At 66.7% G+C, this 96,074-nt stretch carries 95 protein-coding genes, 1 tRNA gene and 1 pseudogene (1 of these 97 only partly in view); 50 read left to right on the top strand and 47 right to left on the bottom strand.

Going from position 1 to position 96,074, the window contains the following annotated elements; genetic code table 11:
• Positions 1–304, top strand: partial view of a DUF3016 domain-containing protein gene (locus BLQ58_RS09790; RefSeq protein WP_092597144.1) — the 3' portion only. 197 nt of this gene lie to the left of the window's left edge; the window shows 304 of its 501 coding nt (coding positions 198–501); its start codon lies off the left edge, out of view; it ends in the stop codon at positions 302–304.
• Between the two features lie 26 nt (positions 305–330).
• Here BLQ58_RS09790 and BLQ58_RS09795 read toward each other — a convergent pair whose 3' ends face one another.
• Entirely contained in the window at positions 331–762 is a 432-nt protein-coding gene (locus BLQ58_RS09795; protein ID WP_092597147.1) for a helix-turn-helix domain-containing protein, read from the bottom strand.
• Positions 763–832: 70 nt separating this feature from the next.
• On the opposite strand from BLQ58_RS09795, the gene BLQ58_RS09800 reads away from it, so the two are divergent.
• The 3 genes from BLQ58_RS09800 (at position 833) to BLQ58_RS09810 (ending at position 2,629) form a co-directional block, all read left to right on the top strand.
• Complete coding sequence (locus BLQ58_RS09800; RefSeq protein ID WP_092597150.1) at positions 833–1,681, top strand: class I SAM-dependent methyltransferase; 849 nt, start codon at positions 833–835, stop codon at positions 1,679–1,681.
• Positions 1,682–1,747: 66 nt separating this feature from the next.
• A complete protein-coding gene (locus BLQ58_RS09805; RefSeq protein WP_092597153.1) occupies positions 1,748–2,164 on the top strand; it encodes a cupin domain-containing protein in 417 nt (138 codons plus the stop codon).
• Between the two features lie 153 nt (positions 2,165–2,317).
• On the top strand, positions 2,318–2,629 hold the full coding sequence (locus BLQ58_RS09810) for a hypothetical protein (protein ID WP_254775874.1): 312 nt from the start codon (positions 2,318–2,320) through the stop codon (positions 2,627–2,629).
• 47 nt (positions 2,630–2,676) lie between these two features.
• Here the strand turns inward: BLQ58_RS09810 and BLQ58_RS09815 are convergent, their stop codons facing one another.
• On the bottom strand, positions 2,677–3,444 hold the full coding sequence (locus tag BLQ58_RS09815) for a sulfite exporter TauE/SafE family protein (RefSeq protein WP_092597156.1): 768 nt from the start codon (positions 3,442–3,444) through the stop codon (positions 2,677–2,679).
• 90 nt (positions 3,445–3,534) lie between these two features.
• On the opposite strand from BLQ58_RS09815, the gene BLQ58_RS09820 reads away from it, so the two are divergent.
• From BLQ58_RS09820 to BLQ58_RS09840, 5 genes are all read left to right on the top strand, one after another.
• Positions 3,535–4,449, top strand: a complete 915-nt coding sequence (locus BLQ58_RS09820; RefSeq protein ID WP_175459876.1) for a LysR substrate-binding domain-containing protein — start codon at positions 3,535–3,537, stop codon at positions 4,447–4,449.
• A 30-nt stretch (positions 4,450–4,479) separates the two neighbouring features.
• A complete protein-coding gene (locus tag BLQ58_RS09825) occupies positions 4,480–5,049 on the top strand; it encodes a hypothetical protein (RefSeq protein WP_092597159.1) in 570 nt (189 codons plus the stop codon).
• 171 nt (positions 5,050–5,220) lie between these two features.
• The gene (locus BLQ58_RS09830; protein ID WP_092597162.1) at positions 5,221–5,862 is read left to right on the top strand and encodes a flavodoxin family protein; all 642 of its coding nucleotides are present in this window, start codon (positions 5,221–5,223) and stop codon (positions 5,860–5,862) included.
• A gap of 23 nt (positions 5,863–5,885) precedes the next feature.
• Positions 5,886–6,203: a putative quinol monooxygenase gene (locus tag BLQ58_RS09835; RefSeq protein ID WP_092597165.1), complete on the top strand. Its 318-nt coding sequence runs from the start codon at positions 5,886–5,888 to the stop codon at positions 6,201–6,203.
• Positions 6,204–6,299: 96 nt separating this feature from the next.
• Entirely contained in the window at positions 6,300–7,184 is an 885-nt protein-coding gene (locus tag BLQ58_RS09840; RefSeq protein ID WP_092597169.1) for an isocitrate lyase/PEP mutase family protein, read from the top strand.
• A 105-nt stretch (positions 7,185–7,289) separates the two neighbouring features.
• On the opposite strand, the gene BLQ58_RS09845 is transcribed toward BLQ58_RS09840, so the two are convergent.
• On the bottom strand, positions 7,290–8,075 hold the full coding sequence (locus BLQ58_RS09845) for an IclR family transcriptional regulator (RefSeq protein ID WP_092597172.1): 786 nt from the start codon (positions 8,073–8,075) through the stop codon (positions 7,290–7,292).
• Positions 8,076–8,256: 181 nt separating this feature from the next.
• Between BLQ58_RS09845 and BLQ58_RS09850 the strand changes: the two genes are divergently transcribed.
• Together BLQ58_RS09850 and BLQ58_RS09855 are read left to right on the top strand one after the other, a co-directional pair.
• The gene (locus BLQ58_RS09850) at positions 8,257–9,540 is read left to right on the top strand and encodes an MFS transporter (protein ID WP_092597398.1); all 1,284 of its coding nucleotides are present in this window, start codon (positions 8,257–8,259) and stop codon (positions 9,538–9,540) included.
• Positions 9,541–9,549: 9 nt separating this feature from the next.
• Positions 9,550–10,014 carry a type II 3-dehydroquinate dehydratase gene (locus BLQ58_RS09855; protein ID WP_092597175.1) on the top strand — a complete coding sequence of 155 codons (465 nt, stop codon included), beginning with the start codon at positions 9,550–9,552 and terminating at the stop codon, positions 10,012–10,014.
• A gap of 4 nt (positions 10,015–10,018) precedes the next feature.
• On the opposite strand, the gene BLQ58_RS09860 is transcribed toward BLQ58_RS09855, so the two are convergent.
• On the bottom strand, positions 10,019–10,681 hold the full coding sequence (locus BLQ58_RS09860) for a hypothetical protein (RefSeq protein WP_092597178.1): 663 nt from the start codon (positions 10,679–10,681) through the stop codon (positions 10,019–10,021).
• A complete protein-coding gene (locus BLQ58_RS09865; protein WP_092597181.1) occupies positions 10,678–12,084 on the bottom strand; it encodes a selenium-binding protein SBP56-related protein in 1,407 nt (468 codons plus the stop codon). Before BLQ58_RS09865 ends, BLQ58_RS09860 begins: the two co-directional genes overlap by 4 nt.
• A 197-nt stretch (positions 12,085–12,281) precedes the next feature.
• On the opposite strand from BLQ58_RS09865, the gene BLQ58_RS09870 reads away from it, so the two are divergent.
• Genes BLQ58_RS09870 through BLQ58_RS09895 form a run of 6 tightly spaced genes read left to right on the top strand, consistent with a single transcriptional unit; the run spans position 12,282 to position 18,204 of the window.
• Entirely contained in the window at positions 12,282–13,382 is a 1,101-nt protein-coding gene (locus tag BLQ58_RS09870) for an ABC transporter substrate-binding protein (protein ID WP_092597185.1), read from the top strand.
• 2 nt (positions 13,383–13,384) lie between these two features.
• Positions 13,385–14,260, top strand: a complete 876-nt coding sequence (locus BLQ58_RS09875; protein WP_092597188.1) for an ABC transporter permease — start codon at positions 13,385–13,387, stop codon at positions 14,258–14,260.
• 10 nt (positions 14,261–14,270) lie between these two features.
• Entirely contained in the window at positions 14,271–15,068 is a 798-nt protein-coding gene (locus tag BLQ58_RS09880; protein WP_092597191.1) for an ABC transporter permease, read from the top strand.
• Positions 15,069–15,089: 21 nt separating this feature from the next.
• Positions 15,090–15,881: an ABC transporter ATP-binding protein gene (locus tag BLQ58_RS09885; protein WP_092597194.1), complete on the top strand. Its 792-nt coding sequence runs from the start codon at positions 15,090–15,092 to the stop codon at positions 15,879–15,881.
• 41 nt (positions 15,882–15,922) lie between these two features.
• A complete protein-coding gene (locus tag BLQ58_RS09890) occupies positions 15,923–16,837 on the top strand; it encodes a TauD/TfdA dioxygenase family protein (protein ID WP_092597197.1) in 915 nt (304 codons plus the stop codon).
• Between the two features lie 2 nt (positions 16,838–16,839).
• The gene (locus BLQ58_RS09895; protein WP_092597200.1) at positions 16,840–18,204 is read left to right on the top strand and encodes an LLM class flavin-dependent oxidoreductase; all 1,365 of its coding nucleotides are present in this window, start codon (positions 16,840–16,842) and stop codon (positions 18,202–18,204) included.
• Between the two features lie 45 nt (positions 18,205–18,249).
• Here BLQ58_RS09895 and BLQ58_RS29450 read toward each other — a convergent pair whose 3' ends face one another.
• A complete protein-coding gene (locus tag BLQ58_RS29450) occupies positions 18,250–19,644 on the bottom strand; it encodes a phage tail protein (RefSeq protein WP_175459877.1) in 1,395 nt (464 codons plus the stop codon).
• A 223-nt stretch (positions 19,645–19,867) separates the two neighbouring features.
• Here BLQ58_RS29450 and BLQ58_RS09905 point away from each other — a divergent pair, with 223 nt between their 5' ends.
• Complete coding sequence (locus tag BLQ58_RS09905; protein WP_254775875.1) at positions 19,868–20,968, top strand: tetratricopeptide repeat-containing glycosyltransferase; 1,101 nt, start codon at positions 19,868–19,870, stop codon at positions 20,966–20,968.
• A gap of 20 nt (positions 20,969–20,988) precedes the next feature.
• Here BLQ58_RS09905 and BLQ58_RS29315 read toward each other — a convergent pair whose 3' ends face one another.
• A complete protein-coding gene (locus tag BLQ58_RS29315; RefSeq protein ID WP_092597206.1) occupies positions 20,989–21,699 on the bottom strand; it encodes a BON domain-containing protein in 711 nt (236 codons plus the stop codon).
• Between the two features lie 42 nt (positions 21,700–21,741).
• A complete protein-coding gene (locus BLQ58_RS09915) occupies positions 21,742–21,954 on the bottom strand; it encodes a hypothetical protein (RefSeq protein ID WP_092597209.1) in 213 nt (70 codons plus the stop codon).
• A 115-nt stretch (positions 21,955–22,069) separates the two neighbouring features.
• Between BLQ58_RS09915 and BLQ58_RS09920 the strand changes: the two genes are divergently transcribed.
• Positions 22,070–22,630, top strand: coding sequence for a DUF4142 domain-containing protein (locus BLQ58_RS09920; protein ID WP_092597212.1), 561 nt, complete (start codon positions 22,070–22,072; stop codon positions 22,628–22,630).
• A gap of 79 nt (positions 22,631–22,709) precedes the next feature.
• On the opposite strand, the gene BLQ58_RS09925 is transcribed toward BLQ58_RS09920, so the two are convergent.
• From BLQ58_RS09925 to glmS, 5 genes are all read right to left on the bottom strand, one after another.
• The gene (locus tag BLQ58_RS09925) at positions 22,710–23,126 is read right to left on the bottom strand and encodes an NUDIX hydrolase (RefSeq protein ID WP_343654829.1); all 417 of its coding nucleotides are present in this window, start codon (positions 23,124–23,126) and stop codon (positions 22,710–22,712) included.
• Positions 23,127–23,300: 174 nt separating this feature from the next.
• Complete coding sequence (locus BLQ58_RS09930; RefSeq protein WP_029051727.1) at positions 23,301–23,825, bottom strand: CinA family protein; 525 nt, start codon at positions 23,823–23,825, stop codon at positions 23,301–23,303.
• Positions 23,812–24,393 carry a DUF421 domain-containing protein gene (locus BLQ58_RS09935; protein WP_049816014.1) on the bottom strand — a complete coding sequence of 194 codons (582 nt, stop codon included), beginning with the start codon at positions 24,391–24,393 and terminating at the stop codon, positions 23,812–23,814. The genes BLQ58_RS09930 and BLQ58_RS09935 overlap by 14 nt, the downstream gene beginning before the upstream one ends.
• 21 nt (positions 24,394–24,414) lie before the next feature.
• Positions 24,415–24,639 (bottom strand): DUF2188 domain-containing protein, encoded by a 225-nt coding sequence (locus BLQ58_RS09940; protein WP_029051728.1) that lies wholly within the window; start codon positions 24,637–24,639, stop codon positions 24,415–24,417.
• Between the two features lie 283 nt (positions 24,640–24,922).
• Complete coding sequence (gene glmS, locus BLQ58_RS09945) at positions 24,923–26,752, bottom strand: glutamine--fructose-6-phosphate transaminase (isomerizing) (RefSeq protein ID WP_092597215.1); 1,830 nt, start codon at positions 26,750–26,752, stop codon at positions 24,923–24,925.
• Positions 26,753–26,904: 152 nt separating this feature from the next.
• On the opposite strand from glmS, the gene BLQ58_RS09950 reads away from it, so the two are divergent.
• Positions 26,905–27,399 (top strand): Lrp/AsnC family transcriptional regulator, encoded by a 495-nt coding sequence (locus BLQ58_RS09950; RefSeq protein WP_029051696.1) that lies wholly within the window; start codon positions 26,905–26,907, stop codon positions 27,397–27,399.
• Positions 27,400–27,449: 50 nt separating this feature from the next.
• Here BLQ58_RS09950 and BLQ58_RS09955 read toward each other — a convergent pair whose 3' ends face one another.
• Complete coding sequence (locus BLQ58_RS09955; RefSeq protein ID WP_049816002.1) at positions 27,450–29,012, bottom strand: diguanylate cyclase domain-containing protein; 1,563 nt, start codon at positions 29,010–29,012, stop codon at positions 27,450–27,452.
• Between the two features lie 307 nt (positions 29,013–29,319).
• On the opposite strand from BLQ58_RS09955, the gene BLQ58_RS09960 reads away from it, so the two are divergent.
• A complete protein-coding gene (locus BLQ58_RS09960) occupies positions 29,320–29,790 on the top strand; it encodes a hypothetical protein (protein WP_092597217.1) in 471 nt (156 codons plus the stop codon).
• A 267-nt stretch (positions 29,791–30,057) separates the two neighbouring features.
• Positions 30,058–30,411, top strand: a complete 354-nt coding sequence (locus BLQ58_RS09965; RefSeq protein ID WP_029050987.1) for a cupin domain-containing protein — start codon at positions 30,058–30,060, stop codon at positions 30,409–30,411.
• Between the two features lie 76 nt (positions 30,412–30,487).
• On the opposite strand, the gene BLQ58_RS28765 is transcribed toward BLQ58_RS09965, so the two are convergent.
• The 8 genes from BLQ58_RS28765 to BLQ58_RS10000 form a co-directional block, all read right to left on the bottom strand.
• The gene (locus BLQ58_RS28765; protein ID WP_049815856.1) at positions 30,488–30,910 is read right to left on the bottom strand and encodes a hypothetical protein; all 423 of its coding nucleotides are present in this window, start codon (positions 30,908–30,910) and stop codon (positions 30,488–30,490) included.
• Positions 30,897–31,541 (bottom strand): hypothetical protein, encoded by a 645-nt coding sequence (locus tag BLQ58_RS09970; RefSeq protein WP_029050986.1) that lies wholly within the window; start codon positions 31,539–31,541, stop codon positions 30,897–30,899. The genes BLQ58_RS28765 and BLQ58_RS09970 overlap by 14 nt, the downstream gene beginning before the upstream one ends.
• A gap of 394 nt (positions 31,542–31,935) precedes the next feature.
• Entirely contained in the window at positions 31,936–32,361 is a 426-nt protein-coding gene (locus tag BLQ58_RS09975; protein WP_029050985.1) for a LysM peptidoglycan-binding domain-containing protein, read from the bottom strand.
• A 274-nt stretch (positions 32,362–32,635) separates the two neighbouring features.
• The gene (locus BLQ58_RS09980) at positions 32,636–33,190 is read right to left on the bottom strand and encodes a thioredoxin family protein (protein WP_029050984.1); all 555 of its coding nucleotides are present in this window, start codon (positions 33,188–33,190) and stop codon (positions 32,636–32,638) included.
• A gap of 73 nt (positions 33,191–33,263) precedes the next feature.
• The gene (locus tag BLQ58_RS09985) at positions 33,264–33,683 is read right to left on the bottom strand and encodes an organic hydroperoxide resistance protein (RefSeq protein ID WP_029050983.1); all 420 of its coding nucleotides are present in this window, start codon (positions 33,681–33,683) and stop codon (positions 33,264–33,266) included.
• Positions 33,684–33,754: 71 nt separating this feature from the next.
• The gene (locus BLQ58_RS09990; protein WP_049815855.1) at positions 33,755–34,366 is read right to left on the bottom strand and encodes a hypothetical protein; all 612 of its coding nucleotides are present in this window, start codon (positions 34,364–34,366) and stop codon (positions 33,755–33,757) included.
• A gap of 420 nt (positions 34,367–34,786) precedes the next feature.
• A complete protein-coding gene (locus BLQ58_RS09995; RefSeq protein ID WP_092597220.1) occupies positions 34,787–36,058 on the bottom strand; it encodes a sensor histidine kinase in 1,272 nt (423 codons plus the stop codon).
• A 29-nt stretch (positions 36,059–36,087) separates the two neighbouring features.
• On the bottom strand, positions 36,088–36,831 hold the full coding sequence (locus BLQ58_RS10000) for a response regulator (RefSeq protein ID WP_029050981.1): 744 nt from the start codon (positions 36,829–36,831) through the stop codon (positions 36,088–36,090).
• A gap of 230 nt (positions 36,832–37,061) precedes the next feature.
• On the opposite strand from BLQ58_RS10000, the gene BLQ58_RS10005 reads away from it, so the two are divergent.
• Positions 37,062–38,876: a cytochrome c biogenesis protein DipZ gene (locus tag BLQ58_RS10005; RefSeq protein ID WP_029050980.1), complete on the top strand. Its 1,815-nt coding sequence runs from the start codon at positions 37,062–37,064 to the stop codon at positions 38,874–38,876.
• Here the strand turns inward: BLQ58_RS10005 and BLQ58_RS10010 are convergent.
• Positions 38,855–39,457: a DUF2239 family protein gene (locus BLQ58_RS10010; RefSeq protein WP_029050979.1), complete on the bottom strand. Its 603-nt coding sequence runs from the start codon at positions 39,455–39,457 to the stop codon at positions 38,855–38,857. The genes BLQ58_RS10005 and BLQ58_RS10010 overlap by 22 nt on opposite strands.
• A 190-nt stretch (positions 39,458–39,647) precedes the next feature.
• On the opposite strand from BLQ58_RS10010, the gene BLQ58_RS10015 reads away from it, so the two are divergent.
• Positions 39,648–40,037 carry a hypothetical protein gene (locus BLQ58_RS10015; protein ID WP_029050978.1) on the top strand — a complete coding sequence of 130 codons (390 nt, stop codon included), beginning with the start codon at positions 39,648–39,650 and terminating at the stop codon, positions 40,035–40,037.
• A 7-nt stretch (positions 40,038–40,044) separates the two neighbouring features.
• On the opposite strand, the gene BLQ58_RS10020 is transcribed toward BLQ58_RS10015, so the two are convergent.
• From BLQ58_RS10020 to BLQ58_RS10040, 5 genes are read right to left on the bottom strand one after another with little or no spacing between them, the layout of a single operon-like run.
• Entirely contained in the window at positions 40,045–40,911 is an 867-nt protein-coding gene (locus tag BLQ58_RS10020) for an HpcH/HpaI aldolase/citrate lyase family protein (RefSeq protein ID WP_029050977.1), read from the bottom strand.
• 14 nt (positions 40,912–40,925) lie between these two features.
• Positions 40,926–41,885, bottom strand: coding sequence for a tripartite tricarboxylate transporter substrate binding protein (locus tag BLQ58_RS10025; protein WP_029050976.1), 960 nt, complete (start codon positions 41,883–41,885; stop codon positions 40,926–40,928).
• Positions 41,886–41,921: 36 nt separating this feature from the next.
• Positions 41,922–42,938 carry a cyclase family protein gene (locus BLQ58_RS10030; RefSeq protein WP_029050975.1) on the bottom strand — a complete coding sequence of 339 codons (1,017 nt, stop codon included), beginning with the start codon at positions 42,936–42,938 and terminating at the stop codon, positions 41,922–41,924.
• Positions 42,938–44,179, bottom strand: a complete 1,242-nt coding sequence (locus BLQ58_RS10035; RefSeq protein WP_049815854.1) for a CaiB/BaiF CoA transferase family protein — start codon at positions 44,177–44,179, stop codon at positions 42,938–42,940. The genes BLQ58_RS10030 and BLQ58_RS10035 overlap by 1 nt, the downstream gene beginning before the upstream one ends.
• A 16-nt stretch (positions 44,180–44,195) precedes the next feature.
• Positions 44,196–45,203 carry a tripartite tricarboxylate transporter substrate binding protein gene (locus BLQ58_RS10040; protein ID WP_049815853.1) on the bottom strand — a complete coding sequence of 336 codons (1,008 nt, stop codon included), beginning with the start codon at positions 45,201–45,203 and terminating at the stop codon, positions 44,196–44,198.
• Positions 45,204–45,328: 125 nt separating this feature from the next.
• On the opposite strand from BLQ58_RS10040, the gene BLQ58_RS10045 reads away from it, so the two are divergent.
• A complete protein-coding gene (locus BLQ58_RS10045; protein WP_029050973.1) occupies positions 45,329–46,204 on the top strand; it encodes a LysR family transcriptional regulator in 876 nt (291 codons plus the stop codon).
• A gap of 151 nt (positions 46,205–46,355) precedes the next feature.
• Entirely contained in the window at positions 46,356–47,408 is a 1,053-nt protein-coding gene (locus BLQ58_RS10050; protein WP_029050972.1) for a DUF1254 domain-containing protein, read from the top strand.
• A 117-nt stretch (positions 47,409–47,525) separates the two neighbouring features.
• On the opposite strand, the gene BLQ58_RS10055 is transcribed toward BLQ58_RS10050, so the two are convergent.
• On the bottom strand, positions 47,526–48,083 hold the full coding sequence (locus BLQ58_RS10055; protein WP_029050971.1) for a ferritin-like domain-containing protein: 558 nt from the start codon (positions 48,081–48,083) through the stop codon (positions 47,526–47,528).
• Between the two features lie 444 nt (positions 48,084–48,527).
• On the opposite strand from BLQ58_RS10055, the gene BLQ58_RS10060 reads away from it, so the two are divergent.
• Together BLQ58_RS10060 and BLQ58_RS10065 are read left to right on the top strand one after the other, a co-directional pair.
• Positions 48,528–49,475 (top strand): MBL fold metallo-hydrolase, encoded by a 948-nt coding sequence (locus BLQ58_RS10060; protein WP_049815857.1) that lies wholly within the window; start codon positions 48,528–48,530, stop codon positions 49,473–49,475.
• Between the two features lie 72 nt (positions 49,476–49,547).
• Positions 49,548–50,459, top strand: a complete 912-nt coding sequence (locus BLQ58_RS10065) for a bestrophin family protein (RefSeq protein WP_029050969.1) — start codon at positions 49,548–49,550, stop codon at positions 50,457–50,459.
• A 68-nt stretch (positions 50,460–50,527) separates the two neighbouring features.
• On the opposite strand, the gene BLQ58_RS10070 is transcribed toward BLQ58_RS10065, so the two are convergent.
• Entirely contained in the window at positions 50,528–51,160 is a 633-nt protein-coding gene (locus BLQ58_RS10070; protein WP_049815852.1) for a Vgb family protein, read from the bottom strand.
• Between the two features lie 69 nt (positions 51,161–51,229).
• Entirely contained in the window at positions 51,230–52,450 is a 1,221-nt protein-coding gene (locus BLQ58_RS10075; RefSeq protein WP_092597222.1) for a helix-turn-helix domain-containing protein, read from the bottom strand.
• A 259-nt stretch (positions 52,451–52,709) separates the two neighbouring features.
• Here BLQ58_RS10075 and BLQ58_RS10080 point away from each other — a divergent pair, with 259 nt between their 5' ends.
• Positions 52,710–53,603 (top strand): DMT family transporter, encoded by an 894-nt coding sequence (locus tag BLQ58_RS10080; protein WP_029050968.1) that lies wholly within the window; start codon positions 52,710–52,712, stop codon positions 53,601–53,603.
• Positions 53,604–53,684: 81 nt separating this feature from the next.
• Here BLQ58_RS10080 and BLQ58_RS28770 read toward each other — a convergent pair whose 3' ends face one another.
• The gene (locus BLQ58_RS28770) at positions 53,685–53,921 is read right to left on the bottom strand and encodes a hypothetical protein (protein ID WP_139186086.1); all 237 of its coding nucleotides are present in this window, start codon (positions 53,919–53,921) and stop codon (positions 53,685–53,687) included.
• A 360-nt stretch (positions 53,922–54,281) separates the two neighbouring features.
• Here BLQ58_RS28770 and BLQ58_RS10085 point away from each other — a divergent pair, with 360 nt between their 5' ends.
• Positions 54,282–54,518 carry a DUF3079 domain-containing protein gene (locus BLQ58_RS10085; RefSeq protein WP_029050967.1) on the top strand — a complete coding sequence of 79 codons (237 nt, stop codon included), beginning with the start codon at positions 54,282–54,284 and terminating at the stop codon, positions 54,516–54,518.
• A 26-nt stretch (positions 54,519–54,544) separates the two neighbouring features.
• Here BLQ58_RS10085 and BLQ58_RS10090 read toward each other — a convergent pair whose 3' ends face one another.
• The 4 genes from BLQ58_RS10090 to BLQ58_RS10105 all read right to left on the bottom strand — a co-directional run bounded on the left by BLQ58_RS10090 (position 54,545) and on the right by BLQ58_RS10105 (position 58,661).
• Positions 54,545–55,741, bottom strand: a complete 1,197-nt coding sequence (locus BLQ58_RS10090) for a M20 aminoacylase family protein (protein ID WP_029050966.1) — start codon at positions 55,739–55,741, stop codon at positions 54,545–54,547.
• Positions 55,742–55,748: 7 nt separating this feature from the next.
• On the bottom strand, positions 55,749–57,071 hold the full coding sequence (locus BLQ58_RS10095) for an MFS transporter (RefSeq protein WP_029050965.1): 1,323 nt from the start codon (positions 57,069–57,071) through the stop codon (positions 55,749–55,751).
• A 155-nt stretch (positions 57,072–57,226) separates the two neighbouring features.
• The gene (locus BLQ58_RS10100) at positions 57,227–58,132 is read right to left on the bottom strand and encodes a LysR substrate-binding domain-containing protein (RefSeq protein WP_029050964.1); all 906 of its coding nucleotides are present in this window, start codon (positions 58,130–58,132) and stop codon (positions 57,227–57,229) included.
• Positions 58,133–58,310: 178 nt separating this feature from the next.
• Positions 58,311–58,661 (bottom strand): hypothetical protein, encoded by a 351-nt coding sequence (locus BLQ58_RS10105; RefSeq protein ID WP_029050963.1) that lies wholly within the window; start codon positions 58,659–58,661, stop codon positions 58,311–58,313.
• Positions 58,662–58,996: 335 nt separating this feature from the next.
• On the opposite strand from BLQ58_RS10105, the gene BLQ58_RS10110 reads away from it, so the two are divergent.
• Positions 58,997–59,923: a metal-dependent hydrolase gene (locus tag BLQ58_RS10110; RefSeq protein WP_049815850.1), complete on the top strand. Its 927-nt coding sequence runs from the start codon at positions 58,997–58,999 to the stop codon at positions 59,921–59,923.
• A gap of 113 nt (positions 59,924–60,036) precedes the next feature.
• Here BLQ58_RS10110 and BLQ58_RS10115 read toward each other — a convergent pair whose 3' ends face one another.
• Positions 60,037–61,647, bottom strand: a complete 1,611-nt coding sequence (locus BLQ58_RS10115) for an Ig-like domain-containing protein (RefSeq protein WP_029050961.1) — start codon at positions 61,645–61,647, stop codon at positions 60,037–60,039.
• Between the two features lie 437 nt (positions 61,648–62,084).
• On the opposite strand from BLQ58_RS10115, the gene fdnG reads away from it, so the two are divergent.
• The 9 genes from fdnG to selD all read left to right on the top strand — a co-directional run bounded on the left by fdnG (position 62,085) and on the right by selD (position 73,601).
• Positions 62,085–65,153 carry a formate dehydrogenase-N subunit alpha gene (fdnG, locus tag BLQ58_RS10125; RefSeq protein WP_139186087.1) on the top strand — a complete coding sequence of 1,023 codons (3,069 nt, stop codon included), beginning with the start codon at positions 62,085–62,087 and terminating at the stop codon, positions 65,151–65,153.
• A 9-nt stretch (positions 65,154–65,162) separates the two neighbouring features.
• A complete protein-coding gene (fdxH, locus tag BLQ58_RS10130) occupies positions 65,163–66,137 on the top strand; it encodes a formate dehydrogenase subunit beta (RefSeq protein ID WP_092597227.1) in 975 nt (324 codons plus the stop codon).
• Positions 66,124–66,768 carry a formate dehydrogenase subunit gamma gene (locus tag BLQ58_RS10135; protein WP_029050958.1) on the top strand — a complete coding sequence of 215 codons (645 nt, stop codon included), beginning with the start codon at positions 66,124–66,126 and terminating at the stop codon, positions 66,766–66,768. Before fdxH ends, BLQ58_RS10135 begins: the two co-directional genes overlap by 14 nt.
• Before the next feature lie 59 nt (positions 66,769–66,827).
• Positions 66,828–67,793 (top strand): formate dehydrogenase accessory protein FdhE, encoded by a 966-nt coding sequence (fdhE, locus tag BLQ58_RS10140; protein ID WP_092597230.1) that lies wholly within the window; start codon positions 66,828–66,830, stop codon positions 67,791–67,793.
• Complete coding sequence (selA, locus tag BLQ58_RS10145; protein WP_254775877.1) at positions 67,790–69,229, top strand: L-seryl-tRNA(Sec) selenium transferase; 1,440 nt, start codon at positions 67,790–67,792, stop codon at positions 69,227–69,229. The genes fdhE and selA overlap by 4 nt, the downstream gene beginning before the upstream one ends.
• Positions 69,226–71,151, top strand: a complete 1,926-nt coding sequence (selB, locus tag BLQ58_RS10150; protein WP_092597232.1) for a selenocysteine-specific translation elongation factor — start codon at positions 69,226–69,228, stop codon at positions 71,149–71,151. The genes selA and selB overlap by 4 nt, the downstream gene beginning before the upstream one ends.
• Positions 71,152–71,160: 9 nt before the next feature.
• Positions 71,161–71,256 (top strand) — tRNA-Sec (locus tag BLQ58_RS29085).
• Between the two features lie 111 nt (positions 71,257–71,367).
• On the top strand, positions 71,368–72,534 hold the full coding sequence (locus BLQ58_RS10155) for a transglutaminase-like domain-containing protein (RefSeq protein ID WP_092597235.1): 1,167 nt from the start codon (positions 71,368–71,370) through the stop codon (positions 72,532–72,534).
• Entirely contained in the window at positions 72,534–73,601 is a 1,068-nt protein-coding gene (selD, locus tag BLQ58_RS10160; protein ID WP_092597238.1) for a selenide, water dikinase SelD, read from the top strand. Before BLQ58_RS10155 ends, selD begins: the two co-directional genes overlap by 1 nt.
• A gap of 34 nt (positions 73,602–73,635) precedes the next feature.
• Here the strand turns inward: selD and BLQ58_RS10165 are convergent, their stop codons facing one another.
• A complete protein-coding gene (locus tag BLQ58_RS10165; protein ID WP_092597241.1) occupies positions 73,636–74,364 on the bottom strand; it encodes a 2OG-Fe(II) oxygenase in 729 nt (242 codons plus the stop codon).
• 470 nt (positions 74,365–74,834) lie between these two features.
• Here BLQ58_RS10165 and fur point away from each other — a divergent pair, with 470 nt between their 5' ends.
• Together fur and BLQ58_RS10175 are read left to right on the top strand one after the other, a co-directional pair.
• Positions 74,835–75,302 carry a ferric iron uptake transcriptional regulator gene (fur, locus tag BLQ58_RS10170; protein ID WP_092597414.1) on the top strand — a complete coding sequence of 156 codons (468 nt, stop codon included), beginning with the start codon at positions 74,835–74,837 and terminating at the stop codon, positions 75,300–75,302.
• A 108-nt stretch (positions 75,303–75,410) separates the two neighbouring features.
• The gene (locus tag BLQ58_RS10175; protein ID WP_092597244.1) at positions 75,411–75,794 is read left to right on the top strand and encodes a hypothetical protein; all 384 of its coding nucleotides are present in this window, start codon (positions 75,411–75,413) and stop codon (positions 75,792–75,794) included.
• Between the two features lie 25 nt (positions 75,795–75,819).
• Here the strand turns inward: BLQ58_RS10175 and BLQ58_RS10180 are convergent, their stop codons facing one another.
• A complete protein-coding gene (locus tag BLQ58_RS10180; RefSeq protein WP_092597246.1) occupies positions 75,820–76,731 on the bottom strand; it encodes a DMT family transporter in 912 nt (303 codons plus the stop codon).
• Between the two features lie 4 nt (positions 76,732–76,735).
• Positions 76,736–76,888: a hypothetical protein gene (locus BLQ58_RS29090; RefSeq protein WP_175459878.1), complete on the bottom strand. Its 153-nt coding sequence runs from the start codon at positions 76,886–76,888 to the stop codon at positions 76,736–76,738.
• Between the two features lie 381 nt (positions 76,889–77,269).
• Here BLQ58_RS29090 and BLQ58_RS10185 point away from each other — a divergent pair, with 381 nt between their 5' ends.
• Positions 77,270–77,599 (top strand): PadR family transcriptional regulator, encoded by a 330-nt coding sequence (locus BLQ58_RS10185; protein ID WP_049816016.1) that lies wholly within the window; start codon positions 77,270–77,272, stop codon positions 77,597–77,599.
• A 124-nt stretch (positions 77,600–77,723) separates the two neighbouring features.
• Here BLQ58_RS10185 and BLQ58_RS10190 read toward each other — a convergent pair whose 3' ends face one another.
• Positions 77,724–80,564: a bifunctional diguanylate cyclase/phosphodiesterase gene (locus BLQ58_RS10190; protein ID WP_092597249.1), complete on the bottom strand. Its 2,841-nt coding sequence runs from the start codon at positions 80,562–80,564 to the stop codon at positions 77,724–77,726.
• Between the two features lie 365 nt (positions 80,565–80,929).
• Between BLQ58_RS10190 and BLQ58_RS10195 the strand changes: the two genes are divergently transcribed.
• Positions 80,930–82,918 (top strand): sensor domain-containing diguanylate cyclase, encoded by a 1,989-nt coding sequence (locus BLQ58_RS10195; protein WP_092597252.1) that lies wholly within the window; start codon positions 80,930–80,932, stop codon positions 82,916–82,918.
• A gap of 73 nt (positions 82,919–82,991) precedes the next feature.
• Here BLQ58_RS10195 and BLQ58_RS10200 read toward each other — a convergent pair whose 3' ends face one another.
• The gene (locus tag BLQ58_RS10200; protein ID WP_092597255.1) at positions 82,992–83,363 is read right to left on the bottom strand and encodes a hypothetical protein; all 372 of its coding nucleotides are present in this window, start codon (positions 83,361–83,363) and stop codon (positions 82,992–82,994) included.
• Positions 83,364–83,605: 242 nt separating this feature from the next.
• Between BLQ58_RS10200 and BLQ58_RS10205 the strand changes: the two genes are divergently transcribed.
• The 5 genes from BLQ58_RS10205 to BLQ58_RS10225 all read left to right on the top strand — a co-directional run bounded on the left by BLQ58_RS10205 (position 83,606) and on the right by BLQ58_RS10225 (position 88,635).
• On the top strand, positions 83,606–83,956 hold the full coding sequence (locus BLQ58_RS10205; protein WP_092597258.1) for a four-helix bundle copper-binding protein: 351 nt from the start codon (positions 83,606–83,608) through the stop codon (positions 83,954–83,956).
• Between the two features lie 192 nt (positions 83,957–84,148).
• Positions 84,149–85,552 carry a class II fumarate hydratase gene (fumC, locus tag BLQ58_RS10210; RefSeq protein ID WP_092597261.1) on the top strand — a complete coding sequence of 468 codons (1,404 nt, stop codon included), beginning with the start codon at positions 84,149–84,151 and terminating at the stop codon, positions 85,550–85,552.
• 102 nt (positions 85,553–85,654) lie between these two features.
• On the top strand, positions 85,655–87,307 hold the full coding sequence (locus BLQ58_RS10215) for a sensor histidine kinase (RefSeq protein ID WP_092597264.1): 1,653 nt from the start codon (positions 85,655–85,657) through the stop codon (positions 87,305–87,307).
• Positions 87,288–87,968: a response regulator transcription factor gene (locus BLQ58_RS10220; protein ID WP_092597266.1), complete on the top strand. Its 681-nt coding sequence runs from the start codon at positions 87,288–87,290 to the stop codon at positions 87,966–87,968. The genes BLQ58_RS10215 and BLQ58_RS10220 overlap by 20 nt, the downstream gene beginning before the upstream one ends.
• A 184-nt stretch (positions 87,969–88,152) precedes the next feature.
• Complete coding sequence (locus BLQ58_RS10225; RefSeq protein WP_029051763.1) at positions 88,153–88,635, top strand: SgcJ/EcaC family oxidoreductase; 483 nt, start codon at positions 88,153–88,155, stop codon at positions 88,633–88,635.
• 129 nt (positions 88,636–88,764) lie between these two features.
• Here BLQ58_RS10225 and BLQ58_RS10230 read toward each other — a convergent pair whose 3' ends face one another.
• Genes BLQ58_RS10230 through BLQ58_RS10245 form a run of 4 tightly spaced genes read right to left on the bottom strand, consistent with a single transcriptional unit; the run spans position 88,765 to position 94,423 of the window.
• Positions 88,765–89,073, bottom strand: a complete 309-nt coding sequence (locus BLQ58_RS10230) for a hypothetical protein (RefSeq protein WP_049816026.1) — start codon at positions 89,071–89,073, stop codon at positions 88,765–88,767.
• 3 nt (positions 89,074–89,076) lie between these two features.
• Positions 89,077–90,882 carry a methyltransferase domain-containing protein gene (locus tag BLQ58_RS10235; protein ID WP_092597269.1) on the bottom strand — a complete coding sequence of 602 codons (1,806 nt, stop codon included), beginning with the start codon at positions 90,880–90,882 and terminating at the stop codon, positions 89,077–89,079.
• Entirely contained in the window at positions 90,879–92,750 is a 1,872-nt protein-coding gene (locus BLQ58_RS10240; RefSeq protein WP_092597273.1) for a peptide transporter, read from the bottom strand. Before BLQ58_RS10240 ends, BLQ58_RS10235 begins: the two co-directional genes overlap by 4 nt.
• Before the next feature lie 59 nt (positions 92,751–92,809).
• A complete protein-coding gene (locus BLQ58_RS10245) occupies positions 92,810–94,423 on the bottom strand; it encodes a ShlB/FhaC/HecB family hemolysin secretion/activation protein (RefSeq protein ID WP_254775878.1) in 1,614 nt (537 codons plus the stop codon).
• On the opposite strand from BLQ58_RS10245, the gene BLQ58_RS29095 reads away from it, so the two are divergent.
• Positions 94,422–94,667 (top strand): hypothetical protein, encoded by a 246-nt coding sequence (locus tag BLQ58_RS29095; protein ID WP_175459868.1) that lies wholly within the window; start codon positions 94,422–94,424, stop codon positions 94,665–94,667. The two genes, BLQ58_RS10245 and BLQ58_RS29095, sit on opposite strands and share 2 nt — an antisense overlap.
• Before the next feature lie 247 nt (positions 94,668–94,914).
• Here BLQ58_RS29095 and BLQ58_RS29100 read toward each other — a convergent pair.
• A pseudogene (locus BLQ58_RS29100) lies at positions 94,915–96,074 on the bottom strand (hypothetical protein); the annotation flags it as partial.

Below are 96,074 nucleotides of genomic sequence, written 5' to 3' on the forward strand. Positions count from 1 at the left end.
CCGCGAACTGCCCGCCGGCTACTCGCTGTCCATCGAGATCCTCGACATCGACCTGGCCGGCTATGTGGACTGGCGCTACCAGGGCAATGTGCGCGTGATCCGCGATGCCACGTGGCCGCGCATGACGCTGCGCTACGCCCTCAGGCACGGCGACGAAACCATCGCCAGCAAGCAGGAGCGCATCAACAACATGAACTTCAACTGGGGCGTCAACCTGTACGGCTACAGCGATCCGCTGCGCTACGAAAAAGCCATGCTGGACGACTGGTTCGAGCGTGCCATCACGCGCCACCTGCACAGCTGAGGACAAGGCGGGCGTGCCGTGCGCGGCTACTTGCGCGGCACGGCGGGCCGGCTGCGCTCGCCGATGTGCCCCTTGGCGGCCGCGCGCAGGATGCGCCGGAACGTTGGGCAGTCCATATGGGTCGACGCCGGACAGGCCGCCGCGTGGCGCAGGCCGTCGCGCATCGCCGCAAGCTGGCGGATCGTGCGATCCAGGTCGTCGGCCTTGGCGGCCAGCTTGCGCCGGTCGATGTGTACCTGGCCGTCGCGGGCCAGCATGGCGGCAATCTCGTCCAGCGAAAAGCCCGCCGCCCGCCCCAGCGCCACCAGCGCCAGCCGGTCCAGCACGTCGGGGGCATACTGGCGGCGCAAGCCACGCCGCCCGGCGGACGCGATCAGGCCTTTTTCCTCGTAGTAGCGCAGCGCGGACGCCGGTACGCCCGATTGCCGCGCCACGTCTCCAATGTCGAGCGGATTCACCCTTGACCTCAAGTGGACTTGAACTGGCACAGTGTAGCTTCCCTTCCTGGAAAACCCCGAGAACCGCACCATGACTGCCAATCCGCAGACCAACAGCGACCAGAGCACCCTCTGGAACGGCACCGGCGGCCGCGCCTGGGTCGTCAACCAGACGCTTCTGGACCACATGTTCCAGCCATTCGAGCCGATCCTGCTGGATGCCGTGCCAGCCGGTCACGGCCTCCGCGTGCTCGATATCGGCTGCGGCACCGGCGCCACCTCGCTGGCCATCGCGCGGCGCCTGGGCGACCAGGGCGAATGTGTCGGTGTCGACATTTCAGCCCCGATGCTGGACATGGCGCGGGAACGCGCCGCGCGCCTTGGCGTGGCGGCACGCTTTGTCCAGGCCGATGTGCAAACCCACCGGTTCGCACCGGCCAGCATCGACCACTTCGCGTCGCGCTTCGGGGTGATGTTTTTCGACGACCCGGTAGCGGCCTTCGCCAATCTGCGCCATGCCGCGCGGCCAGGCGCCACGATGCGCGTCATCGCCTGGCGCAGTCCGGCAGAGAATGCGTTCATGACCACGGCCGAGCGGGCGGCCGCCCCGCTGCTGCCCGACCTGCCCGCGCGCCAGCCCGGCGCCCCGGGGCAGTTCGCCTTTGCCGACCGGCAACATGTGGCCGCGATCCTGGCGCAAGCCGGATGGTCCGGCGTCGACATTCGCCCCATCGACGTGCCGTGCGAGCTGCCCGAGCCAGACCTGACCGACTACATCGGCTGGCTCGGTTCGGTGGGCCAGCGGCTGCTGACGGCCGACGAAACCACCCGCGCCAAGGTCATCCAGACCGTGCGCGCCGCCTTCGCACCGTTCGTGCAGGGCGACACGGTGCGCTACACGGCCGCGTGCTGGCAGATCGAGGCGCAGGCCGGACACTGATGTTGCGGCCCCCGGCTGCGCGACTAGACTGGGATACATCATCGCGTGCACGACAGGGGGCAAACCATGGCCGCATCCACGGAACACCCGGTCAGCCATTCGACGCTGGCGTTCGGACGCATCTATGCCGATGACGACGGCGAATCCCACTTTGGCGCGCTGTCGTTCGACATGGTCGAGCGCAACTTTGCCCCGCCCGCGCCGCCGTTCTGGGTGTCGCGCATGGACGAGGCGGTGCGGCAGGGCTTCCTGGTGGTTCCCACCGGCTGGGTGGGCGACCCGCACCCGGCGCCGATGCGCATGTGGATCTTCCTGCTCGACGGCGAAATGGAGTTCGAGACGTCCGACGGCGAACGCCGCGCGCTGGTACCCGGCAGTACGCTGCTGCTGGACGACACCAGCGGCAAGGGCCATCGCAGCCGGGTGATCGGCGGCAATATCGCCACGCTGGCCATGGTGGAAATGCCGGTGCTCGGCCGCTAGGCGCAGCGGATGCCATCCGACATCGGCCGAGATCCTCGGCAGGACGGTGCTGCGCCGCTGGCATCACCCCCGCAGCCGCACTCACCGCCGCACTCACCGCCGCTATCTCAACCGCACTCACAGCCGCACACCCCCACGCCGCTGCCCCCCACCGTGCCGTCGGGCTTCCGGCAGGGCATCATCACGGCGATCACGGTGCTGCTGGGGTTTTCGCTGGCGTTCTGGCGCTTCTGGGGTTTCGAAAGCCCGGGCTACTGGAGCCGGGGCTCACTCGCGGCGGCGGCATGCCTGATTCTGGCGGTGGCGCTGCAGATCCTTGCGTTGTTCCGCGCGCTGCGCGTGGAAGACGACAGCATTCCCGAGTACCGCAGGACCGTCCGCTGGTTCATCGCTTCGGCCATCGCGCTGCTGGCCGGCCTGACCATCGCGATGATGGACGCGGCGCTGATCGAGCAGGTGGACTGACGGGCGCTGCAGCCCACCGGGCGCTGCAGCCTCCCGGCCGCTGCCGTCTATCGATGCATGAGCGCCGGCGCGTAGGTCTTCACGAAGAACGCCAGCGTGATGCACGACGTGGCCAGCAGCGTGCCGGCCCGCACCACGCGCGGCGGCGTCATGCGGCCGAGCAGTGCGCCGCCGTAACCGCCCAGGATCGCGCCGATCAGCATGGCCAGGGTTTCAGGCCAGCGCACCGCGTTCGCCACGATGAACGCGATCACGGCCACGGCGTTGGCCGCGCTGACCATCAGCGTGCGCGGCGCATTCAGGTTCTTGAGGTCGCGGCTGTCCAGCAGGCCCCACATGGCGATCATCATGATGCCGACCGCCCCGCCGAAGTAGCCGCCGTACACGCCCAGCGCGAACTGCACCGCCAGCACCGCGTGCGCATGGATGCGCCAGCGGGCGCGCAGCGCCTCGCCCAGTTGCCGCCCGAACGCCAGCGCGACGCAGGCGATCAGCAACAGCCACGGCAGCACGAACGTAAACGCGGCCGACGACGTGCGCAGCAGCAGCATCGCCCCGACAAACCCGCCGCACAGCGTGGCCACCAGCAGCGTGCGCAGTGAAACCGCGCCCACCGGGCCCAGCCCGTCGCGATAGGCCCAGGCGCTGGCCAGGCCGCCCGGAAACAGCGCGACCGTGCTCGATGTGTTCGCCTGAACCGGTGGCACACCGGCGGCAATCATGGCGGGCAGGCTGACGAACGATCCGCCGCCCGCCAGCGCGTTCATCGCGCCGGCAACAAATCCCGCGCCAAAAACCAGAAGAATTGGGTCCATGGAGCGAATCCTAGCCATCGGGCCGGATAGCCGCAATCTGGCTTTTCCGGTGCTAGACTTCGGCAAAACCGAAAGCTGGAGGAGGATGGCGTGCGCTTCGACCTGACCGATATGCGGCTGTTCCTGAGCGTGGTGGAATGCGGCAGCCTGACCCAGGGTGCCCGGTCGATGCATCTGGCCCTGGCATCTGTCAGCGAACGGATTGCCGGCATGGAAGCCACGTTGGGCGCGCCATTGCTGGAGCGCAACCGGCGCGGTGTCAGCCCGACGGCTGCCGGCGAAGCACTGGTGCGGCACGCACGCTCCATCCTGGGCCAGGTCGAGCAGATGCGCGGCGAACTGCGCAGCTATGCCACGGGCCTCAAGGGCCGCATCCGCCTGCTGTCGAACACTGCCGCGCTCGCGTCGTTCCTGCCGCCGCACCTGCGCCGGTTCCTGGCCGCGCATCCCGACCTGTCGATCGACCTGGGCGAACGCCCGAGCCCGGAGATCGTCCAGGCGCTGGTCGAGGGCCGCGCCGAACTGGGCATCGTGGCCGATTTCGCCGATTTCGCGAACCTGCAGACGCACCGCCTCGCCGAGGACCAGCTCGTGGTCGTGGCCGGGCGGCAGCACCGGATCGCCGCCCAGCCGGCGGTGGCCTTCGCCGACATCGTCGGCGAGCCCATCGTCGGCATGGCGGACACGGCGCTGGAGACGCACCTGGCCGAGCGCGCGTCGCGGCTGGGGCACCAGCTGCACTATCGCGTGCAACTGCGCAACGTGGAGCATGTGGCGCTGCTGGTCGATGCCGGGATCGGTATCTCGATCGTGTCCAGCGCGCTGGCCAGGTCGATGCCGCACGGCCTGACCATCCTGCCGCTGTCGGAACCGTGGGCCACGCGCAGGCTGTTCCTGTGCGCGCGCGATTTTGGCGCGCTGACGCCGCATGCGGGCCTGCTGGCGCGGCAGCTCGTCGACACCGGCGAGCCCGACGCCTCAAGTCCGCCCGTCGGAAAGCCGTAAAATCCTGCGACATCGTTCGGAAGCATTCCCATGAAGAAGCTAATCCTGCTGGCCGCCGTCGGGCTGGCATCCGTCGCCCAGGCCCAGCCCACCGCCGGCGGCGTGGCGGCCCCGCTGGGCCTGGAGCTTGGCAAGACCTCGTGCGCACGGCTGACGCCGGGCCCGAACCGCGAAAGGACCGGCACGGCGCCGTGGGCCGGCGGCGACGCATTCGAGCTGAAGCGCCTGGAACGCTTCAACCTGCCGGGCCTGACGCGGGCGGTGGTGAACTGCGACGGGCAGGACCTGGTGACGCTGGTGACGCTGACCTTCGACCGCACCGCGCTCGACGACGTGACCCACAAGCTCGACGCCCGCTACGAATCGAAGCGCAAGACCGAACCCAATGCCCAGAATGGCTACGCGGAATGGGCGGCGTCCAACGGCAGCCTGGAACTGCTGTACGCCCGCGACGGCAAGCAGTTCACGGTGGCGTACTGGGGCAAGGGCGCCAAGGCGCGCTATTTCGCCTACAACAGCAATTCGGACAAGGCCCCGACAGCGGCGGCACCCGCCCAGCCTCCTGCTCCGGCAAAGGCGCCGGTGCCGGCGCCGCTCTGAGACTGAGGACAGCCACAGCGCCGTCAGCCGACCACGGATGACGGCCCGGCGCTTCCGTGTCCCCTGCGCCACTTCAACTTTTGGTTGAAAATCCTTTTCCGTATCTGTGCCTACCGGGAACAAGTCGTGCCGACCATACTGGCTTCACCTTCCTCTCACCCGGAGCCAGACATGACCACCCCCATCGAAGTTGCGATCGTCTACCACAGCGGCTACGGCCATACCGCCAAGCAGGCAGAGGCCGTGGCACGCGGCGCAGCGCGCACGGCCGACACCACCGCCCTGCTGATCAGCGTCGACGAGATCGACCAGTACTGGGACAGGCTTGAGCAGGCGGACGCCATCATCTTCGGCGCGCCGACCTACATGGGCAGCGCGTCCGGACAGTTCAAGATGTTCATGGATGCCACGTCGCGCAACGTGTTCGCCAAGGGTTTCCGCTGGGCCAACAAGGTGGCCGCGGGCTTCACCAACGCCGCATCGCGCTCGGGCGACAAGCTCGTCACGCTGCAGCAGATGGCGATCTTTGCCGCGCAGCACCAGATGCACTGGGTCAACCTGGGCCTGGCCAGCGGGCACAACAGCTCGACCACCACCGAGGACACGCTGAACCGCCACGGCTTCTTCATCGGTGCCGCCGCGCAGTCCGATGCCGACGTGAGCGCCGAAATGGGCCCGCCGCCTGCCGACCTGCGTACCGCCGAGCACCTGGGCGCACGCGTGGCGCAAGTCGCGCGCGAACTGAAGGCCGGGCGCGCCGCGCTGGCGGCACTGGAAACCGGGCGAGCCGTCGAACTGAAGGCCGCCGCCTGATTCGCCCGCCCCGGAGAACGCACATGCCCCCCATCACCTCGTTCATCGTCCGCCTGCCCGGCAAGCCGGAGCACCGTGAAACCCTGCAGGCCCAGCTGCATCACGTGCTGGAGACCATGGCCGGCGAGCCCGATTTCATCAACACGTTCCTGCACCGGTCCAGCGACGACCCAGACACGCTGGTGGTCTATGAAACCTGGGCCTGCTCGGCCGAGGACTTCCGCACCCGGCATCTGGCCAAGCCGTACCGGCAGGCGTACGAAGCCGCGCTGCCCACGCTGCTCAAGGCACCGCGCACCATCGAATGGCTCGACCCGCTCAAGGAATACCTGAAGCGTTGACCGCCAGGGTGTAATCTTCAGCCTGCATTGCGCGCCCCCTTTCCGGCGCATCCGGGATGCCCGTCGGCATCCCGGTCAGACTGGAGCCCCCCACTCATGACCTCCAAAGCCTCTTCCCGCAGACAGGCCTTCCGCCAGCAGGTGGCCACCCGCAAGGCGCTACTGATGCCCGGCGCGTTCAATGCCATGAGTGCGCGCGTGATCGAAGACCTGGGTTTCCAGGCTGTGTACCTGACCGGAGCCGGCGTCACCAACATGTCGTTCGGCCTGCCCGACCTGGGATTCATTGGCCTGAGCGACATGGCCGAGCATACCGCCCGCGTGCGCGATGCCGTCGACCTGCCGCTGCTGGTGGATGCCGATACCGGCTTCGGCAACGCACTGAACGTTCACCACGCCGTGCGGACGCTGGAGCGCGCCGGCGCCGATGCGATCCAGCTCGAAGATCAGGTGATGCCGAAGAAATGCGGCCACTTCGCCGGCAAGCATGTCGTGAGCACCGGCGAGATGGTCGGCAAGATCCGCGCCGCTACCGATGCGCGCGACGACCCCAACTTCCTGATCGTGGCGCGCACCGACGCCGCCGCCGTGCACGGCATCGACAACGCCATCGATCGTGGCCACCGTTTTGCCGAAGCCGGTGCCGACATCCTGTTCCTGGAAGCCATCGAGGATCCGAAGGACATCGAACGGCTGCCCGGGCTGTTCGATACGCCGCTGCTGATCAACATCGTGATCGGCGGCAAGACGCCGGTGCAGGGCCGCGACGCGCTGGAGCAGCTGGGCTACGGCCTGGTGCTGTACGCAAATGCCGCGCTGCAAGGTGCCGTACGTGGGATGCAGCAGGCGCTGGACATGCTGCAGACCAACGGCCAGATGAACGAAGACCCGGCCATCGTCGCGCCATTCGGCGAGCGGCAGCGGCTGGTCAGAAAGCCGCTGTACGACGAACTCGACGGCCGCTACAAGAGCGACGACTGATAGAAGGAAGCAGCCATCGGCCGCGGGCCCTGCCCGGATGTCGGCGCAGCCCTTGCCCGCTCAGCCCTTGCCCGCTCAGCCCTTGCCCGCTCAGCCCTTGCCCGCTCAGCCCTTGCCAAGCGGCGGCCGGGACAGGAAGCCGGCCATGTTGCTGAGCTGGGCCAGTTCGTTGGCGGCTTCGCGCAGCAGCGCCGCGTGTTCGTGGATCCTTGCCGCCGTCAGGCGCGTGCGCGGCCCGGCCAGACTGATGACGCCGATGCAGCGCGTTCCGCGCACCACCGGCACCGCCACCGCCGCCATCCGCGCGGCAAATACCTCGTCGATCATCGCGTAGCCACGCACCCGCGCGGCATGCAGGAAGCCAAGCAGCGTCTTCAGCGTGGTAGGCGCGTTCGGCCCGTACTCGTTGGGTTGGCCGAACCCCTGTTTCATGACCAGCGCCACGGCGGCTTCGTCGGACATCGTCATCAGCCACGCATGGCCGGTGGATGTGCACGACAGCCGTGCCGCCAGGCCCATGTCGGGGTCATAACGAAAACCCGTGCGCTGCCCGTCGGCCTTGGCTACCCAGATGATGGCCTCGCCGTCCACCAGCGACAGCCGCGCCAGTTCGCCCGTGCGCGCCGCAATGCGTTCGATGATGGGCTGGGCAATGTCGGCAATGCCGGTCAGGCTCAGGAATTCGAGCCCGTTCGACGTCATGCGCATCGTCAGGATGTAGCGGCTATGGTCCACCAGCTGCCGCACATAGCCCGCCTCGACCAGTTCATGCAGCACGCGATGGCAGGTGCTGCGCGGCAAGCCAAGCGCCTCGGCAATGGCAACCAGCCCCGCGCCTTCGCCCTGCGACGCCAGGAAATCGAGAATCCGGAGACCTGCCTTCAGTGACATATTTCGTATTGCGAAATGAAGTTCCGGTGCGGAACAGCCCGGCCCTGCGGCGCAAACAATAGCAGTGCGCACAAGCTGCGGCAATCGACACCGATACTCATATAAAAGAGGGGAGACAACCATGTCAGCGATCACTGACTCGAACATCGCGCCTGCCCAGGCGCAGGCCGGGCAGCCCGAGATGGCCCGGCGCGCCGTGGCCGGGGCCACCGTCGGCACGGCCCTGGAATGGTTCGACTTCGCGCTGTATGGCGTGGTCGCAGCCACCATCTTTCCGAAGCTGTTCTTTCCGTCGCTGGACCCGACGGCGTCGCTGCTGGCTTCGCTGGCCAGCTTCTGGGCGGGGCTGGCCGCACGGCCGCTGGGCGCCATCATCTGCGGCATCCTGGGCGATCGCTGGGGCCACCGCAACCTGATGCTGATCACCGTGTCGGTCATGGGGCTGTCTTCATTCCTGATGGGGCTGCTGCCGACCTACCAGCAGGTGGGCATCGTCGCACCGGCCCTGCTGGTGACGCTGCGGATCGTCCAGGGTTTCGCGCTCGGCGGCGAATCGACTGGCGCCCAGCTGATGGCGGTGGAGCACGCATCGGCCGAGCGTCGTGGCCTGTACTCGGGCTTTCTTGGCATCTGCTCGCCGCTGAGCCAGATCCTGGCCAACCTGACGCTGTTCGCGCTGGCCGCCGCGCTGTCGCCCGAAGACTTCGAGTCGTACGGCTGGCGCATTCCGTTCCTGGCCAGCTTCCTGCTGGTCATCCTCGGCATCTACATCCGCATGAAGGTCAGCGAGACGCCTGCCTTCGAGGCCCTGCGCAAGAGCGGCACGCGCGTGCGCGCCGCCAATCCGTTGGGCGTGGTGATCCGTCATCACTGGAAGACCGCGCTGCGGCTGACGCTGTTCTTCTGCGGCCCGGCGGCACTGTTCTACCTGATCGTCGTCTTCTCGCTCAGCTACCTGACGCGCAACCTCGGCGTCCCAAAGCAGACCGGCTTCATGTTCCTGATGGTGGCCAACGCCTGCGCCATCGTCGGCGCACTGGCCGGCGGCTGGCTCAGCGACCGCATCGGCCGCAAGCGCGCGCTGCTGATGGGGTCGTTCTGCACCCTGGTCTGCTGCCTGATCTACTTCCCGGTCCTCAATCAGGGCTCGCACGCGATGGCCATGGCCATCATGGGCGCGTTCCTAGGATTCACGCAGTTCCAGAGCGGCATCCAGCCGGTCTGGTTCGCCGAATCGTTCCCGACGGAGGCACGCTACACCGGCTCCGCGCTCTCGTACTCGGGCGCCAACCTGCTGACCGGCGGCCCGATGCCGATCGTCGCGGTTGCGTTGCTCGAAGCATTCCACGGATCGCCATGGGCCATCGTCGCCGTCTGCGGCTCGCTGAACCTGCTCTCTTTCATCATGATCGCCATCTCCCGCGAAACCCGCGGCACGGCCCTGGACCAAAGCCACGCGCACTGAAGTCAACCCATGCAACGCAAACTCCACATCCTCAACGGCTCGAACCTGAACATGCTGGGCGTTCGCGAGCCGCACATCTACGGCAGCACGACGCTGAAGGACATCGAACAGCAATGCCACGCGATGGCCGAAACCCTGCGCTTCGACTGCGTGTTCCGGCAGACCAACAGCGAAAGCCAGCTGATCGACTGGATCCAGGAAGCGTACTTTCAGGACGCCGCGCTGATCATCAACCCGGCGGGCTTCTCGTTCGGGCGCATTCCGGTGCTCGATGCCGTCAAGCTGATCCGCCGGCCCGTGGTGGAAGTCCACATCAGCAATATTCACCGCCGCTCGCAGGAATACCGCCACTCGACGATCTCGGTGGCGGCGACGGCCGTCATCTGCGGGGCGGGGGCCAACGGGTATCAGCTGGCGATGCGGGCGGTGGATGATTTGTGGGGGCGGGACTCCGGACCCGACGAGCAGGCGTAACAAATCAGTGCATCGCCAGCAGCGCCAGCGATGCCCCGCCCACCAGCACCAGGCTGAGCGCCCACACCACGTCGAGATTGAACCAGCTGCGCGCGACGAACTGCGGGCCGAGGTAGCGGAACGTGAGCCATGCCAGGCTGCCGCCGGCAGCCAGCATCGCCATGGTGTGCACGGCCGTCACCAGCGCGGCGGTGCCGGCATTGCCGAAGGCCAGCGCGCCGGCCGCTTCGTGCCCGCCATCGCCGCGCGCGAAGCACAGGCCGAGGTAGATCGGCACCAGCATCAGCCCTGCCCCGTGGGCGATGGCCACGGCGAACGACCAGAAAGCCAGCCGCGACGGCGGAATGCGCGCCAGCGCGCGCGGGTGACGGCGCCAGACCAGCAGCGCAATGCCATAGGCCACCACCAGCACGCTCGCTGCCAGGCGGATATGCGTCTCCCATGCCGCCAGCGACACCAGCAGCCCGAACGGCAATGTCAGCGCCAGGATGGCCAGCGCGTGCCCGGCACACAGGTAGCCCAGCGACATCGGCAGCGTGCGTGCGCTACGCGTGATCAGCGCGCCGGAGACCGCAAGCGGCCATCCCATCGCCGGATTGAGCCCGTGGTACAGGCCGCTGACCAGCACGGCGGCCCACAGGCCCCCCTGCTCCCAGGTAGCAGTCAAGCGCCCACCGACGGATAGCAGAACGAATCGGTCGAGCAGTCGCCGCCTTCCAGCCGGATCTGGTGGGCCCGATAACCATCGGGAAACGTGACCCGAAAGCGTTCGTCAAGGGTCAGCCCGCCATCGGCCCCGGCATGCGCCATCACCTGCGTACCGGGCACGCCGTCCGGATAGAACTGGTCGTCCCAGGTGGAATACAGCGAATTGGTCCAGTACACGCGGCGGCCGTCGCGGCTGATCTCCACCATCTGCGGGCCGCCCGCGAACGGCGAGCCGTCGGGGTGGGGCGTGCGCCGGACGATGCCGCCCAGGTGGACGGATCCGGCCAGCCGGGGCTTGCGGGGGTCGCTGACGTCGTACTGCCGCATTTCGCCCGTGCCCCAGCACGACACATAGAGAAAGCGGTCGTCGAGCGACAGGTCGATATCCGTCACCAGCGGCGGCACCGCGCCAAAGCCCTTCAGCAACGGTGGCAGGTCGTCCGGCGACGCGGCCTCGGGCGGGATCGTGGCCGTCTTCTCGATGTGGAACTCGCCGCCTTCGCGCCACCAGGTCCAGATCGATCCCTCCAGGTTCGTGGTGTCGACCACCACGCCGACAAACCCGTATTCGCGCACCGGGTCGTGCGCGGGCCGCACCTCAAGCGCCATCTGGTGCTGCGCGCCCAGGTCAAGCGTCTGCACGTTGCGCCGCCCGCGCAGGTCCCAGAAATGAAGCCGGTGCCCATAGCGGTTCGCCAGCAGGTCCTCGGGCACCAGGCCGCGCTCGAACTGCGGCGGCAGCGCCCATTCGCTCGACACCATGTAGTCGCGCGGCAGGTTCCACCAGAAGTCGTAGTGCTTGTCCTGCGTGCCGCGGTCGATCTCCCAGCGGCCCAGCACCTCGAACGTCTGGCAATCCATGATGAAGATGCCGGGCGCGCCGTCGGTGCCGTCGGGGCCGGCGCCGCCCAGCGTGCTCACATAGATGCCTTCCGGCCCGCAATGCACGGTATGGGGCCGCGAATAGCCGGTCTTGCTGAAGACTTCCGCTGGCTCGATGACCTTGTGGAGCTTCGCCTGCGTGGGGTCCGGCTTCGTATCCACCACATAGATGCGCGAACTTCGCATGCCGGGAATGATCAGGAAGCGCCGCTCCAGGAACGCATGGCCGGTCAGCGGCGAGAGGGCGGACGAACACGCGTTCCAGCCGAAGTGGTGCAGTTCGTCGCCGCGCCCCGTCATCGGCACGGTATGGACGACGGTGCCGTAGCGTGACGAATCGGGATTGACGTCCACGATGGCCAGCGCATCGGGCTGCGATCCATCGGGGCTCAGCAGCAGCGTGTAAGCGTAGGCCTCCGCCGGAGCCTGCATCGCAAGCCGTGGCGATGCGTGGAAGGTCGGATCGGGCCGCAGGTTCATGATGAAACCTCCTTGACGTCGGGGTCAAAGTGCGTCGGTGCGATCTACCAGCATAGGCGCCTGCCCCGCGCAGCGGTAACGAAGATATCCGCATGCCCATATGCCGTCACATCGGATATGGCGCAACGAATTCATTCCTTCGGCCCCGGCGGCAAGGGCGCTTATCTTGGGCCGTTCGATCACAACAATGCGCCCCGATGACCCTGCCCCACAATCCTGCGCGCCGCGCCGCCTTGCGCGGCATCGCCCGCCACGGCCTTGGCGCCGCCGCGCTGTTCTCGACGTTCGGTGCGGCCGCCAGCGCCCGCCCCGAGGTGATCCGCATCGGCGTGGCGCAGCCGGCCACCGGCACGCCGCCCACGTTTGCCGGCAGTTCGCTGGCGATCGCGCACGCCAAGGGCTGGTTCGAGGAAGCATTCAAGCCAGCCGGCACCCGCGTGGAGTGGTTTTTCTTCAAGGGCGCCGGTCCGGCGGTCAACGAGGCGTTGACCAACCGTCAGCTCGACTTCGCGCTGCAGGGCGACCTGCCCTCCATCGTGGCCCGCGCGGCGGGGCTCAAGACCCGTCTGGTACTGGCCACGGGCGTGCGCGCCAACATCTACATCGGGGTGCCGCCCGATTCGCCGCTGAAATCCGTGGCCGACTTGCGCGGCAAGCGCGTGTCGCTGTTCAAGGGCACCAACATGCATCTGCCCGCGCTGCGGCTACTGGAAGCCAACGGGCTGACCGACAAGGATGTGCGGCTGCTGAACCTGGACACGGCCGGCTATCTGGCCGCGCTATCCACGCGCGACATCGATGCGGCGATTGGCGCCATGGACATCCTGCGCCTGCGCGACAAGGGCGCCGTGCGCATTCTGTACAGCAGCAAGAACCAGTCGCCGATCTACACGCGCCAGAGCCATGTGCTGGTGACCGAGGAATTCAGCAACCGCTATCCCGACGCCACGCAGCAGTTCGTGAAGACCGCCGTCGAGGCAGCCCGCTGGGCGTCCGACGAGGGCCACCGCGAGGAGGTGCTGCGCACCTGGGCCCGCGCCGGCACGCCCTATGACCACTGGAAGGAAGATTTCGACGGTGAACCGCTGCGCGTGCGCCTGAACCCGAACTTCGACCCGTTCCTGATCTCTCGCTACAAGGACGCCAGCGAGCAGGCCTACCGCTTCCGCCTGAGTCGTGCGCGGTTCGACGTCGACCAGTGGATCGACCAGCGATACCTGAAGACCGCGCTGAACGACCTGCGGCTGCAGAGCTACTGGCCCATCTATCAACCTGACGGCAAGATCCTGGGAGCGTGACCATGGCCGCCCAACCGATTGCAATCAACGCGCCTTCAGCGGTTCAATCCGCGGGCCAGACCGCACACGGCGCGGCGCCATCCGCGTCGGCAACATCTGCCGCACCTGCATGGCGGCGCGACTGGCTGACCGCCACGCTGCTGGCCTGGCCCGTGCCACTGGCGCTGCTTGGACTCTGGTATCTGGCCGCACGCTTCGAATGGATTCCACCGCAGGTGCTGCCGGCGCCCGATGCCGTCCTTGCCACGCTGGAAGACCTGTATCGCAGCGGCGACCTCTGGTCGAACCTGCAGATCAGCGCGCTGCGCGTAGCCGGCGGCTTCGCGGTCGGGCTGGCCGGTGGCCTGGCGCTGGGCGCGGCGATGGGCCTGTCGCCGCGCTTTCGCGACTACGTCTATCCCACGTTCAAGGCCTTCAGCCAGGTGCCGGTGCTGGGCTGGCTGCCGCTGCTGATGCTCCTGGTGGGCATCGACGAGGCGCTGAAGATCATCCTGATCGCCAAGGCCGCGCTGGTGCCGATCGCGATCAATACGTACAAGGGCATTCACAACGTCCCCACCCGCTATCTGGAGGTGGCGCGCGTGTTGAAGCTGACGCGCTGGCAGACGCTCTCGCGCGTGGTCTTCCCGGCCGCGGCGGCGCCGATCTGGAACGGCGTGCGATACGGCCTGACCCATGCGTGGCTGGCACTCGTGGTGGTGGAGCTACTGGCCTCGTCGGAAGGGCTCGGCTACATGATCGTGTACGGCCGCCAGCTGTTCCAGCTCGACATGGTCATCGCGGCCGTGATCGTGGTCGGCGCGGTCGGCTTCACGCTCGACAAGGCCTTGGCGCTGGCCGAGCAGGCCGTGCTGCGCTGGCGCAAGCCAGGCTTCTGAGGAGCCACCGATGACCGGATTCGCCATTCCCAGGGTATTTCGCATGCCCCGTGCGCTGCGCGGCTGGGTGCTGCCTTTGACGATGATCCTGCTCTGGTGGGCCGCGGTGCGCTTCGGCTGGTCGACGTCGCCGCTGCTTGTGCCCGTGTCGAAGGTCTGGGCGACCGCCGTCGATCAGGTGACCACCGGCAAGCTGTTCGTCGCGCTGCAGGCGAGCCTGTGGCGCGACCTTGCCGGCTTCGCCATTGGCACCACGGCCGGACTCGCGTTCGGCGCGGCGCTGGGGCTTTCCCGGCTGTTCGAGAAGCTTGTCGGACCCACATTCCACACCGTCAAGCAGATCTCGCTGTTCGCGTGGATTCCGCTGATTTCGGTCTGGTTCGGCCTGGGCGATGCCGCCAAGGTGGTTTTCCTGTCGCTGGCGGCGTTCTTCCCGGTCGTGCTCAACACGTTCGAAGGCATCCGCGCGGTACCGGCCGATCTGCTCGAAGTGGCCCGCGTGCTGCGCTTCTCGCGCTGGCAGACGTTCCGGCGCGTGGTGCTGCCCGCCGCATCCCCGTCGATCTTCGCCGGCATCCATCTGGGCCTGATCTACGCGTGGCTGGCCACGCTCGGCGCCGAGTACCTGCTGGTGGCGGGCAAAGGCATCGGCAACACCATGATCGACGGCCGCGAGAACTTCTGGATGGACCTTGTCCTCTTTGGCGTGATCGTCGTGGGGCTGGTCGGCTTCACGCTGAACTGGATCGCCGCCCGCATCGAAGCGCGCCTGCTGCGCTGGCGCGGCCGTTCGGTCGCTGCCGCCTGAACTGACACTCCGGAGAACCTCATGCCACACGCCGGCACACTCGACATCACCCATCTGCACAAGCACTACGACGTCAAGGGCAAGACCCTGCCCGTCCTCGACGATGTGTCGCTATCGATCGCGCCAGGCGAGTTCGTCAGCATCGTCGGCGCCAGCGGCTGCGGCAAGTCCACGCTGCTGCGGCTGGTGGTAGGACTCGAAGACGACTATCGCGGCGAAATCCGCCTGGACGGCCAGCGCGTGGCCGGCACCAGCCTGCAGCGCGGCATCGTGTTCCAGGAGCATCGGCTGTTCCCGTGGCTGACCGTTTCGCAGAATATCGGGCTGTCGCTGATCAACAGCAAGCTCAGCGAAGGCGACAGGTTCCGCACGGTGCAGTCGCATATCGAACTGGTCGGGCTGCAAGGCTTCGAGAACGCGTATCCGTACCAGTTGTCGGGCGGCATGTCGCAGCGCGTGGCCATTGCCCGCGCGCTGGTGACGCGGCCCGAGGTGCTGTTGCTCGACGAGCCATTCGGCGCGCTGGACGCCATCACGCGGGCGCACCTGCAGCACGAGCTGCAGCGCATCTGGCAGGCCGAAGGCATCACGATGATCCTGGTCACGCACGATGTGGAAGAAGCCGTGTTCCTGGGCGACCGCGTCGTCATCATGGAACCCCGGCCCGGCCGCATCCGCAGCGTGCTGCCGATCCACCTGCCGCATCCACGCGACCGGGCGTCGCCCGCGTTCGCGCAGGCACGCGACCACGTGATGCGGGAGTTCGGCGCGCTGCATGCCACGCCCGGCGCCCCGGCGGCGCTGTCCCATTGAACGTCACCGATCCCACGTCCCACTTGTACCCGGAGCCTCCCATGACGCAAACCCAGCCGCAGGTCGAACTCGATATTTACCCCGTAGCAGGACGCATCGGCGCCGAAGTGCGCGACATCCGGCTCGATGGCGACCTGCCGCCCGCCACGTTCGCCGCCATTCGCGCCGCGCTGCTGCGCCACAAGGTGCTGTTCTTCCGCCATCAGGCCCATCTCGACGACGCCTCGCAGCAGGCCTTCGGCAAGCTGTTCGGCACACCGGTGCCGCACCCCACGGTACCGTCGCGCGACGGCACGGTCCTGCTCGAACTGGATTCGCAACATGGCGGCCGCGCCAATTCCTGGCATACGGACGTCACCTTCGACCTCGCCTATCCGCAGGTGTCCGTGCTGCGCGCCGTGAAAGTGCCGGCCGCCGGCGGCGATACGGTATGGGCCAACACTGCCGCCGCCTACAACGACCTGCCTGCGCCGCTGCGCGCGCTGGCCGACCAGCTCTGGGCACTGCATACCAACGACTACGACTATGCGGCGTCGCGCCCGCTGCCCGACGATGCCGGCGCGCGCCGCCATCGCGAACTGTTCACGTCAACGCTCTACGAAACCGAGCACCCCGTGGTGCGCGTCCACCCCGAGACCGGCGAGCGCACGCTGGTGCTCGGCCACTTCGTCAAGAAGCTGCTGGGCTATTCGTCGGCCGATTCCGCGCATCTGGTTTCGCTGCTGCAGAGCCACGTGCATCGGCTGGAAAACACGGTGCGCTGGCGCTGGCAGGCTGGCGACGTGGCGATCTGGGACAACCGTGCAACCCAGCACTACGCCATCAACGACTATGGCGACGCGCACCGCGTCGTGCGCCGCGTGACGATCGCCGGCGACGTGCCGGTCAGTGTCGATGGCCAGCCCAGCCGCGCGGTCAAGCCCGCGCCCGTGGCCGAACAACGCAAGGCAGCCTGACCATGAGCCAGACGCAATCGCCACGGCAACTCCATCTGGGCGCCTTCGTCATGGCCACCGGCCACCATGTGGCAGGCTGGCGCCATCCCGAGGCCCATGCCGACGCCGGCCGCAGCCTGGCGCACTATGCCGCGCTGGCCCGACGTGCGGAATCGGCCGGCTTCGACGCACTGTTCCTGGCCGACGGCGTGGCGATCCGCGGCATGGACGATGCCACGCTGCCGCATACGGCGCGCGCGGCCACGTTCGAGCCGCTGACGCTGCTGTCGGCGCTGGCGGCGGTCACGCAGCGGATCGGGCTGGTGGCCACGGTCTCCACCACGTACAACGAGCCCTATCACGTGGCGCGCAAGTTCGCGTCGCTCGACCACCTGAGCGGCGGCCGCGCGGGCTGGAACGTGGTGACGTCGTGGTCCGATGCCGAGGCACGCAACTTCAACCTGGACAAGCATCCCGAGCATGCGGACCGCTATGCGCGCGCAGAGGAGTTCGTCGATGTGGTGACCGGCCTGTGGGATACCTGGGAAGACGACGCCCTGGTCCATGACAAGACCCGCGGCGTGCATTTCACGGCGGAGAAACTGCACCGGCTCGATCACAAGGGCAAGCATTTCCAGGTGCGTGGCCCGCTCAACGTATCGCGGCCACCGCAGGGGCATCCCGTGATCGTGCAGGCGGGATCTTCGGAGGCCGGGCAGGCACTGGCCGCGCGTACCGCCGAGGTGATATTCACGGCGCAGCAGTCGCTGGAAGGCGCGCAGGCGTTCTACCGTGGCCTCAAGGGCCGGCTGGCGCGGTTTGGCCGATCGCCGGACCAGCTCAAGATTCTGCCGGGCGTCTTCCCGGTGGTGGGGCGCACGGCCGCCGAAGCCGAGGAAAAATTCGAGGCGCTGCAGGACCTGATCCTGCCGTCGGTGGGACTGGCACTGCTGTCGCAGCACCTGGGCGGCATCGACCTGAGCGGCTACCCGCTCGATGGCCCGCTGCCCGACAACCTGCAGGAGCCCAATGGCGCCAAGAGCCGCTTCCAGCTGGTGACAGGTGTCGCCCGTGCGGAACGCCTGACGATCCGGCAACTGTGCCGGCGCGTAGCCACCGCGCGCGGGCACTGGTCGATCCACGGTACGCCGTCGCAGATCGTCGACCAGCTGCAGGCGTGGTTCGAGGGTGAAGCCGCCGATGGCTTCAACGTGATGCCTCCGTGGCTGCCCGGCGGGCTCGACGATTTCATCGAACTGGTGCTGCCCGAACTGCGCCGGCGCGGGCTGTTCCGCGAGCAATACACGGGCACCACGCTGCGTGAGCATCTGGGGCTGGCGCGGCCGGCTGGGCGTAGCCGTCAAAAGCCGGACGCGCGCGTGGCATAGCGGTGTCGGGCGGCCTGGCCGGGCCGCCCGTGCCGGCCATCCGGCTTACTGGCGCGACGGGAAAATACCCTGCGTGCAGATCACGTAGTAGAGCCCGGTCGGCTCCAGCGGGCGCAGGTCCGGCAGCTTGAAGTTGTTGACACCATCGCCACCGAACTTGGTGCCGATCAGCGCGAACAACGCCTGGTTGTTCATGATGGACAACACACGGCCATCCGCGTGCACGCCGCCTGCCGCGAAGCTTGCGGCGGACAGCCAGACCGTGGCCATCGTGCAATCGCCCTCGTTGCCATCACCGATGGAGCCGGTGTTGCCGAGGCCGGGAATCGTGCCGGCGGGGCCGGTGGCACCGGTTGCCCCCGTGGCGCCGGTTGCCCCCGTGGCGCCGGTTGCCCCCGTGGCGCCGGTTGCTCCCGTGGCACCCGTGGCACCGGTAGCGCCCGCCACACCGGTGGCGCCTGTGGCGCCGGTGGCACCGGTTGCTCCCGCGGCACCCGTGGCACCGGTAGCGCCCGCCACACCCGTGGCGCCGGTGGCGCCTGTAGCACCCGTGCTGCCTTGCGGACCCGTTGCGCCGGTCGCGCCGGTCGCGCCGGCGGGACCCGTGGCGCCCGTGGCACCGGCCGGACCGGTAGCGCCCGTGGCACCGGGATTGCCTTGCGATCCCGTGGCGCCCACAGGGCCCTGCACACCCGTCGCGCCCGTGGAGCCATCGGCACCATTGGCACCCGTGGCGCCCGTGGCCCCGGTCGCTCCCGTGGCACCCGTTGCTCCCGTCGCGCCGGTCGGCCCCACCGGACCGACCTTGCCCTGTGCCACATCGCTCGACAGTGCGGCCAGCGTCGAGTTGGTGAGCTTCAGCTTGGCCGCGATGTCTTCCAGACGATCATCGTAGTTGTCGCCGTTGCGCGGATTGAATTTCTGGTTGAGCAGGTTCAGCGAATCCGCATTGACGCCCAGCGTGGACAGGCGTTGCTTGACCTGGGTAATGGCCAGGGCCAGCTTTTCGCTGGCCGCGGCAGCCGATACCGTCGAGAAATTGGTGAAAAACGCTTCGGTGTCGGCATTGCCATAGGCGGCCGCCACAACCAGTTCGGTAATCGGCGTGACGTTGGTTGTGCCGGCCGATTCGATGTACGAGTGCAACACTTCGCCGGTGGCCGTGGTCACGCGCAACACGCACGGCAGGGCCAGATTGGCCGTCGATGCGCTCCAGCTACCGTCCGATCCCGTTGTCACGGTGGTCTGGCCGCTCACGCACTTGACCGTCAGCGCGGCATTGGTGATTGGCGCGCCAGTCGCCGCAGTACCCGAAATCGTCGCTGCCGGCAGGGCTGCCGGGGCGCTGGCCGCGCTTCCGGAGCCTTCTCCGCCACCGCAGCTTGCAAGAAGTACCGATGTGGCCACCGACAGGGCGGCAGCCCATTGTTGTTGTTTCATTTCCCCGTTCCGTTCTGAATTGATGGTTTTATCGACGCCCTCGGGCCTGCATGCCGGAACATGTCCCGCGTGGCGCGGCAGCATCTTAGCGATGGATAGCCAGGCGGGCGACTTCAAATCACCCCCTACCTTGGTGGGGCAGACAGTGCGGCGCGCCCGGACAGCACCGCGCAGCCAAAAACGGGTATTCTTCGCCCGGATTTTTTGAGCCAGCGAGGTCGCGGTGACACGCATTTGCCTGAACATGATCGTCAAGGACGAAGCCCCGGTAATCGAGCGCTGCCTGGCCAGCGTGAAGCCCTGGATCGACCATTGGGTCATCGTCGATACGGGGTCCAGCGACGGCACGCAGGACGTGATCCGCCGCTTCATGGCCGACTTGCCCGGCGCGTTGCACGAACGCCCGTGGCGCAACTTCGCACACAACCGCAACGAGGCCATGGCGCTGGCCCGTACGGCCATGGGCGATGCCGGCGGCGATAGGGGCGAGGGCGACTACCTGCTGTGCATCGACGCCGACGAAACACTGCGCATGGCGCCGGACTTCCGCTGGCCCGACCTGCAGGCGGACGGCTATCAGTTCCGCTGTGAACTCGACGGCTGGCATTATCTGCGCAACGCGCTGGTGCGCGCCCGCCAGCCCTGGCGCTGGGAAGGCGTGCTGCACGAATTCCTGACGCAGGACGCCCCGCACCGCTGGGAGGCCCTGCCCCAGGCGGCCATCGTCGTGGCGCGCGATGGCGCCCGGGCGCGCGACCCACAGACCTACCTGCGCGATATCGCCGTGCTGGAACAGGCCGTGCGCGACGAGCCCGCCAACACGCGCTACCGCTTCTATCTGGCGCAAAGCTATCGCGACGCCGGCAAGCTCGACGATGCCGTGCGCGTCTACGACGAACGCGCCGCGATGGGCGGCTGGGACGAGGAGGTCTGGTTCGCGCGCTTTCAGACCGCCGTGCTGCGCGAGCGGCGCGGCGACGCGCCCGCCGCTGTGCAGGCGGCCTATCTCGACGCCTATCAGCAGCGCCCGACCCGTGCCGAACCGCTGTGCGAACTGGCGCGCTTTCATCGTCTGCGCAGCGAATTCGCGCTGGCGCACCTGTTCGCGCAACAGGCCGCCAGCATGCCGAAGCCGGCCGATGCGCTGTTCGTCGACGAATCGGTCTACGCCTGGCGTGCGCTCGATGAACTGGTGGTCAGCGCATACTATGTGGGCGCGCTCGACCAGGGGCGCGACGCCCTGCGGCGGTTGCTCGCAGCAAGCCGCTTTCCCGACAGCGAGCGGCCGCGCATCGTCGGAAACCGCCAGTATTTCGGGCTGTAGCGGACAGGCCCTGCCGTGCGCTAGGCCGGCTTCGCCCCGGCGTTCGGGTTCGGGTCCTGCCCCGCATCCTCACCCACGTTCTGGCTCGCGGTCTGGCCGGCGCGGCCAAGCTGGCCGGTCAGCCCCGGCTGGCTCGACTGTTCCGTCCAGCGCGTATCGCCGCTGCCGGGCAGCACCCGGATCCGGTTCTCGACATCCTTGACGCCGTACACCGATGCGGCGATGTCCTCGATGCGGTACTTCTGCGGGCGCGCCGGCACCGTGCCGGAGAGCGTGACCCAGCCGTCCGATACCGTCACCTCGACTTCGCGCACATCGAGCCGGCCCGTATGCGTCAGGCGTTCGCACAGGTCTTCGCGAATACGTTCGTCCGGGCGGGTATAGCCCTTGGGCCCGGCTGGCTGCCGTCCATGCGGCCGCGCCGAGCCGCCGGGCCCGTGGCCGTAGGCGCCGGGCAACGCGTGGTCATCGACGCCGCTGCCGCGAGCCGTGCCGTAGCCGTCGCGCCAGCGGGGTTCGCCGGGCGTGCCGCCATGACGGTAGGCGCCACTGCCATCGTCGCGGTCGCGCACTTCGTCGGGATAGCCCTGGCCGATGCCCCATCCCGCCTGCCCGGTATAGCGCATGCGTTCCATGCGGCGCGGATCGCCGCCGTAATCGCGCGGCGGCCCGCGCCGGTCGTCGAGGAATCGATCATCGCGATGCCCGTCGTCCCTGCTGTCTCGGTTCATGACCTCTCCCGCTGGCTGAGTTCCATGGGTGATCGGTACACGTCAGGCCCCGTGGCCCTTCTTCGGGCGCTTGCCCGGCGACGCCGACGTGGCCTGATGCTGCGCGCCGGGATCTTCGTTGCGGAATCCGCCATAGCTGCTCTGGCCGGGATCTGCGCTGCGGCTCTTCAACTGGTCGGCGCGCCGGTCGGTGCGCACGCCGGGATTGGCGCCGCGCTTTTCGGCGGGCTTGCCGGTATGTGACTTGCTGGGCATCACGGTCTCCTGATGGGCAATCGCGTCGGGAATGCCGCAAGCATCATGCCAATGACTTCCGGCATGGCGCTTGCCTTTGCTAATCGCACCGATCCACCACCAAGCGAGGACTGCCATGCCAGTATCCACCACGCGACTTACCGGTTTCCTGATGCTTGCCGCCACCGCGGCAGTCATGTCCATGGCGACCCCCGGCGCGCACGCGGCACCGCTGTCGGACCAGCCGGGCACCGCCATGGCCGGCGACGGCGATGTCATGTTCCTGCGCAAGGCCGCCATGGCAGGGACGCTGGAAATCGATGCCAGCAACCTGGCGCAAAGCCGCGCCAGCAGCCCCGCCGTCAAGTCGTTTGCCACCCAGATGATCCAGGACCATCGCGCCGCCGAGGCAAAGCTGAAGCAGCAGGCGCAAAGGCTGGGGGTGCAGTTGCCGGCCACGCCCCTGCAGAAGGACCAGCAGGCGCTGGCCAGGCTGGGGCAGCTGAAGGGCGCCGAGTTCGACCGCGCCTATGCGCAGCAGATTGGCGTGGACGCGCACCAGGACGCCGTGGCGCTATTCCGAAAGGCGGCGGACGATGCCAAGGACGATGGCGTCAAGACGTTCGCGCGCCAGACGCTGCCCACGCTGGAGCACCATCTTGAGATGGCGCAGAAAATGGCGTCGCAAGTGAAGTAAGGAGTCTTTGCCGGTGATTGCAGATCCAGACGGTGGATCTGCAATCACGGTGCAATATCTTCGCGGCCTGACGCGGGCGTCAGCCGGCCCGGGCGAGGAAGTACTGCGACACGATGGCCCGCGTGGTGGGGCTGGTGGACAGTTCGTCGAGCACGTCGCGCTGCGCCCACTTCAGGTACTTGATCTCGTTGCGAGGCTTGGGCGTGGCGGACTTGCCCACGGCTGCCGCGAACACGTGGTGCACCGTGGTGGCGCCAATGAACTGGAAGGCCGTGGTCAGCGACTTGGCCTCGATCGCGGTTTCCTCGCGCAGTTCGCGCCACGCGGCCTCCACCAGCGATTCCTGGTCGTCGGGTCGCCCGCCGGGGAGCGCCCAGCGCACGCCATCCTTCGAGACGAGCAGAACGTGCCCCTCCCGGACGCAAATGACCGTAGCTCTGATTTTTGGCTTGATGAATGGCATATCGGCCGTTCCAACCACTGCATGTTGTTTCATGACATCCGGATCGCGCTGTGGCGATGATCCCACTATAAAACCACGCCGTCACGTCGCAACGCCGGCCGTTCCAGCGGCGGCGTGCAAAACGTGGACAAAGCGGACAGGCGCGTAGTGTCCCTGTGCAGCGCCTCGCTGGCAATGGATGGGGAACGCACTTGTTGCGCAGCTACCTCACGCATGTGCCGTGCCAGCATCGTCCCGACGCCCGGCAATGGCCAGCGCATGGTAGTGCGCGATGCGTTGTAGCGCCCACAGGGCTGCGGCGTCCCGGATCTCGGTGCGATCCCCGCGAAACTGGCGCGTTTCCGTGTACTCGCATATCTGGGTGCCACGCACGCGGACCAGCCACGCGAAGCACTGCGTGCCGGGCGGCGTGCCATCGGGGGCCCCGTCGTCCGTCACGCCCGTGTTGGCGACGGCCACATCGGCCTGGCTGAGCCGCATCACACCTTGCGCCATGGCCAGCGATACCGCCTCGCTGGTCAGGCCGTGCCGCGCGATGAGGTCGGCACTGACGCCAAGGATCTGCTCCTTGGCGTCGGGCGAATAGGCAACGATGGCGCACTTCAGCGTGCCGCCGCAGCCCGGTATGTCGGCAATATGGGATGCAATGAGCCCTGCCGTGCAGGACTCCGCCGTGGCCAGCCGCAAGCCATGGCGCTGCAGGAAGTGCGCGGCGGCCTCAGCCGGGTGCATGGGCGTCCTCCGTTCGTGGGTACGACGGCCGTGGCGTGTCGTGGCCTGCCTGCCTGGGGTGTTTGACGAACGATATCTGTCCGTCCCGTTCGAGCACGACATCCCATTGCGTGTCACCGCGCCCGTTCCGCTGGTCGTTCCAGCCCGCGGTGTGCAGCTTCGCCCTGGCGTTGGCGTCGAGATCTTCGTCGCTGAGCATGGCACGCCTGCGGGCGTGGCGATCCTCGTGCCCGTCCTTCACCAGCACGATCGGCCGGCCGGCGATGGCCCGGTCCACCGCCGGCCATGTTGCAGACAGCATGCACACCAGCCGATGCATGAAGACCAGGACGGCCGCCGCCGCCAGCGTGCCAAGGATCGGACTGGCGCCCACCACCGCGCGCGACAGGATCGCCCCGAGCAGCAGCATGATGCAGAGGTCGAACGCGGTCTTCTGGGCGAAGGTCCGCCGGCCCGCAGCGCGCAGCAACAGCCATGTGGCCAGGAACACCAGCGCCGCACGCGCGGACATCTGATACCACGCGAGCTCCCTGCCCGTGCCGAATACGGCCTCGAATGCCGCCTCCATGTTCCACCCCCACCGCAGCGTTCAGCCCCGGATCGACCTGGGATCGTGCCCGAACGAATTGCGCGCCCGGATCTGGCCGTCCCGGCCGTGGATAAACAGTTCCGCCTGGTTCTTCCGGGCCATCTCGGTAGCCACTTCGATGGCGTCTTCCTGCGTCGCAAACAGCTTCCGGCCTTCCGGGCTCTTGGCCTCTTCCACGGCCCAGCCATCCGGGGCCGGCACCACGTGTACGTCCTTGCCGCTCATTTAAGTCTCCATGGGTGTCTGTCGCATGTCTTACTTATTCACCCAAAACGGCTGGCGCGGTAGTCGGCCATGGTCTGACAACTGCGTCAGCCAACGTCGGTGTTCACAAAGCTGCCGTCCACAACGCGCCGCCGTGTCCGGAACGGGTGCTTTCCGTACCGGCTGACACCTCCACTTCTGACCTAGATTATTTACGTGCCCGGCGGTCCAGACCCGTCGGGCCTCCCTTGATCCATGGCGCCCGCTCTCCCGGAGGGGCGCTTCTTTTTTGCGCGCGCCGCCCTCACTCCACCGTGACCGATTTGGCCAGGTTCCGAGGCTTGTCGATATCGGTGCCTCGCGCCAGCGCGGTGTGATACGCCAGCAACTGCATCGGAATGGTGTGGACGATGGGCGATAGCAGCCCATAGTGCTCGGTCAGCCGGATGATTTCCAGGCCCTCGCCCGGCTGCAGCGCGCAGTCGATATCCGCGAACACATAGAGCTTGCCGTTGCGCGCGTGTACCTCGTGCATGTTCGACTTCAGTTTTTCGAGCAGGCTGTCATTGGGCGCCACGGCCACCACGGGCATCTGGTCGCTGATCAGCGCCAGCGGCCCATGCTTGAGTTCGCCCGCCGCGTAGCCCTCCGCGTGGATGTAGGAGATCTCCTTCATCTTCAGCGCGCCTTCGAGCGCGATCGGATAGTGCATGCCGCGCCCCAGGAACAGGATGTTCTCCGTACGGGTCAGCTGATCGGCCCAGCCGATGAAGTGCGGTTCCAGCGCCAGCACCCGGCTCAGTGCGTCGGGCAGGTGCCGCAGCGCGCGCAGGTGGTCCTGTTCTTCGGCGTCCGACAGGCGGCCGCGCATCTGCGCCAGCGTCAGCGCCAGCAGGAACAGCGCCACCAGTTGTGTGGTGAATGCCTTCGTGGACGCCACGCCGATTTCCACGCCTGCCCGCGTGATGAACTGCATCGTGCAGGCCCGCACCAGGGCGCTGGTGGCCACGTTGCAGATGGCCAGCGTGCGATGCATGCCGCGTTCGCGCGCCGCCTGCACGGCGCCAAGCACGTCGGCGGTCTCACCGCTCTGCGACACCGCCACGACCAGCATGTTCGGATTGCTGAATCCGTCCCGATACCGATACTCGCTGGCGATTTCCACCCGCACCGGCAGGTTGGCCAGCCGTTCGATCCAGTAGCTGGCGGTCAGCGCCGCATGATAGCTGCCGCCACACGCCAGCAGCAGCACGGCATCCACCGTTTCGAGCTGCCGATACGCGCCGTCGCCAAACAGCTCGGGCATGATCGAGGTGATGTCCTGCAGCGTGTCGGCCACGGCGCGCGGCTGCTCGAAAATCTCCTTCTGCATGTAGTGCTGGTACAGCCCCAGATCGGCCGCCGCGCTGTGCGCCGCCACCGTATGCACGGCACGCTCCGCCCGCTGACCGGCGGCATCGACGATCCAGTGGCGATGCATCTGCACATCGGCCACATCGCCATCCTCCAGGTAGACGATCCGGTTCGTGACGGCGGCCACAGCGATGGCATCGGACGCCAGGTAGTTCTCGTCTTCGCCGACGCCGACCACCAGCGGCATGCCGTACCGGGCGCCCACTAGCCGGTGCGGCTCGTCGCGGCACAGCACGGCGATCGCATAGCTGCCGCGCAGCCGCCTGACAGCCTCGCGCACCGCCTCGAACAGGTCGCCGTTGTAGAGATGATCCACCAGGTGCGCAATCACCTCGCTGTCGGTCTGGCTGGCGAACACGTAGCCGTGGGCTTCCAGTTCGCCGCGCAGGGCCTCGTGGTTTTCGATGATGCCGTTGTGGGACAGCGCGATACGCGGTGCGCGATCGTTCGGCGAGAAGTGGGGGTGGGCATTGGCCGTGACCGGCTTGCCATGCGTGGCCCAGCGCGTGTGGGCAATGCCGGTGTATCCGTCGATGGCCTGTTCGGCCACGTCACGCTGCAGCGCCGCCACGCGGTCCACGCTGCGCGACCGCACCAGCCGCCCACCCTGCAAGGCGGCCACGCCGCATGAGTCGTAGCCGCGATATTCCAGCCGCTTCAGGCCATCGACCAGTTCTCCAACGATATCGCGCTGCGCCACCGCGCCCACAATTCCGCACATAGACCCTCCGGTTTCGGTATCCCACATCGATTTGATGCGATGGACCGGATGGTAGGCTGCCCGCCATGAAATTTTCTTTCGAAAATTCACTTCCTATGACGTTTTCAATTGCAGTAAGATATGTCTGAAATTTTATTTCACTGAGACTTGCCATGATTTCCATCGCCCTCGATGACCTCGACCTGCGCATCCTCCAGGTCATGCAAGCCGATGCCTCGCTGACCAATGTCGAGCTGGCGGCACGCGTCTTCGCGTCGGCGCCCACTACCATGCGCCGCGTACGCCGCTTGCGCGAAAACGGCGTTATCGCTCGCGAGATCGCCGTGCTCGACGCCGAAAAGGTTGGCCATGCCCTGACGGCCATCATCGAAGTGACGCTCGACCGGCAGACGGCCGAGGACTACGCGGCGTTCGAAAGCCAGGTCTGCGCGGAGCCGGCGGTGACACAGTGCTACCGCGTCTCGCCGGGGCCGGATTTCGTGGTGATGGTGGCATTGCGCGACATGGCCGCCTACGATGCCTTCGCGCGGCGCCTGTTCCGCGGCGCCAGCAATGTCCGAAACGTGCGCACGTTCTTTTCGACCCATTGCGCCCGGTTCGCGGCCAATCCGCCGGTCACCGCAGACCGCGCCGCAGACGCGTCCTGATCCACCACCCAGCCGACCGGGAACGGCCCGGCGCCACGCCCTGGGCCGTCCTAAGCCGCCTGGCGCGGCAACGCTCCGCTGAAGCAGTAGCCGTTCTTGCCCGACCGCTTGGCCACGTACATGCTTTCGTCGGCCAGGTTCAGCAAGTAGTCGGGTTCGCCGGCATCGTCCGGGTACAGGGCGATGCCGATGCTTGGCGTAATGCGGATCGGACAATCGTTGATGGTATCGATCCCGCCCACCGTCTGCACCAGCCTTTCCGCCAGCGGCGCCACGTTGCCGATGTCCGCCACATCCTCCAGCACGATGGCGAACTCGTCGCCGCCCAGGCGCGCCACGGTATCGCCTTCGCGCAACTGGGCCTTCAGGCGCTGGGCCACCGTGATCAGCGTCTCGTCGCCAATGCCGTGCCCCAGCGTGTCATTGACCGCCTTGAACCCGTCCAGATCGATGAACATGACGGCGACATGCGTGCCGCTCCGGCGCGCCCTGCCGATGGCCTGCTCCAGCCGCTCGCCCAGCAAGGTGCGATTGGGCAGCCCGGTGAGCGCATCGTGCGTGGCCAGGTAACCCAGCCGGTCCTGTGCCAGCTGGCGCTGGGTAATGTCGGCGCAGACCGCCACAAAGTTGGACACCTCCCCCCTGGGGCCCCGGATGCCGTGGATCGACAGCGATTCGCGATAGATCGCGCCGTCCTTGCGCCGGTTCCATAGTTCGCCGCGCCAGTGGCCCGATTCGCGCAACGCCTGCCACATATCGCGATAGAACTCGGGCGGCTGGCGGCCCGAGCTGAGCATGCGCGGCGTGTTGCCGATCAGTTCCGCTTCCGTATAGCCCGTGAGCCGCACAAAGGCGGGATTCACTTTCTCGATCACACCATGCACGTCGGTGATCATCATGCCGTCCTGCGTCAGTTCGAATGCCTGGTCCACCAGCCACAGGCTGTAGCGCGACGACCGTCGCGCATCGTCACGCTCGCGCAGCAGCCGGAAGCCAAAGGTCAGCGACACGACCATGGCGATGGCCAGCACCGCCGCCGCGGCCTGCGCGGTTTGCTCCAGCATGCGCGTGCTGCCCTGCGCCAGGGAGGCAGCCTGCGCGACATTGGCATCGATGGCCCGCGTCATCAGGTCATCCAAGTGCCGCATCAGGCCAATCTGTGCGCCCAGGTAAGTCCGGGCCGCGTCGTGATGGCCGCCGGCGATCATCCCGGCTGCGGCCAGTGCCAGATTGCGAAACTGGGCAAGTTCCTGGCCCAGGGCCTCTGCCGCCTGCTGATCGCGCGGTCCGCTGACATTTGCCCCGAAGTACGCGGCCCAGGCCTTGTCCATGCGCGCCAGGTCATCGCGCACGCCGGCAACGATGGCGTGATCGTCCCCATGCGTGCGCATGGCCAGCGCCTTCCAGAGCCGTCGCCTGGCTTCCAGGCAACTGGCCCGCAGTTCGCCAAGCTGCCCCACAGGCAGCGTATTGCCGACATAGATGGTGGTGACGTAGGAATCGAGCCGCTTCATGACAAACAGCCCGCCGCCCACCAGCAAGGCAGTGACCAGTGCGCCTAGCGCCATCGTACGTATCAGGCCGAACCTCACCGAGCGGAGATATGTCTTCATGGATTGTCTGAGCCATCGGATGCGGGGGTACCGGGGATAACGGCAGCGCGGGCCAATCCCTATACGTCTGGCGACGCTATCAGACGGGCCTGACGCCGACCTGACCCGGCAGCGAGGTGTTTGCCCACGGCCGCCATCGGGCTGGCGCGGTGTTGGCGCGCGACCAACGTCCGATGGCAATTTTCAGCCTTGGCGCGTCAGCCGCGCCACATTCGGCCCCCTGCATCCGCTGGTACGGGAACTGCGTAATAGCAGAGGAACGCCTCGCGGCGTTCCGTTGTGTTTCACCTGCCTTTGGAGTTTTGCCATGTCACGCAGATTCACCATTTCCGTTCTCTCCACCACTGCCCTGGCCCTCGGCCTGGCGGCAGGCGGCGCCCAGGCCTCGGGCCCGCGCGACAGCACCCATGCTGGCGACAGGTACGGCTACACCTTCCGCATGGACACGCGCGATGTCTTCACCGACGGCGCGCGCACCGGCCGATTTGACACGTTCAGCGAAGGCGCACGTGTCGTGGCCCCGACCACGCGCGAAGTCGACAACGACCGTTCCCTGTCCGGGATGGACCTCCGGGGCGTATCGGCCGAGCCCTCGCGCACGATTGACGTCTACACCGACGGCGCGCTGGCCGGCATGGACCGCAGCGGCGTATCCGCCGAGCCCTCCCGCACGATCGACGTCTACACCGATGGCGCGCTGGCCGGCATGGACCGCAGCGGCGTGTCGGCCGAGCCCTCCCGCACGATCGACGTCTACACCGATGGCGCGCTGGCCTGAGCAGCGGTAGCGGGTATCACTGGCGGGGCGTGTCCGACGGCTCATACCCGGCGCGACGCGGCTCGTCAGACCCGGCCCTCGCCTTCGTCGGACGGCCTCGCCAGTGTTGCGAACGCCAAGCCACCCGCCGGCCGACATACGCTGCCTGCGCCACATTCGCGCGCTGCCGTCCTGTGCCTTGCTGCCGATTTGGCCATAGACTGAAACCTGCCGCGCGCAGGAAGGCGCGGCCTTGGAACAAGCCAATCCCAGTCAGCGAGCGAAGCCATGTCGATCCCCCACCTGTCTTCCGGCCAGACCGCCAGCGTGCTACCGCTGGGCGCCAACCTCAAGAACACCCCCACCACCGCGCTGTTCAAGGCCCCGCACATGGAAGTGGCCCGCTTGGTGATGCTGGCAGGCAAACAGTTGCCCCCACACGCCGTGGCCGGCCCGCTGACCATCCAGTGCATCGAGGGAGAAGTCGAAGTCGCGCTGGACCACGGCTCGCAACGCCTGAAACCGGGCGACCTGATCTACCTGGCCGGCAACGTCCGGCACGATCTAAAGGCCGTGACCGATGCGTCGGTGTTGTTGACGATTGTGTTGATGGATGGGGGAGTAGCGCCGGAAGATGGTTAAGGACGGCCATTCCCGATTGAGAATGGCGTCTTGACTTCACTACGTATGACATATGGAACTGCTAAAGTATTTCGATCTAATTCTCGTCGACGGAAACGCACGCCGACCATTCGCGCCGCACGGTAATATTTTCTGCTATCTCTGAGGCGTGTCCACAGTAGTTCCATCTTTTTGTGATCTTTAAGTGTAGTGTCAATAAATCGCCGCATCGGAAAATAGTCACAACGTCCTCGTCCTGCAGTGGAATTGCGATTGTCCTCCACATCGCCGATCGCACCGCGCCCATTCCTTGAAGACGGCAATTGTTTTTTCCCGCCTCTGTTTTCGTGAGCGACCGGTAGTCGAGAATTGCGCCGTCGCCGTTTTTAATAGTCACGAAGACTTCATGCATCACTCCATCTTTTTCAATAGAACAATGGAATTTTTCATCCTTGGGCGTCGCAAATGCATCCTGAACCAGCAGTGCGATAATCGTCGCAATAATATTAACCCCTCTCATTTCTGCCCTTCCTCAAGAAATCGGAGATGTCGATAATGGACCGCCCACTCGGAATATTAGTCGGATCGCAACAAAAAGCCTTGGGAACAATCTTCCCCTCTATATAATCGTTCAACCAATAACGCTGCGCCGCAACATATTCGCCTTCTTGAGCCGCCGCCAATAACTCTGCGCGGGCCTTACCCACCTGCGCCACAAGCAGTTCCTTTGCCCGATCCTCTTCGATTGCGTCATTAATGTAATTCAACAAATCACCGCCGCCTAAGTGATGACTCGCATACATTAATTTTACGGTGTCCGATGAATCGAGAGCATCTATTGGGTAACCCTTGCCCGCGATCCACCGCGCATTTTTAACAGCGTAATCGGCTAGGGCTTGAATTGCGCACTCTGCATCGAATCTGAGATCGAGTAACGCTAGAACGTTGGCATCCCTGGCAGTTTCCTGTTTCCTCAAAATTTTCTTCATATTTTCGACAGTTAATGCACTGGAGCTTCCGTCCGTCAGCGTAAAGATTAACTGACCCTTCGGGTCAGTGGAGAAAATACCGCGCTCAATCGCTCTCGCGTGTAAAAACGTATCTTTCGCGACTGCCAACCCCATCCATGTAGCGGCGAGAAACTGAGACATACCCCGCGCAGAAGAATTTTTCGCTGCAGACTTCGGATCCCATTCCCTGGTGGTTATTTTCTGCTTTCTAGTTTTTGGAGATCCGTCCTTATTGAATTGCGGCTTCCCCTTCGCAAGACTTGCTTTTCAACAACGATGGAAATCTTTGCAGCTTCTGCATCGATCATCGCTGCCAAGCCTTGCGGCTGAATTCCGGCGCGACTAGCGGCCTGCACAATAAACTTCCGATATTTATCGTTGACTCCAAGGCGGAGGTTCTCTCGATTGGGACACTCAACTCCCACGTTGAGCACAGGATTTCCAGCCAAATCTCGATGCGAAGACACGCCTTCCGCGCTGAAACTAGCGTGAGTATTCGTATCAGGAAGCCCGTCATGCCGTCGCAAAGCAACGTTTATCTTTTTTTTGGACTGACGAATGTGAGCTGATGAACACCCCAAGACGCCGCGATCTCCGATAATAATTTTTCACCCCCTCCCATCTTCTCGACGAATATGCGCGGCCACTCGTCCTTGTCGAATACGCGAAATGGGGGAAGCACGCCGAAACTGTCGGTAGAGACTCTATACTCGTCCAAGCCGCTATAGATATGAACCCTAAGATCGGCGATAGGACTCCCGATCGAATCGACGAAATAAAGCCAGAATTCGATAAATTCTTTTTCCTGCCGCGGAATCCGCAAGTACTGGCCGGCGTAAATAAAGTTCGATTCGCGGATATGGTTCGCCATTAGCAGTTCCTGCGCGTCGACGCCATGATCGCTTGCAATTTTATCCACGGTGTCGCCATTTTCGACGCGATATAAAATATCTTGCTTCATTTTCGCTCCGCTGCACGTGTTTAACTCCCGGCGCTTGGTCTCCTATCCAGAATCGAAAACCCTAAGCACGGTTGACTACCCCTCTGCGACGCACGCTACACCGACTTCCTGCCGCGAAAGCTACCGATTTCGCAGTGATCTAATCCGACGCAACCGCACGCAGAATTCGTCGGATTGCGATTTACGCGCAAATGAAAAGGGCCCTGCGAAGCAAGGCCCCTTTCCGGGTTCCGAGACAGGCTCGGACTATGATCCATTCACGGCGACAGTGCACTCAGCCCGGCTGCGCCGCCCTGCGTTCCGCCAGCAGCTTCTGGATGGCCGCCTCGATTTCCTTGTAGCGGCCTTCGCCGTAGTGCTGGTAGACGATGCGGCCATTGGCGTCGATCAGGTAGAGCGCGGGCCAGTACTGGTTGCGATAGGCCGACCACGTGCCGTACATGTTGTCCTGCGCCACCGGGTAGCGGATGTCGTATCGCTTGAGCGCCGCCTGTACGTTCTCGGTCGATTTCTCGAACGGGAATTCCGGCGTGTGCACGCCGACCACCACCAGGCCCTGGTCCTTGTACTTGTCGTACCACTGTTTCACATACGGCAGCGTGTTCACGCAGTTGCCGCAGGCGTACGTCCAGAAGTCGACCAGCACCACCTTGCCACGCAGTTGCTGCATCGTGAGTGGCTCGGAATTCAGCCAGTTGTTGATGCCCACGAATTCGGGGGCGGCGCCCTGGTCGCCCACCTTTGGAATTTCGGCGATGGCGCCGGTGCCGAAGGTATAGATGGCCGCGATGCCGATGGCGGCAAGCATGGCGCGCAGTACGTTACGCATGATTCAGGGGCCTCTTTCCGAAAATGCTCGCCCCGTGTGCGCATGGCGGACCAACGGGGCGATGGGGCACTGGTCAGACCAGTTCGGTTTCGATATGGATGTTGCCGTGCAGGGCCTTCGAGTACGGGCAGGTGCGGTGGGCGGTGTCCACCAGCGCCTGCGCCACCTCGCGCTCGATGCCGGGGATATGCACGCGTAGCCGGGCCTGCAGCAGGTACTCCACACCGGCCGTGCCGAGGTCCACTTCGGCATCGACAGACAGGTCTTCCGGCAGCTCGATCTTCTGCTTGCCGGCGGCCAGGCCGATGGCACCGATGAAGCAGGCAGACCAGCCGGCGGCCAGCAGCTGCTCGGGGTTGGTGCCGTTGCCCTTGCTGCCCGGCGACGACAGGTCGATGTCGAGCTTGCCGTCGTCGCTGCGGGCCGAGCCGTCGCGGCCGCCGGACGTGATGTGGACCTTGCCGGTGTACAGGACTTTTTCGATGCGGGTCATGGTGGATTCCTTGTCTGGTTCAGTGGTTTGGTTGTGGTGAAGCGGATTCGAAGCTTGCTGTGGGGCCGGGCTCAGGCGTAGGCGCCATCCAGGTACGGATCGACGCTGCGTGCCGGGTCGGCCGACACGCCGGTGCGGTCCATGCCGGCCAGCGTGCGGGCGCCTTCGTAGTACGGGTCGAGCGTGCGGGCGCCGTCATAGAACGGGTTGCGCTGGTCCTGCACCGAGCGTGCGCCGTCCAGGTACGGGTCGGCCGAGCGGGCCGGCGGGGCCGACACGCCGGTGCGATCCAGGCCGGCTACCGTATGGGCGCCGTCGTAGTAGGGGCTGCGCGGCTCTTGCACCGAGCGGGCACCGTCGTAGTACGGGCTGCGCTGGTCCTGTACCGAACGCGCGCCGTCGCTGAACGGATCGGCCGAGCGGTACGACAGGCTGGCTACCGTGCGGGCGCCGTCGGTGTACGGGCTGCGCGGTTCCTGCGCCGAGCGGGCGCCTTCGGTGTACGGGTCGCGGGCGTCGGTGGCCGACCGGGCGCCTTCGCTGAACACGTCGCGGGCACCTTGCACGGCGCGGGCGCCGTCGATGTACACATCGCGGGCGCCTACAACGGAAGCCTGTGCGCCTGCAGCGGCGGCAACCAGGGCAACGGCGAGGACAAGGCGCTTGGTGAGGTTCTTGGACATGATGGTTTCCTTTTCAGTGGGATGCGGTCGATTCGGTGGATTGCCGTGGCAGCGTTTTGGCGTGTCGTTTGTGCGTCGCGCTGCCATGGACCGTATTTAAGGCGGCCCACGTATCGCGCCCGTAGCGACTTGGCAGCCGTTCTGTCAGGGCACGTATCGTCGCGGTGGCCTGATACAAAGGCGTACAAAAAGGAAGGAAGCCTGCAGCGGGCTGGCACTACGGGGAGGGGAGGAACGAGAGACGTGCGCCTTGCGGCACTACCCTCATCCGTGAATGGGAGAGGGTTGGGGAGAGGACGGCAAGGCGCCGCTGGCCTGCCGGTTGCGATTCGAACCGCCTGCCCTCTCCGTCCGGCACCTCTCCCGCGGGCGGGAGAGGAAAGCAAGCCATCGGTCGCTGGAAACGATCGCCAGGAAACCTCAGCCCAGCCGGATATCGGCGGCCAGGCCGCCGCCTTCGCGGTTGCGCAGCGTCAGCGAGCCGCCGATGGCCGCAGCAAGCTGGTGGGCGATGGCCAGGCCCAGGCCGGTGCCGCCGGTTTCGCGGTTGCGCGAACCCTCCAGGCGGACAAACGGCTGCAACACGGCTTCGAGCTTGTCTTCGGGGATGCCGGGCCCCCGGTCCATGATCGATATGATCACGGCGTCACGTTCGCGGTGGACGCCCACTTCGGCCGCCCCGCCGCCGTATTTGATGGCGTTGTCGATCAGGTTGGTCAGCACGCGCCTCAGCGCGTTGCGGCGCGTCACGATGGCGCCGCCAGCGTTCTCGCCGATCGACACATCCTTGCCGGTGTCCTGGTAGTCGTAGACCAGGCTTTCGACAAACGACCCCAGGTCGATGCGGGACGCCTCCTCGCCGTCGCCGCCGGAACTGCGCGCATAGGCCAGCCCTTCCCGCACCAGTGTCTCGATTTCCGCCAGGTCGTTGACCAGCTTGCGCTTTTCCTCGGAGTCCTCGGCCATTTCCGCGCGCAGCTTCATCCGCGTGATGGGCGTCTGCAGGTCATGCGAGATGGCGGCCAGGATCTGCACGCGCTCCTCGACAAATTGCGCGATGCGGTCGCGCATGGCATTGAACGCCCGCGCCGCCTGCGCCAGTTCCGTGGGGCCTTGCTCATCCAGCGGCTGCGACCGGGTATTGGGGTTGAGTGCGTCCGCGGCATCGGCCAGCGCCACCAGCGGGCGGATCGACAGGCGCACGGCGAACCAGCAGCACAGGATCAGCAGCAGCAACTGCAGCACCAGCACATAGGGCAGCCACTGGGCGATGGGGGTCATGCGCGGATGCACGTCGATGGTCAGCGGGCTGCCGTCGGTGAGCGTCAGATGCGCCTGCAGCTGCTTGCCGTCCCCCGGAATCGACTGCACCGTCACCGGGTAGTGCGTGCCGGTGGCTTCCATGATCCGCTCGGCGATGTCGCGCCCGCGCTCGGTCATCTCCGGCACCCCCGGCGAACCGGGCCCCAGGATGTACTGATAGTTGCCACGGTTCACGCGTGGCAGCCACTGCGGGCGCTCGGCGGCGGGAATCCGGTCAAGAATCGCCACCGACGTCGCCACGTCGGTCTCCAGCGTGCCCAGCATGACCTGCCGCGCCGACATGTACCGCTCCGAAAACAGCACGGCAAACGACATCAGGTGCGCGACGATCATGCCCGCCAGCAAGATCAGGAACAGGCGCGACCCCATGGTACGGGGCCAGCGCCAGCGGCGAGTGCTCACTGACGTGCCTCCGTGATCTCCACGGGCATCGCGAACACATAGCCCTCGCTGCGCACCGTCTTGATATAGGCCGGCTCGCGCGCGTCGTCCTTCAGACGCTGGCGCAGGCGGCTGACCAGCAGGTCCACCGACCGCTCGAACATGTCGGCTTCCCGGCCCTGGGTCAGGTTCAGCAGCTGGTCGCGGTTCAGCACGCGCTGCGGGTGGTCCACGAAGACGCGCAGCAGCCGGTACTCCGCGCCGCTCAGCGCGACGATGGTGCCTTCGTTGTCGATCAGGTGGCGCGCGGTGGTATCCAGCTGCCAGTCCCCGAACGCCAGCATCTGCCCGGCCTCGGTGATCTGCAGGTTAGGCGGCAGCATCCGGGTGCGGCGCAGCACGGCCTTGATGCGCGCCAGCAGCTCGCGCGCGGCGAACGGCTTGGTCAGGTAGTCGTCGGCGCCCATTTCCAGGCCGATGATGCGGTCGGTCTCGTCGTCGCGGGCGGTCAGCATCAGGATCGGCGTGGTCTTGTGCTTGCCCGCGCGCAGTTCGCGGCACAGCACCAGGCCATCGTCGCCGGGCAGCATCACGTCCAGCACGATCAGGTCGACCGTGTTGCCGTCCAGGAACTGGCGCATATGCCGGCCGTCCGGCGCCATGGTCACCCGCAGGCCATTCTTGGTCAGGTAAGTGGATACCAACTCACGAATCTCCCGATCGTCATCGACGATCAGGACATGGTCGACATGCGATTCCATCAGCTTCACCCCTGGGCAATCTATTTCTAGGAAAAATGTGAACAATCAGTCTGTTGGCGAGATTGTATGGGCGCGGGCGGCTTCGCGTGTATCGCAATGTATCTGGCGGCCGCCGCCCCACAAAGCCATACAACTTTGCCGGTTGGCGACACATTTACGGTAGATCACGGGCGTCTCATTGGGGCATGCCAGATGGCTGGCCCCTCATTCCTGCCGAAAGGAACCCGACCATGACGCTGCTGATCCTTGCCTACCTGGGTGGTGCCCTGACCATCCTGAGCCCGTGCATCCTGCCCGTGCTGCCGTTCGTGCTGAGCGGCAGCGGCCAGCCGTTCCTGCGCGGGCGGCTGCCGATGCTGGCCGGCATGGCGGTGACCTTTGCGGCGGTGGCCACGCTGGCGTCCGTGGGCGGCGCCTGGGCGGTGCGCGCCAACGAATATGGCCGCTATGCCGCGCTGGCGCTGCTGGCGCTGTTCGGGTTGTCGCTGCTGGTGCCCCGGCTGGCCGAAGCGCTGACCCGGCCCGTGGTGGCGCTGGGCAACCGGCTGGCTGGCGATGGCACGGCCGGCGCCGCGTCGCCGTGGGCATCGCTGCTGCTCGGGGTCGCCACGGGCATGCTGTGGGCACCCTGTGCCGGCCCCATCCTGGGCATCGTGCTGACCACGGCCGCGCTGCAGGGCGCCAGCGTGCAAAGCTCGCTGCTGCTGGCGGCATATGCGGCCGGTGCGGCCACGTCCCTGGCCGCCGCGCTTGGGCTGGGCGGCCGCCTGTTCGCGGCGATGAAGCGGTCGATGGGGGCCGGCGAATGGCTGCGTCGCGGGCTGGGCGTGGGCGTGCTGGGCGGCGTGGCGGCCATCGCCATCGGCGCCGATACCGGCTTGCTGGCGCGGCTGTCCATCAGCGGCCCGGCCCGGCTGGAGCAGGCATTGATCGACCGGCTGCACCACGCATCGGCGGCGGCACCGCGGGCGAGCCATGAAGATCCGTCCACGACCGTTGCCGCAGGCAGCGCGGGCGCCGACGCGGGCATGCTGCTGGCCGCCAACGACACCAGCTACGGCTTCGGCGGCCGCCTGCCGGTCGAAGGCCAGTTGCCGTCGCTCGAGGGCGCGGTCCAGTGGTTCAACACGCCGGGCGGCGCACCGATCACGCGCCAGCAGTTGCAGGGCAAGGTCACGCTGGTCTATTTCTGGACGTACTCGTGCATCAACTGCATCCGCACGCTGCCCTACCTGCGCGCCTGGGCCGACAAGTATCCGGGGCTGCAGGTGATCGGCGTGCACACGCCCGAGTTTGCGTTCGAGAAGAAGCCCGACAACGTGCGCCGCGCCATTGGCGACTTCAGGATCGGCTTTCCGGTGGCCGTGGACAGCGACTACACCATCTGGCGCGCCTTCCACAACAACTACTGGCCGGCGGCGTACTTTGTCGATGCGCGCGGCAATATCCGCTACCACCAGTTCGGCGAAGGCGACTACGCCCAATCCGAGCGCGTGATCCAGACCCTGTTGGCCGAGGCTGGCCAGCCGTCGGCGTCGCGCGATGTGGTGGTGCCCGCCGCCACGGGCGCGCAGGCTGCCCCCGATCTGCGCAACGTCCGCTCCGGTGAGACCTATGTGGGCTACAACCAGGCGTCGAACTTCGCCTCGCCGGGCGGCATCCGGCCGGACGCTCCGCGCAACTACACCGTGGACGGCAACCTGCGCCTGAACCAGTGGGGACTGGCCGGGCAATGGACGGTCGGACCGGAATTCGCCACCGTGGAACGCGCCGACGGCAGCATCCGCTACCGCTTCCAGGCGCGCGACCTGCATCTGGTGCTTGGGCCGGCCGCCAACGGACGCGCCGTGCGCTTCGTGGTGACCATCGACGGCAAGGCACCGGGCGACAGCCATGGCGCCGATATCGACGCCAATGGCAACGGGGCCATCACCGCCACGCGGCTCTACCAGCTGGTGCGCCAGGCCGGCGAAGTGGGCGAACACACGTTCGAGATCCGCTTCCTCGACCCGGGCGCCCAGGCCTACGCGTTCACGTTCGGCTGATCGTCGCCGAACGCCGGCGCGGCCAGTTTGCGGGCGTGGTCGCGCAGGTCGGCGGGCCACGCCTGGGACAACGCCTCGAAGCGATCCCGGTCGCCGCCATACAGCGCGCGGGATGCCTCCTCGTAGCCGGGCTGGTTGCCGAGCATCGTCGACATGAACCGGTCCGCCGCGGCCTTGGCACGGCTGGCGGCCACACCCGCGTCGGCCCCCTGCCCCTTGCGCGCGGCGTCCACCAGCTTGCGCAGCGTCACCGACGCCCCGCCCGGCTGCTCGCCCAGCCATTCCCAGTGGCGCGGCAGCAGTGTGACCTCGCGCGCGACGACCCCGAGCTTCGGCCGCCCGGCGCCCTTCCTGGCCGGCCCCTCCTCGGCAGCCGGAGGCGCCAGCCGCGCGGCAATGTCGGCATCGCTGCCGCGCAGGTCGAAATCCACCTGCCGGCCCGTGACATCGCCAAACGCCAGAATCGATTGATGCGGATCGGCACGCAGCGCGGCCGCCACGGCCAGCGCCACTTCCAGCGACGTACCGGACGCCAGCCGCCGCTCGCCAGCGAAGGCGGTACAGGATTCGTTGTCTTCCATGCGGGTCTCCCGACTCCGTTTGAGATGGGAGTAGATATTACCCGGATAATATTTCCGTAGTCAATTACATCCGGGTAATATTTTTTCGTCCCGGGAAGGGTCGCGCACTGCGTAGCCGTTTTGACCCGAGGCGCCGCGCATGGCAGCATCGCGGGGCAGATTTTCCAGACGACTTCTTATGAATCCTTCAATGATCGGAATCCGGCCACTGCTGATCGCGGTGATCGTCGCCCCGCTGCTGGCGGCCTGCGCCAGCGGCAGCTCCGTGGAATACCTTGAATCGCAGGACGGCAAGCCGTTCCATTCCGACGCCAGCGTGGGCGACATCGTCGTCTGCCTGAAGCAGAAGCTCGGCGACGACGCGAACGTGCTGGCCTATCCCGAACCCGGCAAGGTCGACGTGCGCGTGGGCTACGGCCACCGGGCCGACGCCGGCTACTCGTACCTCATCAACCTGCGCGCCGCCCGCCAGGGCACCGACGTGGAAATCCGCAGCGCCGGAGACTTCCGGCCGATGCTGAGCCAGGGGCGCGTGACGGGCTATATCAAGGACTGCAAGCCGGGCACCCCGGCGCGATAAGCAGGCTTCAGCCCGTCCAGCCCAACGTCCGCGCCTGTGCCAGCACGGCGCGGGCGCGCTCCACGAACGGCCGGTCCACCATCTTGCCGTCGACCAGATAGGCGCCCACGCCCCTGGCGTCGGCCTCGTCGGCGGCGGCCACGATCCGTTGCGCGGCGGCGATTTCCGCTTCGGTCGGCTGGAATACTTCGTTGGCCAGCACGATCTGGCTCGGATGGATGCAGCTCTTGCCCAGATACCCCAGGCGACGCGCCAGTTCGGCCTCGGCACGGTAGCCATCGGCATCCTTGACGTCCGCGAAGGCCGCGTCATACGCAAACACGCCGGCTTCGGCGGCGGCCATGCGCATCTGGAACATGGTCTGCGCCACGGCCAGCGTCTCGCGCCGGTGGATGCCGGCCGGCTCGAACAGGTCGGCATAGCCCAGCTGCAGGCCCGCCACGCGAGGATCGGCGGCGGCCAGCTCATGCGCGCGGCGCAGCCCGCGCGGCGATTCGATATTGAGCAGCAGCTTGACCGGCGTGGTCACGCCGTTGGCGGCCTCGGCCAGTGCCACCGCCTTGGCGGCCAGGTGCACCTGCTCGACCTCTTCCACCTTCGGCACGTTGACCAGATGCAGCCCGTTGCGTACCACGGCCACGATATCGGGCGCGAAGTGGGCGGTGTCCGGGGCGTTCACCCGCACGATGAGCGTCTTGCCCGATGCCGCCGTGCGGCCCGAAGCCAGCAGGTCCTGCAGCGCGGCGCGGGCCTCGGCCTTGCGCGGCTCGGCCACGGCGTCCTCCAGGTCGAACGACAGCGCGTCGGCCGCGCTGGCCAGCGCCTTGTCGAACAGTTCCGGGCGCGATCCCGGTACAAACAGTTTGCTGCGCATGATCGCCCTCACCGTCATTCCGCCCGGATGTTGCGCTGCTTGACCAGCGCCCCCCAGCGCGCGGCCTCGCCCTGCACGAACTTGCCGAACTGCTGCGGCGAGTTGCCCACCGGCTCCAGGCCCATCTGGCGCAGCTTGTCCTGCACGTGCGGGTCGGCCACGGCGCCCTGCACTTCCTTCGCCAGCCGCGCCACCACCTCGGGCGGCGTGCCCCTGGGCACCCACACGCCGTTCCACTCCAGCACCTCGAAATCGGGCAGGCCGCTCTCAGCCAGCGCCGGTACATCGGGCAGCCCCGGGTTGCGCTTGAGCGACGTCACCGCCAGCGCCTTGAGCTTGCCGCCCCTGGCGTAGTTGAGCGTGGAAGCCACGTTGCCGAAGTACGCCGACACCTGGTTGCCCATCACGTCGGTCAGCGCCGGCGCACCGCCCTTGTACGGTACGTGCAGCAGGTCGATGCCGGCCTTGGCGTTGAGCAGTTCGCCCGCCAGGTGCGACCCGCTGCCCGAGCCGGCCGACGCGAACGTCAGCTTGCCGGGGTTGGCCTTGGCGTAGGCGATGAATTCCTTGACCGTCTTGTACGGCGCGTTGGGCGGCACCACGAGGATGTTGGCCGCCGTGGCCACCAGCGAGATCGGCACCAGATCCTTGAGCGGATCGAAAGACATCCTGCGCAGGCTCGGATTCACGGCGAACGCCGACGCGTCGTACAGCACCGTGTAGCCGTCGGGCGTGGCCTTGGCCACCGCTTCCTCGCCGATCACGCCGGCCGCGCCGGGGCGGTTGTCGATCACCACCTGCTGCCCCATCGACGCGCTCATGCGCTGCGCGATCACACGCGCCGTGTTGTCGGCGCCGCCGCCGGCGGAGTACGGCACTATCATGCGGATCGGGCGGTCGGGATAGGCTGCGGCGGCCAGCAGCGGCGCGCAGGCGGCCACTGCGACCAGCAGTTTGCGGCAGGTCGGATGCATGGATGGGTCTCCTGGTGTCTTGAAGTTGTGCGGTCGTCAGACCGTGGCAATCGGGTTGGCCGGCGATCCCACGGCGCGCGGCAGGTGCATCGGCGGGGCGGTCAGCAGGAACGAGGCCCGCCCGGCCTGGTGCAGCCATGCGGCCAGCGGCGTCAGGTGCCACATCTCGCCCAGCGGGATGCCCAGCTTGACCAGGCAGAGTTCGTGCAGCGGCAGCAGCGGCCCGGTGGCGCCGGGCGGCAGCGCATGGCGGCGCTCTTCCACCGCGTGGTTGTCGGCGGCGATGGCGGCAATGCCGGCTTCGTCGATCCAGCGCAGCAGCCGCGCGTCGGTGCCGTCGAGCACGGCGCAGGCGTTGCGCAGCCCGGCATGGTCGTCGGCGGCGGACAACCGCAGCGCCATGTCGGCCAGCCCGGTATGCACGCAGAGGATGTCGCCGCGCTGCACTGCCACGCCATCGGCCTCGATCACGCGCATCAGGTCGTCATAGCCCACCGCGCGCCGCGCCGGGCCGAAATGCCGGTGCAGGTCCACCAGCGTGCCGCGTCCCTGGATGCCGCGCGCCGCCATCGGGGCAATCGACAGCGCCTGGGCGCCGACGAACGTGCCGTCGGCCGCGCTGCCGGTGCCCACCGAGTAGCCGTTGTAGCCCACCGTTTCGGGCAAGCCGTCGCCGTCGGCATCGAACAGGCAGTTCACATGGCCCAGCGCGTCCCACTGCGTGGAGTATTGCGGCGACAGCGTGACGTGGTCGTCGCTGATCACGTCGGTGGCGCCCGGCACATCGCCAGCCATCGGGCGATTGAACACGCGCTGGCCGTCCTTTTCGGATGGATGCAGCACGGGCGGCCGCCGTCGCGGGTTCAGCACGCCGGCGCGCGGCACATCGAGCGGCAGGCTCAGCGAGAACGTCAGCCCCTCGCGCACTTCGCGCACGGCGGCCAGCACCTGCGCAGGGCCGATCAGGTTGAGCCGGCCAAGCTGGTCGTCGGGACCGAAGTCGCCCCAGTTGGATCCTTGCGGACGGTGCTTCCAGCGCGGGTTCGCAGCCATCAGTGGTCCTTGCCGCCGTCGCCGGCGTCGATCACCACGCCGGCGGCCTGCAGCGCGGCGATACGTGCCTCGTCCAGCCCGGCCGCGCGGAGGGCTTCGACCGAATGCTCGCCCAGCGCCGGTGCCGCGCGCCGGAAGGCGCCCGGCGTACCCCCCAGGCGCGGCGAGATGTTATGAACCGGAATCCGGCCCATCTCGGCGTCGGGAATTTCCACCACGATGTCGCGCGCGTGGAAGTGGGGGTCGTGCTCGATGTCGGAAATGTCGTAGATCGGCCCGATCGTCACGCCGGCCTTGTCGAAGAACGCCACGCAATCGGGCTGGGTCATCGTGCCCAGGAATTCGCCGATGATGCCGTCCAGCAGCGCCGCGTGCTTCACGCGTTCGGCATTGGTGGCGAAACGCGGATCGGCAATCAGCTCCGGCCGGCCGATGGCCCGGAACAGCCTTTCGGTCATGGCCTGCGTGGATGCCGACAGGCACACCCACTTGCCATCGGCCGTCTGGTAGGCATTGCGCGGCGCACTGTTGGTGGACCGGCTGCCGGTGCGCGGCTTGACCTTGCCGGTCAGCCGGTAGTTGGCCGCCTGCGCGCCCAGGATGGCGAAGATCGGGTCGAGCAGCGGCAGGTCGATCACCTGGCCCACGCCGCCGCGCACTTCCACGTTGCGCACGGCGCTGAGCACGCCGATGGCGCCGTACAGGCCGGCGGTCATGTCGCCCAGGTAGATCGGCGGCAGCACCGGCTCGCGATCGGCAAAGCCGTTCATCGACGCAAACCCCGACATGCCTTCGACCAGCGTGCCGAAGCCGGGGCGATGCGAATACGGGCCGTCCTGGCCCCAGCCCGACACGCGCACGATCACCAGCCTCGGGTTGCGCGCCATCAGCACGTCGGGGCCCAGGCCCATGGTTTCGAGCGTGCCGGGCTTGAAGCTCTCGACGAACACGTCGGCGTGGGCCACAAGATCCAGAATCACGCCGATGGCGCCTTCGGCCCGGAAGTTCAGGCACAGGCTGCGCTTGTTGCGGCAGTAGGCCTTCCACGCGGTGGGCACGTCCTTGACCTTCCAGTCGCGCAGCGTGTCGCCGCTGGCCGGTTCCACCTTCAGCACATCGGCGCCCAGGTCGGCCAGCGCCATCGTCAGCGTGTTGCCCGCCACCAGGCGGGAGAGGTCGAGGATGCGGATGCCGTCGAGCGGTCCGGTGGCGTCGGGCGCCAGGGCTTGCTGCCTGAACATGGGAAGACTCTGTGAATTATTCGGCGGTGATGTTGCGGGCCTTGGCCACCTGCTTCCAGCGCGCGCTGTCGCGGCGGATATGCTCGGCGAACTGGGCCGCGGTCATCGCGGATGGCTCGGCGCCCTCGCGCGAGAAGATCTCGCGCATTTCGGGCGTGGCGATGATGTCGCGGATCTCTGCGTTGAGCTTGTCCACCAGCGGCTGCGGCGTGCCGGCCGGCGCGAACACGCCCCACCAGAGTTCGGCGGAATAGTTCGGCACGGTCTCGGCCACCGACGGCCACTGCGGCGCAAAGCGCGAACGCGCCGGCGACGTCACGCCCAGCGCGCGCACCTTGCCGCCCTTCACCTGCGTGGCCACCGACGGGAAGCTGGCAATCACGAACTGCACCTGCCCGGCGATGAGGTCGGTCAGCGCGTTCGAGATGCCCTTGTACGGCACGTGCGTGAATTCGATACCGGCGTCGCCGGCCAGCAGTTCGCTGGACATCTGGTTGATCGATCCGATACCGGCCGACCCGTAGTTGATCGCACCCTTTTCCTTCTTCGCGGCGGCAATCAGGTCGGCCACGGTCTTGTATGGCGACTTGTCGGACACGGCCAGCACCATCGGGCCGCTCGCCAGCATCGCCACGGGCGCGAAGCTCCGGTTCACGTCGTAGCTGGTCTTCGGCTGCACGGCGGCATTGGCGGTCAGCGTGGACGAAGTCACCAGCAGCGTCGCGCCGTCGGGCGCGGAGCGCGCCACGAATTCGGCGCCGATGGCGCCGCCGGCGCCCGGCTTGTTGTCGACGATGGCCGTGACGCCGAGCTTCTTCGACAGCTTCTCGCTGACCAGGCGCGCGAACACGTCGTTGCTGCCGCTGGGCGGGAACGGCACGACCATGCGGATCGTCTTCGGCACCGCCGGCTCGGCCGCCTGCGCGGGGGCCGCGGCAAGCGCAGCGCCGGCAATGGCCAGGGCGATGGCGGACGCGGTGGAAAAAGCGGTGGCAAGGGGGCGCAGGCGCGGTCGATGCGGCATCACGGCGTTGTCTCCAGATATTGTGCGGTGCGGCACCTGTCGATCGGCACCGTCTGGCAAGCATCGTAGCCATCCCCTCGATTGAGATATAGTGACGTTTTTAAACCTATCGGTGAGAAAAACTCATGAAGGTCGAGTGCTTCCAGACGCTGGCGGCCGTCCTGCGCTGTGGCAGCTTTGCCGGCGCGGCGGCCGAGATGAGCCTGTCGCCCAGCGCGGTCAGCCTGCAGATGAAGCAGCTGGAAACCTACTTCGGCCAGCCGCTGTTCGACCGCTCGGCCCTGCAGGTGCGGCCCACGCCGTTCGCGCTGGAGGTCAGCGCCACGCTGGACGGCGCGATCCATGCGATGGAGTCGCTGCGTCGCCGCTCCGCGCCCGTGGTGGAGGGCAAGGTCACGCTGGGCATCATCGAACCGATGCAGGTGACGCTGCTGCCGCCGTTCACGGCGCTGGTGCGCGAGCGTTATCCCAATCTGGACGTGCGGCTGGAACGCGGGCGCTCCACAGGGCTCGTGGACGCGCTGCGCTCGGGCACCATCGACGCCGCCGTGGTGGCCCAGCCGGAATCGGGCGCCTCGACGAGGGTGCGCTGGGCGCCGCTGTTCCGCGAGCCGTGCGTGCTGGTGGCACCGGTCGATTCCACGGGCCGCACCGCGAAGGCGCTGCTCAGGGCCTACGAGTGGATCCGCTTCGATACGTCGACCATTGCCGGGTCGGTGGCTGCCGATTTCGTGCGCCGCACGGCCCCCGACGTGCGCTCGCGCATCGAGCTGCTGTCTATTCCGGCCATCGTCGCCATGGCATCGCGCGGCTTGGGCGTGTCCGTGCTGCCTCAACCCGACCCCTATCTGCTTGAGGCATTTCCGGTGCGCGTCATGACGCTCGGCGACGCACCGCCTTCGCGCCAGATCTCGTTCGTGTCGCGCGTGGCGCCGGCCGAAGACCGCGTCATCGCCGCGCTGCTCGACACCCTGCGCAGCGCCGCGGCCGGAAAGGTCTGAGCGCGGGCCCGCCAGGTCGCCACCCGGTCAGTTAAACGGTTTCGACACGCGATCTGACTCATTTCGAACGTTGCTTGCGCACCGGGTGCCTTGCGGCATACTGGCCCGCGAAGCGGCCTTCCGGCCACGCTTCCTTGACAAAGGTGAGCCCGTGAAAAAGACACAGATCGTCAAAGTGGTCAACGCCATCGCGGTGGCGGCCCTTGCAGGTGCCGGCATGGCCCATGCGCAGGACAAACCCGCCGCGGAAGGCGCCCCGGTGCCGGTCACCGCCGACAACTTCGTGCGCGCCGAATCGGACATGTACATCGCCGGCCTGGCCAAGCAGGGCGGCGTGGGCAAGCTGCTGCACCGGCGCGAGCCCGCTTCGATCGACCACCAGACCGTGATCCGCCTGAACCGCGACACGATCTATTCGTCCGGCGTGTTCGACCTCGACGCGGGCCCGGTGACCATCACCATGCCCAATCCGGGCAAGCGCTTCATGTCGATGCAGGTCATCAACGAAGACCACTACGTGCCGGCCGTGTACTACGGCGCCGGCAAGCATGTGCTGACGCGCGAGAACGTGGGCACGCGCTACGTGGTGGTGGGCATCCGCACGCTGGTGGACCCCGCCAGCCCCGAGGACATCAAGCAGGTTCACGCGCTGCAAGACGCCATCCTGGTCAGCCAGAAGGCGCCGGGCACGCTGCAGTTGCCCGACTGGGACGCCGCCAGCCAGAAGAAGGTGCGCGACGCCATCCTGGTGCTGCAGTCCACCTTGCCCGACTTCAAGGGCGCCTTTGGCAAGAAGGGCGAAGTCGATCCTGTCCGGCACCTGCTGGGCACGGCCGCGGGCTGGGGCGGCAACCCCGACAAGGACGCGACCTACCTGAACGTGACGCCGCCGAAGAACGACGGCAAGACCGTCTACCGGCTGCATGTGAAGGATGTGCCCGTGGATGGCTTCTGGTCGGTCAGCGTCTACAACGCCAAGGGTTACTTCGAGAAGAACCCCGCCGGCGCCTATACCCTGAACAACCTCACGGCAAAGCGGGATGCGGACGGCGGCGTCACCATCCAGTTCGGCGGCTGCGAGGCCAATACCGCCAACTGCCTGCCCATCGTCGACGGATGGAACTACACGGTGCGGATGTACCGCCCGCGCCATGACGTGCTCAGCGGCCGCTACCAGTTCCCGGCACCGCAGCCCGTGAACTGAACTATAGCGGCCGGCAATGCGCCGCGCGTCAATGGACAGGGGGCGTGCAGACACGCCCCCTGTTTATATTGGCATCGGCGCCGGCATTGGCGCCCGCCCGGCGCCGTGGGCCAGTGCCTAGTGTTTGCTCTCGTCTTCGGGATGCGACGACAGCAGGTCAAGCATCTCGTCCGCGTGCTCTTCCTCGACGGCCAGGATGCTCTCCATCAGCCGGCGCGAAGTGGGGTCTTTCTGGCCGATGTACTGCACGATCTCGCGATAGGTGTCGATGGCAATCCGTTCGGCCACCAGGTTTTCCTTGATCATGTCGGTCAGCGACGTGCCTTCCACATATTCGGCGTGGCTGCGCGACGCCAGCCCGTCGGGTGACAGGTCGGGCTCGCCGCCCAGCTGGACGATCCGCTCGGCGATCTGGTCGGCATGACCCTGCTCTTCGTTGGAGTGGGCCAGGAATTCTTCAGCCACACTCTTCGAGTTCGGCCCCTTGGCCATGAAGTAGTGGCGGCGATAACGCAGGGTGCACACGATCTCCGTGGCCAGCGCCTCGTTCAGCAGCTTGATCACGGTGTCGCGTTCCGCATCGTACCCAGCGGTCACCGCGCCGTCGTCGATGTGTTGGCGGGCACGCTCGCGAATGGTCTTGATGTCCGTCAGGAACGGTTGCTTGTCAGACATGGGGGGACTCCTTCGTCATCGTTCGAATGGTCCCGCGCCCCGCTGCATGCGGGGGCGGCTTTTATCGCTGCAGGCAAAAACGGTGCCATTCCGCCAGCCCCGATATTGCTGGGGCCATCCACCTGCCGCCCGTGTGCTTTTTACAAAGTCGGCGCATCGGACCTTGCAATACAACGCGGCCGCCCCCGCCCGCACATCCGCCAACAGTCTTACCCCGACTGCCCAAAGGCCCAACTTGCGGGTGCCGGGAGATCCGCGTAGTGTGACGATTTGCGTACATCTGTGACGAATTGCAGATGTCGACCCTCGTTCACTCGGAGAACTACGATGGAACCGCGCCGCCTGCCCCGCGCTCGCATGTCCCCTTCCCCACTGTCTGCGCGGCTGTCGCCGTTGCTGTCCCGCCTGTCGGCTGCCGCTACCGCCACTGCCGTGGCCGCCGTGATGGCCACCGCGCTGCCGCTGGCGGCCACCGACGCCCATGCCGCCCCGCCCGCCCAACAGAAGACGCAGGTACCGGGCTACTACCGCATGATGGTGGGCCAGCTTGAAGTCACCGCGCTTTACGACGGCTATATCGATCTGGACCCCAAGATGCTGAAGTACACCAGCGCGCGTGAGGTACAGAGCCTGCTCGCGCGCATGTTCGTGGCCTCCACGCCGGGCATGCAGACGGCGGTCAATGCCTATCTGGTCAACACGGGCACGCACCTTGTGCTGGTGGATACCGGCGCGGCCGCCTGCTTCGGCCCGACGCTGGGCGGCATCCTGCAGAACCTGCGTGCATCCGGCTACACCCCGGAACAGGTGGATACGGTGCTGCTGACCCACCTGCACGGCGACCACGCCTGCGGCCTGACCGCCGACGGCAAGCCGGTGTTCCCGAACGCCACGGTCTACGCCGACAAGGCCGATGCCGATTACTGGCTCAGCGAATCGGCGGCGGCCAGCGCCCCGGAAGGCGCCAGGCCGCTGTTCGGCATGGCGCGGGATGCCGTGGCGCCGTACCAGGCCGCCAACCATTTCCGCACCTTCAACGCCACCGCCGGCGAAGAACCGATCCCGGGCGTCCGGGCCGTGCCCACGCGCGGCCACACGCCGGGCCATACCGGCTACCTGTTCGCGTCGGGCAAGGAAAACCTGCTGCTGTGGGGCGACATCGTCCACAGCCACGCCACGCAGTTCCGCCGCCCGAACATCGCCATCGAGTTCGACGTGGACAGCCACCAGGCCGTGCTGACGCGCCAGCGCGTGCTGGCCGATGCGGCAAAGGGCAAGCTGTGGGTGGGCGGCGCGCACCTGCCGTTCCCGGGGCTGGGGCACGTGCGGCGCGACCAGGTGGGCTACACCTGGGTACCGGTGGAATTCGGGCCGATCCGCAGCGATCGCTGATCGCCCCGCCCCTCTGTCGGCCGGCGCGCCGGCGTGCGAACATGGCATCTTTGCCCCGATGTCCGCACGCCGATGATTACCCGCCCGCCGCTCCACTGGTTCAAGATGCTGTTCGTGCTGCGGGGGTCGGTCCTGCCCAGGATTGCCCCGCAGCTCGTCACGATCACGCTGTTCGCGGCGGTCATCACGTTCTTTCACGGGCGGATCGGCGAATGGAAGGTGTCGCTGAACTTCGTGCCGTTCTCGCTGATCGGCCTGACGCTGGCCATCTTCCTGGGTTTTCGCAACAGCACCAGCTACGCGCGCTTCTGGGAAGGCCGTACACTCTGGGGCAGCGTGCTCAACGAATCGCGATCCCTGACCCGCCAGGCGCTGACGCTGGTGGCCGACCAGCACGACGCGCGGCGGCTGGCCTATCGGCTCTGCGCGTTCGTGCACGCGTTGCGCCACCAGTTGCGCGGCACCGACGCATGGCCCGACGTGGCCCCGTTCCTCGATGAAGCCGATGCCGCCCGGCTGAAGGCGGCGCGGTTCAAGCCGGCGATCGCGCTGCTGATGGCTGGCGAATGGGTCGGCGAGCGGCTTCGGGCGGGCCAGCTGGCGCCGGCGCTGGCCCAGCCGATGGAGATGTCGCTGAACCAGCTCAGCACCGCGCTGGGCGGATGCGAACGGCTGGCCGGCACGCCGATTCCGTTCACGTACTCGGTCATCATCCACCGCTGCATCTATCTCTATTGCGTGCTGCTGCCGTTCGGGCTGCTCGACTCGATCGGCCTGATGACGCCGGTCATCGTCTGCTTCATCGCCTACACCTTCTTCGCGCTCGAAGCCTTGAGCGCCGAGATCGAGGAGCCGTTCGGCGAGGAACCCAACGACCTGGCCCTGACGGCCATGTCCTGCATGATCGAGTCCACGGTGCTGGAGATGATTGGCGAGCCACCGAAAAGCGTCGCACCGTCGCCGCACGACTTCATCCAGGTCTGACGCCCGGGGGTCCCTGATCCCGGCCTGCTCCCTCTCCCGCGTGGCGCGGGAGGGAAGAAAAACCCGCCTTACCTCGGCCGCTTCACCGCCCGCACCTTGCCGCTGTTGCCGCCACCGCAGTAGAAACGGTCGGCGCCGTCCGACTCCAGGCCCGACACCGCCACGCCGGCCGGCATTTCCACCGCTTCGAGCACCTTCCCCGATTGGGGATCGATATGGCGCAGTTCGCTCTGGTCGTTCTCCCAGGTGCCGTGCCAGAGCTGGCCATCGACCCACGTGACGCCCGTGACGAAGCGGCTCGATTCGATGGTGCGTCGGATCGCGCCGGTTCCGGGATCGATCTCGTGGATCCTGCGGTCGCGATACTGGCCCACCCAGAGCGACCCTTCGGCCCAGGCCAGGCCCGAATCATTCCCGTTGCCCGGCGCGGGGATCGTGGCCACCACCGCCCCGGTCTGCGGGTCGATCTTCTGGATGCGCCGCTCCGCGATCTGGAACAGGTACCGACCATCGAACGCGGTCCCGGCATGCGCGGGCACGCTGATCGCGTGGTCGGTCTTGCCACTGGCGGGGTCCAGGGCCAGCAGCCTGTCGCCCACGGCGAACCAGACCTGCTTGCCGTCGTACGTCAGGCCGTGGACATGATCGACACCCGGGAAGGGGCCGTACTCCTGGACAATCTCTGCGGCAATACGCTTCATGATGGTTTCCTTTCGACGTTTGCAGCCGGCGCGTGGCTGCGTGGCTGCGTGGTGGATCTGGAAACCATGCTACGCGCCGGGCAGCGGCGGCGGGAGTAACAAGGCCGTCGCGAATCCGGCCTTCGGCGGCGTCATCCAGCGGCGCGCACGGCCGCCGCCCACCGGCTGGACCTTGCCCGCCCCCGCCAACGCATCGAGCGCCCGCTGCACCGTGCGCTGGCTGGTGCCCAGTGCCAGCGCCAGCGCCGAACTCGACCACGATTCGCCATCGGCCAGACACGCCAGCACCGCCGCGTGGGCTTGCTCGACGGGATGCGTCATCACCACGATCTCGACCCCGGCCGGCGGCAGCAGCGCAAAGCCCCGCGGCGTGGCGTGGATGCGCGCCAGCTCGCCCAGCGCCTTGCGCAGCCTCCCGATTTCCACACGCAGGCGCGCGCGGTGCGTGTCGTCGGGGTGTCGCATGCGGAAGGCCGTGGCGATCAGCGCGTCGCGCGGCACGTCGCCGGGCCATGCCTGCGCCAACGCGCGGGCCAGCGCAAACAGCACCGGCCGCCGCGCCAGCGGCACGATCGTGTCGCGCTGCCGCACGGCCATGCGGCAGGCATCGACGATCAGGGCCCCGGACGCGAACCAGGCCTCGACGGCGTCCAGCCGCAGCGGCTGCTCCGCGCCCCGCGCCAGCAGACGGGCCACCGGCGCGCGCAGCGTGTCCAGTGCGCCATCGACTTCCGCCATCAACGCGGGAATGCCGGCCTGCCGCGCCGCGATGCCGGCACGCTGCAAGGCATCGCGTGCCGGCGAAAACGACACGCGACGCATGGCGATGCCGGCCGCCACCAGTTCATGCGCGGCGCGCAATGCGGGCGGCAACGGGGCGGGATCGACCGTGGCAATGGTCTGCTCGGCATCGTCGAGCTGGCCGGTAAGCAGGTGATGCCGCGCGATCAGGTAGCGCGCGTGCGCGGCGTTGAGCGTGTCGCCATGGGTGTCGAGCACTTGCCAGGCCGCGTCCAGCGCCCTGGCGGGCCAGCCAAGGTCGCGCGAGACCAGCGCGATCTCGGCTTCGGCCACGGTGCAGCGGGCACGCGCGATGCTTTCCCTGGGGCCAAAGGCGCGCGCCGCGCCGCGCAACAGCGCACGGGCACGCGTGAAATCGCCCAGTTGCGACATGGCAATGCCGCGCAGGGCCAGCGCGGGGGCATCATCGCGCAGGGCGATGCGGTTCAGCGCGCCGAGCGGGTCGCCGGCCGCCAGCGCGCGCGCAGCCGCCGTGATCAGTGAGTCCATGGAAATCCCGCCACCTGTTACGCCCCATGCCGGGAGCCGGCGCCTAATCTAGCACACGACCCTCGCCGATGATGGGCACCCGGCGACGACAACGCCGCCGCCCGGATCGACCGTGCACATTGCCGCGACATGGCGAATACATGACGAATAAGCGGCCGTGGCGCGCGAGCGCGTCCCCGGCACTGCGGCCATGCAGCAGGAGATCCGATGTTATCGTTGCGCCTGATCCCGCCATGGCCGCCGTCCGGGCCCCTCGTCCATGCCAGAACGCACGTTGCAGGCGCCGGCCACCCCGCTCTGGCTGCGCCTGGCCCCCGCCCTGTTCCTGCTGCTGTGGTCCTGCGGCTTCGTCTTTCTGAAGCTGGGCCTGCAGTATGCCGATCCGCTGACATTCCTGGCGCTGCGCTACGCCTGCGTGGTGGCGCTGCTGATCGGCCCCTGCCTGTGGCTGCGCCCGCCGATGCCGCGCGGCGCGGCGCCGTGGCTGCATCTGGCGATGATCGGCCTGCTGATCCAGGCCGGGTATTTTGCGTGTACCTACCTGAGTCTCAAGCTTGGCATGTCGGCGGGCGCGGTGGCGCTGGTCACGTCGCAACAGCCGATCCTGATCGGGCTGCTGGCGCCGGCCATCGCCGGCGAGCGCGTGGACCGCGTGCGGTGGGCAGGGCTGGCGCTCGGGGTGGCCGGTGCCGTGATGGTCATCACGGCCAAGTCCTCGGTGCAGATGACGTCGCCGCTGGGGCTCGCCTTCGCCGTGCTGGCGCTGCTGGCAATGACCAGCGGCACACTATGGGAAAAGCGCTTTGGCGCGCCGGTGCACCCGGTACTGGCCAACACGGTGCAGTACACGGTGGCGCTGCTGGTCACCGCCCCGCTGGCCTGGTGGCTGGAGCCGATGCACGTGCAATGGACGCCGGGCCTGTTCGGATCGCTGGCGTACCTGGTCATCGGCAACTCGCTGGTGGCGATCTCGCTGCTGCTGGCGATGATCCGGCATGGCGAGGCGTCGCGCGTGTCGGCGTTGTTCTTCCTGGTCCCGCCGGCCACGGCGGTCATCGCGTTCGTCCTGCTTGGCGAATCGCTGCCGCCGATGGCCTGGCCCGGCATGGCCATCGCAGCGGCGGGGCTGTACCTGGTCATGCGCCGCCGCTAGGCCGGCGGCTCAGTAGTGCCCACGAAAAAGCGGGCCCCGCGGGGCCCGCCGTGTGCTGCCGGTGCGCCAACCGGTTCGGGCTCAGCGCGAAGAGCTGCCCGAAGTGGCGCCGCTGCCGCTGGTGCTACCGCTCGTGCTGCCGCTGGGGGCCGAGCCATAGCCGCCGCCTCCGTAATGGCCGCTGCGCGAATCCGTCGGGGTCACGGCGCCGGAGCCCGCCACCGAGCCGGAGCCTGTACCACTGCCGGCGGCGGTACAGCCGCCGAGCATCGCCATTACCAAGGCCAGTGCTGCTGCCGTCGTTGTTGTCTTCCGCATGGTTTCCTCCATCGAACCGTTAGTCACCCCCCCAGCCCGGGCGGAAGCACAAGGGGACTCCCCCGTCTGTCACGCAAGCGCCGTTCCAGTGTCCGGAAGCGCAGGCCGGCAGACATTTCGTAATCCTGCGCTCAGGCAAGGCACGGCCGGATGGCAGCGGCTACTCACGGTTGTAAGCATTGCCCGCGCGGGCGCAGCGCATGGGTTGCTTACTTCAAAGGCGTGACACGTGATTCCACGTCGTGGATTAGCGTTTGATTCAACGCAAAGCGAATAGCAATATGGCCAAATCCGCGTGATGAACGGACTACTATCGATGGCGTCGGCGTGCCCTTTGCCCCGCACGCCCGCGCATTCGCCATGGCCAAGAAATTTCCGATTCATCCGAAACATCCCGAGCGCATCTGCTGGGGCTGCGACAAGTACTGTCCGGTCGATGCCATGGGCTGCGGCAATGGGTCGAGCCGTACACAGCATCCGATGGAACTGCTGGGCGACGACTGGTACGAACACGGCGACTGGGGCATCGACGTCGGGGATGCGCCATCACCATCGGCTGTCCCCGCCCTGCCGAAGTTTCGACCTGAGGCCGCCTGACTGCGGCAGGCCCCAGTCGGCGCGGCTCAGTCCGGGCGCTTCAGATACCCCTCCGCCAGCGCCACCCAGCATGCCGCCCCCAGCGGAATGAGCGCGTCGTTGAAGTCGTAGCCGTCGTTGTGGACCGAGCAGCCCACCCACTGGCCCGTGCCATTGCCCAGCACGAAGTAGCAGCCGGGCACCTTTTCCAGCATCCACGCGAAGTCTTCGCTGCCCATCTGCGTCGATGGCGGCACCTGAATCACCTTGTCGTCGCCCAGCACGCTGGCCACTGCCGCCCGCGCGATGGCGCTTTCCGCCACCGTGTTGCAGATGGCAGGCACCAGATGCCGGTAGTCGATCTCGGCCGTCACGCCACACGACGCGGCCTGGTGCGTCACCACTTCGCGGATGCGGTCTTCCAGCAGCGTGCGCACCTCCGGCCTGGTCGCGCGCACGCTGAGCTGGAGCGTGGCGGTCTCCGGGATGATGTTGTACGACGTGCCCGCCTGGATCTGGCCGACGCTGATCACGGCGGCGTCCACCGGCGCCACGTTGCGCGCCACGATGCCCTGCAGCGCCACCACCGTCTGCGCCAGCGCCAGCGTGGGGTCGGCCGCACGGTGCGGAATCGCGCCGTGGCCGCCCTTGCCGCGGAACGTCACGGTCACGCGATCGGACGATCCGCCCTGCGGGCCGGGTTGCACCACGGCCATGCCCACCGGCAGGCCGGGCGCGTTGTGGTACGCGTAGATCGCATCGCACGGAAAGCGCTCGAACAGGCCGTCTTCCATCATCGCCAGCGCGCCGGTCATGCCTTCCTCGTCGGGCTGGAAGATCAGGTTCAGCGTGCCGTCGAAGTGCCGCGTGGCGGCCAGGTATTCGGCGGCGGCCAGCAGCGTGGCCGTGTGTCCGTCGTGGCCGCACGCGTGCATGCGGCCCGGCACCTGGCTCTGGTACGGCAGGCCAGTGCGCTCGTGCAGCGACAGCGCGTCCATGTCGGCACGAATGCCGATGCGGCGCGGACCGTCGCCCACCCTGAGTTGCGCGACGATGCCATGGCCACCCACGCCGGTGTGCACGTCATAGCCCCACTCGCGCAACAGCCCCGCCACGATGCCGGCGGTGCGTGGCACTTCGGCACCGAGTTCGGGGTGGGCATGGATGCCGTGGCGCAGTTCGGCAAAGCGTTCGGCCGATGCGGCCAGTGCCGCGCGCGCGGCGTTTGGAAGATTGGTCGTCATATGAAGGTCACTCGCGGCCGGGGTGGCTGGGAAACAGCAGCAGTGCGGTAAAGCTGATGGCCGCTGCGCAGAACAGGTAGCCGGCCGGCGCCATGGGGCTGCCGGTGGCGGCGATCAGCCAGGTGACGATCAGCGGCGCAAACCCGCCGAACACGGTCACGCCCACGCTGTACATGATCGACATGCCGGTGGCACGGTGATGGCGCGGCAGGGCCTCCATCATCATCGCGGCGCCTGCGCCGCTGCCCACCGAGCCGATGGTGACCGACAGCGCGATGCAGCACAGCGTCAGCGGCAGGCCCGGCCCCGACGACAGCAGCGCGAAGTTGGGCAGCATCACGCAGAGCGCCACGATGCTGTTGGCGATCAGCAGCGGCTTGCGGCGCGGCAGCCGGTCGGCCAGGCGGCCGAACACCGGCGCCATCACCAGCATCGTCAGCCCGGCCACGCAGGCAGCCAGGAACGCCGTTACCTGCGGCATATGCACGGTGTTGACCAGGTACGTCGGCATGTAGAACACCATGATGTACATCGACGACGTGCTGCTGGTGGTCAGGAACACCCCCAGCAACAGTGTGCGGCCATGCTCGCGCAGCACGGCGCGCAGGCTGGCGTGGGCGCGGCTTTCGGTGTGGGTTTCTTCCAGATGGCGGCGGATGTAGATGCCGACCGGCGCAATCAGCAGACCTATCACGAACGGCACGCGCCAGCCCCACGACTGCAGCGCCTCGGGGCTCAGCGTGGCCGACACCGCCGCGCCGGTAAGCGCCCCCAGCAGCGCGGCCGCGCCCTGCGTGGCGGCCTGCCAGCTCACCAGGAAGCAGCGGCGCCCCTGGGCGGCCGATTCCATCAGCAGCGCCGACGCCGCACCCACTTCGCCGCCGGCGGACAGCCCCTGCAGCAGCCGGCCCAGCACCACCAGCACGGTGGCGGCCACGCCGATGGTGGCGTACGACGGGGTAAAGGCGATCAGCGCGGTGCCCGCCGTCATCAAGCCGATGGTCAGCGTCAGCGCGGCCTTGCGCCCGCGCCGGTCCGCCATGCTGCCGATCAGCACGGCGCCCAGCGGACGCATCACAAAGCCCGCGCCGAACGTGGCGAACGACAGCAGCAGCGACGCCAGGGGACTGCTGGCCGGGAAGAACAGCCGGCCGATGGTGGCGGCAAAGAAGCTGTAGACCGTGAAATCGTAGATTTCGAGGCCGTTGCCGATGGCGGCGGCTATCACGGCCCGGTGGCGGGCGGGGCTGCGGGCAGCAGGGGCACTGCCTGCGGGCAGGACAATGTCCGCTGCGGCATCGCTGCGCAGCGGCATACTGGCTTCGTTCATGAGGCTCCTCGTGGTGATGCGTCCGGAGCGGTCATCGATCTGCCGCCCTTTTTATTCTGGGTTGTGCTGTCCGGACGATCTTAGGAGGGGCCTACCCGCAAAGCACGCCGCTTTTTTTCATGGGTATAAGCGTTGGTAATCACCGGCCCGGGCGCTCAGGTGCCGGGAAAGTCCTCGCGCAGCGCGGCCAGCAGCGCGTCGTGCAGGCGCGACGCGGCCAGTGTCAGCGTGTGGCGGTCACGCGTGACCAGCGAGATGGTGCGGTCCGGCATCGGCTCGGCGATCTCGATGAAATCCATGGTCTGCACCAGGAATCGACTGCGGCGCGACTCTTCGGAAAGCAGCAGCAACGCATCGCCAAGGCGGCTCATCTCCAGCGCCAGGGTCATCGAGTTGCACTCGACCACGCGCGCGGGAAGTTCCAGCCCGTTGACGGCAAACAGCTGGTGGAAAGGGGTGTGGGGATCGGAAAGCGGGTCCAGCACCATCCAGTCGGCCGCGACCAGTTGACCAAGCGACGTCGCGCCGCGCAGCGGATGGCCCCTGCGGCCAGCGATCAGCGTGGGCACGCGGCACGCCTGCGTGCAATCGAGCGCGCGGTCCACGGGCAGCGATTGCGAGGTCAGCGCAAAGTCCAGCGTGCCTTCGCGCACCTGCTCCAGAAGCTGGGCGGGCCGCATTTCGAGAATGCGCAGCCGGGCATGCGGGAAATCGGCACGGAAGGCAGTCAGGCAGGCACCCACGGACCGCAGCAACGCGCTGACGGGCGTGACGCCGATCACGATGTCGCTGACCACCGTGCCCTTCATGTCTTCGAGGTCCTGGCGCGCGCGGCGCACGTTCTCGCTGATCAGCCGCGCATGGGCGACCAGCCGCTGGCCATGGGGCGTCAGTTGCACACCCTTGCTGGTGCGCACGAACAGCGTGGCGCCGACGCTGGTTTCCAGTTCCTTGATGGCCTTGCTCAACGCCGGCTGGGTGACATGCAGCAGGCGCGAGGCCTCCTGGATGCTGCCGGTTTCGGAGACGGCGGCCAGCGCGCGCAGCTGATGGAGCTTCATGGGGGCTTTCCGGGGGACACGCCGCGCGGCTGGCGGCGGAAAGCGGCCATTCTAGGCCGCCCGCCAGATCTCCCTCAATACGGGGACGCCCGCCCGTGGTCAGGCATGGGCCGGCGTCGAACCGGCCCGCGCCGCCCCGTGCCGCCCCGTGCCGCCCGTACTGCCTGTACTGCCTGCCTCAATACCCGTAGTACTGCTGCGGCGGGGCGTACTGCACCGGCGCCGGACGGCCGCACGGCACGTAGCCGCCCTGGTAGTTGCTATAGCAGTAGCCCGGCGGCACGGCCGGCGCGGCATAGGCCACCGGCTGCGGCGGCGCGTAGACCGGCGCCGGCGCGGCGTAGGCGGGCTGGCTGCTGGCCACCAGCGCGCCCAGGGCCAGGCCCGCCACGGCCGCCACGGCAATGGCGGCTCCTGCCGAAGATCCGCCACCGCCACGGTGATAGCGGTCGTGGGCCGAGGCGGTCCCGGCGACCAGCATGGCGGCACTCAGGACAGCGATACCGGTGTAACGAATCGACTTGCGCATCTTTTGCTCCTTCAGTCGGGCCAACCTTGGCCCTCTCTACGGCATGCATGATGGACGCCCGATGATTACAGTGGGTTACGCCGTCGTGAGCAGATGTAAGCGCGGGGCGACATCGCTGCCCGCCGGACGGCCTGCCGGCGCGTGCGGATCGCCGTTTCTTGAATTTGGCGTTACAACTTCGCGTGGCTGCCGGCCCGGCCTGGGTGGGAAACGCCGGTTGACAGCGTATCGGCGCATGGAAATACTCGACCTCGCAACGCCTCAGTGCCTGCGCGAATACCCCCTGAAGCGGTGCGGTTTTGGCAATGTCGAGACAACTTCAACCAGGGACGACCATGATCACACGCCGCCTTCCGGGGCTTTCGCGCCTGCAATCCTGTGCGCCACGCCTGCTTCTGGCCAGCGCCATCGGGCTGCTGGGCGCCTGCGCCGCCAGCGTTTCGAATCCACCCGTGCCGGCACAGCCGGCCGCCCCGGCCGCCGCCACCGTCGCGGCGCCAGTGGCCGCGGGCAAGACCGAAGTGCTCTGGCTTGGCCAGGCCGCCATGCGCATCTCCACGCCGGGCGGCAAGGTCATCGTCGTGGACCCATGGCTGACCGGCAATCCGAAGACGCCCGCCGCCTACAAGCAGTTGTCCGCGCTGGGCAAGGTCGACCTGATCCTGGTCACGCACGCGCATGGCGACCACCTGGGCGATGCCGTCGCGCTGGCAAAGCTCAACAACGCACCGCTGTGGAATGCCGGCGGCCTGAGCCAGCAGCTGATTACGCTCGGACAGCTGCCAGCCACCCAGGCCATGCGCTTCGGCAAAGGGGGCACCATCGCGCCGCTGGGCGACAACGGTCCGAAAATCACGGCCGTCCACGCCGAGCATTCGTCGGAACTGGTCTGGAAGAACCCCGCCACCGGCAAGGACGAAACCCATTACGGCGGCGAGCCCGTGGGCTACATCATCGAGATGGAAAACGGCTTCAAGATCTGGCACATGGGCGATACCGGCCTCTACGGCGACATGATGATGGTGGCCGACCGCTACAAGCCCGACCTGGTGCTGATCCCGATCGGCGGCCACTTCACGATGGGCCCGCAGGACGCCGCCATCGCGCTGCGCGACTTCATCAAGCCCAGGTACGCGATCCCCATGCACTACGGCACCAGCCCGATGCTGCGCGGGACGCCCGCCGAACTGAAGACGGCGCTCGGTACATCGGCCACCACGGCGGTGATCGTGCCGGAACCGGGTCAGAAGGTGGATTTTTGAGCGCGCCGCGCCCCGCGCCCCGCGGTCAGTCGGCACACCAGACGAAAAAACCCGCCGAGGCGGGTTTTTTCTTATGTCGATCTGGCGGGCGGTCCGAGGCTGCCCGATCGTCGTTACTGCGGACGGTTCACCGAGATATCGTAGAACAGCGAGCTATTGTCGAGGCTGATCAGCGCACCCACACCGGTTGAGCCAAGCGTCATCGCGATGCCCCTGCGGGACGATGCATCGCCCGCGCGATAGCGCAAGCCACTGATCGGCGAATTCTGCACCCATGTGTCGACGCGGCCATCGCCGCGCAGACGCGTATAGGCGCTAGTCATCGCATTCACGCTCGTGATCGTGGTCGATGCCTCGGCCATCTCGGAGCTCAGGTTCGGGTACACCGTCACGTCCCAGTACGAATTGGTGTCACCAACCGTTGGCAACAGACGCACCACCTGCTTGGTGGCGATGATCAGGCCATTCGCCGAAGACACCACGGCAACCACGGTGCCTTCAGTGTCCTTGAAGGCGGCCACGGCGGCAGTGCCGTTCGCGTCCGTCAGCGTGTAGTCGCCGTGCGCGGTCTGGGTCAGCACAGGCAGGTCGGACTGCGCCCAGGGCGAGCACGTCGTGCTCGTACCAGTGCAGTCGGCTCCCGCGATAAACTGTCCGGACGCGTTGATCGTGAACGTGCCGCGGGTCGGGTAGAACGGCTGACCAGGTGCGGCGCGCTCGAAGCCCACCGCGTTCCAGTCTCCCGCCAGCTCAGACATCGCCAGCTGCTGCGCCGGCACCATCAGCGCCGGCAGCTGCCACGAGGACAGATTGCGCATCAGCGCCAGGCCCGAACGCGACACCATCACGTCGTTCACGACACCATTGCCCGTAGCGATGTAGCGACAGGCCTCGCCCTGGTAGGGCATGAACGGCGACTTGGCCGTGACGTTGCCCTGGCTGTCGAGCGTGCTGAGCTGGGCCGTAGCCGTGTCATAGCGCACGCGGCGGAAGCCACCCTGGCCGGCCACGAAGAAATCGCCCGCCGTCTTCATGACGTTGCAGTTTTCAGTCCCGGGCTGCAGCTTGGCTGGAACGTTGTCGCCCCTGCCCACGGCGCTGGACAGGTCGCCCACCGAAGTGCGGGCGGCTGCCAAGCGGGCAGCCAGGATGTCCAGGAGCTGGTCGAGCGCATTACCAGTCTGGCCGCTCGTTGCAGCGACCAACGGATCCTTGATCGGGTTGGCGCCACCCAGGTCGACGCTGCCGCTGAGCAACTGCTTGACGAGGCCCAGGGCGGTTGCGAGGTTGGCCTCGGTCAGGCGCGCCTGGGAAGCCGCGCTGAACGTGGCGAACTGAGCGGTGCTGCCTTGGGCCAGCGCGGCCGTGATCAATTCGGTCAGCGGCGTGATGTTGGCCACGATATCGGGCGCATTGCCGGCTGGCACCAGGGAATGCAGCGGCGATCCGTCTGGCGCCACGGTCGACAGTACGCAGGGCCGGATGGCATCAGCAATGCTCACCTTGAAAGCACCGTCAGCGGCCGTGGTGGCAGTGCCCGCGCCCTGGGCGCACTTCACCGTCACCTTGGCGGCGGGCAGCGCAGCGCCTACTGCTACGGTACCGCTGATGTTCGCATTGATGGCCTGGGGCGTTGCAGTCGCCGGCGCGCTATCGCCCCCGCCACCCCCGCACGCCGTCAGCACGACAGCGGCCAGACCCGTCAAAAGAAGTCTCGATTTCATCCCTGTTGTCTCTTCTTGGTTGGTTTTCATGACACACGCCGGCGCTTCTGACCCTGGCTGCGTTGAGGTGGCGCGTGTGCTGCTTACAGCATATTCAACGGCATGCGACCCATCACCAGGCGGCGGGCAGTTTGTCCCAGCAGTTTTGTGCCGGATAACCCTCCTGAGGGGCATTGACAAATAACAGATTTGTAATCTTTGCCATACATGGCCGATACACGGGGTCGGCACTTTCGTGCCGGCCTTCGGGCCGGGCCAAACGCACGTTTGCTCCATGCCCGCCTTATCGGCACGCCCCGCCAAGTGGCGCGCCAGACGGCCTCCGTCGTCACAATTTCGCACCGCACATAGCGAAAACGCCACTATTGCCTATACTCGTCCTTGTCCTCGCGGAATATCCATGACCGGTCGTCGATCCGGTCCCAGGAGGTGTACCCATGGTTACGATGAACCGCCGACAGTTCCTGAAGTTCACGGGAGCGTCGCTGGCGGGGTCGAGTCTGGCGCTGATCGGGTTCACGCCCGACGTGGCGCTGGCGGAGGTGCGGGCGTACAAGCTGGCGCGCACCACCGAGACCCGCAATACATGTCCCTACTGCTCGGTGGCGTGTGGGCTGCTGATGTACAGCCTTGGCGACAACGCCAAGAACGCAAAGGCCAGCATCATCCATATCGAGGGCGACCCCGATCACCCGGTGAACCGCGGCACGCTGTGCCCCAAGGGGGCCGGACTGATCGACTTCATTCATAGTCCCAACCGCCTGCAATACCCCGAATACCGCGCGCCGGGCTCCGACAAGTGGCAGCGCATGACCTGGGACGACGCGCTGGACCGCATCGCCAGGCTCATGAAGCAGGACCGCGACGCCAACTTCATCGAGAAGAACGAGCAGGGCACCACGGTCAACCGCTGGCTAAGTACCGCGATGCTGGCGGCGTCCGCCAGCAGCAACGAGGTGGGCTACATCACGCACAAGACTGTCCGCAGTCTGGGCATGCTGGGATTCGACAACCAGGCACGTGTCTGACACGGCCCGACGGTGGCAGGTCTTGCCCCGACGTTTGGCCGTGGCGCGATGACGAACCATTGGGTCGACATCAAGAACGCGGACGTCATCCTGATCATGGGCGGCAATGCCGCCGAGGCACACCCGTGCGGATTCAAGTGGGTCACCGAGGCCAAGGCGCACAACAAGGCGCGGCTGATCGTGGTGGACCCGCGCTTCACGCGGTCGGCATCGGTGGCGGACTACTACGTGCAGATCCGCACCGGCACGGACATCGTGTTCCTGGGCGGCGTGATCCGCTGGCTGCTGGAAAACGACAAGATCCAGCACGAGTACGTGAAGAACTACACGGACATGTCGTTCATCGTCCGCGAGGACTACCAGTTCAAGGACGGCATCTTCTCGGGCTACGACGCCGAGAAGCGCCACTACCTCAAGGAGACCTGGGACTGGGAAACGGGCGACGACGGCTTCGTGAAGACCGACCCCACACTGGCCCATCCGCGCTGCGTCTACAACCTGCTGAAGGCCCACTACGCGCGCTATACGCCCGAGATGGTGGAACGCGTCTGCGGCACGCCGCAGGACAAGTTCCTGAAGGTCTGCGAGATGATGGCCTCGACGGCCACGCCCGACCGCGCCATGACGATCATGTACGCGCTGGGCTGGACGCAGCACTCGATCGGCTCCCAGATGATCCGCACCGGCGCCATGGTGCAGCTGCTGCTGGGCAATATCGGCATTGCCGGCGGCGGCATGAACGCGCTGCGCGGGCACTCGAACATCCAGGGCCTGACCGACCTGGGCCTGATGACCAACCTGCTGCCGGGCTACCTGACGCTGCCGTCGGACCCCGAGGCGGACTACGACAAGTACATCGAGGCCCGCTCGTTCAAGCCGCTGCGGCCCAACCAGCTCAGCTACTGGCAGAACTACGGCAAGTTCCACGTGAGCCTGATGAAGGCCTGGTGGGGGCCGGCCGCCACCAGGGACAACAACTGGGCATTCGACTACCTGCCCAAGCTCGACAAGCCGTACGACATGCTGCAGGTGTTCGAGATGATGAACGCCGGGCGCATCAACGGCTACATCCTGCAGGGCTTCAACCCGCTGGCGGCGGCGCCCAACAAGGCCAAGCTGCTGAAGGGCCTGAGCCAGCTCAAGTTCATGGTGGTGATGGACCCGCTGGCTACCGAGACCAGCGAATTCTGGCGAAATTACGGCGAATCGAACAACGTCGATTCGAAGTCGATCCAGACCGAGGTGTTCCGCCTGCCCACCACCTGCTTTGCCGAGGAAAACGGCGCGCTGGTCAATTCGTCGCGCTGGCTGCAATGGCACTGGCAGGGCGCCGATCCGCCGGGCGAGGCGCGCAGCGACATCGAGATCATGTCGGCGCTGTGGCTGCGCATTCGTGCGATGTACCAGAAGGAAGGCGGCAAGTATCCCGATCCGATCGTCAACCTGTGGTGGCCCTATGCGGTGCCGCACTCGCCCACGCCCGAGGAACTGGCCAAGGAATACTCCGGGAAGGCCCTGACCGACCTGGTGGACCCGAAGGACCCGACCAAGGTGGTGCGCAAGGCCGGCGAGCAGCTCAACAGCTTTGGCGAGCTGCAGGCCGACGGCAGCACCATGAGCGGCTGCTGGATCTACTGCGGGTCATGGACGCAGGCCGGCAACCAGATGGCCAAGCGCGACAACAGCGACCCCACCGGCATCGGCCAGAACCTGAACTGGTCGTGGGCCTGGCCGGCCAACCGCCGCGTGCTGTACAACCGCGCATCGTGCGACGTGAGCGGCAAGCCGTTCAACCCGGCGCGCAAGCTGATCGCCTGGAACGGCAAGAGCTGGACCGGCTTCGACACGCCCGACTTCAAGCTCGACGAAGACCCGGCCAACGGCATGGGCCCGTTCATCATGCAGGCCGAAGGCGTGGCGCGGTTCTTTGCGCGGCAGACCATGGTGGAGGGGCCGTTCCCCGAGCACTACGAACCGTTCGAGAACCCGCTGGGCTACAACCCGCTCAACGGCAAGGACTCCAAGGTCATCAGCAACCCGGCGGCGCGCGTGTTCAAGGACGACTGGGCGCAGTTCGGCAAGCCCGATGCCTACCCGGTCATCGCCACCACGTATCGCCTGACCGAGCACTTCCACTACTGGACCAAGCACGCGCGCATCAACGCCATCCTGCAGCCGGAACAGTTCGTGGAAATTGGCGAGGAGCTTGCGAAGCAGGTAGGCGTCAAGGCCGGCGACCGCGTCAAGGTGACGTCGATGCGCGGCTACATCCGCGCCGTGGCGCTGGTGACCAAGCGGATCAAGCCGTTCCGGATCGACGGCAAGACCGTGCACATGGTGGGCATACCGCTGCACTGGGGCTTCACCGGGCTGACCAAGCCGGGCTTCCTGGCCAACACGCTGACGCCGTTCGTGGGAGACGGCAACACCCAGACGCCCGAGTTCAAGTCGTTCATGGTCAAGGTCGAACGGGCATAGGAGACCGACATGGCACTACAGTCCCTGGATATCGTGCGCCGGTCGGCCACCACCACGCCGTCGCCCAGCGTGCGCGAGCCCGTGACGGGCAGTGTGGCCAAGCTGATCGACACCACCAAGTGCATCGGCTGCAAGGCCTGCCAGGCCGCGTGCATGGAGTGGAACGACCTGCGCGGCGATGTGGGCACCAACGTGGGCGTCTATGACAATCCGGCCGACCTGGACGAGCATACGTGGACGCTGATGCGGTTTTCCGAGTACGAAAACCCCAACGGCAACCTCGAATGGCTGATCCGCAAGGACGGCTGCATGCACTGCGAGGACCCTGGCTGCCTGAAGGCCTGCCCCGCACCGGGCGCCATCGTGCAGTACGCGAACGGCATCGTCGACTTCCACGAGGAAAACTGCATCGGCTGCGGCTATTGCATCACCGGCTGCCCGTTCAACATCCCGCGCATCTCCAAGCAGGACCACAAGGCCTACAAGTGCACGCTGTGCTCCGACCGCGTGGCCGTGGGCCAGGAGCCGGCCTGCGTGAAGACCTGCCCGACCGGCGCCATCGTGTTCGGCACCAAGACGGACATGATCCAGCATGCCGAGGAACGCATCGTCGACCTGAAATCGCGCGGCTTCGAGAAGGCCGGCCTGTACAACCCGGCCGGGGTGTCGGGCACCCACGTGATGTACGTGCTGCACCACGCCGACCAGCCGAGCCTGTACCACGGCCTGCCTGACGATCCGCATATCAGCCCGCTGGTGAGCCTGTGGAAGGGCCTGGCCAAGCCGCTGGCCGTGGCCGGCATGGCCATCGCGGCGCTGGCCGGCTTCTTCCACTACATCCGCGTGGGCCCGAACGAGACCGGCCCCGAGGACGAAGCGGCGGCCGAGGACGAGATCGTGCGCTGGGGCCGGGACAACCCCAGGCCGCGCGGCACGCCCGATGAAGTGGTGCCCCCCGAGGAGGTCCGCGATGAGAATCGATAAGCGCCGCGAGGCAACCATCCGCCGCTACACCGCCGGCGAACGCAGCAACCACTGGATCGTCGCGCTGACGTTCGTGCTGCTGGCGCTGTCCGGGCTGGCATTGTTCCATCCGTCGATGTTCTGGATGAGCGCGCTGTTCGGCGGCGGCACCTGGACGCGCATCCTTCACCCGTTCCTGGGCGTGGTGATGTTCCTGGCCTTCCTGATCCTGGCCGTGAAGTTCTGGCATCACAACCTGATGACATGGAGCGACCGCGAATGGCTGCGCCACGGACGCGATGTACTGACCAACCACGAGGAAAACCTGCCCGACGTGGGCCGCTACAACGCCGGCCAGAAGCTGCTGTTCTTCCTGATGGTGGGCTGCCTGGTGCTGTTGCTGCTGAGCGGCATCGTCATCTGGCGCACCTACTTCTCGGCGTTCTTCCCGATCTGGGCCCTGCGGGTGGCGTCGGTCGTGCATGCCGTTTGCGCCTTCGCGCTGATTTGCGGCATCATTGTCCACATCTATGCAGCCGTATGGGTCAAGGGTTCCGTGCAGGCCATGACGCGCGGAACGGTCACGCCCGGCTGGGCGTGGAAACATCATCGCACCTGGTTCCGGGAGAACTTCCGGCCGGGCGACAAATAGCGGGCCGGTGGCGTAGGCCGATACGCCAGACACGCCGGACTGCCAGGGGATGACGACTGATGGTGCAGCGCATTCTGGAGCCGGCGGAAATCGAATCGATCGACCACATCGCCATCGCGCGTGTGCGTCTGCCCGATCGCGCGGATGTGTTTGCCGCGCGGGCGCAGCGGCTACGCCAGCTGGCGCCGGGCAACCCGATCGGCCCGTACCTGCTGCTGATGGCCGCCGTGGCCGACGCGCAGCATGTGGTGGCGCAGTCGCTCGCCGGGTCTTCCGATCTCGCGCCCCTTTCCCCCGAAGCCATCCACCGCGCGGGCGAGCACTGCATGCCGCTGCTGCCCGCACAGGACGCCGGCGCGCCACATGCCGCCGCCGCACTGTTCGGCCGGCTGGCTGACACCTGCCCCGAACTCGCGGCCCCGCTGGCCACTCTGCGTGCGATGCCGGCCGACGCGCTGGCCAACGCCGTGCAGGAGCTGCTGGGACTGCGCCATGCCGGCGGCCGCCCCATCGACACCGCCACCGCGCCGCTGCTGATGGCGGCGCTGCAGCTGGACCGCACCGTGCTGGCCAGCCAGCTGCGCGAGCAGGACATGCCGATGCTGGACGTCCACACGGTCTGCCCGGTCTGCGGCACGCCACCGGTGGCCAGCATCGTACGCATCGGCGGGCGCTACCAGGGGCTGCGCTATCTGCACTGCGGCCTGTGCGCCACCGAATGGCACATGGTGCGCGTCAAGTGCAGCCATTGCGAAACCACCGAGGGCATCAGCTACTACGCCGTCGAAGGCCAGGGCGACGCGCTCAAGGCCGAGACCTGCGGCCAATGCCATCACTATCGCAAGATCGCCTACATGGAGAAGGATCCGATGGTCGAGCCGCTGGCCGACGACCTGGCCTCTCTGGCGCTTGACGTGATGATGGGCGAAGCCGGCTACGGCCGCGCCAACGGCAACCCGCTGCTATGGCTGGCCGATGACGAAGACGATGACGGCGGCGTGGAGATGCCGGAGGTGCGCGGATGAACGACACCGTGTCGATGCCCGCCCGCCCCGCAGACATTCCATCGGTCGACCGCGTGCTGCGGCTGCCCGGCCTGCAGCCGCTGCTGGAACGCTACGGCCGCACACCGGCCACCAGCGCGCTGCGCCGCCTGCTCGACGCGCTGCGCGCCCAGGCCGTGGCCGGTCAGCTGGCGCGCCAGGCCATCGGCGACGACGCGCTGTGCGAAGCCCTGGCCGCGCAGCTGGCGCGCGACGCCCAGCCGCGCCTGCGCGCCGTGTTCAACCTGACCGGCACGGTGCTGCATACCAACCTCGGCCGCGCTCTGCTGCCCGACAGCGCCGTCCAGGCAGTCGTCCGTGCCATGACCACGCCGGCCAATCTCGAATTCGATCTGGACACGGGCGGCCGTGGCGACCGCGACGATCTGGTCGCCGATCTGCTGTGCGAACTGACCGGCGCGCAGGCCGCCACGGTGGTCAACAACAACGCGGCGGCCGTGCTGCTGATGCTCAACACGCTGGCGCAGCGGCGCGAGGTGGTGGTGTCGCGCGGCGAACTGGTGGAAATCGGCGGCGCCTTCCGCATTCCCGATGTCATGCAGCGCGCCGGGGTCAAGCTGGTGGAGATCGGCACGACCAACCGCACGCATCCGCATGACTACGCCGATGCCATTGGCGCGCGTACGGCGCTGCTGATGAAGGTGCATTGCAGCAACTACGAGATCACCGGCTTCACGCGCAGCGTGGAAGTGGCCGACGTGGCGCGCATCGCGCAGCCGCTGGGCCTGCCCGTGGTGGTGGATCTGGGCAGCGGCACGCTGGGCGACCTCACCCAGTGGGGCCTGCCACGCGAGACCACGGTGCGCGAGACCATCGCCGCAGGCGCGGACCTGGTCACGTTCAGCGGCGACAAACTGCTGGGCGGCCCCCAGGCCGGCCTGATCGTCGGACGTGCCGACCTGGTCGCGAAGATCAAGAAGAACCCGCTCAAGCGCGCGCTGCGGGTGGGCAAGCTCACGCTCGCCGCGCTGGAGCCGGTGCTGCAGCTGTATCGCGATCCGGACACGCTGGTGCAGTCGCTGCCCACGCTGCGCCTGCTGGCGCGGCCCGCCGGCGAGATGGCGGCCATGGCCGAGCGCCTGCGGCCCGTGGTCCAGGCGCCGCTGGGCGATGGCTGGCAGGTTTCGGCCGTTCCCATGGTCAGCCAGATCGGCAGCGGTGCGATGCCCGGCGGGCAACTGGCCAGCTTCGGGCTGGTCATCGGCCCGCGCGACGCCGGCAAGCGTACCGGCCGGCGTCTGCAGCAACTGGAAGCCGCGCTGCGCGCGCTGCCGCGCCCCGTGATCGGCCGCGTCAGCGAAGACGCGCTCTGGCTCGACCTGCGCTGCCTGGAAACCGCCGATGAAGTTGCGTTCTCGGCCCAGTGGCCCCTGCTGGCGGAGGCGCTGCGCTCATGATCGTCGGCACGGCCGGACATATCGACCACGGCAAGACCACGCTGGTGCGCGCGCTGACCGGCGTCGATACCGATCGGCTCAAGGAAGAGAAGGCGCGCGGCATCTCGATCGAACTCGGCTATGCCTATACGCCGCTGCCCGATGGCGACGTGCTGGGCTATATCGACGTGCCCGGTCACGAACGCCTGATTCATACGATGGCCGCCGGGGCCAGCGGCATCGACCTGGCCCTGCTGGTGGTGGCCGCCGATGATGGCGTCATGCCGCAGACGCGCGAGCACCTGACCATCGTCGAGCGACTTGGCGTGCCGCGCGCCGTGGTGGCACTGACGAAGGCCGACCGGGCCGACGCCACGCAACTGGCCAGCGTGCGCGGCGAGATCGAGGCACTGCTGGCGGGCACTCCCTATGCTGGCGCCGACGTATTCCCGCTCAATGCCACCGACGATGCCGATCCCGGCGTCGCGGCGCTGCGCGCGTGGCTGCAGGACACCGCGCAGCATACGCCCGCGCATGGCGCCGGCGGGTTGTTCCGTCTGGCGGTGGATCGCGTGTTCACGCTGGGCGGCCATGGCACTGTCGTCACCGGCACCGTGTTCGGCGGCCGGGTGGCGGTAGGCGATGTGATGCAGGTGGCGCCGTCGGGCCTGCCCGCGCGCGTGCGCAGCATCCACGCCCAGAACCGGCCGGCGGAGGCCGGCCTGGCGGGCCAGCGTTGCGCGCTGAACCTGGCCGGCATCGACAAGGCGGACATCCATCGCGGCGACTGGATCGTCGACCCCGCCTTGATGGCGCCGGTCACGCGCATCGATGTCCGGCTCACGCTGCATCCGGGCGCCGGTTCCCGCATCGGCCACTGGTCGCCGCTGCACGTACATCTGGGCGCCGCGCATCGCATGGCCAATGCCGTGCTGCTTGACTGCGAAGCCCTGGAGCCAGGCGGCACCGCGCTGGCCCAGCTCGTGTTCGCCGCGCCGGTCTGCGCGGTGGCCGGCGACCACTTCATCCTGCGCAATCCGCAGGCCACGCAGACGGTGGGCGGCGGCGTGGTGCTCGACAACGTGGCACCCGAGCGGCATCGACGTGCGCCCGGGCGTCTCGCCTGGCTGCTGGCAGTGGAGCAGATGCTCGGCGGCTGCGGCATCCTGCCGCTGCTGGACAATGCGCCGCACGGCGTGGCCGAGACCCGGCTGGTGCGCCTGACGGGCCTGCCGGCCAGCGCCATGACGTTGCCGCCTGCCGTTCTTCGCATCGGCGAGACGCTGATCCTGTCGCGCTATCTCGATGCGCTGCGCACCGGCGTGCTGGACACGCTGACGGCGTTCCATGCGCGCATGCCCGACGAACCCGGCCTGGGCGCCGGTTCGCTGCGCCGGGTGGCATTTGCCGGCGCGCCGATTCCCGACGCGCTGTGGTCCGCCTTGCTCGACACGCTGCTGCAGCAACGTGCCGTGGAACGGCATGGCGGATGGATGCGCCTGCCGGGCCATGCCATCACCTTCACCGATGCCGAACAGGCGCTGGGCGCCCAATTGCTGCCCCGGGTGGCGGCGGGGGGGTTCGACCCGCCCTGGGTGCGCGAGCATGCGGTGGCGCTGAACGCGCCCGAGGAACAGGTCCGCCACGTGCTAGGCAAACTGGCGCGCCAGGGCACCGTGCATCAGGTGGTGCGCGACCTGTTCTATGCCGAAGCCGCCATCGAAACGCTGGCGCGGCTGTTCGGCACGATGGCCGCGGCGCAGGGTCATGTGGAAGTGATTGCGTTTCGCGATGCCGTGGGGCTGGGCCGCAAGCGCACGATCCAGATTCTGGAGTTCTTCGATCGCGCGGGATACACTCGCCGCGTGGGCAATGCGCGCATGCTGCGCCCCGATAGTGAATGGCGTCCGCTGGCCACGCCTGCCCGGCCAGCGCCGTCATAGATCCGCAAGGGAAGGCATCCGTATCCGGTGATGCGGCCGGGCTTCAAACCCGGTTGGGGGCGCCAGACGTTCCCAGGTAGGTTCGACTCCTGCTGCTTTCCGCCATTCCTCTCCGGTTTCCCTCCGATTTCCCTGTTGCCACGCGCATGACCTACCATGCATAAGCAGCGGTTGGGCATGTTTCGAGTCTCGAACTTCTCATCCAGAGGAATCATCATGGACAGACGCGCATTCCTGCGGCTGGGTGCCGCAGTACCGGTTTCCATAGGCGCGGGCGTCGGCCCGGCATTCTCCGCCCCCTCCTCAGCCCCCTCCTCCCCCGCCGATCCGTATCCGGCCTCCGCCGGCTGGCGCGTCTACGAACTGACCACCGAAGTGCACCTGCCGGCCGCCGCGGCGCCGGCCACGGTGTGGCTGCCCGTCCCCGCCCCGAACCTCGGCGACTATCAGCACACCGTATCGAACGAATGGATCGCACCCGGCGCGCGGGCCCGGGCAGCGCGCACCGGGCGCTACGGCGTGGACATGCTGGTCATCGACTGGCCCACCGCCACGCACGGCGCACCGCTGTCGGCGCGGCTCACCAGCACCGTGGCGCTGCGCGACCGCGATGTCGATCTTGGCACGGCACCGTCGCTCGAGTGGGCGCCGTCGGCACGGTCGGCGCGGTCGGCGCAATCGGCTGAGTCCGCTGCGTCGCTGGCCGAGTATCGTCGGCCCACGCAGCTGATGCCCACCGATGGCATCGTGCGCGAGACAGCGCTGGGCATTACCGCCGGGCTGACCGACGACATGAGCCGCGCGCAGGCCATCTACCAGTGGGTGGTGGACCATACCTGCCGCGACGCCAGCGTACGCGGCTGCGGCACCGGCGACGTGGTGAGGATGCTGAAGACCGGCGGCGTCATGAATGGCAAGTGCGCGGACATCAACGGCCTGTTCGTGGCGTTGACGCGCGCGGTCGGCATCCCGGCGCGCGATGCGTACGGCATCCGCGTGGACGATTCCCAGCGCGGCTTCCGCGCGCTCGGCAAGGCCGGCGACATCTCCAGGGCGCAGCATTGCCGGGCCGAGTTCCATGCCGCGGGCTATGGATGGATTCCCGCCGATCCGGCCGATGTCCGCAAGGTGGCGCTCGAAGAGGTGCCAGGCGGCCTGCCGATGACGGACGGCAAGGTCCGGGCCGCCCGCGCGCTGCTGTTCGGCGCCTGGGAGGGCAACTGGGTCGCCTACAACCATGGCCACGACGTGCGTCTGCCCGACAGCGGCATGGCGCCGGTGCCCTTCCTGATGTATCCGCAGGCGAAGACCGTGGCGGGTACGCTGGACAGCCTCGACCCGGCCGCGTTCGGCTATCGCATCGCGTCGCGGAGGGTGGCCTGATGACGACATCGATCGAACACAACGGCGGCGAAGTGCGCCTGACATCGCTGGCGCACGGCGGCGGCTGCGGCTGCAAGATCGCGCCGGGCGTGCTAGGCGACATCCTGCGCAACACCCGGCAGTTCCCGGCGCCGCCGGGGCTGCTGGTGGGCATCGAGACCAGCGATGACGCGGCGGTGTACCGGCTCAACGATACGCAGGCGCTGGTGGCCACCACGGACTTCTTCATGCCCGTGGTGGACGACCCCTACGATTTCGGCCGCATCGCGGCCACCAATGCGATTTCCGATGTCTATGCGATGGGCGGCACGCCAATCATGGCACTGGCGCTGGTGGGCATGCCCGTCGACAAGCTGTCGCCCGAGACCATCGGCAAGATCCTGGAAGGCGGCCAATCGATCTGCGCCGAGGCCGGCATTCCGATTGCGGGCGGCCATTCGATCGACTCGGTCGAGCCGATCTATGGGCTGGTAGTGATGGGCCTGGTGCATCCCGACCGCATCCGCCGCAATCGCGACGCGCAGGCCGGCGACGTGCTGGTACTGGGCAAGCCGCTGGGCGTGGGGGTCTATTCCGCCGCGATCAAGAAGGAATCGCTCGACGACTACGGCTACCGGCAGATGATCGCCAGCACCACGCAGCTCAACACACCGGGCAAGGCGCTTGGCGCGCTGGATGGCGTGCATGCGATCACCGACGTGACCGGCTTTGGCCTGCTCGGCCATCTGCTGGAGGTTTGCCGTGGCAGCGGGCTGGGCGCCACGATCGACATGGCGCATGTGCCGCTGCTGCCCGGCGTGGCCGCGCTGGCGGAAGGGGGCGCAGTCACGGGCGCCTCGCGGCGCAACTGGGCCAGCTATGGCCATGACGTCACGGTCGATACCGGGGTGTCGCACGTCCAGCAGGCGCTGCTGACGGACCCGCAGACCAGCGGAGGATTGCTGGTGTCTTGTGCGCCCGATGCCGTCGACGCGGTGCTGGGCATCTTCCGCAAGGAGGGATTCGGACACGCCGCCGTGGTGGGCGCGATGCATGCCGGGGCGCCGGGTGTGCGGGTGACCGCGTAATCCGCGGTCGCCGTCCGACGCCCGCCGGGCCGTTTCAGGTCGCGTCGTGGAAGATGATGCCCAGCGTCTGCCGGTGCCCGGTGTGCAACCGGCTGACGCCATGCCGCAGATTCACGCGGTAGGTGCCCCGCGTACCGGGTACCGGCCGCTGGCTCACCGCGAACACCACGGCATCGCCCTTGCCCAGCGACACCACTTCGGCCCGCGACTGCATGCGCGGACGCTGCTCGGTCATCACGAATTCGCCGCCGGTGAAGTCCTTGCCGGGTTCGGATAGCAGAATCGCCACCTGCAGCGGAAACACGTGTTCGCCATACAGGTCCTGATGCAGACAGTTGTAATCGCCCGCCGCGTAGCGCAGCAGCAGCGGCGTGGGGCGCGACTGGCCGGCGCGATGGCAGCGGGCCAGGTAGTCGCCGTGCGCGACCGGGTAATCGGCGGCAATGCCCATGGCCGTGTTCCAGCGGTTGGCGATCGGTGCCAGATGCGGGTAGAGCCCGGTGCGCAGCGCGTCAACGGGATCGGGCAGGGGATAGGCGAAGTACTTGTACTCGCCACGGCCGAAGCCATGCCGGCGCATGTCGATACGCGAGCGGTAAAGCGCTTCATTCGGATAGAGCGCGGCCAGCGCATCGCACATCGCCGGAGAGATCAGCGCCCGGATCGCCGCGCACCCGTAGGCATCGAGATCCTGCCCGATGCCGGGCCAGTCGAGGGCGTCGATGTGGGCGCGGATGGCCGTCGATGTCTGTTCGGTCTTCATGTCAAAACCACTCCCGAAACCAGGGACAAAAATATTCCTTGAAATGAGATCGATTCCCATTTACTATCCAACCACTGTCTGACGCACGGCACCGCCGGGGCGGACAGGAACAGATTGCTGGGCGTGGTAGCGATGGATCGATACGGCGCCCGATACCGTCTTTTGTGGGGACCGCTCCGACACACGGAGCGTTTGGTAGTAGCCAGCTCCAGGAAGATCGGGAAAACATCCAGACCCCGTTTTCCCGATCGCGTCATCCTGCAGCAAGCCAGGCCACCTTTTTATTCCGCGCGCCACGCAGGCACAGCGCGCCGTCCGGAGCGATGCCGCTCGTCGATCCGGCGCTTCCCGCCTGCTTCCGCCACGATCTGGCGGAAGGTTGGCCGGCCAAGGGCGCCGGCCCCAGCTTTCCGCCGTCGATCCACCGCCTGGAGTATTAACCGTGCGTCCCAGTGGGCGCGAGCTGCCGCATGACTACTTCCACAGTGAACTCCGAAGCCGTACCACTCAAGCGCGCGGGCCTGAAAGCCACGTCGCCGCGCATGCACGTGCTGGAAGCGTTCCGCAATAGCGACCGTCGCCACCTCAGCGCGGAAGATGTCTATCGGATCCTGCTCGACCTCGATGTCGATGCGGGACTGTCCACCGTCTACCGCGTGCTCAACCAGCTGGTGCAGGCCAATATCCTGCTGCGCCACAGCTTCGAGTCCGACCATGCCGTGTTCGAACTCAACGAGGGCGGCCATCACGATCATCTGATCTGTATCGCCTGCGGCGTGGTGGAGGAATTCAGCGACGAAGGCATCGAGGCGCGACAAAGGCAGGTGGCCGCCCAGAACGACTTTGTCCTGCGCGAGCACATGCTGGTGCTCTATGGCCTGTGCCCGGCCTGCCAGCAGTCGGATGTCGAGACGGCCACCGGCACCACCCGGAAGTAACGCGGACGTTTCTTACACAAACACCAAGTGCCGTTACAAAGGCGTGCAATCGGTAATACGCCGGATGGGTAGAGTGGAGCCATAGCACCTCACCCACTGGTGATTACGATGAACAAGCGCCCCCTGTATCTTTCCCTCCTCGTCGCCGGCACCGCCGCGCTGGCCACTTCCACTGCCGCCATGGCGCGCGTCGATGTCGACGTGAACTTCGGCGTGCCCGTGGCACCGGCTCCGGTCGTCGTGGCGCCCGCCCCGGTCTATGTGCAGCCCCAACCCGTCTATGTGGCGCCGCCGCCTCCGCCGCCGGTGGTCTATCGCCCGGCACCGCCGGTTGTCGTTGCACCGGCACCCGCCGTGGTGATCGGCTGGCATAACGACCGATACTGGGACGGCCGCCGCTGGTATGACCGCCGCGAGTATCACGCCTGGCACGACCATGGCCGGGGCCCGGACCACTATCGCGGCGATGATCGCGGCTACTACCGTCGCTAAGCGCCGGCTATCGACCGTCGCGTCGTCATGACCGCGCCACGGCCGGCGCAGACGCCGGCGTGGCGGGTCGCAGCACCAGCCAGACCGCCCCGCCGATCAGCAGCATGCCGGCCGCGTGCGCCCACGACAGCGTCTCGCCCAGGAACATCCATCCCCACACGATGCCGAAAGGCGGAATCAGGAAGGTGACGGTCAGCGATCGCACCGGGCCGAGATCGGCGATCAGCCTGAAATACAACACGTAGGCGATGGCTGTGCAGAACATGCCCAGTCCGAGCATGCCAGCCCACACACCCAGGCCGGCCGCAGGCAGCGTGTTCTCGCGGAGCAGCGCCACCGCGCTGAAGGGCAACAGGAACAGCGTGGCACCGACCAGGCTGCCGCCCGCCACCAGCCGGCTGTCCAGCCCGCCGCGCGCCGTGATCCAGCGACGCGTCAGAAACCCGGCCAGCCCGTAACACGACGTCGCCACCAGGCACGCCAGCGCGCCCAGCAGCACATCGTGCGAGAAGACCACTGGGCCCGTGCGGGTCAGCACCGCCACGCCCGCCAGGCCCAGCAGCACCCCCGCCGCCTTGGCACGGGTCAGCCTCTCGGCAAAGAACAGCGAGCCGATCACCGCCCCCATCAGCGGTGTCATGGCGTTGAAAATGGCCGAATAGCCAGCCGGCAGCCACAATGCGGCCACCGAATACATCACAAACGGGATGCCGGAATTGATGATCCCCAGCATGACCACCGCTGGCCACTTGCCCTGCATGTCCCATTTCAGCCCCAGCAGGGGCAGACAGGCTGCCAGCGTCACGGCGCCAATCAGCACGCGAAAGAAGGCGGTCGGCAACGGGCCCAGCACCGGCGCGGCGATGCGGATGAACAGGAAGCTGGCGCCCCAGATGGCGGAGAGCAGCAACAGGCGAAACAGGTCGGCGAGCTTCATCAGTTCAGTTGAGGCAATGATTGAATTCAAAGATGGCAAACCGTTGCAGAAGTGCGACAAGTGCATCACTTTCCGCCGGATCGACGCGATTTTCGCGGTGGTTCACGACGGTTATTTCAGCCCAAAACGGGGCCCGTGGCTGGCTGGAAGCGGACATGCGACACCGAGTGGGTGACCGAAGAAGTGACGACAAAGCGGCGAAATTTGGCACAAAAATGGGGCAATGGCGACGTTTGTTGCGCCTTCGCCGCAATCTCGCTTTCGAAACCCTTACGGAATCACCCCCCGGTGGTAGGGGTCACTACCACAGCGCGTGACATCGCGTATTCAGTTCCATTAAAATCTGCCCTGCGCCAGAGTTAATTGACCCCTCCGACGCATTCCCGACAAGCCGCCAGGCAATCCTGGCGGCTTCTTTTTTTTCTACGGTCGAGAATCACGTATCGTAGCGGCTACGGAGCGTGCAAGGGGATGGGACGCTTCGTTCACGTTGCATTCTCGCGTCAACCGCCGCCCCAGGTTTTGCGTTGCCTGCCACATGAAACGACAGTTCCTCGGCTTGCTAGCCCGCGTCTACGTCATGCAATTCGCCATGGAGGTGCCCGCCACCGTGGCCATGCTTGCAGAAATGCTCATGGAATACGGATTCCAGGTGGACATCGGCACGGTACGACCTCTGCTGCGCGCGCTGCAGATGGAAGGCTATCTCGAAAGCGTCCTGCGCGATGGCATCGGGCGCGTCTACCTGCTGACCGAACAGGGCCGCGAAGAACTCGCGAGCAGCCGGTCGCGCATCGACGACCTGTACCGGCGCCTTCACAATCCTACGGGGGTCGGAGAACCGGCCGTCGTCACCACGAACACCTGAGCGCCCCCGCTCACACCGAAAACCCGGCTACGCGCGACGCGCCAGCCGGGTTTCTTTTTGGCCGGAGCGTACCCGTTTCTGCGTGCATGTTTGAGTGGCGCGTGGCGTGGCACGTTTGTGCCACTCACGCCGCGTCGGCAAACCCTTTTCCGCCCAGCAGAATCTGGCGCAGCGCATCGAGCCCCACGGGCTGGCAGAACAGGAAGCCCTGCACCGCATCGCAGCCTTCGCCGCGCAGGAATTCGAACTGCGCCTTCGACTCGACGCCCTCCGCCACCACCTGCAGGTGCAGCTGATGGCCTAGCGCGATGATTGCGGCAGCCACGGCGCGGTCGTGCCCCGGCATGGCCAGGTCATCGACAAAGGACTTGTCGATCTTCAGCTTGCTGATCGGCAGGCGCGTCAGGTAGCCCAGGCCCGAATAGCCGGTGCCGAAGTCGTCGATCGACACGCCCACGCCAAGCTGCCGCACGCGGCGGAACGTCTCGATCGTCTTTTCGCCACCGTCCACCAGGATGCCTTCTGTGACCTCGATCGTCAGGCTGGCCGCCGGCAGATCGGCGGCTTGCAGGCACTGCGCCACGGTTTCCTGGAAATTTGCCTGCCGCAGTTGCAGCGGCGAGATGTTGACGGCCACGTCGATGTCGAGCCCCAGCTCTTGCCGCAGGGACTGGATCTCGCGGCAGGCCGTGGCCAGCGTCCACGCGCCCAGCGCGCCGATCAGGCCGCACTGCTCGGCAACGGGGATGAACTCGGCGGGGCGCATCGGTCCGCGCTCGGGCGTTTCCCAGGCGATCAGGGCTTCCACGCCTACCACGGCGAGGGTGGCGACATCGACGATCGGCTGGTAGCGAAGCCGGAACTCCTGCTCGGCCAGCGCACGGCGCAGCAGCGCCTCGATCGTGAAGCGGGCCAGCGATGCCTGCGCCATCTCCGTGGCAAACCGGCGCAATTGGGCGCGGCCATCCTGCTTGGCGGCGTACATCGCCGAATCGGCCGATTTCATCAGGTTGGTCAGCGTATCGCCATCGTCCGGATAGACGGCCATGCCCAGCGACGGCGTCACGCGCAGCGACTGCCCCGCGATCTGCAGGTCTTCGGACACCCGCGCCAGGATCTTGGCCGCCGCCAGTTCGGCTTCGCTGTCATGACGCAGGCCGCCCAGCACCACGGCGAACTCGTCCCCACCCATGCGGGCCACCACGTCACGCGGACGCACCGCGCCGCGGATGCGGTCGGCGATGGTGCGCAGCACGTCGTCGCCCACCGGATGCCCCAGCGTTTCGTTGATGTGCTTGAAATGGTCCAGGTCCAGCAGCAACAGGGCCACGCGATGGCCATGGCGGCGTGCGTCGGCCAGCACCGTTTCGGTACGTGCGTTCAGCTCGGTGCGATTGGGCAGACCGGTCAGCGCATCGTGCTGGGCCAGATGCCGGATGTATTCGTCCACGCGCCGGCGTTCGGTCAGGTCGTGGGCGATCACCAGGAAACCGCCTTCGGTGCTGCCGTCGGCCAGCGCCGTCACCGTCAGATGCACGGGCAACCGCGATCCACCCTTGCGCAGGTATGTCCAGTCACGCCCATCGGTCACGCCCAGCCGGGCCTTGGCCACCAGCGCTGGCAGCCCCGGCTCGACCGTTTCGCCGATCTCGCCCGACAGCTCGCGCGCGTGCGCGGCCACCTCGTCGGCGTCGTGCAGGCTGGCGTAGGGCATGCGGCCGACGAGTTCGGTCTCGGCGTACCAGAGCATGCGCTGCCCGGCACGGTTGATGCCCGTGATCATGCCGTACGCATCGAACGTGATGACGCAGAACGGCGCGTGGTCCATCAGCCGCGCGTAGCGCAGGCTGGCGGTGGCCGCGCTCTGTTCGGCGCGGGCCAGGCTTTCTCGCAGGCCGGCGGCCACCGCGCTGCCCGCCTGTCCGGCCAGCGAGGCCTGCCGGCGGGCATCGCGCCGTTCCCGTGCCAGCCGGAATGCCAGCCATGCCATCAGCCAGGTGGCCAGCGCGCCCAGCGCCAGCACGCGCACGCCATAGCGGCCGGCGTGCGTGGCCTCGAAGCCGGGCCGCGTGGCGGCGCGCAGCGTCCAGGTGCGGCCGCCGAATTCGATCTGGCGGTCGGCCTCGATCATCGGCTTGCGGTGATCGTCGCGGCGTTCGGCCTCGGGCATGCCGCCGGACAGCAAGGCGCCGGCGGCCGAAGGCCCTTCGAACAGCGTCAGCACCAGATCCCCCGACACGCCGCCGCTCACGCCGCGCATCAGGTCGCCAAGCCGCAGCGAGACATACACCACGCCGGACAGCGCATCGCGCCGCTCGGCGGCGGTGGCTGACGGTACCCCGGCCGGGAACACCGGCGCATAGAGCAACGCACCGCGCTGCGGCGCCTGCGCTTCCACCTCGCGGATCAGGGCCAGGCCTTCGGTCAGCCTGGGCTGGCCGCTGTCGCGCGCCGCTTCGAGCGCCGCGCGGCGCACCGGATCGCTGAGCAGGTCAAAGCCCAGCGCCCTGGCGTTGCGGCCGCTGGGTGGCTCATTGAAGAGAATCGGGGCGTACTGCGCCCGCTCGCCCGGCGGATAGACCTCGAAGTCGCTCACGCCATCGGCATGGGCGCCGGCCACGACGCCGGCCAGTTGTGCCTGTGGCACGAGCGGTGCATAGCCGATCGACTGCGTGCCCGGCGGCAGTTCGTCAAGTTGTGCCGAATACAGGTAGTTGCGCCACTGCGCCCGCGTGGTATTTCCATTGGCCGCCATCAGGGCGGCGGCCCCGCGCAGCAGGCGTTCGTTTTCCTGCAGGCGGTCGGTCAGCGCATCGGCGGTGCGGCCCAGCATGGCGCCCACATCCTGTTCGGCGACCCGGCGCTCCAGGCCGGTGGCCAGGCGCCAGGCGCCCGCCGTCAGCAGCGCCCCCCCTGCGGTAACCAGCAGCGAGAGCACGACAGGAGACAGCAGGCGCGATTTCATGAATGGGATGGGGCGGAACAAAATCGGGCGGCGATTCAGGTGTCGCCCGGCATGCCGAGCCCGGGCATACATTACGTAACATTGGTTCGCCGCACTATAACCTGCCCACTTGCGCCCGCACAGTGGCGCCACGCACACATGCGCGCGGGCCGCGCCGGGCAGGACCACGTGCCCTGTCACGCGATTGTCAAACCCCGGATTGCCCGGGCTGACCCAAACGGGTGTGCCGTGATACCGTTCGGCTGCCTTGTCGCACCCTTGCACTCGCTGTACAGCGCGACGAAAGGCCTTTCGGACGCCGTGACCCTTGAGCCGCCCTGACCTCTGACATCCCGCATTGCCGTGCCGGCGTCGTATTTGGACCCATGCCCCGATTTTTGCCATCGCTCAAGGCGCGCATTGCGCTGATCACCACGGTGCTCGCCGCCGTGCTGGGCAGCGGCATCGTGCTCGGTTCGCTCTATTACGCGCACCGCGACCTCGAGGAAGTGCTGCAGAACCAGCAGGACTCGATCGTCAAGCTGTCGGTCGACCAGCTCGACACGGCCATGGAAGACCGCATCGTGATGCTGACGCACCTGGCGCCGCAGTTGAGCGCGCCGCTGGCGGCCGCGCAAGGCATGTCGCCCGAGGCGCTACGCGACCGGGTCAAGGAAGTGGTGACGCGCACGGTGCCGGTGCCCGAGGCATTCGATTCCGTGCTGGTGGCCGACGCCAGCGGCACCCTGATCAACATGGGCGGGGCCGCCCCGGCCGACATCAGCGACCGCACCTACTTTCGCGAAACCGCCCGTACCCGCAACGTGGTCGTCGCCGCCCCGTTGCGGGCGCGTATCGACGGCTCGATGGGCGCGCTGCTGGCGGTGCCGATCCTGTCGCCATCGGGCGCGTTCCTGGGTCTGGTGGCTGGCTGGCTCAACCTCGGGCATCCGAATTTTCTGGTGGAAATCGGCCATAGCCGGCTGGGGATCACAGGCTTCTACTGCCTGGTGTCGGCCGGCGCGGCACCGGTGTACATCGAACATCCCGACCCTGCCCAGGCCCACCAGCCCGCCAGCGCCGCGGGCGACACCTGCGGTGTCGACGATAATGCCGCGCCACTGGAATTCCTGACGCCCACACGCCCTGTGATCGCCCGGCGGCTGATGGCCACCACCGGCTGGGAGCTGGTGGCCGTGCTGCCCGCGCACGAGGCCTACACACCGCTGCGGCAGTTGCAGCGGCGCTTCCTGATGATGTCGGGCATCGTGCTGGCCGTGGTGGCCCTGCTGATCTGGCTGGCGGTGCGCCGGCTGCTGACGCCGTTGTCGCGGCTGCACCAGGTGGTGCGCGACAGCGCCAGCGACGTGGACGCCTTCGAGCGGCTGCCGCAGCGGCCCCAGCGTGACGAGATCGGCGACGTCACGCGTGCCTTTATCGGCCTGATGCGCGACGTGCGGCAGCGCGGGCAGCAGCTGGCGCGCAGCGAACGCCGGTTGCGCGCCGTGACCGATACCCTGCCCGCGCTGCTGGCGTTCATCGACAACGACGAGCGCTACGTCTTCAACAACGCGGCCTATGAAAGTGCGTTCGGCCTGTCTGTCGAGCAGATCCGCGGCATGACCGTGCGCGAACTGCTGGGCGAGGAACGCTACCTGCGCGCCCGCCCGTACCTGCAGCAGGCGCTGGCGGGCAGCGTGGTCAGTTTCGAGGGCGAATACGAATTCCCACGCCATCACTGGATGGAAACCACCTATCGGCCGGAATGGAGCGAGGACGGCCAGCAGGTGGTGGGCGTGCATATCCACGTGCTGGACATCACGCAGCGCAAGCTGGAAAACCAGCGGCTGTCCCATCTGTCGCGCACCGACCACCTGACCCAGCTGCAGAATCGCAGCGCGTTCGAGGCGCATCTGCGCGACGCCATGGCGCTCGCCCGGGCCGAGGATCGCCTGATGGCGCTGCTTTACCTGGACATGGACCGCTTCAAGGCCGTGAACGACATCCACGGCCATGCCACCGGCGACCTGCTGCTGCAATCATTTGCGTTGCGGCTGCGCCGCTGCGCGCGCAGCCAGGACCACGTTGCCCGGCTGGGCGGCGACGAATTCGCGGTGATCCTGGCGGACATCGAATCCCCGTTGACAGCGCGGCGCGTGGCCGAGGCCATCCTGGAATCGGTGGGCCGGCAGTTCTATTTCGATGGGGTCGTGACCGATGTGGACGTCAGCATCGGCGTGGCCCTGTACCGGGGTGCGCCGCTCAGCGAGGAGGCGCTGATGCGCACGGCCGACGTGCTGCTGTATCGCGCCAAGGCGCTTGGCCGGGGCCGCTATGAAATCGGCCCCACGGAGCTGCTGCAGATGGAAGCGTGACTGGCTGGCCGGCCGCCCAGGCAAGTGACGACTTTCGGCGCTGAAAGCCGCCCCTGTGGCCGCCAGCGCTTGGTCAGTGTTTGGTCGATTCGTCGGAAGCGTCCGATGCCAGCGGTGCGTCGGCGTCGAACGGCACGTGGCGGCCGTCCGCCGACTGGTAACCGAGCTTGGCGTTTTCGCCCATCATCCGCTCGTAGGCCAGCATGGCTTCGGCCACCGCCTTCGATTCGCCCTTGAACACCACCACGTCGTTGCCGCAGTTCGGGCACTGTCCGCCGAACACCGCGTCGATGCCGTGCAGGCCCGGTGCGGGAATGGCATCGAAATTCGTGAATGCGGTCTTGCAAGATCCGCAGACCAGTTGCGCAGGCCGCAGCGCGTCGATGCGTGCCCGTGCCTGTTGTGCCCGTTCCTCGGGCGTACCCCGCCGTTTTGCGTCACCCATGATGCTGTCCTTTCCACTGGCGGATTGTGTCAATCACTGCCTTCTGCGCGCTTCGTCGGTCATCCGCCATTTGCATGGCCGACCATGAACGTCACAGAAACAATGCAGTGGCGGCCATTGTAGAACAGTCCGGCGAGGGGGCCATGAACGGGCGTGCCAGCCCGGCGGGCCGGCATGGTCGCGGTACGCCTGCTATTGTGAATAACGGTTGCCTACCCTTTACCCCCCTTAGGAGGACACCGATGATTCGACCCAACGTGAAGGAAAACTTCAACCGTTACGCCGACTGCATCGCCGCGTGCAATGCCGCCGCAGCGGCCTGCCTCAAATGCGCCGCCGCGTGCCTGGAAGAGCCCGACACGAAGAAAATGACCCGCTGCATCGCCCTGGACATGGATTGCGCAGGCATTGCCAACCTGGCCGCGTCATACATGCTGCGCAACAGCGAATTCGCGCCACTGGTGTGCGAAGACTGCGCCGAAGTGTGCAAGTGGTGCGCCGAGGAATGCGAGCGCCACGACCACTGGCACTGCCAGGAATGTGCCAAGGCGTGTGCCGCCTGCATGGAAATGTGCCTGAAGATGACCGCCTGACCCCGTCGCCCGCGTTGATCGCACGTAAATCGTTACGCTAGATCGACGCGGGCATTTCGCCAGGCAACCGCCGCCGGCCGCGCTCGCAAGCACACGCCGGCGGCAGGGCTATGCGGCGCATATGCCACCGGACGGCTATCCTCTAGGTCTGCCCAGGTTCAGCTGTGATCTCTTTCCTGAAGGAGTCAGTCCATGTCCGACAAGTCCACCGCCACCCGCATCGAGAAAGACAGCCTCGGAGACGTTGCCGTCCCCGCCGATCATCTCTGGGGTGCGCAGACCGAAAGGTCACGTCAGAATTTCCGTATCGGCAGCGAAAAGATGCCGCCCTCGCTGATCGAGGCATTCGCGGTCCTGAAGCTGTGCGCCGCGCGCGCCAACCGCGAACTGGGCGTACTGAAGCCCGAGGTGGCCGACGCCATCGAAAAGGCCGCCGAGGAAGTGATCGCCGGAAAATGGCCCAACGAATTCCCGCTGGTGGTCTGGCAGACCGGCTCCGGCACGCAGACCAACATGAACCTCAACGAGGTCATCTCGAATCGCGCCATCCAGATGCTGGGCGGCGAGGTCGGCAGCAAGAAGCCGGTGCATCCGAACGACCACGTCAACGCCAGCCAGTCGTCGAACGACAGTTTTCCGACGGCGATGCATATCGCCGCCACGCGTGCCATCCAGCAGACACTGTTGCCTTCGCTGGAGAAACTGCAACAGACCTTCGCAAAGAAGGTGGAAGCCTTCTCCGATATCGTCAAGGTCGGCCGCACCCATCTGCAGGATGCGGTGCCGCTGACGCTGGGCCAGGAATTTTCCGGCTACATGACGCAGGTGGCCGATGCCCAGTCGCGCCTGCAGCAGGCCATGCTGCGGGCGATGCCGGTGCCGCAGGGCGGCACGGCCGTAGGGACGGGCCTGAATGCGCCACAGGGCTTCGCCGCCGCGTTCGCGCGCGCGCTGGCCGGCTACACCGGCCTGCCGTTCGAACCGGCGCCCAACCGCTATGCGCTGCAGGCCGCGCACGATGCGCTGGCCGACCTGTCGGGCGCGCTCAACACCACCGCGTCGTCGTTCCTGAAAATCGCTCGCGACTTCATGCTGCTGGGCTCGGGCCCGCGCGCGGGATTTGCCGAGTTGCAGTTGCCGGCCAACGAGCCCGGTTCGTCGATCATGCCCGGCAAGGTCAATCCGACCCAGGCCGAGGCGCTGGCCATGGTCTGCTGCCGCGTGATCGGCAACCACACCACGGTGACGCTGGCCAACAGCCTGGGCACGCTGGAGCTGAACGCGTACAAGCCGGTCATCATCTACAGCCTGTTGCAGTCTGTGACATTGCTGGCCGATGCGGCCGCCAGCTTCGCCGAACACATGGTGGAAGGCGTGGAGCCCGACCGTGCCCGCATCCAGGAACTGCTGGAACGGTCGCTGATGTCGGTGACGGCGCTGAACCCGTATATCGGTTACGACAAGGCGGCCGAGATCGCCAAGCTGGCGGTCAAGAAAAACCTGTCGCTGCGTGAAGCGGCCATCGATTCCGGCCACGTTACCAACGAGCAGTTCGACCAGTGGATCGACTTCAAGGCACTGACCAGAGAAGTCTGACGCCGATGCCACACGGCAAAGCGGAACGGCCGGCGGCGTAGCGCGGTCTATGCGAAACCCAGGCCGCGCGGCGCGACGCCGCGCGCAACTCAAGAATCTGCCATGTTCCGCTTTCGCCTTTCTATCGCCTTTGCCCTGCTCGTGGCGCTGGTCTGCATCCAGGCCGGCTTTGTCTACTGGGGCGCCAATCGCGTCAACGACTACGCGCAGCACAGCCGGCTGGCCAGCGACATCCTGTCCGAACTGCTGGACCTGTCCGCCAACAAGCAGCGGCTGCGCGTGTGGGCATCGCAGCGGCTGATGAATGCCGATGCCGCGCCCGAGGTGCGTGACCGCGTGCTGGACACCATGAAACGCGGGGCCGCCCGGCTGCAGGAACTTGCGCAGCGCGACATCGTGCTATGGAACGAGATCTCCGCGCTCGACGGCGTACCGATCCCGCCCGAAGTCAACGCGCTGGCCAGCATGACCGACCTGCTCGGCGACAACATCGTCGCCGTGGAAAAGCGGCTGGTGGCCCTGCAGCCTTTGCCGCGCGACGCCGACTTCGCCGGGGTATGGCGGGAGCTGAACGACGTCTTCGACAAGGCGCGCGGCCGCGATTTAAGAGAATTGCTATATGGCGCGATTGATCGTCAGCGCGCCGCCGTGCCGCTGGCGCGGGCTGCCACCGAGCGTGGCCTGGACCGCGTGCGCGCCCAGGCCTTCGGCATGGCCGCGGTTACGCTGCTGGCCGCCATCGTGCTGGCCTGGCAACTGGGGCGCAGGCTAAAGCGCCCACTGGACCAGTTGCTGGAAGGCGTGGGCGCGCTGCGGGCCGGCGCGCTCGACTACCGGCTGCCGATTCGTTCGGGCGACGAATTCGAGCATGTGGCGGAGGGCTTCAATGCCATGGCCGCCGAACTGCAACAGCATCGAAGCGATGCCGACGCCGCACGTCGCCGTCTGGAAGACGCCGTGCAGGCCCGTACGGCCGAACTGAGTTCCGCGCACGAAACACTCCAGCGCATCGACCAGCGCCGCCGGCAACTGTTTGCCGACCTCGGGCACGAATTGCGCACGCCGACCACGGCCATCCGGGGCGAGGCCGAGATCGCGCTACGTGGCGGCGAGAAGCCGGCGCAGGAATATCGCCATGCCTTGCAGCAGATTGTCGGCGCCGCCGAGCAACTGACCGGGCATATCAACGATCTGCTACTGATTGCCCGTGCCGAAGCTGACCAGCTGGTGATGCAGCCGCAAAGCGTTGCCCTGTTGCCGCTGCTGCAGGACGCCGCGGACTTTGCCGATGCGCTGGGCGCCGAGCATGACGTGCGCATCGCACTGCAATGTCCCGAAGCGGCCGGCGGCATCACGGTCATGGCCGATGCCGACCGGCTGCGCCAGGCCATCGTGATCCTGCTGGATAACGCGATCCGCTATTCGCCGCGTGGCAGCACCGTGTATCTGCGCTGTCAGGTGGTGCCGACCGGCGTGCGTATCGAAGTGGAGGACCATGGCATCGGCATCGATGCCGACGAACTGGCGCTGGTCTTCGAGCGTTTCGTGCGGGGTCGGCGCGCGCGGGCCCATCGCGCCGACGGCACCGGCATCGGCCTGTCGATCGCGCAGGCCATCGTCCAGGCCCATCACGGCAACCTCACGCTGGCCCAGGTCGACCCGCACGGCACGCGTGCTTGCATCGACATCCCCGGCGGCCCCCGTCCCGCTGTCACCGCCAACGCCACCGCACGCCATGAACATTCTGGTCATTGAAGACGACGCCCGCGTGGCCGATTTCCTGGTGCGCGGCCTGCGCGCCGAGGGCTATCTCGTCCAGCTGGCCCGCACCGGCCCCGAGGGCCTGGACATGGCGCGCCGCGGCGATGCCGCGCTGTTGCTGCTCGATCTGATGCTGCCCGGCATCAATGGCCTGGAGCTTTGCCAGACGTTGCGTGCCGAGCGCAATCACGTGCCGATCCTGATACTGACCTCGCTCAGCGACGTGGGCGACCGCGTGGCGGGCCTGCGTCTGGGCGCCGACGACTACCTGACCAAGCCGTTCGCGTTCGAAGAACTGCTGGCGCGCATCGAGGCCCTGCTGCGGCGCGGCCGGGAACAGCAGCCCAAGGCTCAGCAGTTGCAGGTGGCCGACCTGGTCCTCGACCGCGACCGCATGCAGGTCTCGCGCGGCGGCAATGCCATCGCGCTGACAGCCAAGGAACTGGCCTTCCTGGAACTGCTGATGAGCGCGCCGGGGCGCGTCTTCAGCCGCGAGCGCATCTTGTCGAACGTCTGGGGCGCCAACGAAGACCCGCTGACCAATATCGTCGACGTCTATGTGCGCCGCCTGCGTGGCAAGATCGACGATGGCCACGCGCTGCCGTTGCTGAAGACCGTGCGCGGGCTTGGCTACCGCATCGACGACGCGCCCTGAGCAAGGCGCGCACATTGCACCACGACTGCGACACTTTATTCATCTTCCATTCATCTTTTCGTCAGCATCGCTTCATCGAACACGCCGGCTGCGGTTAACGTTGGCGCCCGAGAATAGTCCTGTGCCGATTCACCGGTGCCGTACCCGCAGGGTGCGATGACGACTTTGATCACAGGAAACTTCGATGAAATACGTGGGTGCCGCTTCCCTTATCACCGTCGCCGCAGGCGTTCTGTTTGCTTCGATGCCCGCCACCGCGCAAACCGCCGCTCCGGCGTGCGCGCCCGCGACCGAGCAGCAGATCGCCGGCCTGTTCGATCGCTGGAACGATTCGCTGCGCACCGGTGATCCGGACAAGGTGGTGGCCAACTACGCACCCGATGGCGTGTTGCTGCCGACGGTGTCGAACCAGGCTCGTAACAACCCCGCAGCCATCAGGGACTACTTCGTCAAGTTCCTGAAGGGCAAGCCGCAGGGCTCGATCGACGACCGCTTCATCCGGATCGGCTGCAACGTGGCGCAGGACGTGGGTAACTACACCTTCCGGTTCGCCGACGGCAAGACGGTCCATGCGCGGTACACCTATGTCTACGAGTGGAAGGACGGCAAATGGCTGATTGCCCACCACCATTCGTCGGCCATGCCCGAGCCGACCGGCAAGCACTGATCGACGGTCGATTGCCCGAATGAAAAAAGGCGCCGGAGTGTATCCCGCGCCTTTTCGATTTTTGGCTGACTATCGCGTCGTTGATGCAGCGAATTGGCGATTCAACGACGTCCGCCGGCGCTGGCAGGATCACGTCCACTGCGCCAGTACGAACACCCCCGCCGCCGCACCGCATACCACGCCAATGCCACGGCCGATCAGCATGTTGTCGAGTTCATCATCGAGCACGAATGGATCCCGGCCGTGCCATATGGTGCGCTTGAGCAGCGGGCGCGGAAGGACGATGCACGCGGCGATCGCCACGCCGGCCAGCACGTGCGCAATCCGCCCGACGCCGAGATCCTCCAGCGGCAGCGATGCAAGCAGTACCATCACCACCACCGTCACGACCACGGCCAGGAAGATGCCGCCGAACAGGCGATCAACTGGATGTTTCATGATTCACTCCTGACCAGACAGCACGCTCGACGGCTCGCCCGATGGCTCGCCGGACTGTTCCGCGTGCGCGGCAGCCAGCCCAAGCAGATGGCCGTTGACGCGCGTCACTACCTCGCTCCAGCTTCCCGCGCCCTGATTTCGGAACAGCCGCATCGTGGGATACCACGGGCTATCCTCGCGCACCAGGTGCCAGCGCCAGTCCGCATAGGCGGGCAACAGCAGCCACACCGGCTTGCCAAGCGCCCCGGCAACGTGGGCAACCGATGTGTCCACTGTCAGCACGACGTCCAGCGCGTCGATGGCGCGCGCCGTGTCCATCATGCTCTGCAGCGTGGCGCCCACATCGTGGAAGTTCGGCAGGCGCCCCGCGCAGGCTGCAGCCTCATCGGCGCCCTGACCCTTCTGCAGGCTATAAAACTCGATGTCGCGATGGGCGAACAGCGGGTCGAGCACCGAGAGCGACGGCAACGACCGGAACCTGTCGTTCTCATGATTGGGCGCCCCTTTGAACGCGATGCCGACCTTCAGCGCGCCGGCCCTGCCCGCGAGGTCGAATTTCGGCAAGCCGGGCGGAATCCGCAGGTAAGGCACCGAATCCGGCAGGGCGTCGAGCGCCACCGGCAGGAAGGCCGGGATGTCGTGGGGGTAGACCCAGTAGTCAAGCGCCGGCAACGTGGCCGTCTGGTCGGCCGCCACCACGGCATCTGCCTCGCCCGATGCCTCGAACAGCGCCACCAGCGGCTTCTGGCACACCACCGTCACCGTTTTCGCTCCGGCCTGGTCGCGCAGCATCCGCGCAAAGCGCAGGAAGAAGACCTCGTCGCCAAGGCCGAACTCGCTCCAGATCACGATGGACTTGCCAAGCAGCGGCTGGCCCGTCCATTCCGCGATGTGCTTCGGCGGCTCGGCGGTGGTGCGGCGCTGCCACGGCCAGCTTCGGACACGTTCGGCGCGCAGCGCGAATCCCTCGTGGATCTTTCCGCGCGAAATCATGAACAGGAACTGGTACAGCTTCGGATTCCATTCGTCGGGCAGCCGTTCGACAGCCTGATCCCATAGCGCCTCCACCTCGTCGTCGAGCTGCCATCGCTGCAGCAGCATCGCGGCCCGTTGCGTGACGTCGAAACGATAGGGATAGGTCCGCACGGCGCCCAGGCATTCCCGCAGGCAGGCTTGCGCGTTCTGGGCGCGTCCGGCCACCAGGAAGAACTCATCGGGTGTGGGCACCTGCCGCTTGCGCAGCACGACTTCAATGGCCCGCTCTGCCAGCGATCCGCCTGTCGCACCGCCCGCGTCGCCCGTGCGACTGTTGTCGACATAGTGATCGCGGACCACGGCGATGCGCTCGCAGGCTGCCACCGCCGCGACCGACCGCACCACATCGAGCACATTCACCGATGCCGGCAGTGCACTGGCCGGCTTGCAAACCGTAAAGCGCGCGCGACGCGACGGATCGATCTGGCTCGGCCACTTGCCCTGTTCCTCCAGATCCTCGTCGGGGACAGTCAACACCAGATATCCACCCGGCTTCACCAGGTCCAGCCAGCGCGCCACGGTTTTGGTCGGATTGACCACGTTTTGCAGGCAATGGCCGGCGTGGACGAAATCGAACGCGCGCTCTTCGACGCCGGGCACCGCAGCGACATCGCCGTGCCAGGGCACGACGCGCACCACTCTCGGGAACAGGCTGCTGCTTGCGGCGAGGTCCGATTCCCGAACGCCGATATCGAGGCCGACACCAGCGAAGTAGTGCTGAACGAAACACGGGTCATGCGCGCGGCGCAGGACCGCCTTGATCGACGGGTTCATGATGCTTTCGCCTCGTGGTTGGGCAGCATCTGGCTCCAGATTTCCTCGATCCGCTCGCCCAGGATCTCCGGCCGGCCCTTGAAGATCAGCTTCTCGATCGCCTGCGGGCCCGCCAGCTGCGCGGTCAGTGCATCACGCTCTTCCTTGTCTTCGATCATGCGCAGCGCGGCATCGACATACGCTTCCTTCGTTTTGGCGATGGTCCACTCCGGAAAGCCGAGCCGGTGGAACATCCCCTCGTCGATATGTTCGTGGACTTCCCGCCCCGTCTTGCACACCCCGACCAGGCCGGCCCAGACTGTGTCGACAATGCCATTGGTGTTACCGAACGGGAACGGGTTCAAGAACATGTCGCAATCTGCAATCACCTTCATGTAGCTGTGATAGTTCTGGTGCTTGTACACCACGGCGTCTTCACCAACGATGCGCCGTACCAGGTTGCGTACCTGCGGGAAGACCAGCCCGCTGGCCTGTCCCACCAGGAAGTGGAACTGCACGGGCACCTTGGACTTGCGTGCAATCGTCGCGCACGTTTCGAGGAACCCGGGATTGAGCTTGATCGTCGTGCCTGCGACGGCGATCTTGACCACGTCAGACGTTGACGGTGTCTTCGTCGGCAATTCGAGTTCCAGCATGGCGGCGGGCGGCCGGTACGGCATGCCGTCGGACGGCAGTTTCAGCAATTTTTCGCTGAAACACGATTCGTCGCCCACGTAGTCTTCTTCCACCACCACGTAGTCCATCGCATGGCCGTGGGTCGTGGCCGGGTGGCCCAGCGCCATCATCTGCAGCGGCGCCACGCGCAGGCAGCCCAGCACCATGGTGATCGGGAACATGCCGACGCTCGGCATGTACATCACCTGCGCCTGGTATTTCTCGCTCGTGTCGCGAATGTGCCGCGCATGGTCCCAGACGCTGTTGCCCTCGATCGTGATGAACTCGTGGAAAACCTCCCGGCCCGCGTCGTCTACCCGGTCGCCGTAGCCCATGCCGACGAGGTGGAAGCGGTCGCGCATGGCCACCATGGTCTGCGAGTGGGTACGGTAGATCGAGTGGTTCTTGGAGAACCACTCCAGCACTACCAGCAACACCGGCTTGCCGTTGGCCGCCAGGGCGGCCGGGCGTTCGATATCGAACATGCCAAGCGTTGCCAGCTTGCGCCGGATCAAGGTGTTGATGGGCTTCTTGATGTCGTGCTTGCTCGCGATGTCGGCATAGCTGCAATGCATATAGACGTCGTGCATCACACCCATCGGCAACATGTCGACGCTATCGATCTGGTCCAGGCGTTCCGGCAGCCAGCGCAGCAGCAGCTCGCGCTTGGCATGGGCCGAAGGCGTGGCCAGGAAGCGCGACGACATCATGGCCATTGCCAGTCCGGCCGTCACCACCTTGTTGTGCTCCCACAGGGCATCCCAATCGAGCCGGACTTCCGATTCCGGCAGATAGAACAACTGGAACTTGCGCAGATCCGACGTCCGCAACTGCAACGAATAGCGCGCCTCCTCGTCCAGACCCAGCGTACGCAGGACATGATCCGCGTTGCGGAACGGGCTGGCCGCGAACATGGCCGCCAGCCATCGCTGGTATTGCAGCAGCAGCCCACCACCGTGATCGGTAATCCGGAACTCCGGATCGGTCGCCAGGCTGCTGATGGCCGACGTCAATCGCGTCAGCAAATGGTCGTCCATGATGTCGCGCGCTTCGCCCGACTGCGCCCATTCGTCGATATCCATCAGGATGCCGTAATGGTTGTCGATGCGACTCAGCAAGGCCACCAGTTCGCGGCCCGCTTTTTCGTGTTCGCGGCGATAGCAGAGATATTCGAACTTGTTAATGCTGAAGATCGAAGGCTTTGTCATGATCATTTTCCTGTAGAGGGACAATCGTTCCGGTTTTGCGGACACCTGGCAGCCGCGTCACGGATTTATTTGCTCCATGTCACCGATAACCAGTACTGCAATGGCTTCTTGCCCGGATCTACCCAAGACGTCGAAGAGAATCCGTATGCCTTGGATACGGATGCGGAAACGGTGGCGCCTATCGGCGTCAACCAGTCGATTCCCAGGCCATATCCCGAGAGAATCCGACGATTGCTGACGTCGGCCATGCCGATGTACGTTGATTCCCAGCCGCTCCAGGGGTTGTGGTTCACGCGGCCGATGGCAAAGTCCGAGAAAATGCCGAACTGCACCTGGTGGCCAGCTGCCACCGGAATGCGTTGGTAGAGGCCGGCGTTCAGCACCACGCCATCGTCGAACGACCCTTCATCGGCACGATAGGCACGGACTGCATTGGGGCCGCCCACGCCGAGCTTCTCGCTTGGGTCCAGGTTCTTGCTGGCCAGCTGGCCATTCATCTGGCCGGTCAGAAACAAATCGCCACTGCGATTCAACCCGTATTTTCCGAAGCCGGTTGTCGTGAACTTTCCGTAGACGCCGGCCACCTGCGTGACGTTATTCAAATAGGGCACGTCGTTGCTCTGATGGCCGACCGTCAGCGCCAGTTCGCCACTCCAGATATCACTGCGCAATTGCTGCGCACGGTCGCCATTGTTCGCCTGAAGCGAAAGCCGCAACGCATTCAGCGTGCTGTGCGCCACATAGAGATTCTTGTAATCGGTATTCGTACGGCTATGGAGATATGACGCACCGGCCCAGACATTGGCATCGAGCCCACGCGTAATGGGATATTGCAGCCCCGCCTGCAAGGTGTTGGCCACGCCTACGACCTGCGTCACGGCATTGATCGTGTATTGCTGGCGGGTAAATCCGCCCGTGACACGCAAGCCATCGTCCAGGACCGGAACGCTGCCCGTCAGCGAACCGGTCCACATCCTTTTTTCGGTGCCGGTCAGGGTCAGCGCGTAGGCCTCGCCCAAACCAAAGAAATTGTTACCCGCTGCAGTGACGCCGAGACGGTACAGACCTGTTGACTCGATACCCTTGTTGTCGATGAAGACATCGCCGGTGATCGGATCGCCCCGCTGCGCGATACTGAAACGCACATTGATATCGCCTGGGCCGCCGCCGGGAGAGAACTGCGGCGCGGCGGCAATCGCCACGCCGGGCACGTCCTGCAGCAGCTGCGTGGCGCGCTCCAGACGACTGGTCTGCAGCAAGCACACGCTATCGAGTGATTCGGCGCCACACAGTGCTTTCGTAATCAGACGATGCAGTCGTTCGTCCCTGACACGCGACTGGTTCTCAATCTGGATGTCATGGATGCGGCCCGGAAAGGCCGTGAATACCAACGACCTGCCTTGCTGGGCAGCGCGCCAGTTCTGATCGGTCAGCAATACCTGGCCCACCGGGAATCCGCCCTGGCGCAGTGCGTTGGTGAGACTGTCGGACCACTGATCCACTTCGGCCAACGTTGCCGGCACGGCGCCCAGCCGCGATGCCGCGCTCTGCAGCACGCGTTCGACCACGTCTGCCGCAGGGCTACCGGCGGGAAACACGCTGAATTCCACGACCTTTTGCGCCGACACCGCAGCGGCATCTGGCACCGCCGGTCCGGCGTGAACCGCGACCGACAACATGACCAATGGCAATGCACATGCGAAACGCTGGAATTTTCTCTTTATGCTCTGGAAGTACCGCGACATGGGAGTGGATGGCTTCGGTGAATTTTCTGCGCCTGCTACAACTGCGAATCGAACTGCTGATCAGTTCGTCGCTGTTTCTGTAAAAATAGTAGAGCGGCATACGCCTGCGCCGAATAGCAAAATCTTTGAATTTCACGAACGGAATCGGTATCGCGGCTTTCGTCCAAACGACGGTTAGTGCGCAATTCCGTGTACTGCCATCACACGATGCTCCTGGCGCGAGTGTGGCAGCTAGATTCGAAAAATGAAATGAAAATGGTCTCTTCCAATTTCCGACAAAACAGAATCAGAAAATGGGAGAAACCAGAGGAACAAATAACGTGGGTGGGGAAATACGCCGACACTCAGCATTCGAGTGTCTGGCGCGATCTCGATTGGCGAGGGTCGGACATAGCCGGCGCCACGAGGCACCGGCTGATGTCCGATCAGCCGCCGATGCCGGCAGTCGCAGGCGTGGCCGGCGACGCGGCTGACTGGGTCGATGCCTTCAACCAGCCGTGAGACTTCACCACGTACGGCTTGCCGTCCTTGACACCGCTTTCCGTATAGAAGAACTCACGCGTTTGCGCATTGACCGACAGATCCGCCTTCATCTTCGTTTGCGGGTCTTCTGACACGTAGTGCTTGACGCCGTCGGCCCCGTCGCGGAAGTCCAGGTTACGCTCCAGCGGGCCGGAGCTGGTCGCAATCTTCACCTTCGCGACATTGGTACTGACATCCACATCAACCGCCTCCAACGTGGCGCCGGCCCAAGCCTTTTCACCAAGCTCCACCGTCATCGCTTGCGGCGAGGCCAGGTGCCAGTTAGCGCCAAACAGGTCGCTCCAGAAGTACGCGACACCCGCGCCCAGGCCGATAGCCCCTGCAGCGCCGGCCACGGCCGCACCAGCGCCGCCACCGCCACCACTGCCCGAGTCGCCACCCGAGCTACCGTTCGAGCCATTCGACCCGTTCGACCCATTCGATCCGTTGGAGCCATTCGATCCGTTCGATCCATTGGAGCCGTTCGAACTGCCGTTGCTGGACCCATTACCGGAGATATTGGTCACAGTGCCACCTCCGGGATTCAGCGTCCCGTTGGTGTTATCGATGCCAGAACCGTTGGACGAATTTCCGGTGACATTGGTCGACCCATTCCCGGTGGTGTTGATCGTGCCGTTCCCGTTATCGACGCCGGTACCGTTGCCTGTGGTACCCGTGATATTGGTCGAGCCGTTGCCGCCAGTATTGATCGTTCCGTTGCCGTTATTGATGCCGGTGCCGTTGGTCGAGTTGCCGGAGATATTTGTCGAGCCGTTACCGTCAGTGGTAATCGAGCCATTGCCATTATCAACCCCCGTACCGTTGCCGGTGTTACCCGAGATATTCGTCGAGCCATTGCCGTCGGTATTGATGGAACCGTTCCCATTGTCAACGCCGGTACCGTTGGTCGAGTTACCCGAGACGTTTGTCGAGCCATTGCCGTCGGTATTGATCGAACCGTTGCCGTTATCGACGCCAGTGCCATTGGTGGTGTTGCCCGAAATGTTCGTCGAGCCATTCCCGCCAGTGTTGATGGTGCCATTGCCATTGTCGACGCCAGTGC

The organism is Ralstonia sp. 25mfcol4.1 (genome assembly GCF_900104095.1).
In the GTDB taxonomy this organism is placed as follows: Bacteria; Pseudomonadota; Gammaproteobacteria; order Burkholderiales; family Burkholderiaceae; genus Cupriavidus.

What these genes read in the sequence shown, in the direction of transcription:
- BLQ58_RS09800 (WP_092597150.1), top strand. Translation starts at nt 833, where the DNA reads ATGACTGCCAATCCGCAGACCAACAGCGACCAGAGCACCCTCTGGAAC.
- BLQ58_RS09805 (WP_092597153.1), top strand. Translation starts at nt 1,748, where the DNA reads ATGGCCGCATCCACGGAACACCCGGTCAGCCATTCGACGCTGGCGTTC.
- BLQ58_RS09815 (WP_092597156.1), bottom strand. Translation starts at nt 3,444, where the DNA reads ATGGACCCAATTCTTCTGGTTTTTGGCGCGGGATTTGTTGCCGGCGCG.
- BLQ58_RS09825 (WP_092597159.1), top strand. Translation starts at nt 4,480, where the DNA reads ATGAAGAAGCTAATCCTGCTGGCCGCCGTCGGGCTGGCATCCGTCGCC.
- BLQ58_RS09830 (WP_092597162.1), top strand. Translation starts at nt 5,221, where the DNA reads ATGACCACCCCCATCGAAGTTGCGATCGTCTACCACAGCGGCTACGGC.
- BLQ58_RS09835 (WP_092597165.1), top strand. Translation starts at nt 5,886, where the DNA reads ATGCCCCCCATCACCTCGTTCATCGTCCGCCTGCCCGGCAAGCCGGAG.
- BLQ58_RS09840 (WP_092597169.1), top strand. Translation starts at nt 6,300, where the DNA reads ATGACCTCCAAAGCCTCTTCCCGCAGACAGGCCTTCCGCCAGCAGGTG.
- BLQ58_RS09845 (WP_092597172.1), bottom strand. Translation starts at nt 8,075, where the DNA reads ATGTCACTGAAGGCAGGTCTCCGGATTCTCGATTTCCTGGCGTCGCAG.
- BLQ58_RS09850 (WP_092597398.1), top strand. Translation starts at nt 8,257, where the DNA reads ATGGCCCGGCGCGCCGTGGCCGGGGCCACCGTCGGCACGGCCCTGGAA.
- BLQ58_RS09855 (WP_092597175.1), top strand. Translation starts at nt 9,550, where the DNA reads ATGCAACGCAAACTCCACATCCTCAACGGCTCGAACCTGAACATGCTG.
- BLQ58_RS09865 (WP_092597181.1), bottom strand. Translation starts at nt 12,084, where the DNA reads ATGAACCTGCGGCCCGATCCGACCTTCCACGCATCGCCACGGCTTGCG.
- BLQ58_RS09870 (WP_092597185.1), top strand. Translation starts at nt 12,282, where the DNA reads ATGACCCTGCCCCACAATCCTGCGCGCCGCGCCGCCTTGCGCGGCATC.
- BLQ58_RS09875 (WP_092597188.1), top strand. Translation starts at nt 13,385, where the DNA reads ATGGCCGCCCAACCGATTGCAATCAACGCGCCTTCAGCGGTTCAATCC.
- BLQ58_RS09880 (WP_092597191.1), top strand. Translation starts at nt 14,271, where the DNA reads ATGACCGGATTCGCCATTCCCAGGGTATTTCGCATGCCCCGTGCGCTG.
- BLQ58_RS09885 (WP_092597194.1), top strand. Translation starts at nt 15,090, where the DNA reads ATGCCACACGCCGGCACACTCGACATCACCCATCTGCACAAGCACTAC.
- BLQ58_RS09890 (WP_092597197.1), top strand. Translation starts at nt 15,923, where the DNA reads ATGACGCAAACCCAGCCGCAGGTCGAACTCGATATTTACCCCGTAGCA.
- BLQ58_RS09895 (WP_092597200.1), top strand. Translation starts at nt 16,840, where the DNA reads ATGAGCCAGACGCAATCGCCACGGCAACTCCATCTGGGCGCCTTCGTC.
- BLQ58_RS29450 (WP_175459877.1), bottom strand. Translation starts at nt 19,644, where the DNA reads ATGAAACAACAACAATGGGCTGCCGCCCTGTCGGTGGCCACATCGGTA.
- BLQ58_RS29315 (WP_092597206.1), bottom strand. Translation starts at nt 21,699, where the DNA reads ATGAACCGAGACAGCAGGGACGACGGGCATCGCGATGATCGATTCCTC.
- BLQ58_RS09915 (WP_092597209.1), bottom strand. Translation starts at nt 21,954, where the DNA reads ATGCCCAGCAAGTCACATACCGGCAAGCCCGCCGAAAAGCGCGGCGCC.
- BLQ58_RS09920 (WP_092597212.1), top strand. Translation starts at nt 22,070, where the DNA reads ATGCCAGTATCCACCACGCGACTTACCGGTTTCCTGATGCTTGCCGCC.
- BLQ58_RS09925 (WP_343654829.1), bottom strand. Translation starts at nt 23,126, where the DNA reads ATGAAACAACATGCAGTGGTTGGAACGGCCGATATGCCATTCATCAAG.
- BLQ58_RS09930 (WP_029051727.1), bottom strand. Translation starts at nt 23,825, where the DNA reads ATGCACCCGGCTGAGGCCGCCGCGCACTTCCTGCAGCGCCATGGCTTG.
- BLQ58_RS09935 (WP_049816014.1), bottom strand. Translation starts at nt 24,393, where the DNA reads ATGGAGGCGGCATTCGAGGCCGTATTCGGCACGGGCAGGGAGCTCGCG.
- BLQ58_RS09940 (WP_029051728.1), bottom strand. Translation starts at nt 24,639, where the DNA reads ATGAGCGGCAAGGACGTACACGTGGTGCCGGCCCCGGATGGCTGGGCC.
- glmS (WP_092597215.1), bottom strand. Translation starts at nt 26,752, where the DNA reads ATGTGCGGAATTGTGGGCGCGGTGGCGCAGCGCGATATCGTTGGAGAA.
- BLQ58_RS09950 (WP_029051696.1), top strand. Translation starts at nt 26,905, where the DNA reads ATGATTTCCATCGCCCTCGATGACCTCGACCTGCGCATCCTCCAGGTC.
- BLQ58_RS09955 (WP_049816002.1), bottom strand. Translation starts at nt 29,012, where the DNA reads ATGAAGACATATCTCCGCTCGGTGAGGTTCGGCCTGATACGTACGATG.
- BLQ58_RS09960 (WP_092597217.1), top strand. Translation starts at nt 29,320, where the DNA reads ATGTCACGCAGATTCACCATTTCCGTTCTCTCCACCACTGCCCTGGCC.
- BLQ58_RS09965 (WP_029050987.1), top strand. Translation starts at nt 30,058, where the DNA reads ATGTCGATCCCCCACCTGTCTTCCGGCCAGACCGCCAGCGTGCTACCG.
- BLQ58_RS28765 (WP_049815856.1), bottom strand. Translation starts at nt 30,910, where the DNA reads ATGAGAGGGGTTAATATTATTGCGACGATTATCGCACTGCTGGTTCAG.
- BLQ58_RS09970 (WP_029050986.1), bottom strand. Translation starts at nt 31,541, where the DNA reads ATGTCTCAGTTTCTCGCCGCTACATGGATGGGGTTGGCAGTCGCGAAA.
- BLQ58_RS09975 (WP_029050985.1), bottom strand. Translation starts at nt 32,361, where the DNA reads ATGAAGCAAGATATTTTATATCGCGTCGAAAATGGCGACACCGTGGAT.
- BLQ58_RS09980 (WP_029050984.1), bottom strand. Translation starts at nt 33,190, where the DNA reads ATGCGTAACGTACTGCGCGCCATGCTTGCCGCCATCGGCATCGCGGCC.
- BLQ58_RS09985 (WP_029050983.1), bottom strand. Translation starts at nt 33,683, where the DNA reads ATGACCCGCATCGAAAAAGTCCTGTACACCGGCAAGGTCCACATCACG.
- BLQ58_RS09990 (WP_049815855.1), bottom strand. Translation starts at nt 34,366, where the DNA reads ATGTCCAAGAACCTCACCAAGCGCCTTGTCCTCGCCGTTGCCCTGGTT.
- BLQ58_RS09995 (WP_092597220.1), bottom strand. Translation starts at nt 36,058, where the DNA reads ATGGGGTCGCGCCTGTTCCTGATCTTGCTGGCGGGCATGATCGTCGCG.
- BLQ58_RS10000 (WP_029050981.1), bottom strand. Translation starts at nt 36,831, where the DNA reads ATGGAATCGCATGTCGACCATGTCCTGATCGTCGATGACGATCGGGAG.
- BLQ58_RS10005 (WP_029050980.1), top strand. Translation starts at nt 37,062, where the DNA reads ATGACGCTGCTGATCCTTGCCTACCTGGGTGGTGCCCTGACCATCCTG.
- BLQ58_RS10010 (WP_029050979.1), bottom strand. Translation starts at nt 39,457, where the DNA reads ATGGAAGACAACGAATCCTGTACCGCCTTCGCTGGCGAGCGGCGGCTG.
- BLQ58_RS10015 (WP_029050978.1), top strand. Translation starts at nt 39,648, where the DNA reads ATGATCGGAATCCGGCCACTGCTGATCGCGGTGATCGTCGCCCCGCTG.
- BLQ58_RS10020 (WP_029050977.1), bottom strand. Translation starts at nt 40,911, where the DNA reads ATGCGCAGCAAACTGTTTGTACCGGGATCGCGCCCGGAACTGTTCGAC.
- BLQ58_RS10025 (WP_029050976.1), bottom strand. Translation starts at nt 41,885, where the DNA reads ATGCATCCGACCTGCCGCAAACTGCTGGTCGCAGTGGCCGCCTGCGCG.
- BLQ58_RS10030 (WP_029050975.1), bottom strand. Translation starts at nt 42,938, where the DNA reads ATGGCTGCGAACCCGCGCTGGAAGCACCGTCCGCAAGGATCCAACTGG.
- BLQ58_RS10035 (WP_049815854.1), bottom strand. Translation starts at nt 44,179, where the DNA reads ATGTTCAGGCAGCAAGCCCTGGCGCCCGACGCCACCGGACCGCTCGAC.
- BLQ58_RS10040 (WP_049815853.1), bottom strand. Translation starts at nt 45,203, where the DNA reads ATGCCGCATCGACCGCGCCTGCGCCCCCTTGCCACCGCTTTTTCCACC.
- BLQ58_RS10045 (WP_029050973.1), top strand. Translation starts at nt 45,329, where the DNA reads ATGAAGGTCGAGTGCTTCCAGACGCTGGCGGCCGTCCTGCGCTGTGGC.
- BLQ58_RS10055 (WP_029050971.1), bottom strand. Translation starts at nt 48,083, where the DNA reads ATGTCTGACAAGCAACCGTTCCTGACGGACATCAAGACCATTCGCGAG.
- BLQ58_RS10060 (WP_049815857.1), top strand. Translation starts at nt 48,528, where the DNA reads ATGGCCACCGCGCTGCCGCTGGCGGCCACCGACGCCCATGCCGCCCCG.
- BLQ58_RS10065 (WP_029050969.1), top strand. Translation starts at nt 49,548, where the DNA reads ATGATTACCCGCCCGCCGCTCCACTGGTTCAAGATGCTGTTCGTGCTG.
- BLQ58_RS10070 (WP_049815852.1), bottom strand. Translation starts at nt 51,160, where the DNA reads ATGAAGCGTATTGCCGCAGAGATTGTCCAGGAGTACGGCCCCTTCCCG.
- BLQ58_RS10075 (WP_092597222.1), bottom strand. Translation starts at nt 52,450, where the DNA reads ATGGACTCACTGATCACGGCGGCTGCGCGCGCGCTGGCGGCCGGCGAC.
- BLQ58_RS10080 (WP_029050968.1), top strand. Translation starts at nt 52,710, where the DNA reads ATGCCAGAACGCACGTTGCAGGCGCCGGCCACCCCGCTCTGGCTGCGC.
- BLQ58_RS28770 (WP_139186086.1), bottom strand. Translation starts at nt 53,921, where the DNA reads ATGCGGAAGACAACAACGACGGCAGCAGCACTGGCCTTGGTAATGGCG.
- BLQ58_RS10085 (WP_029050967.1), top strand. Translation starts at nt 54,282, where the DNA reads ATGGCCAAGAAATTTCCGATTCATCCGAAACATCCCGAGCGCATCTGC.
- BLQ58_RS10090 (WP_029050966.1), bottom strand. Translation starts at nt 55,741, where the DNA reads ATGACGACCAATCTTCCAAACGCCGCGCGCGCGGCACTGGCCGCATCG.
- BLQ58_RS10095 (WP_029050965.1), bottom strand. Translation starts at nt 57,071, where the DNA reads ATGAACGAAGCCAGTATGCCGCTGCGCAGCGATGCCGCAGCGGACATT.
- BLQ58_RS10100 (WP_029050964.1), bottom strand. Translation starts at nt 58,132, where the DNA reads ATGAAGCTCCATCAGCTGCGCGCGCTGGCCGCCGTCTCCGAAACCGGC.
- BLQ58_RS10105 (WP_029050963.1), bottom strand. Translation starts at nt 58,661, where the DNA reads ATGCGCAAGTCGATTCGTTACACCGGTATCGCTGTCCTGAGTGCCGCC.
- BLQ58_RS10110 (WP_049815850.1), top strand. Translation starts at nt 58,997, where the DNA reads ATGATCACACGCCGCCTTCCGGGGCTTTCGCGCCTGCAATCCTGTGCG.
- BLQ58_RS10115 (WP_029050961.1), bottom strand. Translation starts at nt 61,647, where the DNA reads ATGAAATCGAGACTTCTTTTGACGGGTCTGGCCGCTGTCGTGCTGACG.
- fdxH (WP_092597227.1), top strand. Translation starts at nt 65,163, where the DNA reads ATGGCACTACAGTCCCTGGATATCGTGCGCCGGTCGGCCACCACCACG.
- BLQ58_RS10135 (WP_029050958.1), top strand. Translation starts at nt 66,124, where the DNA reads ATGAGAATCGATAAGCGCCGCGAGGCAACCATCCGCCGCTACACCGCC.
- fdhE (WP_092597230.1), top strand. Translation starts at nt 66,828, where the DNA reads ATGGTGCAGCGCATTCTGGAGCCGGCGGAAATCGAATCGATCGACCAC.
- selA (WP_254775877.1), top strand. Translation starts at nt 67,790, where the DNA reads ATGAACGACACCGTGTCGATGCCCGCCCGCCCCGCAGACATTCCATCG.
- selB (WP_092597232.1), top strand. Translation starts at nt 69,226, where the DNA reads ATGATCGTCGGCACGGCCGGACATATCGACCACGGCAAGACCACGCTG.
- BLQ58_RS10155 (WP_092597235.1), top strand. Translation starts at nt 71,368, where the DNA reads ATGGACAGACGCGCATTCCTGCGGCTGGGTGCCGCAGTACCGGTTTCC.
- selD (WP_092597238.1), top strand. Translation starts at nt 72,534, where the DNA reads ATGACGACATCGATCGAACACAACGGCGGCGAAGTGCGCCTGACATCG.
- BLQ58_RS10165 (WP_092597241.1), bottom strand. Translation starts at nt 74,364, where the DNA reads ATGAAGACCGAACAGACATCGACGGCCATCCGCGCCCACATCGACGCC.
- fur (WP_092597414.1), top strand. Translation starts at nt 74,835, where the DNA reads ATGACTACTTCCACAGTGAACTCCGAAGCCGTACCACTCAAGCGCGCG.
- BLQ58_RS10175 (WP_092597244.1), top strand. Translation starts at nt 75,411, where the DNA reads ATGAACAAGCGCCCCCTGTATCTTTCCCTCCTCGTCGCCGGCACCGCC.
- BLQ58_RS10180 (WP_092597246.1), bottom strand. Translation starts at nt 76,731, where the DNA reads ATGAAGCTCGCCGACCTGTTTCGCCTGTTGCTGCTCTCCGCCATCTGG.
- BLQ58_RS29090 (WP_175459878.1), bottom strand. Translation starts at nt 76,888, where the DNA reads ATGTCCGCTTCCAGCCAGCCACGGGCCCCGTTTTGGGCTGAAATAACC.
- BLQ58_RS10185 (WP_049816016.1), top strand. Translation starts at nt 77,270, where the DNA reads ATGAAACGACAGTTCCTCGGCTTGCTAGCCCGCGTCTACGTCATGCAA.
- BLQ58_RS10190 (WP_092597249.1), bottom strand. Translation starts at nt 80,564, where the DNA reads ATGAAATCGCGCCTGCTGTCTCCTGTCGTGCTCTCGCTGCTGGTTACC.
- BLQ58_RS10195 (WP_092597252.1), top strand. Translation starts at nt 80,930, where the DNA reads ATGCCCCGATTTTTGCCATCGCTCAAGGCGCGCATTGCGCTGATCACC.
- BLQ58_RS10200 (WP_092597255.1), bottom strand. Translation starts at nt 83,363, where the DNA reads ATGGGTGACGCAAAACGGCGGGGTACGCCCGAGGAACGGGCACAACAG.
- BLQ58_RS10205 (WP_092597258.1), top strand. Translation starts at nt 83,606, where the DNA reads ATGATTCGACCCAACGTGAAGGAAAACTTCAACCGTTACGCCGACTGC.
- fumC (WP_092597261.1), top strand. Translation starts at nt 84,149, where the DNA reads ATGTCCGACAAGTCCACCGCCACCCGCATCGAGAAAGACAGCCTCGGA.
- BLQ58_RS10215 (WP_092597264.1), top strand. Translation starts at nt 85,655, where the DNA reads ATGTTCCGCTTTCGCCTTTCTATCGCCTTTGCCCTGCTCGTGGCGCTG.
- BLQ58_RS10220 (WP_092597266.1), top strand. Translation starts at nt 87,288, where the DNA reads ATGAACATTCTGGTCATTGAAGACGACGCCCGCGTGGCCGATTTCCTG.
- BLQ58_RS10225 (WP_029051763.1), top strand. Translation starts at nt 88,153, where the DNA reads ATGAAATACGTGGGTGCCGCTTCCCTTATCACCGTCGCCGCAGGCGTT.
- BLQ58_RS10230 (WP_049816026.1), bottom strand. Translation starts at nt 89,073, where the DNA reads ATGAAACATCCAGTTGATCGCCTGTTCGGCGGCATCTTCCTGGCCGTG.
- BLQ58_RS10235 (WP_092597269.1), bottom strand. Translation starts at nt 90,882, where the DNA reads ATGAACCCGTCGATCAAGGCGGTCCTGCGCCGCGCGCATGACCCGTGT.
- BLQ58_RS10240 (WP_092597273.1), bottom strand. Translation starts at nt 92,750, where the DNA reads ATGATCATGACAAAGCCTTCGATCTTCAGCATTAACAAGTTCGAATAT.
- BLQ58_RS29095 (WP_175459868.1), top strand. Translation starts at nt 94,422, where the DNA reads ATGACCAATGGCAATGCACATGCGAAACGCTGGAATTTTCTCTTTATG.
- BLQ58_RS10245 (WP_254775878.1), bottom strand. Translation starts at nt 94,423, where the DNA reads ATGTTGTCGGTCGCGGTTCACGCCGGACCGGCGGTGCCAGATGCCGCT.